Annotated in this window: 108 protein-coding genes, 2 tRNA genes and 1 riboswitch (2 of these 111 only partly in view); of the genes, 54 read left to right on the top strand and 56 right to left on the bottom strand. The window is 61.5% G+C overall.

What is annotated here, in order from left to right; genetic code table 11:
• Together metH and DUT91_RS05175 are read left to right on the top strand one after the other, a co-directional pair.
• Window positions 1-2625, top strand: the 3' portion of a protein-coding gene (gene metH, locus DUT91_RS05180) for a methionine synthase (protein ID WP_114439298.1). It extends 1158 nt beyond the left edge of the window; the window shows 2625 of its 3783 coding nt (coding positions 1159-3783); its start codon lies beyond the left edge, outside the window; the stop codon is at window positions 2623-2625.
• 117 nt (window positions 2626-2742) lie between these two features.
• Window positions 2743-3084, top strand: coding sequence for an RcnB family protein (locus DUT91_RS05175; RefSeq protein WP_114439297.1), 342 nt, complete (start codon window positions 2743-2745; stop codon window positions 3082-3084).
• Between the two features lie 138 nt (window positions 3085-3222).
• On the opposite strand, the gene DUT91_RS05170 is transcribed toward DUT91_RS05175, so the two are convergent.
• Both DUT91_RS05170 and DUT91_RS05165 read right to left on the bottom strand, forming a co-directional pair.
• Window positions 3223-3888, bottom strand: a complete 666-nt coding sequence (locus tag DUT91_RS05170; protein ID WP_114439296.1) for a GntR family transcriptional regulator — start codon at window positions 3886-3888, stop codon at window positions 3223-3225.
• 22 nt (window positions 3889-3910) lie between these two features.
• A complete protein-coding gene (locus DUT91_RS05165) occupies window positions 3911-4798 on the bottom strand; it encodes a dihydrodipicolinate synthase family protein (RefSeq protein WP_114439295.1) in 888 nt (295 codons plus the stop codon).
• A gap of 149 nt (window positions 4799-4947) precedes the next feature.
• On the opposite strand from DUT91_RS05165, the gene DUT91_RS05160 reads away from it, so the two are divergent.
• From DUT91_RS05160 to DUT91_RS05150, 3 genes are read left to right on the top strand one after another with little or no spacing between them, the layout of a single operon-like run.
• Window positions 4948-5943 carry a sialic acid TRAP transporter substrate-binding protein SiaP gene (locus tag DUT91_RS05160; RefSeq protein ID WP_114439294.1) on the top strand — a complete coding sequence of 332 codons (996 nt, stop codon included), beginning with the start codon at window positions 4948-4950 and terminating at the stop codon, window positions 5941-5943.
• A 9-nt stretch (window positions 5944-5952) separates the two neighbouring features.
• A complete protein-coding gene (locus DUT91_RS05155; protein ID WP_114439293.1) occupies window positions 5953-6444 on the top strand; it encodes a TRAP transporter small permease in 492 nt (163 codons plus the stop codon).
• The gene (locus DUT91_RS05150; protein WP_114439292.1) at window positions 6441-7733 is read left to right on the top strand and encodes a TRAP transporter large permease; all 1293 of its coding nucleotides are present in this window, start codon (window positions 6441-6443) and stop codon (window positions 7731-7733) included. Before DUT91_RS05155 ends, DUT91_RS05150 begins: the two co-directional genes overlap by 4 nt.
• Before the next feature lie 7 nt (window positions 7734-7740).
• On the opposite strand, the gene DUT91_RS05145 is transcribed toward DUT91_RS05150, so the two are convergent.
• Together DUT91_RS05145 and DUT91_RS05140 are read right to left on the bottom strand one after the other, a co-directional pair.
• Window positions 7741-8646: a DUF72 domain-containing protein gene (locus DUT91_RS05145; protein ID WP_114439291.1), complete on the bottom strand. Its 906-nt coding sequence runs from the start codon at window positions 8644-8646 to the stop codon at window positions 7741-7743.
• Window positions 8647-8709: 63 nt separating this feature from the next.
• Complete coding sequence (locus DUT91_RS05140; RefSeq protein ID WP_147272157.1) at window positions 8710-8940, bottom strand: DUF1127 domain-containing protein; 231 nt, start codon at window positions 8938-8940, stop codon at window positions 8710-8712.
• 99 nt (window positions 8941-9039) lie between these two features.
• Here DUT91_RS05140 and DUT91_RS05135 point away from each other — a divergent pair, with 99 nt between their 5' ends.
• Window positions 9040-9924 carry a LysR family transcriptional regulator gene (locus DUT91_RS05135; protein ID WP_114439289.1) on the top strand — a complete coding sequence of 295 codons (885 nt, stop codon included), beginning with the start codon at window positions 9040-9042 and terminating at the stop codon, window positions 9922-9924.
• 140 nt (window positions 9925-10064) lie between these two features.
• On the opposite strand, the gene DUT91_RS05130 is transcribed toward DUT91_RS05135, so the two are convergent.
• Window positions 10065-10565, bottom strand: a complete 501-nt coding sequence (locus DUT91_RS05130) for an Lrp/AsnC family transcriptional regulator (protein ID WP_114439288.1) — start codon at window positions 10563-10565, stop codon at window positions 10065-10067.
• A 146-nt stretch (window positions 10566-10711) separates the two neighbouring features.
• On the opposite strand from DUT91_RS05130, the gene ald reads away from it, so the two are divergent.
• Window positions 10712-11827 carry an alanine dehydrogenase gene (ald, locus tag DUT91_RS05125; RefSeq protein ID WP_114439287.1) on the top strand — a complete coding sequence of 372 codons (1116 nt, stop codon included), beginning with the start codon at window positions 10712-10714 and terminating at the stop codon, window positions 11825-11827.
• 123 nt (window positions 11828-11950) lie between these two features.
• Here the strand turns inward: ald and DUT91_RS05120 are convergent, their stop codons facing one another.
• The gene (locus tag DUT91_RS05120) at window positions 11951-22378 is read right to left on the bottom strand and encodes an autotransporter-associated beta strand repeat-containing protein (protein WP_114439286.1); all 10428 of its coding nucleotides are present in this window, start codon (window positions 22376-22378) and stop codon (window positions 11951-11953) included.
• Between the two features lie 653 nt (window positions 22379-23031).
• Complete coding sequence (locus DUT91_RS05115) at window positions 23032-23517, bottom strand: RidA family protein (protein WP_114439285.1); 486 nt, start codon at window positions 23515-23517, stop codon at window positions 23032-23034.
• A gap of 142 nt (window positions 23518-23659) precedes the next feature.
• On the opposite strand from DUT91_RS05115, the gene DUT91_RS05110 reads away from it, so the two are divergent.
• Window positions 23660-24628, top strand: a complete 969-nt coding sequence (locus DUT91_RS05110) for a helix-turn-helix transcriptional regulator (protein WP_114439284.1) — start codon at window positions 23660-23662, stop codon at window positions 24626-24628.
• Between the two features lie 187 nt (window positions 24629-24815).
• Here the strand turns inward: DUT91_RS05110 and DUT91_RS05105 are convergent, their stop codons facing one another.
• Window positions 24816-25280 carry a MarR family winged helix-turn-helix transcriptional regulator gene (locus DUT91_RS05105; RefSeq protein ID WP_114439647.1) on the bottom strand — a complete coding sequence of 155 codons (465 nt, stop codon included), beginning with the start codon at window positions 25278-25280 and terminating at the stop codon, window positions 24816-24818.
• Between the two features lie 83 nt (window positions 25281-25363).
• Here DUT91_RS05105 and DUT91_RS05100 point away from each other — a divergent pair, with 83 nt between their 5' ends.
• The 4 genes from DUT91_RS05100 (at window position 25364) to DUT91_RS25480 (ending at window position 27763) form a co-directional block, all read left to right on the top strand.
• The gene (locus DUT91_RS05100; RefSeq protein WP_114439646.1) at window positions 25364-25774 is read left to right on the top strand and encodes a DoxX family protein; all 411 of its coding nucleotides are present in this window, start codon (window positions 25364-25366) and stop codon (window positions 25772-25774) included.
• Between the two features lie 22 nt (window positions 25775-25796).
• Complete coding sequence (locus tag DUT91_RS05095) at window positions 25797-26480, top strand: glutathione S-transferase family protein (protein ID WP_114439283.1); 684 nt, start codon at window positions 25797-25799, stop codon at window positions 26478-26480.
• A gap of 235 nt (window positions 26481-26715) precedes the next feature.
• Entirely contained in the window at window positions 26716-27372 is a 657-nt protein-coding gene (locus DUT91_RS05090; protein ID WP_114439282.1) for a glutathione S-transferase family protein, read from the top strand.
• 10 nt (window positions 27373-27382) lie between these two features.
• Window positions 27383-27763 (top strand): hypothetical protein, encoded by a 381-nt coding sequence (locus DUT91_RS25480; RefSeq protein ID WP_147272156.1) that lies wholly within the window; start codon window positions 27383-27385, stop codon window positions 27761-27763.
• A 395-nt stretch (window positions 27764-28158) separates the two neighbouring features.
• Here DUT91_RS25480 and DUT91_RS05080 read toward each other — a convergent pair.
• Window positions 28159-28248 (bottom strand) — tRNA-Ser (locus DUT91_RS05080).
• Window positions 28249-28591: 343 nt separating this feature from the next.
• Between DUT91_RS05080 and DUT91_RS05075 the strand changes: the two genes are divergently transcribed.
• From DUT91_RS05075 to DUT91_RS05065, 3 genes are all read left to right on the top strand, one after another.
• A complete protein-coding gene (locus tag DUT91_RS05075) occupies window positions 28592-28915 on the top strand; it encodes a hypothetical protein (RefSeq protein ID WP_114439280.1) in 324 nt (107 codons plus the stop codon).
• A 31-nt stretch (window positions 28916-28946) separates the two neighbouring features.
• A complete protein-coding gene (gene msrA, locus DUT91_RS05070) occupies window positions 28947-29609 on the top strand; it encodes a peptide-methionine (S)-S-oxide reductase MsrA (protein ID WP_114439279.1) in 663 nt (220 codons plus the stop codon).
• Between the two features lie 216 nt (window positions 29610-29825).
• A complete protein-coding gene (locus DUT91_RS05065) occupies window positions 29826-30830 on the top strand; it encodes a BMP family lipoprotein (protein WP_114439278.1) in 1005 nt (334 codons plus the stop codon).
• A gap of 79 nt (window positions 30831-30909) precedes the next feature.
• On the opposite strand, the gene DUT91_RS05060 is transcribed toward DUT91_RS05065, so the two are convergent.
• Both DUT91_RS05060 and DUT91_RS05055 read right to left on the bottom strand, forming a co-directional pair.
• Complete coding sequence (locus DUT91_RS05060; protein WP_114439277.1) at window positions 30910-31365, bottom strand: GNAT family N-acetyltransferase; 456 nt, start codon at window positions 31363-31365, stop codon at window positions 30910-30912.
• Window positions 31366-31372: 7 nt separating this feature from the next.
• A complete protein-coding gene (locus DUT91_RS05055) occupies window positions 31373-31585 on the bottom strand; it encodes a SlyX family protein (RefSeq protein ID WP_114439276.1) in 213 nt (70 codons plus the stop codon).
• Between the two features lie 293 nt (window positions 31586-31878).
• Between DUT91_RS05055 and DUT91_RS05050 the strand changes: the two genes are divergently transcribed.
• From DUT91_RS05050 to deoA, 8 genes are all read left to right on the top strand, one after another.
• Complete coding sequence (locus tag DUT91_RS05050; RefSeq protein WP_114439275.1) at window positions 31879-33411, top strand: ABC transporter ATP-binding protein; 1533 nt, start codon at window positions 31879-31881, stop codon at window positions 33409-33411.
• A 67-nt stretch (window positions 33412-33478) separates the two neighbouring features.
• The gene (locus DUT91_RS05045; protein ID WP_114439274.1) at window positions 33479-34033 is read left to right on the top strand and encodes a cysteine hydrolase family protein; all 555 of its coding nucleotides are present in this window, start codon (window positions 33479-33481) and stop codon (window positions 34031-34033) included.
• Entirely contained in the window at window positions 34030-35172 is a 1143-nt protein-coding gene (locus DUT91_RS05040; protein WP_114439273.1) for an ABC transporter permease, read from the top strand. The genes DUT91_RS05045 and DUT91_RS05040 overlap by 4 nt, the downstream gene beginning before the upstream one ends.
• A complete protein-coding gene (locus DUT91_RS05035) occupies window positions 35172-36143 on the top strand; it encodes an ABC transporter permease (RefSeq protein ID WP_114439272.1) in 972 nt (323 codons plus the stop codon). The genes DUT91_RS05040 and DUT91_RS05035 overlap by 1 nt, the downstream gene beginning before the upstream one ends.
• A gap of 62 nt (window positions 36144-36205) precedes the next feature.
• Window positions 36206-36601: a cytidine deaminase gene (locus DUT91_RS05030; RefSeq protein ID WP_114439645.1), complete on the top strand. Its 396-nt coding sequence runs from the start codon at window positions 36206-36208 to the stop codon at window positions 36599-36601.
• 6 nt (window positions 36602-36607) lie between these two features.
• Window positions 36608-37411, top strand: a complete 804-nt coding sequence (locus DUT91_RS05025) for a purine-nucleoside phosphorylase (RefSeq protein ID WP_114439271.1) — start codon at window positions 36608-36610, stop codon at window positions 37409-37411.
• Entirely contained in the window at window positions 37408-38178 is a 771-nt protein-coding gene (deoC, locus tag DUT91_RS05020; RefSeq protein ID WP_114439270.1) for a deoxyribose-phosphate aldolase, read from the top strand. The genes DUT91_RS05025 and deoC overlap by 4 nt, the downstream gene beginning before the upstream one ends.
• 2 nt (window positions 38179-38180) lie before the next feature.
• Window positions 38181-39494 carry a thymidine phosphorylase gene (deoA, locus tag DUT91_RS05015; RefSeq protein WP_114439269.1) on the top strand — a complete coding sequence of 438 codons (1314 nt, stop codon included), beginning with the start codon at window positions 38181-38183 and terminating at the stop codon, window positions 39492-39494.
• A gap of 104 nt (window positions 39495-39598) precedes the next feature.
• Here the strand turns inward: deoA and DUT91_RS05010 are convergent, their stop codons facing one another.
• Together DUT91_RS05010 and upp are read right to left on the bottom strand one after the other, a co-directional pair.
• Window positions 39599-40132: a hypothetical protein gene (locus DUT91_RS05010; protein WP_114439268.1), complete on the bottom strand. Its 534-nt coding sequence runs from the start codon at window positions 40130-40132 to the stop codon at window positions 39599-39601.
• 10 nt (window positions 40133-40142) lie between these two features.
• Entirely contained in the window at window positions 40143-40769 is a 627-nt protein-coding gene (gene upp / locus DUT91_RS05005; RefSeq protein WP_114439267.1) for a uracil phosphoribosyltransferase, read from the bottom strand.
• Window positions 40770-41075: 306 nt separating this feature from the next.
• Between upp and ubiE the strand changes: the two genes are divergently transcribed.
• The 5 genes from ubiE (at window position 41076) to DUT91_RS04980 (ending at window position 46425) form a co-directional block, all read left to right on the top strand.
• The gene (gene ubiE, locus DUT91_RS05000) at window positions 41076-41879 is read left to right on the top strand and encodes a bifunctional demethylmenaquinone methyltransferase/2-methoxy-6-polyprenyl-1,4-benzoquinol methylase UbiE (RefSeq protein ID WP_114439644.1); all 804 of its coding nucleotides are present in this window, start codon (window positions 41076-41078) and stop codon (window positions 41877-41879) included.
• Between the two features lie 18 nt (window positions 41880-41897).
• Window positions 41898-43475: a 2-polyprenylphenol 6-hydroxylase gene (gene ubiB, locus DUT91_RS04995; protein WP_114439266.1), complete on the top strand. Its 1578-nt coding sequence runs from the start codon at window positions 41898-41900 to the stop codon at window positions 43473-43475.
• 68 nt (window positions 43476-43543) lie between these two features.
• Window positions 43544-44938 (top strand): bifunctional phosphopantothenoylcysteine decarboxylase/phosphopantothenate--cysteine ligase CoaBC, encoded by a 1395-nt coding sequence (gene coaBC, locus DUT91_RS04990; RefSeq protein ID WP_114439265.1) that lies wholly within the window; start codon window positions 43544-43546, stop codon window positions 44936-44938.
• A 130-nt stretch (window positions 44939-45068) separates the two neighbouring features.
• The gene (locus DUT91_RS04985) at window positions 45069-45530 is read left to right on the top strand and encodes a carboxymuconolactone decarboxylase family protein (protein ID WP_114439264.1); all 462 of its coding nucleotides are present in this window, start codon (window positions 45069-45071) and stop codon (window positions 45528-45530) included.
• Window positions 45517-46425 carry a sigma-70 family RNA polymerase sigma factor gene (locus DUT91_RS04980; protein WP_245419555.1) on the top strand — a complete coding sequence of 303 codons (909 nt, stop codon included), beginning with the start codon at window positions 45517-45519 and terminating at the stop codon, window positions 46423-46425. The genes DUT91_RS04985 and DUT91_RS04980 overlap by 14 nt, the downstream gene beginning before the upstream one ends.
• Here DUT91_RS04980 and DUT91_RS04975 read toward each other — a convergent pair.
• The 3 genes from DUT91_RS04975 to DUT91_RS04965 form a co-directional block, all read right to left on the bottom strand.
• The gene (locus DUT91_RS04975; protein ID WP_114439263.1) at window positions 46422-47222 is read right to left on the bottom strand and encodes an APH(3')-II family aminoglycoside O-phosphotransferase; all 801 of its coding nucleotides are present in this window, start codon (window positions 47220-47222) and stop codon (window positions 46422-46424) included. The two genes, DUT91_RS04980 and DUT91_RS04975, sit on opposite strands and share 4 nt — an antisense overlap.
• A gap of 21 nt (window positions 47223-47243) precedes the next feature.
• A complete protein-coding gene (locus tag DUT91_RS04970; RefSeq protein ID WP_114439262.1) occupies window positions 47244-48827 on the bottom strand; it encodes a peptide chain release factor 3 in 1584 nt (527 codons plus the stop codon).
• A gap of 101 nt (window positions 48828-48928) precedes the next feature.
• Window positions 48929-49543: an HdeD family acid-resistance protein gene (locus DUT91_RS04965; RefSeq protein ID WP_114439261.1), complete on the bottom strand. Its 615-nt coding sequence runs from the start codon at window positions 49541-49543 to the stop codon at window positions 48929-48931.
• A gap of 203 nt (window positions 49544-49746) precedes the next feature.
• On the opposite strand from DUT91_RS04965, the gene DUT91_RS04960 reads away from it, so the two are divergent.
• On the top strand, window positions 49747-51207 hold the full coding sequence (locus DUT91_RS04960) for a phospholipase D-like domain-containing protein (RefSeq protein WP_114439260.1): 1461 nt from the start codon (window positions 49747-49749) through the stop codon (window positions 51205-51207).
• Here DUT91_RS04960 and DUT91_RS04955 read toward each other — a convergent pair.
• From DUT91_RS04955 to DUT91_RS04900, 12 genes are all read right to left on the bottom strand, one after another.
• A complete protein-coding gene (locus tag DUT91_RS04955; protein WP_200834902.1) occupies window positions 51179-52030 on the bottom strand; it encodes an endonuclease/exonuclease/phosphatase family protein in 852 nt (283 codons plus the stop codon). The genes DUT91_RS04960 and DUT91_RS04955 overlap by 29 nt on opposite strands.
• Before the next feature lie 148 nt (window positions 52031-52178).
• Window positions 52179-52925, bottom strand: coding sequence for a sulfite exporter TauE/SafE family protein (locus DUT91_RS04950; RefSeq protein ID WP_114439258.1), 747 nt, complete (start codon window positions 52923-52925; stop codon window positions 52179-52181).
• 174 nt (window positions 52926-53099) lie between these two features.
• Window positions 53100-53186 (bottom strand) — tRNA-Leu (locus DUT91_RS04945).
• 159 nt (window positions 53187-53345) lie between these two features.
• On the bottom strand, window positions 53346-53966 hold the full coding sequence (locus DUT91_RS04940) for a 2,3-bisphosphoglycerate-dependent phosphoglycerate mutase (RefSeq protein WP_114439257.1): 621 nt from the start codon (window positions 53964-53966) through the stop codon (window positions 53346-53348).
• Between the two features lie 35 nt (window positions 53967-54001).
• Window positions 54002-54862: a 4-hydroxy-tetrahydrodipicolinate reductase gene (gene dapB, locus DUT91_RS04935; protein ID WP_114439256.1), complete on the bottom strand. Its 861-nt coding sequence runs from the start codon at window positions 54860-54862 to the stop codon at window positions 54002-54004.
• Entirely contained in the window at window positions 54859-56670 is a 1812-nt protein-coding gene (locus tag DUT91_RS04930; RefSeq protein WP_114439642.1) for an ABC transporter ATP-binding protein, read from the bottom strand. Before DUT91_RS04930 ends, dapB begins: the two co-directional genes overlap by 4 nt.
• A 182-nt stretch (window positions 56671-56852) precedes the next feature.
• Window positions 56853-57884: a glucokinase gene (locus tag DUT91_RS04925; RefSeq protein WP_114439255.1), complete on the bottom strand. Its 1032-nt coding sequence runs from the start codon at window positions 57882-57884 to the stop codon at window positions 56853-56855.
• A gap of 76 nt (window positions 57885-57960) precedes the next feature.
• Complete coding sequence (locus DUT91_RS04920; RefSeq protein ID WP_114439254.1) at window positions 57961-58347, bottom strand: methylglyoxal synthase; 387 nt, start codon at window positions 58345-58347, stop codon at window positions 57961-57963.
• A 122-nt stretch (window positions 58348-58469) separates the two neighbouring features.
• Window positions 58470-59486 (bottom strand): penicillin-insensitive murein endopeptidase, encoded by a 1017-nt coding sequence (gene mepA / locus DUT91_RS04915; protein WP_245419596.1) that lies wholly within the window; start codon window positions 59484-59486, stop codon window positions 58470-58472.
• 220 nt (window positions 59487-59706) lie between these two features.
• Window positions 59707-60579 (bottom strand): SDR family oxidoreductase, encoded by an 873-nt coding sequence (locus tag DUT91_RS04910; RefSeq protein ID WP_114439252.1) that lies wholly within the window; start codon window positions 60577-60579, stop codon window positions 59707-59709.
• 66 nt (window positions 60580-60645) lie between these two features.
• Window positions 60646-61800: a tRNA epoxyqueuosine(34) reductase QueG gene (gene queG, locus DUT91_RS04905; protein ID WP_114439251.1), complete on the bottom strand. Its 1155-nt coding sequence runs from the start codon at window positions 61798-61800 to the stop codon at window positions 60646-60648.
• Entirely contained in the window at window positions 61781-62473 is a 693-nt protein-coding gene (locus DUT91_RS04900) for a glutathione S-transferase family protein (protein WP_114439250.1), read from the bottom strand. Before DUT91_RS04900 ends, queG begins: the two co-directional genes overlap by 20 nt.
• A 296-nt stretch (window positions 62474-62769) precedes the next feature.
• On the opposite strand from DUT91_RS04900, the gene DUT91_RS04895 reads away from it, so the two are divergent.
• On the top strand, window positions 62770-63576 hold the full coding sequence (locus DUT91_RS04895; RefSeq protein WP_114439249.1) for an undecaprenyl-diphosphate phosphatase: 807 nt from the start codon (window positions 62770-62772) through the stop codon (window positions 63574-63576).
• Between the two features lie 55 nt (window positions 63577-63631).
• Here DUT91_RS04895 and DUT91_RS04890 read toward each other — a convergent pair whose 3' ends face one another.
• On the bottom strand, window positions 63632-64618 hold the full coding sequence (locus tag DUT91_RS04890; protein WP_114439641.1) for a complex I NDUFA9 subunit family protein: 987 nt from the start codon (window positions 64616-64618) through the stop codon (window positions 63632-63634).
• A 222-nt stretch (window positions 64619-64840) separates the two neighbouring features.
• On the opposite strand from DUT91_RS04890, the gene lepA reads away from it, so the two are divergent.
• Both lepA and DUT91_RS04880 read left to right on the top strand, forming a co-directional pair.
• On the top strand, window positions 64841-66649 hold the full coding sequence (gene lepA / locus DUT91_RS04885; RefSeq protein WP_114439248.1) for a translation elongation factor 4: 1809 nt from the start codon (window positions 64841-64843) through the stop codon (window positions 66647-66649).
• A gap of 301 nt (window positions 66650-66950) precedes the next feature.
• On the top strand, window positions 66951-67244 hold the full coding sequence (locus DUT91_RS04880) for an Rdx family protein (protein WP_114439247.1): 294 nt from the start codon (window positions 66951-66953) through the stop codon (window positions 67242-67244).
• 34 nt (window positions 67245-67278) lie between these two features.
• On the opposite strand, the gene DUT91_RS04875 is transcribed toward DUT91_RS04880, so the two are convergent.
• On the bottom strand, window positions 67279-68520 hold the full coding sequence (locus DUT91_RS04875; RefSeq protein ID WP_114439246.1) for a DNA recombination protein RmuC: 1242 nt from the start codon (window positions 68518-68520) through the stop codon (window positions 67279-67281).
• Between the two features lie 113 nt (window positions 68521-68633).
• On the opposite strand from DUT91_RS04875, the gene def reads away from it, so the two are divergent.
• Genes def through truA form a run of 3 tightly spaced genes read left to right on the top strand, consistent with a single transcriptional unit; the run spans window position 68634 to window position 70890 of the window.
• Entirely contained in the window at window positions 68634-69164 is a 531-nt protein-coding gene (gene def, locus DUT91_RS04870; RefSeq protein WP_114439245.1) for a peptide deformylase, read from the top strand.
• A gap of 10 nt (window positions 69165-69174) precedes the next feature.
• A complete protein-coding gene (fmt, locus tag DUT91_RS04865; RefSeq protein WP_114439640.1) occupies window positions 69175-70101 on the top strand; it encodes a methionyl-tRNA formyltransferase in 927 nt (308 codons plus the stop codon).
• Entirely contained in the window at window positions 70102-70890 is a 789-nt protein-coding gene (truA, locus tag DUT91_RS04860) for a tRNA pseudouridine(38-40) synthase TruA (RefSeq protein ID WP_114439244.1), read from the top strand. It begins immediately after the preceding gene.
• On the opposite strand, the gene DUT91_RS04855 is transcribed toward truA, so the two are convergent.
• Both DUT91_RS04855 and dapE read right to left on the bottom strand, forming a co-directional pair.
• The gene (locus DUT91_RS04855; RefSeq protein WP_114439243.1) at window positions 70876-71499 is read right to left on the bottom strand and encodes a hypothetical protein; all 624 of its coding nucleotides are present in this window, start codon (window positions 71497-71499) and stop codon (window positions 70876-70878) included. The two genes, truA and DUT91_RS04855, sit on opposite strands and share 15 nt — an antisense overlap.
• A gap of 8 nt (window positions 71500-71507) precedes the next feature.
• Window positions 71508-72695: a succinyl-diaminopimelate desuccinylase gene (dapE, locus tag DUT91_RS04850; RefSeq protein ID WP_114439242.1), complete on the bottom strand. Its 1188-nt coding sequence runs from the start codon at window positions 72693-72695 to the stop codon at window positions 71508-71510.
• A gap of 229 nt (window positions 72696-72924) precedes the next feature.
• Between dapE and DUT91_RS04845 the strand changes: the two genes are divergently transcribed.
• The 3 genes from DUT91_RS04845 (at window position 72925) to DUT91_RS04835 (ending at window position 74471) form a co-directional block, all read left to right on the top strand.
• On the top strand, window positions 72925-73509 hold the full coding sequence (locus tag DUT91_RS04845) for a transglutaminase-like cysteine peptidase (protein ID WP_114439241.1): 585 nt from the start codon (window positions 72925-72927) through the stop codon (window positions 73507-73509).
• Window positions 73510-73891: 382 nt separating this feature from the next.
• Complete coding sequence (locus DUT91_RS04840; RefSeq protein ID WP_114439240.1) at window positions 73892-74122, top strand: hypothetical protein; 231 nt, start codon at window positions 73892-73894, stop codon at window positions 74120-74122.
• A gap of 106 nt (window positions 74123-74228) precedes the next feature.
• Window positions 74229-74471 (top strand): hypothetical protein, encoded by a 243-nt coding sequence (locus DUT91_RS04835; RefSeq protein ID WP_114439239.1) that lies wholly within the window; start codon window positions 74229-74231, stop codon window positions 74469-74471.
• 118 nt (window positions 74472-74589) lie between these two features.
• Here DUT91_RS04835 and dapD read toward each other — a convergent pair whose 3' ends face one another.
• The gene (gene dapD, locus DUT91_RS04830) at window positions 74590-75459 is read right to left on the bottom strand and encodes a 2,3,4,5-tetrahydropyridine-2,6-dicarboxylate N-succinyltransferase (RefSeq protein ID WP_114439238.1); all 870 of its coding nucleotides are present in this window, start codon (window positions 75457-75459) and stop codon (window positions 74590-74592) included.
• Between the two features lie 206 nt (window positions 75460-75665).
• Between dapD and DUT91_RS04825 the strand changes: the two genes are divergently transcribed.
• Window positions 75666-76505 carry an LOG family protein gene (locus DUT91_RS04825; protein WP_200834901.1) on the top strand — a complete coding sequence of 280 codons (840 nt, stop codon included), beginning with the start codon at window positions 75666-75668 and terminating at the stop codon, window positions 76503-76505.
• Window positions 76506-76528: 23 nt separating this feature from the next.
• Here DUT91_RS04825 and DUT91_RS04820 read toward each other — a convergent pair whose 3' ends face one another.
• The gene (locus tag DUT91_RS04820; RefSeq protein ID WP_114439237.1) at window positions 76529-77239 is read right to left on the bottom strand and encodes a pyrimidine 5'-nucleotidase; all 711 of its coding nucleotides are present in this window, start codon (window positions 77237-77239) and stop codon (window positions 76529-76531) included.
• 123 nt (window positions 77240-77362) lie between these two features.
• Between DUT91_RS04820 and DUT91_RS04815 the strand changes: the two genes are divergently transcribed.
• Window positions 77363-78268, top strand: coding sequence for a DMT family transporter (locus tag DUT91_RS04815; RefSeq protein ID WP_114439236.1), 906 nt, complete (start codon window positions 77363-77365; stop codon window positions 78266-78268).
• A gap of 29 nt (window positions 78269-78297) precedes the next feature.
• Here the strand turns inward: DUT91_RS04815 and argB are convergent, their stop codons facing one another.
• A complete protein-coding gene (gene argB / locus DUT91_RS04810; RefSeq protein WP_114439235.1) occupies window positions 78298-79191 on the bottom strand; it encodes an acetylglutamate kinase in 894 nt (297 codons plus the stop codon).
• Window positions 79192-79455: 264 nt separating this feature from the next.
• Here argB and DUT91_RS04805 point away from each other — a divergent pair, with 264 nt between their 5' ends.
• Together DUT91_RS04805 and DUT91_RS04800 are read left to right on the top strand one after the other, a co-directional pair.
• Window positions 79456-79989, top strand: coding sequence for a sigma-70 family RNA polymerase sigma factor (locus DUT91_RS04805; RefSeq protein ID WP_114439234.1), 534 nt, complete (start codon window positions 79456-79458; stop codon window positions 79987-79989).
• Window positions 79986-80699 carry an anti-sigma factor gene (locus DUT91_RS04800; protein WP_160113623.1) on the top strand — a complete coding sequence of 238 codons (714 nt, stop codon included), beginning with the start codon at window positions 79986-79988 and terminating at the stop codon, window positions 80697-80699. Before DUT91_RS04805 ends, DUT91_RS04800 begins: the two co-directional genes overlap by 4 nt.
• Before the next feature lie 17 nt (window positions 80700-80716).
• Here DUT91_RS04800 and yihA read toward each other — a convergent pair whose 3' ends face one another.
• From yihA to rpmH, 5 genes are all read right to left on the bottom strand, one after another.
• On the bottom strand, window positions 80717-81340 hold the full coding sequence (yihA, locus tag DUT91_RS04795) for a ribosome biogenesis GTP-binding protein YihA/YsxC (RefSeq protein ID WP_245419594.1): 624 nt from the start codon (window positions 81338-81340) through the stop codon (window positions 80717-80719).
• A gap of 44 nt (window positions 81341-81384) precedes the next feature.
• Window positions 81385-82023 (bottom strand): CatB-related O-acetyltransferase, encoded by a 639-nt coding sequence (locus tag DUT91_RS04790; RefSeq protein WP_114439231.1) that lies wholly within the window; start codon window positions 82021-82023, stop codon window positions 81385-81387.
• 189 nt (window positions 82024-82212) lie between these two features.
• Complete coding sequence (gene yidC, locus DUT91_RS04785) at window positions 82213-84078, bottom strand: membrane protein insertase YidC (protein WP_114439230.1); 1866 nt, start codon at window positions 84076-84078, stop codon at window positions 82213-82215.
• 28 nt (window positions 84079-84106) lie between these two features.
• Complete coding sequence (gene rnpA, locus DUT91_RS04780; protein WP_114439229.1) at window positions 84107-84478, bottom strand: ribonuclease P protein component; 372 nt, start codon at window positions 84476-84478, stop codon at window positions 84107-84109.
• A 35-nt stretch (window positions 84479-84513) separates the two neighbouring features.
• The gene (gene rpmH / locus DUT91_RS04775) at window positions 84514-84648 is read right to left on the bottom strand and encodes a 50S ribosomal protein L34 (protein WP_068880068.1); all 135 of its coding nucleotides are present in this window, start codon (window positions 84646-84648) and stop codon (window positions 84514-84516) included.
• A 442-nt stretch (window positions 84649-85090) separates the two neighbouring features.
• On the opposite strand from rpmH, the gene DUT91_RS04770 reads away from it, so the two are divergent.
• On the top strand, window positions 85091-85438 hold the full coding sequence (locus DUT91_RS04770) for a RidA family protein (protein WP_114439228.1): 348 nt from the start codon (window positions 85091-85093) through the stop codon (window positions 85436-85438).
• 5 nt (window positions 85439-85443) lie between these two features.
• On the opposite strand, the gene DUT91_RS04765 is transcribed toward DUT91_RS04770, so the two are convergent.
• Window positions 85444-86436 (bottom strand): Lnb N-terminal periplasmic domain-containing protein, encoded by a 993-nt coding sequence (locus DUT91_RS04765; protein ID WP_114439227.1) that lies wholly within the window; start codon window positions 86434-86436, stop codon window positions 85444-85446.
• 215 nt (window positions 86437-86651) lie between these two features.
• On the opposite strand from DUT91_RS04765, the gene DUT91_RS04760 reads away from it, so the two are divergent.
• A complete protein-coding gene (locus tag DUT91_RS04760) occupies window positions 86652-86873 on the top strand; it encodes a hypothetical protein (protein ID WP_114439226.1) in 222 nt (73 codons plus the stop codon).
• Window positions 86874-86899: 26 nt separating this feature from the next.
• Here DUT91_RS04760 and msrQ read toward each other — a convergent pair whose 3' ends face one another.
• Entirely contained in the window at window positions 86900-87556 is a 657-nt protein-coding gene (msrQ, locus tag DUT91_RS04755) for a protein-methionine-sulfoxide reductase heme-binding subunit MsrQ (RefSeq protein ID WP_425373747.1), read from the bottom strand.
• A 1-nt stretch (window position 87557) separates the two neighbouring features.
• On the bottom strand, window positions 87558-88502 hold the full coding sequence (gene msrP, locus DUT91_RS04750) for a protein-methionine-sulfoxide reductase catalytic subunit MsrP (RefSeq protein WP_114439225.1): 945 nt from the start codon (window positions 88500-88502) through the stop codon (window positions 87558-87560).
• Between the two features lie 367 nt (window positions 88503-88869).
• Here msrP and DUT91_RS04745 point away from each other — a divergent pair, with 367 nt between their 5' ends.
• Together DUT91_RS04745 and DUT91_RS04740 are read left to right on the top strand one after the other, a co-directional pair.
• Window positions 88870-89787: an alpha/beta hydrolase gene (locus DUT91_RS04745; protein WP_245419553.1), complete on the top strand. Its 918-nt coding sequence runs from the start codon at window positions 88870-88872 to the stop codon at window positions 89785-89787.
• A 179-nt stretch (window positions 89788-89966) separates the two neighbouring features.
• Entirely contained in the window at window positions 89967-91400 is a 1434-nt protein-coding gene (locus DUT91_RS04740) for an aldehyde dehydrogenase family protein (RefSeq protein WP_114439224.1), read from the top strand.
• Between the two features lie 51 nt (window positions 91401-91451).
• Here DUT91_RS04740 and DUT91_RS04735 read toward each other — a convergent pair whose 3' ends face one another.
• From DUT91_RS04735 to thiD, 10 genes are read right to left on the bottom strand one after another with little or no spacing between them, the layout of a single operon-like run.
• Window positions 91452-92213: an ABC transporter permease gene (locus DUT91_RS04735; protein ID WP_114439223.1), complete on the bottom strand. Its 762-nt coding sequence runs from the start codon at window positions 92211-92213 to the stop codon at window positions 91452-91454.
• The gene (locus DUT91_RS04730) at window positions 92210-92941 is read right to left on the bottom strand and encodes an ABC transporter ATP-binding protein (protein ID WP_114439222.1); all 732 of its coding nucleotides are present in this window, start codon (window positions 92939-92941) and stop codon (window positions 92210-92212) included. The genes DUT91_RS04735 and DUT91_RS04730 overlap by 4 nt, the downstream gene beginning before the upstream one ends.
• Window positions 92934-93629: a thiaminase II gene (tenA, locus tag DUT91_RS04725; protein WP_425373755.1), complete on the bottom strand. Its 696-nt coding sequence runs from the start codon at window positions 93627-93629 to the stop codon at window positions 92934-92936. The genes DUT91_RS04730 and tenA overlap by 8 nt, the downstream gene beginning before the upstream one ends.
• Before the next feature lie 2 nt (window positions 93630-93631).
• The gene (locus tag DUT91_RS04720) at window positions 93632-94576 is read right to left on the bottom strand and encodes an ABC transporter substrate-binding protein (RefSeq protein ID WP_114439636.1); all 945 of its coding nucleotides are present in this window, start codon (window positions 94574-94576) and stop codon (window positions 93632-93634) included.
• Between the two features lie 47 nt (window positions 94577-94623).
• Complete coding sequence (locus DUT91_RS04715) at window positions 94624-95601, bottom strand: HesA/MoeB/ThiF family protein (RefSeq protein ID WP_114439220.1); 978 nt, start codon at window positions 95599-95601, stop codon at window positions 94624-94626.
• On the bottom strand, window positions 95598-96209 hold the full coding sequence (locus DUT91_RS04710; protein WP_200834913.1) for a thiamine phosphate synthase: 612 nt from the start codon (window positions 96207-96209) through the stop codon (window positions 95598-95600). The genes DUT91_RS04715 and DUT91_RS04710 overlap by 4 nt, the downstream gene beginning before the upstream one ends.
• Entirely contained in the window at window positions 96206-96976 is a 771-nt protein-coding gene (locus tag DUT91_RS04705) for a thiazole synthase (protein ID WP_114439218.1), read from the bottom strand. The genes DUT91_RS04710 and DUT91_RS04705 overlap by 4 nt, the downstream gene beginning before the upstream one ends.
• 1 nt (window position 96977) lies before the next feature.
• Window positions 96978-97175 carry a sulfur carrier protein ThiS gene (thiS, locus tag DUT91_RS04700; RefSeq protein ID WP_114439217.1) on the bottom strand — a complete coding sequence of 66 codons (198 nt, stop codon included), beginning with the start codon at window positions 97173-97175 and terminating at the stop codon, window positions 96978-96980.
• Window positions 97144-98154: a glycine oxidase ThiO gene (gene thiO, locus DUT91_RS04695; RefSeq protein WP_114439216.1), complete on the bottom strand. Its 1011-nt coding sequence runs from the start codon at window positions 98152-98154 to the stop codon at window positions 97144-97146. Before thiO ends, thiS begins: the two co-directional genes overlap by 32 nt.
• A gap of 4 nt (window positions 98155-98158) precedes the next feature.
• Entirely contained in the window at window positions 98159-98998 is an 840-nt protein-coding gene (thiD, locus tag DUT91_RS04690) for a bifunctional hydroxymethylpyrimidine kinase/phosphomethylpyrimidine kinase (RefSeq protein ID WP_245419552.1), read from the bottom strand.
• An 83-nt stretch (window positions 98999-99081) separates the two neighbouring features.
• Window positions 99082-99183: riboswitch (TPP riboswitch) on the bottom strand.
• A gap of 277 nt (window positions 99184-99460) precedes the next feature.
• Between thiD and DUT91_RS04685 the strand changes: the two genes are divergently transcribed.
• Together DUT91_RS04685 and DUT91_RS04680 are read left to right on the top strand one after the other, a co-directional pair.
• Window positions 99461-101593, top strand: coding sequence for a putative bifunctional diguanylate cyclase/phosphodiesterase (locus DUT91_RS04685; RefSeq protein ID WP_114439215.1), 2133 nt, complete (start codon window positions 99461-99463; stop codon window positions 101591-101593).
• 48 nt (window positions 101594-101641) lie between these two features.
• On the top strand, window positions 101642-102799 hold the full coding sequence (locus DUT91_RS04680; protein WP_114439214.1) for a fumarylacetoacetate hydrolase family protein: 1158 nt from the start codon (window positions 101642-101644) through the stop codon (window positions 102797-102799).
• 274 nt (window positions 102800-103073) lie between these two features.
• On the opposite strand, the gene DUT91_RS04675 is transcribed toward DUT91_RS04680, so the two are convergent.
• On the bottom strand, window positions 103074-105386 hold the full coding sequence (locus tag DUT91_RS04675; RefSeq protein ID WP_114439213.1) for a glucose/quinate/shikimate family membrane-bound PQQ-dependent dehydrogenase: 2313 nt from the start codon (window positions 105384-105386) through the stop codon (window positions 103074-103076).
• Between the two features lie 332 nt (window positions 105387-105718).
• On the bottom strand, window positions 105719-106465 hold the full coding sequence (gene hutC, locus DUT91_RS04670; RefSeq protein WP_114439212.1) for a histidine utilization transcriptional repressor HutC: 747 nt from the start codon (window positions 106463-106465) through the stop codon (window positions 105719-105721).
• 336 nt (window positions 106466-106801) lie between these two features.
• Between hutC and DUT91_RS04660 the strand changes: the two genes are divergently transcribed.
• The 6 genes from DUT91_RS04660 (at window position 106802) to solA (ending at window position 112727) form a co-directional block, all read left to right on the top strand.
• Entirely contained in the window at window positions 106802-107644 is an 843-nt protein-coding gene (locus DUT91_RS04660; RefSeq protein WP_114439210.1) for a transporter substrate-binding domain-containing protein, read from the top strand.
• Between the two features lie 136 nt (window positions 107645-107780).
• Window positions 107781-108503, top strand: a complete 723-nt coding sequence (locus tag DUT91_RS04655) for an ABC transporter permease (RefSeq protein WP_114439209.1) — start codon at window positions 107781-107783, stop codon at window positions 108501-108503.
• Window positions 108504-108515: 12 nt separating this feature from the next.
• Window positions 108516-109238 carry an ABC transporter permease gene (locus DUT91_RS04650; RefSeq protein WP_114439208.1) on the top strand — a complete coding sequence of 241 codons (723 nt, stop codon included), beginning with the start codon at window positions 108516-108518 and terminating at the stop codon, window positions 109236-109238.
• A gap of 29 nt (window positions 109239-109267) precedes the next feature.
• Window positions 109268-110038: an ABC transporter ATP-binding protein gene (locus DUT91_RS04645; RefSeq protein ID WP_114439207.1), complete on the top strand. Its 771-nt coding sequence runs from the start codon at window positions 109268-109270 to the stop codon at window positions 110036-110038.
• A 4-nt stretch (window positions 110039-110042) separates the two neighbouring features.
• Window positions 110043-111545, top strand: a complete 1503-nt coding sequence (locus DUT91_RS04640; protein WP_114439206.1) for an HAL/PAL/TAL family ammonia-lyase — start codon at window positions 110043-110045, stop codon at window positions 111543-111545.
• A 21-nt stretch (window positions 111546-111566) separates the two neighbouring features.
• Window positions 111567-112727, top strand: coding sequence for an N-methyl-L-tryptophan oxidase (solA, locus tag DUT91_RS04635; protein WP_114439205.1), 1161 nt, complete (start codon window positions 111567-111569; stop codon window positions 112725-112727).
• A 28-nt stretch (window positions 112728-112755) separates the two neighbouring features.
• Here solA and DUT91_RS04630 read toward each other — a convergent pair whose 3' ends face one another.
• Window positions 112756-112851, bottom strand: partial view of an AAA family ATPase gene (locus DUT91_RS04630; protein ID WP_114439204.1) — the 3' end only. The gene runs 3387 nt beyond the window's last position; the window shows 96 of its 3483 coding nt (coding positions 3388-3483); its start codon lies off the right edge, out of view; the stop codon is at window positions 112756-112758.

The following is a 112851-nucleotide window of genomic DNA, read 5'->3' as shown; positions in this document are numbered from 1 at the left end:
CGCAAGCTGATCACGGCGGGCGATTTCGCTGCTGCGCTCGATGTCGCCCGCGATCAGGTTGAAAACGGTGCGCAGATCATCGACATCAACATGGACGAAGGTCTGATCGATTCGCAAAAGGCGATGACCGAGTTCCTCAATCTCGTCGCCGCCGAGCCGGATATCGCCCGCGTACCCGTCATGATCGATTCCTCCAAATGGGAGATCATCGAAGCGGGCCTGAAATGCGTCCAGGGCAAGCCGCTGGTCAATTCCATCTCGATGAAGGAGGGCGAGGAAGCCTTCCTGCATCATGCGAGACTCTGCCGCGCCTATGGGGCGGCCGTCGTCGTCATGGCCTTCGACGAGCAGGGGCAGGCGGATACGAAGGAGCGCAAGGTCGAGATCTGCACCCGCGCCTACAAGCTTTTGACCGAGCAGGCGGGCTTCCCACCGGAAGACATCATCTTCGATCCCAACATCTTCGCGGTCGCCACCGGCATCGAGGAGCACAACAATTACGGCGTCGATTTCATCGAAGCCACGCGCGAGATCATTGCAACGCTCCCCTCTGTCCATATCTCGGGCGGCGTGTCTAATCTCTCCTTCTCGTTTCGCGGCAATGAGCCGGTGCGCGAGGCGATGCACGCCGTTTTCCTCTATCACGCCATCCAGGCGGGCATGGATATGGGCATCGTCAATGCCGGCCAGCTTGCCGTCTATGAATCGATCGAGCCGGAACTGCGCGAGGCCTGCGAGGACGTGGTGCTCAACCGCCGCGAGGATTCGACCGAACGCTTGCTGGACCTCGCCGAACGCTTCAAGGGCGCGGCTGGCAAGGAAGCCAGGGAACGCGATCTGAAGTGGCGCGAATGGCCGGTCGAAAAGCGGTTGGAACATGCGCTGGTCAACGGCATCACCGAATATATCGAGGCAGACACTGAAGCAGCGCGGCTTCAAGCCAAGCGCCCACTGCATGTCATTGAGGGACCGCTGATGGCCGGCATGAATGTCGTCGGCGATCTCTTCGGCTCCGGCAAGATGTTCCTGCCGCAGGTGGTCAAATCCGCCCGCGTCATGAAGCAGGCCGTCGCTGTTCTCCTGCCCTATATGGAGGAGGAAAAGCGTCTCAACGGTGGCGGCAGCGAGCGCCAGAGCGCCGGCAAGGTGCTGATGGCGACCGTCAAGGGCGATGTGCATGATATCGGCAAGAACATCGTCGGCGTCGTGCTCGCCTGCAACAATTACGAGATTATCGACCTCGGCGTCATGGTGCCTGCGACGAAGATTCTTGAGACGGCGCGTAGCGAGAAGGTAGACATCATCGGCCTTTCCGGCCTCATCACGCCGTCACTCGACGAGATGGCGCATGTCGCCTCGGAGATGGAGCGCGAGGGCTTCGATATTCCGCTCCTGATCGGCGGCGCTACGACGAGCCGCGTGCACACGGCGGTCAAGATCCATCCGCGCTACACCAAGGGCCAGACGGTCTATGTCGTCGATGCCAGCCGTGCTGTCGGCGTCGTCTCCAGCCTGCTGTCGCCGGAGGCAAAACAGAATTATGTCGAGACCGTGCGCGGCGAATACGCCAAGGTGGCTGCAGCCCATGCCCGCAACGAGGCCGACAAGCAGCGCCTGCCGCTCGCCCGCGCCAGAGCCAATGCGCAAGTCATCGACTGGGCTGCCTATACGCCGCCAAGGCCTGCTTTCCTTGGAACCCGCACTTTCGAAAGCTGGGATCTGGAAGAGCTCTCCCGCTATATCGACTGGACGCCGTTCTTCCAGACCTGGGAGATGAAGGGACGCTTTCCGGCGATCCTGGAAGACGAAAGGCAGGGCGAGGCCGCCCGCCAGCTCTATGCCGATGCGCAGGCGATGCTGAGGAAGATCATCGACGAAAAGTGGTTCCAGCCAAGGGCTGTTATCGGCTTCTGGCCTGCCAATGCCGTTGGCGACGATATCCGCCTTTTCACCGACGAGAGCCGCAAACAGGAACTGGCCACCTTCTTCACCCTGCGCCAGCAGCTTTCCAAGCGCGATGGCCGGCCCAATGTCGCGCTATCGGATTTCATCGCGCCGCTCGACAAGGACAAGCCGGACTATGTCGGCGGCTTCGTCGTCACAGCGGGCATCGAGGAGGTGGCGATCGCCGAACGCTTCGAGCGCGCCAATGACGATTATTCCTCGATCCTCGTGAAAGCGCTTGCCGACCGTTTCGCCGAAGCCTTTGCCGAACTGATGCATGAGCGCGTGCGCAAGGAATTCTGGGGCTATGCTGCCGACGAAAAATTCGCGCCGGACGAACTCATCGGCGAATCCTATCGCGGCATCCGCCCCGCGCCGGGCTATCCCGCGCAGCCGGATCACACCGAAAAGACCACGCTTTTCCGGCTGCTCGATGCGGAGAATGCAACGGGTGTGACGCTGACCGAAAGCTATGCGATGTGGCCGGGCTCCTCCGTCTCCGGCCTCTACCTCGCGCATCCCGAAAGCTATTATTTCGGCGTCGCCAAGGTCGAGCGTGATCAGGTCGAGGACTATGCCGCCCGCAAGAACATGGCGGTGGCCGAGGTCGAGCGCTGGCTTGGTCCCATCCTTAATTATGTCCCTGGGGATGGAAAGGTAGCCGTGGAGGCCGCCGAGTGAGGCTCACAAATTCGAACGGCCGCATTACCAATATTTAATCCTGCCATTCATGTACCATTCACTCAGTCAGGACCAAGTTGGGGGCGTTAAACTCGTCCCCCAATAAAAGGAATCAAGATGAAAAGTCTTGTTATCGCCGTCACCGCTCTGTCCTTCCTCGCTCCCACCGCAGCCCTTGCGCAATACCAGCCGAAACACGGCTATGAGCATCGGGTCGAAAAGTCCTATGGCAAGCGTCATGACGACCGCCGGGATATGCGTCGTCAGAATGACCGTCGCGAACGTTGGTCGCGGGGCAGGGCCCTGCCACGCAGTTATCGCGGCCATGTCGTGCGCGACTATAGCCGCTATCAGCTGCGCAGGCCGGCGCGCGGACAACAGTGGGTTCGGGTAGACAATGACTATCTCCTGATAAGCATTGCCAGCGGCGTGATTGCGTCGATCGTGGCTGGGCGGTAATCGCTCTCAAGCCTCCCAAGGCATTAGACGCAAGAGACGAAGGCGGTCCTGAGGGCTGCCTTCGTTCGTTTTATTTTCCTGGCTTCACCTTGAACCGGACACGGCCCCGAAACGCAGGGCATGAGGGCAGCCCCCGCGTCAGGGCATGCCGATGGCGCGCTGCCGCGCGCCGAGGATGTGGCGTTCGAGCGCCGCTGCCGCTGCCGCTGGGTCGCGTTTTTCGATTTCGGCGATAATTCCCAGATGCTCATGCATTACCGGGACGACATGGCCGTCGATCCGTATCAGTTCCTGGCGGATGAGGCGGATCTTCAACGAGTTCACCCGATAGGTGCTGGTGACGATCTCGTTGCCGAGCGACTCGACCAATATGTCGTGGAAGCCCCAGTCAACGGCCTGCGCGTCATTGACGATTTGCGCCGTGGAACCCTCCGTTTCCACCCGACGCAGGATCGTCTCGTGGCTGGCCCTGATCGCGGCTATGGCCTCGTCTTTTGCCGTCATGGTGAAGTGCCGGATGGCTTCCTTCTCCAGGATCAGCCGGAACTGATAGGCATCGCGGACGAGGCTGTAGTCGATCGGCGCGATCTGCATGCCGCGCTGCGGAATGGTGGTGATCAACCCTTCCGCCTCGAGCCGCGGCACCAGCTCGCGGATCGCGCCAAGCGGCATCTGCGTTAGCGCGACGAGCTCGCGCTGGGAAATGAACTGGCCGGGCCGGATATCGCTCGCCAGCAGATGGCGCGTGAACGAACGGTATGCCTGATCGCGCTGTTTGGTGGACTCGCCGTCATTGTTGCGCATGCCAGTTCCCTGTTGGTTTCGATCAGGCCGCGTTTTGCGCCATGATGGCCTGAAAGCTGCTGATCAGCGTGTCGGCAGCGTCATTGGCATCGACCAGCGGCGCGCGTACGCTCGTCCATCCGGCATGGCCCGACATATGTGCCATCAGCACCTTGATGGCGGGAACCACGGGATAGCGCAAGACCAGTTCGACGAGCGCCCGGATGCGCGCGTCGTCCTGGCCGTCTATGGCGAGCCCGCGCATTTCTGCCGGGAAGAGATTGGCGATGCCCGAGATCGCACCCTGTCCGCCGCGTTGGACTGCGGCCGCGAGGTGGCGCTCGTCACCGACCAAAATTGCAATGTCGCTATGGGCCTCGAGCAGCCCCTCGGTATATTTCCAGTTGCCGCCGGAATCCTTGATGCCGGTGATCACGCCGCCGAATGCCGCACGCAGCCGCGTCAGCACGTCCTGCGAAACCGTCACCGACGTGACGGAAGGAATGTTGTAGAGAATGGCGTCGCGGACATCCGGGCCGATTCTTTCCAGAAGGCCGGCATACCAGCCGAACACGCCGTCGTCGCTGACGCCCTTGAAATAGAAGGGTGGGGGCAGGAGCAGCGCCTTGCAGCCAAAGTCGAGCGCCTCACGGCATTGCCGCGCCGCATCCTCAATCGAAGTCGCGGCGATGCAGGTGACGATCTGGCCGGGCTTGATGGCGGTGCGGCTGATATGGTCGAGCATCTGGCCGCGTTCATCCGCGCCGATCGACGCGCCTTCGCCGGTCGTGCCAAACACGGTAATGCTGTCGCAGCCGCCTTCGAGGCAGACAGCCGCGTGATCGCCGAGCCTGACCAGATCGATGCTGCCATCGCGGTTGAAGGGGGTCGCCAGTGCGACGGATAGGCCGAATCTCTCAAGTGTGGTCACGGTGCATTTCCTGTTGAATTGGAACTAACATGTTAGTGTGTGTTTTTTATGTTGCAAGAGGGCGAATGCCGTGTAACATAAATTATCATGTGGCCGTCATGTCGGGTGGGAGAGACCCCTTGCCGGTGGGAAAGTCCAGGGAGGAAACGATGAAGATAACCAGACGCATTGCAATGATCGCGGCCGCAGGCGCATTGATTTCAGGCGCCATGCCTGCTCTTGCCGCCGATGCGATCAAGCTGCGCATCTCCACGCCGGCCATTGAGTCCGACTGGCATGCCAAGATGCTGCCCGTGTTCAAGGATGAGCTGGAAAAGCTGGCCCCTGGCCAGTTCAACGTCGAAATCCATCTCAATGCGACGCTGTTCAAGCAGGGCACGGAGCCGGCCGCCATGCAGCGCGGCAATCTCGACATGGCAATGATTTCCGCGCAGGACATTGCCAAGCAGATCCCCGAATGGTCCGTCTTCACGGCTGGCTATCTGATCCGCGATCCCGAGCACCAGAAGAAGGTGTTCCGCGGCGATATCGGCAAGCAGTTCTACGGCATGGTCGAGGAACAGATGGGCCTCAAGATCCTCGATGTCGGCTATCTCGGCACGCGCCAGCTCAATCTGCGCGGCGACAAGAAGATCGAAACACCTGATGATCTGAGCGGCGTCAAGCTGCGTATGCCTGGCTCCGATGCCTGGCAGTTCCTCGGCTCCGCTCTGGGCGCGAGCCCAGTGTCGATCGCCTTCGGTGAAATATATACCGCGCTGCAGACCGGCGTGGCTGACGGCCAGGACAATCCCCTGCCGACCGACAAGGCCGCCAAATTCTACGAAGTGACCAAGCAGATCGTGCTGACCAATCATCTGGTCGACGCCATTTTCCTGTCGATCTCGTCAAAGACTTGGGACAAGCTCTCCGACGATCAGAAGGCTAAGGTCATGGAAGCGGCGCAGAAGGCCATCGCCTATAATGACGAGAACCGTATCAGGGACGAGGCGGAACTGGTCGAGTTCTTCAAGAGGCAGGGGCTCTCCGTCTATGAGCCGAACCGGGATGCCTTCCGCGAGCGGGTGCAGAAGGCTTACCAGACCTCGGATTTCGCCAAGAGCTGGCCCGAGGGCATCGTCGACAAGATCAACGCCGTCAAGTAAAGCGGAATAATGCTGTCCAGAGCGCGCAAGCTTGCCGAAATCGTGGCCGTGGCATTGCTCACGGCCATGTTCGCGGCTTTCCTTCTCCAGATATTCATGCGTTATGTCCTCAACCATCCGCTGGGATGGACATCCGAGGCATGTGTCATCCTCTATATCTGGACGGTCTTCTGGACCTCCGCCTTCCTTCTTGACGAAAGCGATCACGTCAGCTTCTCCATGCTGAGCGATGCGGTCAGCGCGCGGTCGCGCCGCGTGCTCACCATTATCGGCCATGTCATACTGGGGCTCGCTTTCGCCAGCGCGTTTCCTGCCATCGTCGACTATGTCAGCTTCATGAAGATCGATTCGACGCCGGTGACGCGCATCCGTTTCGATGTCGTCTATTCCATATTCCCGGTTTTCGTAGTGGCGGTTGTCATCCGTTCGGTGCTGGCGCTTTACCGCGCCTTCCGGGGGCGGGATGATATCCACCCGGCGCATACCCCGGAGGCTCTATGAGCACTGCCTTTCTCGTTGCGCTCGCGGGCTTCTTCATCCTGGCCGGCGCCAATGTCCCGATCGCCTTTGCCATGTTCGCCGCGGCGATCGCCTATCTCTTCGCCACCGGCCAGGATGTGGCGCTGGTGGCCGAGCAGAGCCTCAATGGCCTGTTCGATTCCTTCGTGCTCCTGTCCGTGCCGCTGTTCATCCTTGCCGCGAATTTCATGAACGCCGGCAGCATCAGCGACCGCCTGCTTGCCTTTTGCGTGGCGCTGGTCGGCCGCTTTCGCGGCGGTCTCGGCCAGGTCAATGTCGTCGCCAGCCTCATTTTCTCCGGCATGTCCGGCTCGGCAATAGCGGACGCCGCCGGTATCGGGCGGGTCATCATCGACATGATGCGCAAGAACGACCGCTATCCCGCTGGCTATGCGGCCGCTCTCACGGCCGCGTCCGCCGTCATTGGCCCCATCGTTCCACCATCGATCCCGATGGTCCTCTATGCCCTGATTTCCGGCACGTCCGTGGGCTATCTTTTCCTCGGCGGCATCATTCCCGGTCTTATCATCGCCATCTGCCTGATGATGCTCAACTGGTACATGGCGGTCAAGCGCGGCTTTCCCGCCGATGAGGTTGTTCCGCTGAGCGCTATGCCGAAAACCACCGCCCGAGCCTTCCCGGCCCTGTTGATGCCGGTGATCCTGCTGGCCGGCATATACGGCGGCGCCACGACGCCGACGGAAGCCGCGGCGATCGCGGCCGCCTATGCGCTCATCCTCGCGGCGATTTTCTATCGCTCCCTGAGCCTCCGCGAATTCTATCGCATGGTTCTCGATTCAGCGAAGTCCACCTCCGTCGTCGGGATGATCATCGCCTCGGCGCTGGTGCTGAACTACGTCGTAGCCAGCGAAAACATCCCGAGCCTCGTCGCCGAAAAATTGAGCGGCCTGGAGATGTCGCCGGTCCTGTTCCTGATCGGCGTCAACATCATCTTCCTGCTGCTCGGCTGCTTGTTCGATGCCGCGACGCTGCTGCTCGTCGTCGTGCCGCTATTCCTGCCGGCGGCGCGTGAACTGGGCATCGATCCCATTCATCTTGGCGTGGTTCTCGTCGTCAATATCATGATAGGGCTGGTGACCCCGCCTTATGGTGTGCTGCTCTTCGTCATCAACGCGGTGACAGGCATACCGCTCGGCGAGATCATCCGGGAGATATGGGCATTCCTGGTCGTTCTCTTAGCGGCCCTCCTCATCATGATCCTCTTCCCGGAAACCGTGCTCTTCCTGCCGCGCCTGTTGGGTTATCAATAACCGCCCGTCAGGAGGCGATCTCCTGGTCCAGGTGTCGCTCGATGCCTAGACGCTTGGCCAGCGACAGGGCATCGGCGGGCGCCCGTACCTTCGCGTCATTGTCGAAATAGACATAGACGTCGCGCCCTGTCCGGCGCGGCTTGGTCGGCTCCAGAACCCGTTCGGCATCCGCCGGTTCCCGGCCATGCGACCAGGCGCGCACGCGCTCGGCCCAGCGATCCAGCGATTTGTCGTCATACCCGCTCGTATAGAGCTCCTCGGAGCCGTGCAGGCGGCAATAGACGAAGTCCGAGGTGAGATCCATCAGCAGCGGCCAATCGACCGTATCCGCGCAGACGAGCGCCACGCGGTAGTGGCGCAGCAATGCGATGAAATCCGGCGAGCGAAAGCTGTCGTGGCGGATCTCCACGGCGTGACGAACCGGCCTTTTCCCATCGCTTTCCATAAAGGCGCGTCCCTCGAGCCGCGCATCGTGGCGCTGCGCCAGCGCTGCGGCCTGTTCGGTATCGTGCGGCAGCATGGCAAGAAAGGTTTCGAACAGATCCGGGTCGAATTTCATGCTCGGCGGAAACTGCCAGAGGATCGGGCCGAGCTTGGGTCCCAGCCGCAGCACGCCTGAAGCCATGAAATTGGCGAGCGGCGTTTCCACTTCGCGCAGCCGCCTGAGATGGGTGATGTAGCGCGAGCCCTTGATGGCGAAGACGAAATCATCAGGTGTCATATCGCTCCAGCGGGCAAAGCTCTCCGGCCGCTGCAGCCCATAGAACGTGCCGTTGACTTCGATCGACGGGAACTGCTCCGCGGCATAGGTAAGCTCCAGCCTTTGGGGTAGGCCCTCTGGGTAGAACACCCCGCGCCATCGTGCATAGGTCCACCCCGATATGCCAATGCGAACTGTTCCTGTTGCTGCCATTTGAATTCACCTGCTGCCGAATGGGCGGGAACGTCGGCAGCGCCATATCGTTCCCCCCGAAGGTCACCGTTCATCCCTGCTCGTCCAATCCCGTATCCGACGAAGAAGCGGTTTCTTCAAAATGCGACGCGCCTCCTCGCGCGTGAGTCCCACATCGTCAAGCCAATGCTCGTCATGTCTGGCGAGAATGTCTGCCAGCGCCCGACGCCTTTCCGCTTCCGCGCGGAGAAATGCCAAAAGCGTCTTCAGTCGCCCCAGCAGCGGAGGCTTGCAATGTTTGTTTCGTGTGTCCATGTCGCTCATCCGGCTCTCATTCGGCCATGATCGAGAAAATTTGACATCACACAAACGAATAGTGACAATGGCAGTCATCGGAATAACGAATGGCTGCCCATGTATGCTCCACTTGAAAGCGATCTTCTAAGGACATTCCTGATCGTTGCCGAAACCGGCAATTTCACCAGGGCTGCCGATGGTGTCGGGCGTACGCAGTCGGCGGTCAGCATGCAGATCAAGCGGCTCGAAGACAGCCTTGGCGAGGTGCTGTTCGAGCGCGGGCCGCGGGGTGTTTTCCTGACAAAGCGGGGCGAGCAGCTCGTTCCTTACGCGCAGCGCATCGTTGGGCTTCTGGAAGAGGCGGCGGCGGCAATGCGCGTCCGGCCACTCGACGGGCCCGTGCGTATTGGCATTCCCGAGGAATATAGCCAGACGGTGCTGCCGCGGGCGCTGGCCGCTTTCACTGAGCGCCACCCCGCAGTGGAGGTAACGGTCAAATGTGATTATTCGGTCCACCAGGCATCGGCGCTGGAGAATGACGAGTTGGACCTGGCCGTGGTGTTCGACTGGCACGAACGGGCCGCGGGCGAAATCCTTCTCATTGACCCGACGGTCTGGGTGACCTCCCCGGCCTATGCGCTGCATGAGCGCACGCCTTTGCCGATTGCCGTCTACGGAAACTCTGATTGGTGCAACGAATTCGCCATCCGCTCGCTTGAGCAGCATGGGCTTGCGTACCGCATCGCCTTCATCTGCGATACCAGCAGCGGCCTGAAGATCGCCGTCTCATCGGGCCTTGCCATCGCGCCGTTGTCGCGCAGCAACATCCCCGCGGATTGTCGGGAACTGACCGCGGCGGACGGTTTCCCGCCAGTCGATTCCTCCCGCGTGGTCCTGCGCCGCAACCCCTATCATTCGAGCCCGGCGGCCGAGGGAATGGCCGAGATGATACGCGAAGCCTTCCGGCCAATGTCGCTGTTTTCCGCTAATAGCCAAGCATAGAGCGCAGGTAATTCCTACAAGTTCAAAGGGAAAATGGCGGAGGGAGCGGTGCATCTTGCGGGGCAGCCATTCGCCGCTCCTGCGCGGTACTGATCAGATCGACCAACGCGGATCGGCGTCGGCCCCTCATTGAACGATGCTCAATTCTTTGGCCCGTTCGTTGCAATCTCGATCAATCCCGGTTCTATGCCGAGACCGGTGCGGTCCGCCACTTCGCGCAAGGCGAAGGATGAATTGATCTTCGTTACGTGCGGCATGGCGGAGAGCCAGAATTTATGGATGCGCTCGTAGTCCTCAAGATCCTTGGCCGCAATGCGCAAAAGGTAATCATATTCGCCCGACATGAGATAACAGACCAGGACATTGGGGCAGCGCCGCACCGCTGTCTCAAATTCGCGCAGCTGCTTGTCCGCCTGGCCGGAGAGCGAGACATTGACGATGACCGTCACCGGATGGCCGAGCATCTTGTTTGACAATCGCGCATGATAGCCGCGAATGACGCCGGATTTCTCCAGCATGTCGAGCCGGCGCGAACAGGCGGATTGCGAGAGGCCGACCTTCTCCGCCAGGGTCGCGTTGGACATGCGACCGTCCTTCTGCAGATTGTCCAGAATGGCGAGATCAATCCTATCCAGCGACATTATTGAAAACTTTCGTCGAAATTTGGTTCCTTTGCGCAAGAATATTCGGAAACCCCTCCCTGGTCGAGGGGAATTGGCAAGGACATGCGAATTCATCTGTGGTGTTATATCGCCTCAACCGCTTAACCAGGTGAGGAGGAGGCATTATGCGCGTCGGCTGCCCCAAAGAAATCAAAAACCATGAATATCGCGTCGGTCTCACTCCGGGGGCCGTACGCGAATATGTCGCCCATGGCCACGAGGTCATTATCCAGTCAGGAGCTGGAACGGGAATTGGCGCCGACGATGGAGCCTATCAGGCCGCAGGCGCGCGGGTGGTCAAGACCGCCGAGGAAGTTTTTCAGCAGTCCGACATGATCGTGAAGGTCAAGGAGCCGCAGCCGTCGGAATGGGCGCAGCTGCGCGAGGGACAGCTTCTCTATACCTATCTGCATCTTGCCCCCGACCCTGAACAGACCAAGGGGCTGCTCGCATCGGGCGTCACGGCTATAGCCTACGAAACCGTGACCGACGATCGTGGCGGCCTGCCGCTGCTGGCGCCCATGTCCGAAGTTGCAGGACGCCTCGCAATCCAGGCTGGAGCAACCGCATTGCAGAAAGCCAATGGCGGTCGTGGCCTGCTGCTCGGCGGTGTGCCGGGTGTTCTCCCGGGCAAGGTTACCATTATCGGGGGCGGTGTTGTCGGCATCAATTCCGCCATGATGGCGGTCGGCCTCGGCGCGGACGTGGTCATTATCGACCGTTCGATACCGCGGCTGCGCCAACTCGACGAGCTTTTCCGTGGGCGCATCCATACCCGTTTTTCGACCATCGAAGCCTTGGAGGAAGAGGTCTTTTCGGCTGATGTCGTCGTCGGTGCGGTGCTGATCCCCGGTGCCGCGGCGCCGAAGCTTGTTACGCGCGAAATGCTTTCGGGCATGAAGAAGGGCGCCGTCGTCGTCGACGTGGCGATCGACCAGGGCGGGTGCTTCGAAACATCCCATCCCACGACCCATTCCGAGCCGACCTATGAGATCGATGGCATCATCCACTACTGCGTCGCGAATATGCCGGGGGCGGTGCCGGTAACCTCGGCCCATGCCCTCAACAACGCTACCCTGCATTATGGGCTGCAGCTTGCGGATCGCGGCGTCAAGGCGCTGATCGACAACCCGCATCTGCGCAACGGCCTCAACGTGCACAAGGGGCGCATCACCAATCGCCCGGTGGCGGAAGCACTGGGCCTCGACATGGTGGAAGCCAAGACAATACTCGCGGCCTGACCGGTTCCCCACTCCTTCCAGCCCTTCGGCGGTCAAATCGCTAAACCGCCGAAGGGCTGCGCAGAATTACGAGCTTCTGTTTTAAAGTTGCCGGCTGTTGCCTTGTTGTGGTTCAGATGATCCTCACCACTTGATTCTGAAGCCGACATTACCGGAGAGGGCATGGCTGTCTGCGAAATTGTTGAGGGATGTTTTTGCCAGGGTCTGTCCGTAGATGGAGAATTTGTCGTTGTTCCAGTTGTAGCTTCCACCGAAGCCGATGCCGCCCCACAGGGGTTCGTTTTTGGTGACGAAGGGGGTTGAGGCGACGTCGATGGTGGTTCCGTTGTCGAGGTCGTAATAGAGGTTGGCAAGACCGTATGCATGGAGGCGTCGGGTCTGGCCGGTGCTGTCCTGCCATTCGTTCTCGTAGTCGACGGCCAGGCCCATGCGGGCGAGGACGCTGTCGCCGTCCTTGAGGGTGACATCGGCGTCGAAGCCGTCGGAGAAGCCGTCGAACTCGACCCTCGACCAGGCGAGCTGGGCCTGCGGGGTGATAAACCAGTCCGGCTTGATGGGAATGCGCTTGCCGGCCTCGATGGAAAGGCCGTAGCCGAGGCCGTCATTGCCGGAGACGAGGCTCTGGTTGGCGGTGTCGGAATAAAGGTCGCTGTCATACCAGGTGAGTTTTGCCTGGCCGTCGATATAGAGCCCGTCATTGCCGTACCAGGTGAGGGTGCCGGCGATGCCATAGCCGGTACTGTCGATCTTGCCGTGGCCATGGGGCGAGGCGATGTCGGCGGCGATCGTGCCGTAATGGAGGCTGGCGCCGCCGATCAGCCTGCCGGTCTCGGTCTCGTAGAGCTGGCCGTCGACACCGGCCTCGATCTTCCAGACAGAGGCGTCGTAATCAGTGTCGCTTGTCGAGCGCTCAGGGCGGTAGCGGTGGTCGGAGGCTTCGATATTGCCCCAGACGCCGAGGCTCTGGCCGTTGGGGCTCTGCTCGGGAGCAACTTCTTCGGAGAGCCCGTCGGCGCCCTGCGCCTCGATCGTCCAGGCGCGGTTGCCGAGGCGGCTTTGCAGCGTGTCGAACTGGTTGAAGCTCTGCAGGATGCCGGCGTAGGCCTCGTAGACGGGGACACCGGCCTGGAACTGCGGATTATCTCCTTCGAGAAGGCTGGACCGCAGGTACCAGTCGCCGTCATCGGGACTGGCTATGCCGTTCTTGAAGAGCCGGTAGGCATAGGCACCGGCGACGAGCGCCTGGTCGCCCTGGAAGACATAGTCGCCGGAAAGGGTAAAGGTGCCGCTTGAGGCGCCGTCGACCTCGACGAGGCGGATGCCGTTGTTAGTCTGGGCGCCGCCGCCGCCGACATTCTCGACGGCGAGCGTGGTGGTGCCGGAGGTGGTGCCCTTGACATGCAGGCGGTCGGTTTTGGCGTCGTCGCCTTCGAGCACTGTGCCAAGCTCGATCGTACCGTTATCGCCGGCATAATTGCCATTGACGGTCAGCGTCGTGCCGGGGGTGCCGTCGCCAAGCTTCACCGTACCGGCATTGGCAAGCGCGCCGACGCTCTGGTCATGGCCGCGCAAGTCGAGCGCGGCGCCGGTATCGACGGTGAAGGCCGAGGCAGCGCTGAAGGCATTTGCAGCGCCCGCCGCAAGCGTGCCGGCCTTGACGAAGGTGGCGCCGCTATAGGTGGTGGCGGCGGAGAGGATCAGGCTGGCGGCGCCCGTCTTGGTGAGCGAGCCTGCGCCGGACACGCGGCCGGCGATCGTCAGATCGGCATCGGTGTCGAAGGTGCCGCCATTGGCGTGGAGCGCCACGTTGCGGGCAAGGCTCATCGCGGCAGTGTTCTCGAGCGTGCCGCCGTCGAGTTCCAGGAGGGTTCCTGCCGCGCCGAGGTTCTCGTCGTTTGCGACCTGCAGCGTGCCGGCATCGATCAGGGTGCCGCCGGTGTAGGTATTGGCGCCGGTGAGGATGAGCGTGCCGAGACCGGTCTTGGCCAGTTGCCCGGCGCCGGTGAGTTCGGAAGCGATGGTGGTGCTCATGCCGGCGCTGTCGGAGGTGTTGTCGCCGACATTGATGGGGGTGCGCCCGGTGGTGAGCGTGATGGCGTCGCCTTCGACATGATAGCCGGAGACGAAGAACTGCATGCCGGCGACGCTGATGGCGCCGAGGCTGTCGTCGACGGTGACGGTGCCGGGCGTTCCCATGAAGACGGGCACGCTGTCGTCGGTATAGCCGGAGTTGATCGTGCCGTGGATGGTCGTCCAGTTATTGCCGCCCGACGCCTGCCAGACCCCCGATCCGCCGGAGACGGTGCCGTCATCGGGCGTCCCGCCGCCGTCCCAGAAATTGAGGGTCTCGCCGGCGGTATAGGCGAGATTGACCTGGCCGTTGACCGAGGTCTGCACGAAGAAATCGCTGGAGGGCATCGTGCCGAGCGTCAGGCCGCTGCCGGTCAGCGCGCCCTTGTAGCGGATGAGGCCGTAGACGCCGGGGTCGAAGGCCTGGCCGGAGGTGTTGGCGACGTTGAGGGTGCCGTTGAGGTCGAGCGCGCCGTCGACCTTGATCGCCAGGGCGTCATGGTTGCCGGTGGCAGGGGAGAGGCCGTAATCGTAGTTGAGGCTGGCGCCGGGATCGAGGCCGAGATCGCCCTTGATGTGGAGCGTGTTGATGCCGTTCATATCGTCGAAGGCATAAAGCGTGCCGCCGCTTGCGACCATGACCTTGCCGCCGATGATGCCGCTGCCGCCGAGCGTGCCGCCGTTCGCTACCGTGGTCTGGCCTGTTGCCGCGCTCTGGTCGCCATCGATGAGCAGCATGCCGGCGGTGACCGTGGTCGCGCCTTTGTAGCTGTTGGCGGCGGACAGCGTAGTGGTACCCGGGCCCTTCTGCGTCACCGTGCCGGAGCCGGAGATCAGCCCTGCATAGGTGAAATCGTTGGAGCGGTCGAAGGTGAGCGCGGCATTGTTGACGATCGGGCCGGCGATCGAGCCGGCGGTGCCCGCCCCGCCGCTGCCGGCATTGCCGAAGGACAGTTCGCCCTGGGCGACTGTCATGGTGCCGGAGTAGTTGCCGTCGGCGGTGAGGATCAGCTTGCCCGCGCCTGTTTTGGTGAGGTCGCCTGTTGCCCCGGCGGGACCGGAAATCGCGCCGGCGAGCGTCAGGTTGGCATCGGTCTTGAAGGTGCCGCCGGAGGCATTGACGATGACCGGCCGGGCGCTCGTGGTGAAGGCCGCAGTGTTCTCGAGCGTGCCGCCATTGAAGGTGATGCCGCCGGCATCGGCACCGAGGTTCCCGTTGGAGGAGACCGAGAGCGTGCCGGCATTGATGAAGGTGCCGCCGGCATAGTGGTTGGCGCCGGTGAGCGTCAGCGTCGCCGCGCCCGTCTTGGTGAGCGCGCCGGGGCCGCCGACGATGCCGTTGAGTGTAAGGTTGGCGACCGTCTCGAAGGTGCCGCCGGTGCCATTGAGCGTCACCGGGCGGGAGGTGACGATGGCGGCGGTGTTGCGCAGTGTGGCGGGCACTACGGAGGTGCCGGCGAAGGTAAGGTCGGTGCCTGCGGCGCCGAGATTGCGGTCGTCGGAGATCTGCAGCGTGCCATCGTCGATGGTGGTGCCGCCGGAATAGGTGTTGATGCCGGAGAGCTTCAGCGTGCCGACATCTTCCTTGACGAGCCTGTCGGTGCCCTGCAGCACGGAAGCGATGGTGACGACATGCCCCTGCGAGGTGCCGGAGCGGTCGCCGACGATGATGGAGGTTTCGCCCGCCGTCGTGCCGTTGTAGCCTGTCGCATTGTCGAGCGTGATGGCCTGACCCTGGATGGTGTAGCCATCGACGGTGAACTGCATGCCGGCGACGGCGATCTGGCCGCTGCTGTTGTCGACCGTCACCGTGCCGGGATTGGCGGTGAAGATGGCGAAGGTGGGGTCGTAATGCCCCTTGAGCATGCCGTCGCTCGTGCTCCAGCTGGCCGCGCCAGGGCCGGTTTGGGCCCTTGTCCAGGTGCCGTTACCGCCCTTGATGGTGCCGTCGTTGTTCGCGCCGGTCGGGTCCCACCAGTTCCGCTCGCCGGTGCCGAGATTGATGAGATTGATGTGGTTTGCGACCACGCCCTGCTGCAGGGTGAGGTTGTAGGTGGCCAGGCTGCCGTCCGCCGTGAGCGTGCCCGTCCTGGTGCCGGTATAATGGACGATGCCGTAGACGCCGGGGCCGAAACCGGCGCCGGAGCTGTCGCTCACCTTGACTGTGCCGTTGAGATCGACGTCGCCGTTGACGTCGACCATCAGCACGTCTGGATCGAGGTCGGGGGCGTGGCCGTAATCATATTGCAGGAAGCTGCCGGCATCGACGGTGAGCTTGCCGTTGATGGTCAGCTTGTTCTGACCGTCGGCATCGTCGTCATAGGAGCGCAGCGTGCCGGCGCTCTGCACCGTCACGTTGCCGGTGATGGAGCCGCTGCCGGAAAGGATGCTGGTGGCGCCATCGACGGTTGTCTGCGAGGTGATGGAGCCGTTGACCTGCAGCGTGCCGGCATCGACACTGGTCGTGCCATAGGTGCTCGTCCCCGACAGCGTCAGCTTGCCGGTGCCCTGCTTGACGAGGCTGCCGGCGCCGGTGATGCTGCCGGCATAGATCGTGTCGGTGTTCTGGTCGAGGGTCAGCGTGGCGGCGCCGAGCGTGACCTGGCCGCCGGCGCCCTGGAGACCGGCGAGCGTCATGGAATTGCCGTCGAGATCGGCGACGCCGCCATTGACGGTGAGCATGTTCGTTGCCGCGCCGAAAGCGGTGGCGGAGCCGGCCTTGAGCGTGCCGTCCGTGACCGTCACCCCGCCCGTGAAATCGTTGTTGCCCGAAAGGGTCTGGGTGCCGGTACCGTCCATGACGAGGCCGCCCGAACCGGTGACCTGGCCGGCATAGCTGGAGGTGCCGTTTTGGGCGAGCGTCAGCGTGGCGGCATTGAGCATGACCGTGCCGCCGGTGCCGGAAAGCCCGGCGAGCGTGGTGTCGAACCCGTTGAGATCGGCGGTGCCGGCATTGACGGTGAGCACGCCCGATGCCGCGCCGAAGGCCGAGGCGGAGCCGGCCTTGACGGTGCCGGCGGCGACTGTCACCCCGCCGGAGAAGGTGTTGGCGCCGGCAAGCGTCAGCTCGCCGCTGCCGTTCATGACGATGCCGCCGGTGCCGGAGATGATCGAGTGCGAGGTGGTGGTGGTCGTCTGGTCGAGGGTAAGGATGGCCGAGCCGAGCGTGACATTGCCGCCATTACCGGTAAGGCCGGCGAGCGTCATGGAATTGTTGTTGAGATCGGCGGTGCCGGCGTTAACGGTCAGCACGCCCGAGCCGAAGGCTGTGGTGGAGCCGGCGATCACGTCGCCATTGTTGACCCGCAGGCCGCCGGAGAAGGTGTTGGCGCCGGCAAGCGTCAACGTGCCCGCACCTGACATGACCAGGCTGCCGGTGCCCGTGATCGTGCCCGAATAGCTGCTGGTGCCCGCCTGGTTGACCGTCAGCGTCGAGCCAGAGAGGGTGGTACCCAGCTTGACTTCGCCGCCGGTTCCGGCAAGGCCGGCGACCGTCATGCTGTAATTGTTGAGATCGGCGATGCCGCCATTGACGGTCAACACGCCCGATGCCGCGCCGAAGGCGCTGACGGAGCCGGCCTTCACCGTGCCGTCGTTCACCGTCAGACCGCCGGCAAAGGTGTTGGCGCCCGACAGCGTCAACTCCCCGGCGCTATTCTTCACCAGCGCGCCGGCGCCGGTCACATTGCCGGCATAGCTGCTGTTGGTCCCCTGGTTGAGCGTCAGCGTTGCCGAGCCAAGCGATACGGTGCCGCCGGTTCCGGCAAGTCCAGCCAGTGTCATTGAGTTGTTATTGAGATCGGCGGTGCCGCCATTGACGGTGAGCACGCCCGAGCCGAAGGCGGAGGTCGAGCCTGCTGTCAGCGCGCCGGCCGTCACCGTCGTCCCGCCGCTATAGCTATTGGCGCCCGACAGCGTCAGGTTGCCCGCGCCGCTCTTGGTCAGGCTGCCACCGGCGCCTGAGATGACGCCGGAATAGCTGCTGGTGCCCGCCTGGTTGAGCGTCAGCGCCGCCGAACCAAGCGCGACCGTGCCGCCGGTTCCGGCAAGGCCGGCCAGTGTCATGGAATGGCTGTTGAGATCGGCGGTGCCGCCATTGACGGTGAGCACGCCCGATGCCGCGCCGAAGGCTGTGGCGGAGCCGGCAGTCAGCGTGCCGGCATCGACCGTCGTCCCGCCGCCATAGGTGTTGGCGCCGTTCAGGGTCAGATTGCCGGCGCCTGTCTTCGTCAGCGCGCCTGCGCCGTCGACGATGCCCGACAGCGTCAGGTCGACATCGGTCTCAAACGTGCCGCCGCCCGCCTCGAGCGTCACCGGACGCGTCGTGGAAAACGCCGTTGTCGTGTTCTGCAGCGTGCCGCCGTCGAAGGTGATGCGCGTTCCCGCCTGGCCGAGATTGCCGTCGGCCGAGATCGAAAGCGTACCGTCCTCGATGCGTGTGCCGCCGGTGTAATTGTTGCCCGCATTGGTCAGCACCAGCGTGCCGGCATCCGTCTTCACAAGCTCGGCCGTGCCCGTGAGCCCGGCATTGATGGTTGTCGTATAGGGGACGCTGTTCTTGTCGCCGACCGCGATCTCGACCTGGCCGCCGGTCGCGGGGGTGAGCGTGATCATGTCGCCCGGCGTCAGACCGTCGAGAATGTAGCCGTCGGCCATGAACTGCATGCCGGAGACGACGATCGCACCCTGGCTGTTGTCCACCTGCACCGTGCCGGCTGTGCCCCCGAAGATGGCGGGGCCGCCCTTGAAGGGGCCGTTGGTCACGCCGGTGGCCTCCAGCCAGTTCTGGTTCGCGCCGAACGCATCGCCCTGCCACACGCCGTCGCCGCCGTCGATCAGGCCGTTACCGGCATTTCCGGCACCGTCCCAGAAGCTGAAGGCGCCAAGCCCGTTGGTGTTGACAAGGTTGACGCGGTTTGCCATCGCCGTCTGCACATAGAGGCCGGCGGGGATCGTGCCCGCAACCAGATTGCCGCTCTTCGTGCCGGTATATTCGATCAGGCCATAGACGCCGCCGGGATCGAAGCCGCTGCCCGAGACATTGAGCGTAGCGCCGCCGAGATCGACATTGCCGACGACATCGACCAGCAGGCCGTCGGGATCCGCATTGGGCGTGGTGCCGAAGGCGTAATCAAGGTTGGCTCCCGATGCCAGTGTCAGGTTGCCGTTGATGTTGAGCGCGATGCCCCCCGTGGCGTCGTTGCGCGACAAAAGCGTGCCGCCGGAGGCCACGGACACCGACCCGCCGAGCGTGCCCGCGCCCGAAAGCGTCGCGCCGCTCGCAACCGTCGCCGCCCCCGTCGCCGCCGACTGGTTGCCATTGACCACAAGCGTGCCGCCCGAAACCGTCGTCGTCCCCGTATAGCTGTTGTTGCCCGAAAGCGTCAGCGTGCCGGCATTCGCCTTGGTAAGGCCGCCGGTGCCCGAGATCACGCCGCCAAAGCTCGAGCTCGTCCCTGTCGCCTGGTCGACCGTCAGCCTCCCCGCGCCGAGCCTGATGCTGGCCGTGCCCGCCGTGCCCGGGCTGGCAAGCCCCGAAACCGTCTGGTCGAAACCGGCCAGATCCGCCGTCGCACCGTCGGCGACCGTCAAAAGCCCCGAGCTGAACGCACCGGCAGCCCCCGCCGCAGCCGTCCCGCCATTGACCGTCAGCCCGCCCGAAAACGTGTTCGCACCGGAAAGCGTCAGCGTCCCCGCGCCCACCTTCGTCAGCGTCCCCGCGCCGGAAACCACGTTCCCCGCCGCCGTCGCCACATCAAACCCGGCCGTGTCAACAACCATCCCACCAGACGCTATCTCAAATTGCGAACCAGTGAACCCGGAAATGAAATTGGTATTGCTGGCGAGTGCACGCAATACACCACCGTCGAACTTCACTTGCGCTGTCGTGCCTGCCCCGCGCAACAATACGGTTGTCTCGAGCACACCAGCGCCATTGGCGCCGCCGTTGACATTGAGCGTGCCGCTGGAACCAGCTTCGGTCGCAACACTCGTGCCACTGGTCGCCGTAACCGTACCGGCGTTCTCGATATTGAGCGTACCGGTGCCGAGACGGCCGACATAAAGCCGTTCATTGTTGGTGAGTTGCGAGCCGGTTCCCGTGACGGTCGCGGTGCCGACGGACCCCGTTACGTTGCCGATGATCGCGCCATACGCAGCGCTGTTAACGGTGAGCGTACCACCGCTTTCTATACGGAGAACGCCTTGCGTATTGGCCACCTCGCCGACGGTGAAATAATCGCCTGTTGTAACAGCGCCATTGTTGGAAATTGTCAACGTGCCATTGCCAGGATTGGTCGCGCTGCCCGAAGCGCCGACCCATAGAGTTCCGGCAACATTCCATTGCGAGCCGGGACCATCGATGGTTACGCTGCCCGTGCCCCCCTTTCCGGTGGATCCAGGGCCGCCGATCCTCCCAACGCCCGCCGTCAGGGTGCCACCACTCTGGACGGTTACAGAATTCGTCGAGGTGCCATTGGCGATGTTGCCCACCACGAGAGCGCCGCCTACCGTCACCTCGCCCTGGTTATCGATCGTTAGATCACCCTTGGCCGCGGCTCCATTGTAGCCGGCATAGAGCGCGCCCGTTATGCCCCACAGCGAGCCTGCCCCTGAGACGAGGACGGTTCCGGATCCCCCGCCGCCAAAAGCCGTATTCGCCTGATTGCCGCCGAGAAAGGCGTCTCCGGTCGATGTCACCATGCCGCCGCTCAATATATTCAGCGTCCCGGCCGCGCGATCGCCAACGGAGGTATAACCGCTGGTCACGACCATCTCGCCATTGTTCTGAACGGTCAGAGTGCCCTTGCCGGCGTTGCCGATGCCGACATTGGACGCGCTGGTCCATTTCGAGCCGGTGCCGTCGATCGTCACGGTTCCCTCGCCCGAGGGGAAGTTGCCGATCGTTGTGACGCCCGCCGTATTGAGCTTGCCAGCGGTTTTGATATCGACAGAGCCGATACCATAATTGCCGACGACGGCGCCTGAGGTCTTCGTCGTGACGGTGGCGTTATTGGAAATCGTCAGCGATCCGTTCGATTTCGGGGTCGTCGCCCCGGAACTGTTCACGCTGATGTTGAGGCCCGCCATTTCCCATGACGAGCCGTTGCCGTCAACCTTCACCGTTCCGGTAGAGCCTGCGCTCGCGGCGATCGTTGCATCTCCGGCCGTCGTCAGCTTGCCGCCACCGGTGATGTTGAGCGTGCCCTTGCCGGAGGCAGAAGAACCCACCATGGTGTATCCGCCGTTGGTGGTGGTGACGGAGGTGCCGGCGCCATCGATATTCAGCGTGCCGTCGCCGGAATTGCCGACGATGAGCGCGATGTTGTTGTTGATCGTCCAGGTCGAGCCGCCCCTTATCGTGGCGACGCCCGTCGACCCCGCAACTTCCGCGATGCGCACATAGCTGCTGTTGGTTATCGTGCTGCCGTTCTCGACCACCAGATTGCCCGAGGCACCGGCAGCGTTTCCGACGAAAACTTTGCCGGGCGTGATAGAGGCGGCATTGAGGGTGAGGGTGCCGCCATTGACGGTCGTGTCGCCTGTAAAGGTGCTGGCACCGGTCAGCGTCAGCGTGCCTGCGCCGGTCTTCGTCAGCCCGCCAGTACCGCTGAAAGGGGAGGCGGTAGAGACATTAAAGCCGTTGCTGTCGATGGTCAGCCCGCCTGACTGAAGATTGAGCTCACCGCTTCTGAAGCCGCTGATGAAGTTCGTGTTGTTGGCATGCGCCTTCAGAATGCCGCCATTGAAATTGGCCTGAACGCCGTTGGCAACCGTGGACCCACCGCGCTTGAGCGCTGTGGTTTCCAGCGTTCCACCACCCGATATATTCAGCGTACCTTTGCCGGCTGTCGCCCGGCCAAGCATCGTGTCCTGTATGACGACGACAGAACCGCCGCTGGTGATGTCCAGTGTGCCTGTTCCAACGGCGCCTATCACGAAAGACTCGTCCGAGCCTGTAAAATTGACGGTCCATGTGGAACCTGTCCCCGTCACCGTCGCAGCACCGGCGGAGCCGGCAAGATCGCCGATGCGGGCAATGCTGCTCGACGTCAACGTGCCGCCGCCCTCAATCCTCAGGCTGACGCCGGTACCGGTGCGCGGGACCATCGTAGCGCCCGCTAAGGCACCGGGGGTGGCAATAATGACCGGATTTCTGGTGCTGTTATCGATATAGGCTGCCATAGAGCTGTTTGGCGCGCCATTGCTCCAATTATTTGGGTTGAACCAGTTACTGTCCTGACTGCCATTCCAGTTCGTTGTCTGCGCTGCAGCCGGTTTCGACGCCACGAACATCAGCGCCTGGACAAGCGCGATCGCTGATGTCGTTGCCAGTGCCGCACGGAAAAAGCGCGAGAGCGTGTTCCGCCTCAGGCCATAAATCTGGTCTTGCTTATTCGGCTGCCGTGAGCCGGCCTTGAAAGAAAGCAAATCGACATCAGCCACATTGCTGATCGGAGCTCTAAGGATTTGCCGCATCATTCCCTCTTCAGTGCTTCTTCGCAACTCAACGACACTTTATTTGCTTCCACCAAATTATTGGTCGAATCATAAAGAGAACATTTATCTCGAAATGGCTATAATTTAATTCAATCTTATACAATATTATCTCTATAAAAATTTATTGTTAACTTGAATTTTTTTGGCAATATACTGAATATATGCGTAATTTCCGATTGCAGTGCTTACTTGAAAGAACGGAAAGTAGATGCAGTCTTCTGTCTGAAGACAATGATGTCGCTTGGCATATATGGTAGGAATGCGGTGGTTTCGGTTGCTTTAAGAGCTGGTTTGCCCCGATGTTCTTTGCCTCCAGAAAGTCGATAAGAATTAGTGACCTATCGAGACGACTAGGTGCTTCTGTGAGCTCTCCCGGAGCAAGTTGCGGTTCTCTGCCCGCCGCTCAGGGCGTTCTCCGGGATGACAATCGGCCGATCTTATCGTATCGGCCTCCCGAACCTGTGGAGGGACCGTTATAGGTGCAAGCGTCGGGCGGCTCTCGAGCAGTTCTGGGTGTGTCAGGTTCGCTACAGAGGCGTCTTGGTCGTGACTCGTGGTGCTGGCTCATCCGCACCACCAAAGGCGCGGATGATGTTACCTATAAGCGGGCATCTGCAGCCCGTCAGTTGATTCCGTCAGTCGAGAACGACTACGGCCTCGACCTCGAAGAGCATCGGGTCAATGGCAAGCTTGGGAACCGGAACCAGGGTTTGCGCTGGCAGGGTCTCGCCGAACACTTTGACCACGTTCCTGGTCAGGACTTCCAGCTTGGACATGTCGTGATCGACAACGAAGACCGTCAGCTTGGCCACCTGATCGGGTCTCGCGCCGATCCCCGTGAGCGCGGTGGTCAAGTTGGCGTAGGCTTGCTTGACCTGTGCCGCAAAATCTGGCGACAGGCTTCCCGTGGCGTCCTGGCCACCCTGTCCGGAGATGTAGGCTATCCGGGCATTGGGTGGCGTAATCACCGCCGTGCTGTAACCGTTCGGCGTCGGATCGTAGAGGTTCTGCGGATTGACGATGGTCAGCTTGCGATCGCTCTCGCTGGCCGTAGCCGGTGTAAGTCCCGTGGTCATGATGAATAGTACTCCAATAAGTAGATGTTTGATGGCGCGTGACATGGTTTCTCGAGCTCGCAGGTTATGTCTCGGTTCAAGTACCCGGCCTTGAAGTCAGGTCGGCGTGTTGCCTGTCCTGGCTAACGCCGGGACATTAGGCGACCATACCTGTCAATTCGTGTCAGGTTGGATTATATATCTTCAGATGCGTGCAAGCCGCCTGCTGTCCATTCTGACGACCCTGCAAGCGAAGGGACACGTCACCGCCCAGGCACTCGCCGACGAGTGCGAGGTTTCGCTGCGTACAATCTACCGAGATGTAGATGCGCTCAGCGCTGCCGGCATTCCGATCTACAGCGAGCGGGGCAGTAGCGGCGGCTACCGGCTGCTCGACGGCTACCGGGTCCGCCTGAATGGCTTGTCCTCGACGGAGGCCGAGGCGCTGTTCCTGGCTGGGCTCACACGCCAGGCGGCCGAGCTGGGACTGGGCCCTGTTGCGGCCAGCGCACGAAAGAAGCTCCTGGCTGCATTGCCGGAGAATATGCGGTCAGGCGCGATGAGGGCGCGCTTCCACCTTGATGCGCCGGCGTGGTTCGCCGAGGGAGAAACCCTGGCTCACCTGCCGCTTATTGCCGATGCGGTGTGGAACGAGCGCCCGATACGCATGCTCTATCAGAGCCGGGAAGCAGAGAAGCAACGCAGGGTCGAGCCGCTTGGAATCGTCCTGAAAGGGGGAGCCTGGTATCTGGTTGCTCAAGCCGATGGCAGCACGCGCACCTACCGTATTTCTCGGATTCGGGAGATCGATGTACTCGATGAACGCTTTGACTATCCAAAAGCATTCGACCTCGAAGCATACTGGACCGAGAGCACCCGACGCTATGAGGCGGGGCTTCATCCAAACCAGGCCGAAATTCGCCTCTCGCCTTGGGCTATCGAAGTGATGGACGAATTTCTGCCCCCTTACGTCCGCACGGGAGCTGTGATTTCCAAGGAGGCTGACGAGCAGGGCTGGCGGCGGGTCACCCTGTCGGTCGGTTCTGTCGCGCATGCAGCAATGGAGATCCTGCGCTTTGGTGGCCACGCCGAAGTCGTCGGACCGCCGGAGCTTCGCGCCAAAATGGCGGAAATCATTGGCTCTTTGGCAAAAGTCTACGCTGGTGATCGGGAGTAGGAGCAAACTAGGCGAAAGTCTGTTTACGGGACCGCGATCCAGAGATCGCTGACGGCCGAAACTGAGGTCGGTTGCCGTCGCCCGAGGATGTGCACACAATGTCCCGCGTGATAAATGCCGCAACGGGTGGACGGGCAACGGTTCGGGTTCGGATTGCTCGGGACTGGAACCTGTGACGTTTGAAGTCCTAGGATTTGAGCGATAGCAGGGCCAAAAGCTCGGTTAGTTGATCGGCCTTGGCATCGTCCAGCTTGTCGCCTAGATGACGTTGCAGCGCCGCCGCATAAATGTTCCACATGCGCGTCTGCATGGCCCGACCGGTGTGCGTGATGATGACCCAACGGCCCCGGCCATCCTCCGCGAACACCTCGCGTTTGACCAGGCCGGCCTTGTCCATCCGGTCGAGAAGACGAGACAAATTGTGCTGCGCCAGGAGTATGCGCTGCTCTATCTCGTAGGGCCGTAATCTGCTGTCTCCGGCACGCGACAACTCCAGCAGCACGTCATACCAGCCAAGTGGCGGAAGACCGGACGCCTTCAAATCCTGCTCGATCGCGCCAAGCAAAAGCCGCTGGGTTCGCATGAGGCGCACCCAGGCCCGCGTTATGGCGGGGGAGGGCTGCGACGTTCGGGTTTCTGAACAATCGGACATAGATGCAGTTACATCTAGATTGACCTGCAAGGCAAGTCTCCATATAGATGCAGGTGCATCTATATCAAACGGAGACCCTTTCCATGACCCAGGAGCGGCTAACAGACTACGGAGTGACGCTGCTGCGCGTCAGCCTCGGCGTGATGTATCTCGCCCATTCCATCGTCCTCAAACTGTTCACCTTCGGCCTTGCCGGCACGGCGGGCTATTTTGTGTCCATCGGCCTGCCCGGATGGTTGGCCTATATTACCTTTGCAGCCGAAGCCGTGGGCGGCGCGATGCTGGTTCTCGGCATCTATGCCCGTTGGGTGGCCGTGGCGCTGATCCCGGCGCTTCTCGGCGCGATCATCTGGGCGCATGGCGGCAATGGATGGGTGTTCAACGCAACGGGCGGCGGCTGGGAATATCCGCTCTACCTCATCGTCCTGTCGGTCGCGCAATTTCTGTTTGGCGACGGCCGCTATGCGCTCCGTCCTTCCCCCGCCCTGCACTGATTCGCCCCAAGGAGATTTCATCATGTCCGACGCAAAGCTGACCCTCATCAGCCACCATCTTTGCCCCTACGTCCAACGGGCTGCTATCGCCCTGGCCGAAAAGGGCGTCTCGTTCGAACGCCGTTATGTCGATCTGGCTGCAAAACCTGACTGGTTCCTCGCCATTTCCCCGCTCGGCAAGGTTCCGCTGCTGATCGTCAAACAGGACGACGGCACGGAAGCCGTGTTGTTCGAAAGCGCTGTTATCTGCGAATATATCGAAGAAACGCAACCCGGCACTCCCCTTCATCCCGCCGATCCGCTAACGCGGGCGCAGCATCGTGGCTGGATCGAGTTCGGTTCCTCCATCCTTTCGGACCTGTGGGGATTCGAGACAGCCAAAGACATCGATACCTATGAGGCCAAGCGCAAAGCCCTGATCGGCAAGTTCGGCCGCGTCGAGGCCCAGCTAGGTGACGGTCCATTCTTCGCCGGTGAAGCGTTCAGCTTGGTCGATGCGGTCTTCGCGCCAATTTTCCGCTATTTCGACGTCTTCGACGCCATCGCGCCGGCCCGCGTGTTCGACGGATTGCCCCGCGTGACCGCATGGCGAAACGCGCTGGCCGCGCGCCACAGCGTGCGCGAGGCCGTCACCGACGACTATGGCGACAGGCTCAAGGTATTTCTCAAGAACCATGACGCATGGCTGCTGAAAGCCGCCGCCTGACGGATTCGCGAAAAGTTCCGATTAAAACGACGGTTCTGCCCCCGGCTTTGCGACAGATATGACCGATGACGACGGTCACCTGCAAGGTCTGCGTCAGAGCCGTCACCTCCTGCCATGGAGGCCGAAATAAGTTCGTTCAACGGGCCGATGAAGTCGCCTAATTGAGTGCCATGGGGTGGTTTCCAGCCGGCCTGCTTCCAGCTACCATTCGTTAGAAGCGGAAGAGGACTGAGATATGCAGGCAGGATCGATACTCTATGGGGCAACATACAGCGTTTATGTCCGGATCGTTCGCCTGGCGCTTATGGAGAAAGGGGTTCAGTACAGCCTCGTTCCAGTAGATGTCTTCGCTCCAGGCGGACCGCCGAAAGACCATTTAGAACGCCACCCCTTCGGCCGTATCCCGGTCTTCGTACATGCGGGGCTGACGATCTATGAGACAAGCGCAATCACACGGTACATCGACGAGGCTTTCGACGGGCCTGCGCTTCAACCCGTTGATGCGGCACAGCGAGCGCGCTGCAACCAGCTTGTCAGTATCGCCGACAACTATGCCTACCCGAACCTCGTTTGGGGGATCTACGTCGAGTTGGTCTCGAAACTCAAACGAGGGGAGCTCTCCGATCCGATCCGGGTCGCATCTGCGCTCGCACGATCGCGAACCTGCCTTCAAGCGGTGGACAGCCTTATAGGCGACAACCGGTGGCTTGCCGGTCCATCCCTGACTCTGGCTGATCTCTATGTCGCACCGATGTTCGCCTATTTCCTTCAGGCCTCGGAAGGGCAGGCACTGCTTTCTGACTACCCCCGGCTTTCGGCTTGGTGGTCGTGCATGGCCCAGCGGACCTCGATGCTGAATAGTGAAATCGAGCCGACGTCGGCTTCTAGGTAGATCAGGCAGAGTGATCGGCGACAGTTTAGGGGCGCGGAAAGCCCTCGAAGCGCAGAAGATGGGTCGGATTGCCCGCATCGCAGTGACACGTGATCGGTCAACGGGCGAGAAGGCCGCGTATGTTTTTCTTGTTCTCGCTGGTGCCGACAAAATGGAACAGGGCGACTATCGCCGAGTTAGAGCAACTATGCTGCAGACATACTGCCTCGCTGCTTTGCACGACGACCGCGACCTGAAACTCTGCGTTGGCATCGCGATGATGACCATCTCCGATACGGGCGAATCGGAGGATCTCGTAGCCTATCCGCAGCAGGAGTGGACACCGGAGTTGATCGAAAAATTGCGCGTGGATCGCGAGAATTTCGAAGTCTTGCAAAAGCCCTTGAATTGAAGACGACGACAATCCGAGCTAGCAGTTTCCCTTCCGACCCCGCGTTTGAGGGTATGAGCCGGCAGCAGCGTTGCCGCTCTGGAACGTCAACGAGCGAAGCAGCAGCGATCGCGATGAGGTGAACGGCGAAAGCCAGCTGAACTTTGACCACGATGTTCCTAACGTCTCTGGGGTCTCAGCAATACGGGAGCTTTCCGGAACTGGTTGCGGAGACCTTGACGACAGAAATGGGGTCGTTTGCGAAGAGCCGCTTCCCGCTAAGGTCGCACCAGCAAATCGGCAAATCCGTACCCCCAAAATACCCGCAAAAAGCGTGGACGGGAAAGACAACGTAGATAGCTCTGAACTGAGAAGGCCAGGGAAAATCAAGGAATTTAAGTGTGGCGAAGGCTTAATGGCGGAGAGAGCGGGATTCGAACCCGCGATACGGTTTCCCGTATACACACTTTCCAGGCGTGCGCCTTCAACCACTCGGCCACCTCTCCGTTCATCTGTTTCCTCCGCCGTGAGGCAGGGGATACGGATAAATAAATGCACCGGAGAATCGAAAGCGCTGGTTAGTCGCCTACCATCCGGTGCGGCGCGCACTATAGTCAGAATAGCCGCCGGTTCAACCGCTATTTCGCATCGAACTGAAAACAATATAATCCCGGCATAATCCCATCGCGGGGCGATTGCTTCCCGCGCCGCTAATCCCATATTCTAGGGGAGGATCGTGCCGAAAAAATGGATCGTTTTTTGGGCAATTTCGGAATAAGGAAGGCGCTCGTAGACGCGCAATGTCCGGGGAATATATCCCGGGATATCTGAGAGTGTGGAGGCTACGCCATGTTCCGTTTCATGTTTCGCGCGCTCGCTGTCGCGGCCCTGGCTCTCGCGGTTATCCTGGCGGTGCTGGATGCAGCGCGCTCCATCGGCGCGTCGCAATTCATCACCACGCCGCTTCGAGACATCTGGGCTTCCACCTCGCCGCAGACGCTTGCGGATGCGAAAGCGCTGACGACGCACTATATCAGTGCCGTGGCATGGGATCCGGTGCTGGTATGGGTGCTCGATCGGCCTAGCTGGCTGATTTTGGGCGTCCTGGCGCTACTCCTCTATGCCGTTGGTCACCGCCGCGAACGCGGGTTTGGACGTTTCGCCGCAAATTGAAGGCCCGGAAGGCCTTCTCAGGAGAAGATTGATGTCCCTGATCGATAAGCTCAGCAAGAAATTGAAGATGCCTGCGCCGGAAGAGGCGCTGCCGGGTCGGCCCGAGCCGATCTCGACCGCAGCGACGAATTTCGTAACGGGCAAGCCGCTCAAGGGCCCATGGCCGGACAATATGAGAAAGATCATGTTCGGCATGGGCTGCTTCTGGGGCGTCGAGCGCCTGTTCTGGCAGATGCCTGGCGTCTATGCGACGGCGGCCGGCTATGCCGGAGGCATCACGCCCAACCCGACCTATGAGGAGACCTGCACCGGCCGGACCGGGCATAATGAGGTAGTGCTGGTCGTCTATGATCCCGATGTCGTCAGCCTCTCCGATCTCCTGAAGACGTTCTGGGAGGAGCACGATCCGACGCAGGGCATGCGCCAGGGCAATGATATCGGCACGACCTATCGTTCCGGCATCTATACTTTCTCGTCCGCGGATCGGCGGACGGCCGAGGAGAGCCGCGACGCTTATCAAGAAGCGCTCGATGCCAAGGGGCTTGGCCAGATCACCACCGAAATTCTGGACGCACCGGAGTTCTATTACGCCGAGGATTATCACCAGCAATATCTGGCCAAGAACCCCAACGGCTATTGCGGCCTGCGCGGCACCGGGGTCTCTTGCGTCATGCCCCGGTCGGCGACAGCCTGATCAAAAGGCGGCGACAGCCTGATCAAATCTGCGACGGCGCGATCCTGGGACCGTTAAGCCGCGGAACACGCTTGCGCCGGTCAGCCGCACCTGGTCAGATTTTTCCATCCAGTCAAGATTCCGCGTGAAATTTATTGCCCGGCGTGCCAGATTGAAGGGAAGTGTGCGGGCGGGTTCTGCGCGCTGTGTATTTGTAATCCAGAGGGTTTTCAAAAAATGAAGCAGATTGTCCTGGGCCTGATGGCCGCGACTGCGCTCTCCGTGGCCGGCCTGTCAGCCGCTTCCGCAGCCGATGAAAAGCCGGCCGTCATTTATGATCTTGGCGGCAAATTCGACAAATCGTTCAACGAAGCGGCCTATGACGGCGCCGAGAAATACAAGGCCGATACGGGCATCGCCTATCGCGAGTTTGAAATACAGAACGAGGCGCAACGCGAGCAGGCGTTGCGCAAATTCGCACAGGACGGCAATTCGCCTATCGTCATCGCGGGCTTTTCCGCGGCTGCGGCTATCGAGAAGGTCGCCGGTGAGTTCCCGGACGCCAAATTCGTCATCATCGACGCCGTGGTCGACAAGCCGAATGTCCGCTCCGTTGTCTTTAAGGACGAGGAAGGCTCCTATCTGGTCGGCCTTCTCGGCGCCATGGCTTCCAAATCAGGTACGGTCGGCTTTGTGGGCGGCATGGATGTGCCGCTGATCCGCAAATTCGCCTGCGGCTATGTCGGGGGCGTCAAGGCCACCAACAAGGATGCGAAAATCATACAGAACATGACCGGCGACACGCCTGCGGCATGGAACGATCCGGCCAAGGGCAGCGAAATCGCCAAATCGCAGATGGATCAGGGCGCTGATGTCATCTTCCACGCGGCCGGAGGCACCGGCATCGGGGTGCTCCAGGCCGTCGCCGACGCCGGCAAGCTCGGCATCGGCGTCGATTCCAACCAGAACGGCCTGCATCCGGGTCATGTGCTGACCTCGATGGTCAAGCGCGTCGACGTTGCCGTCTATAACGCCTTCAAGGACGTGGCCGATGGCAAGTTTACCGCCGGTACGCAGATTCTCGGTCTCAAGGAAGACGGTGTCGATTATGCCGTGGACGAGAACAATGAAAAGCTGATCAGCCCCGAAATGAAAAAGGCCGCGGAGGCTGCCAAGGCAGACATCATCGCCGGCAAGATCACCGTCCATGACTACATGACGGATAATAAGTGCCCTTATTGAGCAGATGATCCTTCTTGACTCTTGATGTGAAGCCGCCGGGCATTGTCCCGGCGGTTTTGTCTGGAGCAGGGAGCCTGCCTTAACCCAAAAATTTGCTCATGATGAAGAGCTCATCTTCCCCCTGCGTTAAACTTTCGCGGTCCAGCCATCCGGAGCGCCGGTAATAATCTGGCATGGCCGTATAGAGATGGGCTCCATCAAAGCCGAAGCCATGCGCCGAGCGTTCGATGGCGGCAAGCAGTTCGCGGCCAACGCCGCGTCCGCGGAATTCCCGATGAACCAGAACGCTTGCGACCCATGGCGTCAGATGGCTATGGCTTGCCAGGTCGCAATCGATCAGCAAGACCATTCCGCAGGGAACTGTGCCCCAAAGCGCCACCAGCGCTTCCTGCTTGGCCCCGGCAATGATTTGCTGGAGGCCGGCAATCGTCTCCTCCAGACTGCGTCCGTCGTGCTTCCCCCATTCTTCATAATTCCAGCGGGCGCACAGTGCGATCAGTTCCGGATGCAGGCCCAAGGCCTCGATGTTGATCATTGCCGTCCTACCAGTGCGGCGGCTTCGTTATCGGAATGTCGGGTGCTGCCTGCTCCTCCAGGATAAGGAAGCGGTCGGTCAAAGCATCGAGTTTTTTGCGCATGGCTTCGATGGTCTTCCATTGCTCGGCGATCTGGCCGGAAAGCTCCTCGATCGTCTTCTCCTGCTCCGCGATGCGGATTTCCAGTTCAACGATGTGTTCCGCATCGGTTCCGCTCATCGGGTTCTCCTGATCCTTGTCATGCGGCGGACCTTGCCAGAGACGTGATCGTGAATCCACCGCTGAATCAGGCCTTTTGCCCTGTTTGATGTTGACATGGGCGGCATCCTCGGATGATGCGTTTATAGGCTGGCAACCGCAGGAACCCGTGAGAGCGCCGCATGTCCGAGGGGACGCGCAAAGGACGCTCCAACATTCTTGAATGCTGCATAATTTCGTAAATCGATTCCGATTCAAGAAATTATGCAGTAGGTTTGACCATCCGGAAAAGAAAATCATCAACGGATGGGGATATGGCGGAAACTGCGATCGAACTGGTCGGCATCGACAAGCGTTTCGGATTGGTCCACGCCAACCGCGATATCCATCTGCGCATCGACCGGGGCACCATTCACGGCATCATCGGTGAAAACGGCGCCGGGAAATCGACGTTGATGTCGATCCTCTACGGCTTCTATCAGGCCGATCGCGGCGAGATCCTTGTCAATGGCAAAAAGGTTTCGATCGCTGATCCCAACGCGGCCATCGCCGCTGGCATCGGCATGGTGCATCAGCATTTCATGCTGGTGGAGAATTTCACCGTTCTCGAAAATATCATGCTTGGCGTTGAAGGCGCGCCGCTGCTCTCCCGGGGCATCGCCAAAGTCCGCGCCGAACTGAAGCGACTTGAGGAGGATTACGAGCTCGACGTCGATCCCGACGCGCTGATCGAGGATCTGCCCATCGGCTTGCAGCAGCGGGTGGAAATTCTCAAGGCGCTTTATCGCGGCGCCGATATCCTCATCCTCGACGAGCCGACCGGTGTGCTGACGCCACCCGAGGCCGATCATCTCTTCCGCATCCTGAAACAGTTGAAAGAGCAGGGAAAGACGATCGTTCTCATCACCCACAAGCTGCGCGAGATCAAGGCCGTGACGGACAATGTTTCCGTCATGCGCCAGGGCGAGATTGTCGCCACCCTCAAGACGGCGGATGCGAGCGTGGAGGAATTGGCCGAGTTGATGGTCGGCAGGCACGTACTCCTGCGGGTTAATAAAGGCGAGGCTAAGCCCGGTGACGTCGAGCTCGCCGTTGAACATTTGAGCGTTCGCGACAATCGGAATTGTCTCGCCGTCGACAACGTCTCCTTCAATGTCCGCGCTGGCGAAATCGTCGGCATCGCCGGTGTGGCGGGCAACGGCCAATCGGAACTGATCGAGGCGATCACTGGCATCCGCCGCGCCGTTTCCGGCAAGGTCACGCTCGATGGACAGCCGGTAGATGTCACCGGCAAGGCCAACCCGGCGGAGCTGAGACGGCGTGGCCTCGCCCATGTTCCGGAAGACAGGCATCACATGGGGCTGGTACTTGCCTTCGAGGAAAGCGAGAATTCCATTCTGGGTTATCAGGACGACAAGCACTATCTGAAAGGACCATTCCTCGATATTGAGGCGATCCGCACGGACGCGCAAAAGAAGATCGGCCAATATGATATCCGCCCGGCCGACACCCGCCTTAAAACCGCCAATTTCTCCGGCGGCAACCAGCAGAAAATTGTACTCGCGCGTGAAATTGAACGAGACCCCTCTGTTCTGATCGTTGCCCAGCCGACGCGCGGCGTCGATGTCGGCGCCATCGAATTCATCCACCGCCGCATTATCGAGATGCGCGATGCCGGCAAGGCCGTGCTTCTCGTTTCCGTCGAGCTGGACGAGATCCGTTCGCTCTCTGACCGCATCCTGGTGATGTTCGCCGGCCGCATCGTCGGCGAATGCGGGCCGGAGGCGGGCGAAGGTGAAATCGGCCTGCTGATGGCTGGCGTGGAAAAGAAAGCAGCTGCTGAATGATCGGAGGCCTGTCACATATGACCTTCGTCGTGCGCGATCCGCGCTACGCGGCGGGGCGCGCTGCACAATGACGGCGACCCAGGCACTCATTGTCATCGATGTGCAGAATGCGATCGATGATCCGAAATGGGGTCGTCGCGGGCAGCACGGAGCAGAGGCGGCCATCGCGCGGTTGCTCGCCGCCTGGCGCGAACGTCGCCTGCCGGTGATCCATATCCGCCACGATTCCATCGATCCGGCATCGCCATACCGGCCCGGCACAAGCGGCAATGATTTCAAGGCGGAAGCCGCGCCGCAGCCGGGCGAGCCTGTTGTCGACAAGCGCACCAACAATGCCTTCATCGGCACGGATCTGACCGATGTGCTCGATGAACTGCAGATAGGCAGCCTTGTCATAACAGGTGTTCTTCTTGAAAATTCCGTCGATGCGACCGTCCGGATGGCCGCCAATCTCGGTTTCGAGGTCACCATCGCCGGAGATGCGGTGGCCAGCATCGACCGCAAGGACCATAGCGGCAGGGTTTGGACCGCCGAGGAGGTCCATGCCCTCACCCTGTCCATTCTGGACGGCGAATATGCCCGCATTTCCAATTCGAAAGCCATTATCGAGGCCCTGCCATGAGCCAACCCTTCGCCAAACTTCCCGCCTGGGCGGATTACGGGCTGATACCGCTCGTCAATCTCGCCGTCGCCTTTCTGGTCGCGGGGCTGGTGGTGCTGCTCGTCGGCGAAAACCCGCTTCAGGCAGCGGCGCTGATGATCAAGGGCGCCTTCGGCTCCGGCGAGGGCATCGGCTACACGCTCTATTACGCGACGAACTTCATCTTCACCGGCCTGTGCGTGGCGGTGGCGTTTCATTGCGGCCTGTTCAATATCGGCGGCGAGGGGCAGGCCTATCTCGGCGGCCTGGGCGTGTCGCTGGTCTGCCTCTCCTTAGGCAATGTCCTGCCCTGGTGGTTGACCTTTCCGCTCGCCATTCTGGGCGCCGCACTTGCCGGCGCGCTCTGGGCGCTGATCCCGGCCTGGCTGCAGGCGCGGCGCGGCTCCCATATCGTCATCACCACCATCATGTTCAATTTCATCGCCGCCAGCCTGATGGTCTACTTGCTCGTCGGCGCCCTGAAGCCAGCCACATCACAAGCGCCGGAAACCGCTGGTTTCGGGTTGGGCGGGCAATTGCCGCAGCTCGGTTGGCTCCTGCAGCTCTTTGGCCTTCAAGTGCGTTCCGCGCCGCTCAACGTCTCATTCCTGCTGGCGCTCGCATCGGCCTTCCTCGTCTGGGTGCTGATCTGGCGCACGAAGCTGGGCTATGAGATCCGCACCATGGGTTTCAGCCCGCGCGCCGCCGATTATGCCGGCATCAGCCAGACGAAGATCATCGTCATCACCATGATGATCTCCGGCGCATTGGCCGGCATGATGGCGTTGAATCCGATCATGGGCGCACAGCATCGCATGCAGCTTGATTTCGTCTCCGGCGCCGGCTTCGTCGGTATCGCCGTGGCGCTGATGGGCCGCTCGCATCCGGTAGGCATCGTGCTGGCGGCGATCCTTTTTGGCATGCTCTATCAGGGTGGGGCTGAAATCGCCTTCGACATGCCCAACATCTCGCGCGACATGATCGTCATCATCCAGGGGCTGGTGATCCTGTTCGCCGGCGCACTTGAACACATGTTCCGTCCGGCCATCCAGAGATTGTTCGGGCGCATCGCCGGTTCCGATCTGCGCGCCGCGCCTATCGCCACGGGGGAGAGCCACTGATGGATAGTTACGTCACCGTTCTCCAGCTTCTGGATTCCACTATCCGCCTCTCCGTACCGCTTCTCTTCGCATGTCTCGCCGGGCTCTATTCCGAGCGCGCCGGCATTTTCGATATCGGTTTGGAGGGCAAGATGCTGGCCGGCGCCTTCGCAGCCGGCACCGCCGCTTACCTTACGGGTTCGGCCATGGTGGGGCTTCTCGCGGCCGTTCTGGTTTCGGTGCTGCTGGGACTGGTGCATGGCTTCGCCTCCATCACCCATCGCGGCAACCAGATCGTCTCCGGCGTCGCCATTAATTTCATCGCCGCCGGCACCACCGTCATTCTCGGTCAGGCCTGGTTCAGCCAGGGCGGCCGCACGCCGTCGCTTCCGTCCAGCGCGCGGTTCGGCACACTGCAATTGCCGGGGGCGGAAGCATTGAAGGATGTGCCTGTCATCGGGCATCTCTATTCCGAGCTGATCTCCGGCCATTCTGTGCTGGTCTATCTGGCTTTCCTCATGGTGCCTTTCACCTGGTGGGTGCTCCAGCGCACGCGCTTCGGACTGAGGCTCCGGGCCGTAGGCGAAAACCCGGCTGCCGTCGATACAGCCGGTATTTCCGTGACGTGGTTGCGCTATCGCGCGGTGATCTGCTGCGGCATCCTGTGCGGCCTGGCCGGCTCCTATCTCGCTCAGGCGCAAGGAGCGGGCTTCGTCAAGGATATGACCGCAGGCAAGGGCTACATCGCGCTTGCCGCCCTCATCTTCGCCAAATGGCGTCCGGTGAATGCCATGTTCGCCTGCCTGCTGTTCGGCTTCCTCGACGCATTGGCGATCCGCATGCAGGGCCATCCGCTGCCGCTGATTGGTGAGGTTCCCGTGCAGTTCATGCAGGCGCTGCCCTACATGCTGACCGTCATCCTGCTCGCAGGCTTCATCGGCAAGGCCATCCCGCCCAAGGCGGGCGGCGTGCCCTATGTCAAGGAACGCTGACGGCGTCGTTTTTCCCGGTCGCATCAAAGGTCCGTAAGGGCCGCAGTACAGGAATGATCGTCATGTCCAAGGATTTGTTTGACGCAGCCCATGCCGCAATGCAGAAATGCCATGCGCCCTATTCGAAATTTCCGGTGGGCGCGGCGTTGCGCACTCGGGACGGCCGCATTTATTCTGGCTGCAACATCGAGGTGATTTCTTTTCCTGAGGGCTGGTGTGCGGAAACGACCGCGCTCTCGCATTTCGTCATGGGCGGCGGCGGCGAGATATCCGAAATTCTCGTTGTGGCGGAGAAGCTCGAGAAATGTCCGCCTTGCGGCGGCTGCCGCCAACGTCTGGCCGAATTTGCCGGGCCGCAAACGCCGCTTCATCTGTGCGACAGCACCGGCGTGGTAGAAACGGTGCGGTTGGGAGACTTGCTTCCTCACGGTTTCAAGACCGACGTGATTGGAGGGTAGGAGCAGATGGAGAACACCGTCAGCCGCATAGGCGCCGCGCTTGAAGAGGCAAGGCTCGCCCCGAAACTCGCTGTGGTGCTCGGCTCAGGCTTGGGTCCCCTCGTTGACGTGGTGGAGGACGCGCTGCGCTTTTCCTATGCGGACTTGCCAGGTTTTCCGGTGAGCGGCGTATCCGGCCATGCAGGCGAACTGGTGGCAGGGCGGCTTTCGGGTAAACCCGTTCTCATCCTCTCGGGCAGGGCGCATTATTACGAGGAGGGCAACGCCGCCGCCATGCGCCCGGCGCTGGAGACGCTAAAGAGCCTGGGCATCGAGACATTGATCCTGACCAATGCCGCCGGCTCCGTGCGCGAAGACCTTGCCCCGGGCAGCGTCATGTTGATCGACGATCATATCAACTATTCCGGCCTCAACCCACTGATCGGAGAGCTTTCGGATGAGCGTTTCGTCGGCATGACAGCCGCCTATGATGCCGGTCTCAAGCAAGCTTTCGAAGATGCCGCGGCCAAGGCGGGGGAGACGTTGCCGCGTGGCGTCTATATGTGGTTCTCCGGCCCGTCCTTCGAAACACCGGCTGAAATCCGCATGGCGCGGGCGCTTGGGGCCGATGCGGTAGGCATGTCGACCGTGCCGGAAGTCATCCTCGCTCGATTTCTGGGGCTTCGCGTCGCCGCCTGCTCGGTCATCACCAATTTGGGCGCTGGCATGACCGGGGGCGAGCTGTCGCATCAGGAAACCAAGGATATGGCCCCCATCGGCGGCAGACGCCTGCAAGCCATATTGCACCATCTGATCGGAGAGATCGCATGACCCCAGCCGACCGCAAATCGCTAGCGCTCCGCGTATTGCCGCTGATCGACCTGACCGATCTTGCCGAGGATTCGACGCCACAGGCGGTCGCGGCGCTCAGTGCCAGGGCGATCACGCCCCATGGCCACACGGCTGCCATCTGCATCTGGCCTCGGTTCATCGAAACCGCCAAGGCGCTTTTGCACGGCACCGGCGTACGGATTGCGGCCGTCGTCAACTTTCCCCATGGCGGCACGGATATCGATGACGTGCTGGCCGAGACGGAGCAGGCGATTGCCGATGGGGCCGACGAGATCGACCTCGTGCTGCCTTACCGCGATTTTGCGGCGAACGGCGCAGTCCTTTCCAGGCAGATGATCAGCTCCGTGAAAAAACTGTGTGGCCGCAAGGTGAAGCTCAAGGTCATTCTCGAAACCGGCAGGCTGGCGGATGATGCCTTGATCGAGACGGCTTCGGAAGTCGCGTTGGAAGAGGGCGCAGATTTCATCAAATCCTCGACCGGCAAGGTGGAAATCAACGCCTCGCCGCATGCCCTGCGCATCATGCTGGAAGCGATCCGCGAATTCCGCCGCGATGCCGGCGTCAAGCCCGCCGGAGACATCCGAACGTTGGAGGAAGCGGCCGGGTATCTTGCTCTCACCGACGAGATCATGGGCGAGCGGTGGGCGACGCCGGAGACCTTCCGCTTCGGCGCTTCCGGTTTGCTCGATGATGTGCTCGCGGCACTAAACGGCAGCGGCAGCGCCGCAGCCTCGGCGGATTACTGACCATGTTGCCCCAGGAGATCATTCGCGCCAAGCGTGACGGCAGGGTGCTCGGCGCAGATGAAATCGCCTTTTTCGCCAGTGGCATCGCCTCGGGCACGGTCAGCGAAGGCCAGATAGCTGCGTTCGCCATGGCGGTCTTCTTCAACGGCATGAGTCGTGACGAGGCCGTGGGGCTGACACTCGCCATGCGCGATTCCGGCGACGTGCTCGACTGGTCCGCACTTGATGGCCCCGTCGTCGATAAGCATTCGACGGGCGGCGTCGGCGACAATGTCTCGCTGATGCTGGCGCCGATCGTCGCCGCCTGCTGCGCCTATGTGCCGATGATCTCCGGCCGCGGCCTTGGCCATACCGGTGGCACGCTCGACAAGATGGATTCGATTCCCGGCTATGTCAGTCAACCGGACAAAACGCGCTTCATCAGCACCGTACGCGCGGCCGGCTGCGCCATCATCGGCCAGACCGCCGATCTCGCGCCCGCCGACAAGCGTTTCTATGCAATCCGAGACGTGACGGCGACGGTGGAGTCCATCCCGCTGATCACCGCTTCCATCCTGTCGAAGAAACTCGCCGCCGGCTTGCAGGGGCTGGTGCTCGACGTCAAAACCGGTAACGGCGCGTTCATGACGAAGACGCGAGATGCGACGGCCCTTGCCGAAAGTCTCGTGGCAGTCGCCAATGGCGCCGGTCTCCCGACGACGGCGCTGCTCACCGATATGAGCCAGCCTCTGGCGCTCGCCGCCGGCAACGCCGTCGAGGTCAGGAACGCCGTCGATTTCCTGACCGGCGACCGGCGCGATGCACGGTTGCTGGAGGTGACGCTTGCGCTCGCTGCCGAAATGCTGGTCATCTCTGGGCTGGCGCAAACGCCGCGCGAGGCGATGGAAAAAGCGCAGATGGCACTGGAGAGCGGCCGGGCAGCGGAAACCTTCGGGCGCATGGTGGCGCTGCTGGGCGGTCCCGCCGATTTCGTGGAGCGCCCGGCGCACTACCTGCCCGCAGCGCCCGTCACGCGGGAAGTTCCGTCGCCCCAGAAGGGCTTTGTCGGCTCGATCGAGACGCGCGCCCTGGGCCTCGCCGTCGTCGCGCTCGGCGGCGGCCGCACGCGGCCGGAGGACACAATCGACCACGCGGTCGGTCTGACCGCCCTGCAGCCCATCGGCGCCGAGATCAATCCGGGCGAGCCGCTGGCGCTGGTCCACGCCCGCGACGAGGCCGCGGCTGAAGCGGCGGTCCGCTCGGTTCAGGCCGCCTACGGCTTCGTCCCCCTCCGTCCCCGCCCCATCCGCCCGGTCAAGCGCCGGATTGCGGAGTGATGGGCCTGAATTCCAGAGCAGCCATCTCCCTCACGCGGGGGAGATGGCCAGCAGGGCAGAGCGGGGCGCTGTCCCGCAGCGTTTCCACTTCGATCTGAAATGCGCTAAAGCGTCGTCAGCATCTCTTTCCAGATGCTCCGCCAGTGCTCGATCTGGGCTTCTGATGGCAGGTTTTCGTGGCCGATACCGAGCCCGGCCTTGTCGGGTGTCTTCTGGTAGATATGGACGTTGACATGCGTGCCGTCGCCAAGCCGGCATCGCCAGTAACGCCATTTCTCGGTCCGGCTTGTCTCCGGTCCATGCGAAACCGGGATGCCTCCGATCTCGCTACGGCCCTCCATCAGTCTTGACCACTGCTCAAGCACCTCATCCATCGTCCCACCAACGGTCTTCGTCAGGGAAAGCTGGAATGTGCCGTCGCTCTTCTGCCCGGGAATGCGCCGTCCGATATGCTGTTCATAGGCGACGGTCACCGCCTGCGCCCACCAGCCGGAGGCCAGTCCGGCCTGAACGATCCTTTCGGCGATCTCCTTGTGGGAGAGCGTCTCGGCGTCGATAGAGCGGAAATATGCCAGCCAATCCTCGAAAGACCGTCCGGTGGCCTTCTCGATAGCTGCAATATTGCTCCGCCGGGCCATGGCTGGCTCCCTATTTCGTCCCATACATGCGGTCGCCCGCATCGCCCAGGCCCGGCACGATATAGCCCTTCTCGTTCAAATGGCTGTCGATAGCGGCGGTGAAGACGGGAACATCAGGATGCGCCTTTGTAAAGCGCTCGATGCCTTCGGGTGCCGCGAGAAGGCAGAGGAAGCGGATATTGGTGGCGCCGCGCTCCTTCAGCTTGTCGATCGCTGCGATGGCTGAATTGGCGGTGGCGAGCATCGGGTCGACCACGATGATCAGCCGATTGACGATGTCCTCCGGCGCCTTGAAGTAATATTCGATGGGCTGCAGCGTCTCGTGGTCGCGGTAGAGCCCGATATGGGCGACGCGCGCCGCCGGCACCAGATCAAGCATCCCTTCGAGCAGGCCGTTTCCGGCGCGCAGGATGGAGGCGAAGACCAGCTTCTTACCTTCCAGCGTCGGCGCATCCATCGCCGTCATCGGCGTTTCGATCCGCATAGTCGTCAGTTCCAGGTCCCGCGTTACCTCGTAGCAGAGCAGCAACGAGATTTCCTTGAGCAGGCGCCGGAAACTCGCCGTCGAGGTCTCCTTCTTGCGCATGATGGTGAGCTTGTGCTGGACAAGCGGGTGACCGACGACTGTAACGCCCATGACTGCTACTCTCTCTACAAACAACTATTTTTCCGAGACCTTAGCGGCAGGCGGCAGGCGTGGAAACGGCTGCATTCGCCGCACGCACAGTTTTATGCCTGCTTTTGCCCGCGAGAAGCCTCGCTCGTCCCGCATCGAAACATGGCGGTGCCTGCTTGTATCGCCCGTTGCAAGCTTTATATCGGTGTCATCGCGCATGAATCCCGGAAGTTGACAGGCTTTCCGGAAAAGATCATGGGTTGAGACGAAGACTTGTGCATGATGGCTGCTCGAGCCGGATTCATCACGCAATGGACAGGTGACGGTATGAGCCCAGAACACGGCAATGAACAGGGCGCTTCGGACCGGGTCGGCGCCAGGGGCGGCATGGAAAAGTCCTTTGGCTTCCGCAGTGTCGGCGAAGACGAGAAGCAGGGACTGGTCAACGAGGTCTTCCATCGGGTGGCCTCCCGCTACGACGTCATGAACGATCTGATGTCGGCCGGGCTCCACCGCGTCTGGAAGGACGCCATGGTGAACTGGCTTGCGCCGCCCAAGCGCGAGGGCTGGCAGGTGCTCGATGTCGCAGGCGGCACCGGCGATATCGCCTTCCGCATTCTGGAGGCCTCCAACCGCAAGGCGCGCGCCACCGTCCTCGACATCAATGGCTCGATGCTCGCGGTCGGTCACGACCGGGCGGTCAAGAATGGGCTTGCCGATAACATCGAGTTCGTCGAGGCCAATGCCGAGGAATTGCCCTTCGCGTCCGACCGCTTCGACGCCTATACCATCGCCTTCGGCATCCGCAATGTGCCGCATATCGACCGGGCGCTTTCGGAAGCCTACCGCGTGCTGAAGCCGGGCGGCCGCCTGCTTTGCCTCGAATTTTCCGAAGTGGAGATGCCGCTGCTCGACCGCATCTATGATAGCTGGTCGTTCAATGCCATTCCTCGCATCGGCCAGATGGTCGCAGGCGACGGCGATTCCTACCGTTATCTCGTTGAATCCATCCGTAAATTCCCCCGCCAGGCTGATTTCGCCGCGATGATCCGTACCGCCGGCTTCGAGCGCGTCACATGGCGTAATTATTCCGGCGGCATCGCAGCACTCCATTCCGGCTGGAAACTCTGACCACATGAGTGTCGTTTCATGAGCAGTCTCGCCGCCGCCTTCCGGCTGATCCACGCTGGGTGGATCATGACACGTGAGGGCGTTATCACCGCGCTGCCAGCCGACGGGCTGACCGGTTTGCCGGCGTTCGGCCATCGCATCGCCGGACTTCTGGCGCGCCGTCGCATCCGCACGACCAAGCGTTCCGAGCGCATGTCGCGCGCGATGAACCGGCTCGGGCCCTCCTATGTCAAGCTCGGGCAGTTCTTGGCGACGCGTCCGGATATCGTCGGGCGCGACGTGGCGTTCGATTTGGCGCTGTTGCAGGACAAACTCGACTATTTTCCGCAAGAGGCGGCGATCAAGGCGGTGGAAGGCTCGCTCGGCCGCCCGATCGACGATCTTTATGTCAGCTTCGGTCTGCCGATTGCTGCTGCGTCTATCGCCCAGGTTCATCCGGCGGAAGTGGCGCGTGAAGGAGTACCCCATAAAGTCGCGGTCAAGGTGATCCGCCCCGGCGTTCGCCAGCGTTTCGCTCGCGATCTCGAAAGCTTCTTCATGGTGGCGCGGCTGCAGGAGCGGTACATGCCGGCGTCTCGGCGCTTGCGCCCTGTCGAAGTGGCGCAAACTCTCTCCCAGAGCACCCGCATCGAGATGGATCTGCGGCTCGAAGCCGCGGCTCTTTCGGAAATCGCCGAGAATGTGAAGGATGATCCCGGCTTCCGCGTGCCGACGGTGGATTGGGAGCGCACGGGTCGCGACGTGCTGACGCTCGAATGGATCGACGGCGTCAAGATGTCCGATGTCGAGGGTCTGCGTGCCGCCGGTTACGATCTGGTCCAACTCGCCGAGACGCTCATCCAGTCCTTCTTGCGCCACACCCTGCGCGACGGCTTTTTCCATGCCGATATGCATCCCGGAAATCTGTTCGTAGATCCGCAGGGCATCATTGTCGCCGTCGATTTCGGCATTACCGGCCGTCTCGGCAAGAAGGAGCGTCGTTTCCTCGCCGAAATTCTCTATGGCTTCATCAAGCGCGATTACCGGCGCGTCGCCGATGTGCACTTCGAAGCTGGCTATGTGCCGCATCATCACGATGCCGCAAGCTTCGCTCAGGCGATCCGCGCCATCGGCGAGCCCATCCATGGCCAGTCCGCCGAAACCATCTCCATGGCCAAGCTCCTGACCCTGCTTTTTGAGGTGACGGAACTCTTCGATATGCAGACGCGGCCGGAGCTGCTGCTGTTGCAGAAGACCATGGTGGTGGTCGAAGGTGTATCCCGTTCGCTCGATCCGCATTTCAATATGTGGAAGGCGGCCGAGCCTGTGGTGAGCGACTATATCAAAGAAAATCTCGGGCCGGTCGGCATCATCGCCGATGCGCGCGAAGGCGGCTTTGCGCTCCTGCACCTGTTGCGCCAGACACCCGACCTTGCAAGGCGCTTTGAGCGGATTTCCTATCAGCTCGACAGAATGGCTGAAAACGGCCTGCGCTTCGAGCGGGAAACAACTGATGCTGTCGGCCGGGCGGCAGCGCGCGGCTCGCGTTGGAGCCGAGTTGCGCTTGCTTTGATTGCACTTGCGGTCGTTGGCGTTGCATTCGGCTTCCATCTCTAGAAAAACTGGCTTAGATTGATGGCAATGATTGCGCTGTGGCGCATTCCCTTGAAAGGAATTGCAATCAAATGGCCAGCATCACCATTCGCAATCTCGATGGCGCGATAAAGGAACGGCTCCGCCTGCGCGCCGCCCGCAATGGCCGCTCGATGGAGGAGGAGGCGCGCGTGCTCCTGGGCCAAGCCGATACCCCCGACTTGCCTGTCCAGCCCGCATCCCTGAAAGCGCAAAGCCCCATTTCCAGCGGAACGTTGGCGGGAAAGCGACTGCTGCTCATCATAGGCGGCGGCATCGCAGCCTATAAATGCCTCGATTTAATCCGCCGCCTGCGCGAGCGCGGCGCTTCCGTGCGCCCCATCATGACCAAAGCCGCGCAGCAATTCGTCACGCCGCTTGCGGTCGGTGCGCTTGCCGCCGATCATGTCTTCACCGATCTCTTCTCCCGAGAGGATGAGCAGGACGTCGGCCATATCCGCCTGTCGCGCGAGGCGGATCTGATCGTGGTGGCGCCCGCCACCGCCGACCTGATGGCGAAGATGGCCAACGGCCTTGCCGACGATCTGGCCACCGCCGTGCTTCTTGCCACCACCGCACCGGTGCTTGTCGCTCCCGCCATGAACCCGCTGATGTGGGACCATCCGGCCACGCGGCGCAACTGCGCCACGCTGGCGCGCGACGGCATCCGCTTTATCGGCCCCAACCGCGGCGAAATGGCGGAAAGCGGCGAGGCGGGCGAGGGCCGTATGGCCGAGCCACTCGAAATCACCGCCGCGATCGAGGCGTTCTTCAAGCCGGCTCATATACCGTTAGCCGGCAAAACAATCGTCGTGACCTCCGGTCCGACGGTCGAGCCGATCGATCCTGTGCGCTACATCGCCAACCGCTCCTCGGGCAAGCAGGGCCATGCCATCGCGGCAGCCCTTGCGCGGCTGGGTGCCACCGTGCGCCTGGTCTCCGGTCCGGTATCCATGCCGGACCCTGAGGGCGTTTCGGTGATCCATGTCGAGACGGCGCGCGAGATGAAGGATGCGGTCGAGCAACTGCTTCCGGTCGACGCAGCCGTCATGGTCGCCGCCGTCGCCGATTGGCGGGCCGAAGCGCAAGCGGGCCAAAAGATCAAGAAGCAGCCGGGGGCCAAGCCTCCGGTGCTGCAGATGGTGGAGAACCCAGATATCCTCGCCGGGATAGGCCATCACGCCGAGCGCCCGCGCCTCGTCGTCGGCTTCGCCGCTGAAACGCAGGATCTTCTCGCCAATGCCCGAAAGAAGCTGGAGAAGAAGGGGGCCGACTGGATCGTTGCCAATGACGTATCCCAGGCAAGCGGGGTCATGGGCGGCGACCGCAACACCGTGCGCATCGTCTCAAAGCTGGGCATCGAGGAATGGCCAGACATGAGCAAGGACGAGGTGGCGGCCCGCCTCGCCGGGAAAATCGCAGAAGCGCTGGAAATCATCGAGACATGAACCGTGACTATCAGATGTAAGATCGCTGGGCTGCGATATCGAAAAAATGATCGGCTACACCAATCCCATGTCACATTCCGCCACGCTATCTCGTCTAGGCATCGCATAACCTCTGATTTGGAGACATGAGATGAAACCGAGAATGAATCCCTTCGCCGTTGCGCCGCAGATCATGCAGGCGATGCTCGACATGGAAAGCAAGACCGCGAACAGCGGTCTCGACGAGACGATCCGTCACCTTGTGAAGATTCGCGCCTCGCAGATCAATGGCTGCGCCTATTGCATCCATATGCATACGCGCGAAGCTCGTGCGCATGGCGAGACCGAGGAGCGCATTTATCTGCTCGATGGTTGGCGGGAATCGCCGCTTTATACCGATCGCGAGCGTGCCGCTCTCGGCTGGACGGAAGCGCTGACGCTGGTGGCCCAGACGCGGGCGCCGGATACGGATTACGAAGCGCTGAAAGCTCAATTCAGCGATGAGGAAATCGTCAAGTTGACGCTCGTGATTACCACCATCAACGCGTGGAACCGCATTTCGGTGGGCTTCCGCTCGATCCATCCGGTGGAAGCGGTTCATGCAGCCGCATGACGCTTCTTCGCCGATGGCCCCGGATGATGCCGGGGCCATCTTCGAGGCCCTGCGCCCGCGGCTGATCCGCATTGCCTACCGCATGCTCGGATCCGTCGCCGAAGCGGAGGATATCGTGCAGGATGCCTGGCTGCGCTGGATGGGCACGGACCAGGCCTCCGTGCGCGACCCACGCGCTTTTCTCGCCCGCATTGTCACGCGGCTGTGCCTCGATCATATCAAATCGGCGCGCGTGCGCCGGGAAACCTATCCCGGCACATGGTTGCCCGAACCCGCCATCGAGATGGCGCAGGACGAGGGCGACAATCTTACATTGACGCTGATGATGGCGCTGGAGCGTCTTTCACCGCTGGAGCGCGCGGCCTTCCTCTTGCATGATCTCTTCGATATCGGCTTCGACGAGGTGGCAAAGGCCATCGGCCGCGACCCCGTCACCTGCCGCAAGCTTGCAAGCCGCGCGCGGGAGCATGTGCGGGCGTCCGCGCCGCGCTTTCCCGTGGCCGAAGAGCATGGCCATGATATCGCGGAGGCGTTTTTCCACGCTTCGCGCAGCGGTGACGCGACAGCGCTACAAAGCCTGCTCGCGCAGGATGTCGTGATCTATTCCGATGGCGGCGGCACCAGGAAAACGGCGCTCAACCCGATTTTCGGACGCGACAAGACGATCCGCTTCTTCCTCGGTGTGGCTGGCAAAGTGGAAGGGCAGATGCCGTCCATCCACCGCATCGGGCGTATCGATGGACTGCCCGGCATCCTTACGCTTGAAGAGGACGGAATGCCGCAGACGATAGCGCTCGCAATAGAGAACGGGCAGATCACCGCCATCTATGTCATGCGCAATCCGGACAAGCTGCGCCATCTGCGGATTGTGCCGGACAATGATCACATGAATTAGAAAAACTCGTCCAGCAGCCGGTAATAGGCGGATTTAGCTTGGTCTATCTCCGGCCCGTCATAGGCTTCGAGGAAGGGCTGTACCCATTTCTCGCCTAGATTGTAGCGAATGCTCCAGCAAGCGAGCGCCAGATCCTGGTGCCGGTCGGCGAGGCCCAGCCGCCCGCAATCGATGAAGCCGGTGAGGCGGCCATCATCCGCCATGAAGTTCGGCAGACAGGCGTCGCCATGGGTGACGACGATATCCTCGTGCGTGGGCTTGAGACGGTAAAGCTCCTCGAGCAGGCTTTCCGCCGTGCGGCCCTCGCGCTCCTCGTCGAAATCCTCTTCATCGACTTCCCCGGCTGTCACGCGGAGACGAGCATCTTCAATGCGTATATCCAAGCGATGGTCGAAAGGGCAGGAGGCGGGATCGATCGCATGCAGGGTTTTCAGCGTGTCCGCGAGGATCCGCACGATGCGCTCCGGCGCAAGCTTTCCCACTGACGAGGCAAGGTCACTGCCGGGAAGCCGCGTCATCAGGAGCAGACTGCGTTCGGGCTGGATTTCGAAGGCCAGGACCTTCGGGCAGGCAAGCCCATGCTTCGCTAGCCATTCGAGCCGCGCGACTTCGCCGGCAAGCTCGCCTACCTGGCTCGCCGGTTCGATCTTCAGGACGAGTGCCGGCTGGGCCTCATGCTCCAGCAGCAGCACATGCGCCGAAGACTGGCCGAGCGCATCCCTCTGGCTGCGATAGCCCGTCAGGCGGCTTCGGAGTGGCTGCGGCAGGTCGAGCGCGGCCAATGCGGGATCGATCATGTTCCCCCTCATGAGGCAGTTTCAGGCTGCCTTGTCGCGCACCTGATAATCCTTGATGGTATCGAAGCGGATCGCCTTCCAGCGCTCGGCCTCGTAATTGAGCGAGAAGCCATTTTGCGCGAGAAACACGGGATCCCCGTCGAGATCGTGGGCGATATCGGCGCGGTGCGCGGCAACAAAGCGGGCGAGTTCCGCCGGGTCGTCGGCCGATATCCAGCGGCAGATCGAGAACCGCGACATCTCGAAGCCGACGGGTAGCGTATATTCAACCTTCAGCCGCTCGGTCAAAACGTCGATCTGCAGCGCGCCCACGACGCCGACGATAGCCGGCGAGCCGTCCTCGGGCAGGAACAGCTGCACCACGCCTTCTTCGGCCATCTGTTGCAGGGCTTCTTTCAGCTTCTTCGCCTTCATCGCATCGTCGAGCCGCACGCGACGCAGGATTTCAGGCGCAAAGTTGGGCACGCCACGGAACAATATATCCTCGCCCTCGGTCAGCGTGTCGCCGATCCGGAGCGTTCCATGGTTTGGTATGCCGACCACGTCGCCGGCGAAGGCCTCATCGGCGATCTGGCGGCTGCGGGCGAAGAAGAATTGCGGCGCCGAAAGGCTCATGGGCTTGCCGGTGCGCACCAGCTTCGCCTTCATGCCGCGCGAAAGCTTGCCCGAACAGACGCGCAGGAAGGCAATGCGATCGCGATGATTGGGGTCCATATTGGCCTGGATCTTGAAGACGAAGCCGGTCATCCGCTCTTCCGTGGCCTCCACTTTGCGCCTGTCTGCATCCTGCGCCCGCGGGCTCGGCCCAAAGTCGCAGAACGCTTCGATCAGGTCGCGCACGCCGTAATTCTTCAGCGCCGAGCCGAAATAGACCGGCGTCATATGACCCTCCCGGAAGGACGGGAGGTCGAAGGGACGGCAGACGCCCTGAGCCAGTTCCAGACTGTCGATCCATGCCTGGCGCTCGTTCTCAGGCAACAGCTTTGCCGCCTCTTCAGGCCCGCTGACCTTCGTCGGCTGCTCCTCGGCATCCTTCTGGCGCACGGTATTGTCGACGAGGTTGTAAGTCCCGGCGAAGCTCTTACCCGAACCGATCGGCCAAGTGATAGGCGCGGTATCGAGCGCCAGCTTCTCCTCGATCTCGTCGAGGATTTCGAGCGGGTCGCGGGCTTCCCGATCCATCTTGTTGATGAAGGTGACGATCGGAATGTCACGCATCCGGCAGACTTCGAAGAGCTTCAGCGTGCGCGGCTCGATGCCCTTGGCCGCGTCGATGACCATGACCGCGCTATCGACAGCCGTCAGCGTGCGATAGGTGTCGTCGGCGAAATCCTCGTGCCCCGGCGTGTCGAGCAGGTTGAAGACGCAGTCCTTGTATTCAAACGTCATCACCGAGGTGACGACCGAGATGCCGCGCTCGCGCTCGATCTTCATCCAGTCCGAACGCGTCTGGATGCGGTCCTTCTTGGCCTTCACCTCGCCGGCAAGCTGGATCGCGCCGCCGAACAGAAGCAGCTTCTCCGTCAGCGTCGTCTTGCCGGCGTCCGGATGGGCGATGATCGCGAAGGTGCGGCGTCTGGAAACGGGATGATCGGCTGCGGGCATGTGAAGGCTCGTTTCGGAATATGGAGTAAATACCGGGATTGCTGGCTTCTACCAGCCCGCAGCCCTTCCGTCGACCGTCAATTGCATCGCGGCGCGGCTCCTCAGCTTGCCTTTGCCGTCCCTGTCTTGGCAGGGGCGGGAGGAACTGTTCCGTTCCATTGCCTGATACCGAGGCCAAAGGCGATGAACGCCCAGCCTTGGAAGATCAGGTCGATCGCCAGGAATGCGCCGAGGATCCACAGGCTGTTGACCGGCCAGCCCAGCGCGATGACGATACCCGCCAGCGCCGTCAGCACGCCGGCTGCGACGAGCCAGCCCCATCCGGTCGCGGGCTTGCTCTGGACGCCGCTCCAGGCGCGCAGGAGCCCGGTGGCGATCAGGGCCGCGGCGAGCAGGAAGGTCAGCACCGCAGAGGCGAGGATGGGGTTGATGAAGGCGACGATGCCGGCGGCGGCATAGAGCAGCCCGCTCAGCGCCCAGAAAAGGAAGCTTTTCCAGTCCTTGACGCCGAAGGCATGGACGATCTCGATGATACCGCCAATCAGCATCAGCATCCCGATGAAATAAACCGAGGCGACAGTCGCGATGACGAGATTACCAAGCGCGATGCCGCCGAGGATCAGCAGCAGGATGCCTATTCCTGCGAACCAGCCCCATTTGCTTCTCAGTTCTGCCGGAATATTGATCTGCGAAGTCTGTATTGGTGCCGTCGCCATCCTGATTCTCCTGAAGAAGCGCAACAATACTTATAGTATACATGCGATTTCCCTGGATACTAGAGTGCCGTCTGTTGCGTAGACTGGCTTGCAGTGCTCTAAAGAAGCGAATTCCCAGATTGATATCCCGTTAGCCGAATACCGCTTCCGATTTTCCATCCCCTTTCCAAAGCCATTGATTTCGCGGATAAAGTCAGGCTGTCATGCTTGAAACAATTTCCACCCATTGGGCACAGATCCTCGCGGTCATCTCCGTCGTCATGGGCACGGCCGCCGCCATACATGCGACGATGACCAAGGAAGAGGTTCGCTCGGCCATCGGCTGGGTCGGCGTCATCGTGCTGTCGCCGCTCATCGGCACGCTGATCTATGCGGTCGCGGGCATCAACCTCATCCGCCGGTCGACGCTGAGCATGCAGCGCGCCGGAATGTCTGCTGTCGAGCGCCATCACCTGGCCGAATATGACGTGCCAGCCGATATCGTGGAGAATGATTTCGGCGGCGCCTTCGCTGCCATGAAGATATTGGGCGATCGCGTCAGCCGCTGCAAGCTTACCTCCGGCAACAGCATAGACATGCTGGAAACCGGCGATGCGGCCTATGCCGCCATGCTCGCCGCCATCAACGACGCCAAGCGCAGCATCCTTCTCGAAACCTACATCTTCGACAAGGATACCATCGGCATCCGCTTCGCCGATGCGCTGGTGGCGGCCGTTCGGCGCGGGATCGAGGTCCGCGTGCTGATCGATGCCGTCGGCGCGCGCTATTCGATCCCGAGCATCGTCGGCTATCTCCAGAAGGGCGGGGTCCCGGTCGATGTCTTCAACGGCAATATCATCATGGGCCTGCGGCTGCCCTATGCCAATTTGCGCACTCACCGCAAGATCCTCGTCATCGATGGCGGCGTGGCTTTTACCGGCGGCATGAACATCAGGGCCGGCTTCGATTCGAAGATTGTCGGCGCGAGCGCTGCCGGCGATACGCATTTCCGCGTCACCGGCCCGATCGTCGCCGATCTTTTCCACACCGCGCTCGAGGACTGGCGCTTCGCCACCGGCGAGTTGCTGGGCGGCGTGCCCTGGGCGGTCGTCTCGCCCGAAGCCGATCCCGGCACCGGTGTTTTCGCCCGGGTGGTGCCTTCCGGACCGGACAAGAGCCTTGAAAGCAATCACCGCATGATGATGGGCGCCTTCTCCGTCGCCAAGGATTACATCCGCATCATGTCGCCTTATTTCCTGCCCGATCGCGAACTGATCAGCGCCTTGGTCACCGCCGCGCGGCGTGGCGTGGCCGTCGACATCCTGGTGCCGGGCCTCAACAATCTGACGCTGGTCGACCATGCCATGACGGCGCAGTTCGACCAAATCCTGAAGGATGGCTGCCGCATCTGGCGGGCTGCCGGTCATTTCAATCATTCCAAGCTGATGGTGATCGACGGCGCCTGGGCCTATGTCGGCTCGTCGAACCTCGATCCGCGTTCCCTGCGGCTGAATTTCGAGGTGGATGTCGAGGTGTTCGACAGGGGTTTTGCCGCTGAGGTCGATGCGCGCATCCTTGCCGCGATGGAAGGCGCGAAGCCGGTCATCCTCAAGGAACTGCGCGCCCGCCCGTTCCCGAGGCGCCTGCTGGAGCGGGTTATATGGCTTGGGTCGCCCTATCTGTGAGCGGGCCGGTCCTGGACATAAACGACCCCAGATCGATATGCGCCTTGATCGGCAGATGATCGGAGGCGACGCGGGCAAGCGGCGTGTCATGTACCTCGACCGCCGTGACCAGATCATGCGGATGGCCGAGCACCCGGTCGAGCGCCAGCACCGGAAAGCGCGAGGGAAAGCTCGGTACCGCGCCGGAGGAGGGATCGAAGATCGGCAGCAGCGAGGCGAGCGACGAGCGCTTGCCGACGCGCCATTCGTTGAGATCGCCGATGAGCAGCGTCGGCAGCATTTCCTCCGCCTCGAAGGCGGCCATGATGGCCTCCGCCTGCTGCTCGCGCGAGCGCCTGAGAAGGCCGAAATGCGCCGCGATGATGCGCAATTGCCCGACGGCGAAATCGATATCGACCACCAGCGCGCCGCGCGGCTCGACGCCCGGCAGCTTGAGCTGGCTGACGTTGCGCACTGTCCCCTTGCGCGACAGGATGAGATTGCCGTGCCAGCCATGGCCGGTCGGCGACATGGCGTTGATCGGCACCGGCACGAGCCCGCTGGTCCGTTCAAGCCAGTCGAGGTCGAGCAGGCCCGAGCGGCGGCCGAAGCGCTTGTCCGCCTCCTGGATGGCGATCACATCCGCATCGATCTCGGTGATGACGCGCGCGGTGCGCTCTGGGTCGAACTGCTTGTCGACGCCGACGCATTTATGCACATTGTAGGAGGCGATGACGATGTCGCCGCTTCGCGTGTTGGCGGTAAGCGGCCTATGGCCGGGCCTGTTGCGAATGGCCGTCAGAATGCTTGCGGAGAGCTTTCCGTCCTTCAGCTTTCTTGGCACCAACGCTTCCCTTTTCGCCATCCGCGGATTTTACGATATGCCGCCAGAATAGTCGTTTCCGGCCGGTTGGTGCAAGCTTGACCGCGGAGCGCGCGGATTAATCCCAGCCCGACGGGTGAAGCGCCGTGCCTTCAATAGTGACCCCGCCCTAGAATATCCGGATGGCCGATGTCGCGATAATGACGATCGCCACTGCGATCATCAGCGGGCGAACCGGAACACGGCTGACCACATAGGCTCCGAAAGGTGCCGCGATAACGCCACCGACGATCAGCCCGATGGCGGCGTCCAACTGTGACCATCCGAGCATCGTGATAAAGGTGATGGAGATCGACAGCGTCACAAGGAATTCGGTCAAATTGGTGGAGCCGATCACCTTTTTCAGATCATGGCCGCGCCCGATCAGCGAGGTGGTCACGATCGGCCCCCACCCTCCGCCCCCCGCCGCATCGAGGATGCCACCGCCGAAGCCCACATAGGGAATGATCCAGTCGCGCACGTCGCGCGGCCAGAGCGGCCGGAAGGCCTTGAACAGGATATAGAGCCCGATGGCCATCAGATAGGCCGAAACCAGCGGTTCGATCGCCTTGCCGTCGATCTGCGTCAGGAGATAGGCCCCGATGATGCCGCCCGCGATCCCGGCTGGCGCCAGCCGCGCGACGAAATGCCAGTTTACATTGCGATGATAGGCGTGGGAGATGCCGGAGGCCGCAGTCGTGAACACCTCCGCCACATGCGTCATCGCACTCGCCGTCGCCGGCGGCACTCCGACGGCGAGAAGGCTTGTCGTCGACAACACCCCAAACGCCATGCCCAGCGCCCCGTCGATCATCTGCGCGCAAAATCCGATGAGAACGAAGGTGAAGAAATCGGCTGAGAAAAAATCGAATGACATGAAGCCCCTCGGTCGCTGAAATCAGCTCGGGAGAACTCTTTGTGCGGGGGAAGGTTCCGTCAAGGTTGTAGATGCGGAATCGATCAAGGATCGTGTAAGGGCTGAAAGAAAGTCCCACGAAAGCGGGATTTTTTATATTCTTCCGACCGGCTATTGACCAAGTCAAAAACCAAATGGTGCCCAGAAGAGGACTCGAACCTCCACACCCTTTCGAGTACCAGCACCTGAAGCTGGCGCGTCTACCAATTCCGCCATCTGGGCAACGGGGTCCCATGTAAGGGGCGGGCGGCGCTCTGTCAATCGGGTTCGGATAATATTATCCGGCTTTTATCCAAAGCATGATCCCGAAAAGTTGGCAGACTTTTCGGATTAAGATCATGCGGCTAAAAGAACCCGTTCGAGCGCCGCCCCCAACACTGCTTATCCCTGCAGCACCTCTTTCGAGGCGATGGTGGAATCGGCGTTGAGCTTATAGATGATCGGCACGCCGGTGCCCACTTCGCGCTCCAGGATTTCCTCGCCCGAAAGCCCTTCCAGCGCCATGATCAGCGCGCGCAGCGAATTGCCGTGGGCGGCGATTAGCACCGTCTCGCCGCGCAGCACATGCGGTTGCACGTCGTGCATGTAATAGGGCCAGACGCGGGCGCCGGTGTCGCGCAGGCTCTCGCCGCCGGGCGGCGGCACGTCATAGGAGCGGCGCCAGATATGCACCTGCTCCTTGCCCCATTTCGCCCGCGCATCGTCCTTGTTGAGGCCGGCGAGCTCGCCATAGTCGCGCTCGTTCAGCGCCTGGTCGCGGATGGTCTCGAGATCCGGCTGGCCCACCTCGTCGAGGATGTGCTGGCAGGTGACCTGTGCGCGCGACAGAAGCGAGGTGAACGCGATGTCGAATTTAAGCCCCGCCGCCTTCAGCCGCTGGCCTGCGTCCTTGGCTTCCGCGTGGCCGAGCTCGGTCAGGCCCGGATCACGCCATCCCGTGAAAAGGTTCTTCAGATTCCATTCGCTCTGGCCGTGGCGGACGAGGACGAGAGTGCGGGACATCGCATATGCTCCATGATTGAAGGGCAGGGGAGGGATTATTCGTTGAGGCCGAGAACGTCACGCATCGAGTAAAGGCCGGGCTTGCGCCCACGCGCCCAGAGCGCCGCCTTGACCGCGCCGCGCGCAAAGATCGTTCGGTCCTCGGCATGATGCGAAAGCGTGATGCGCTCGCCCGTGCCGGCCAGTATGACCGAGTGGTCGCCAATGACCGACCCGCCGCGCAGGGTGGCAAAGCCGATCGTGCCGTTTTCGCGCGCACCCGTATGACCGTCGCGGCCCCGCACGCTCTGCGAGGCCAGGTCGATGCCGCGCCCTTCAGCCGCCGCCTCGCCGAGGAGGAGCGCCGTTCCCGAAGGCGCGTCGACCTTGTGCTTGTGGTGCATTTCCAGGATCTCGATATCGAAATCGTCGGGGCCGAGCGCCTTCGCCGCCTTTTCCACCAGGACGGCGAGAAGATTGACGCCGAAGCTCATATTGCCCGACTTGACGATAACCGCATGGCGGGCCGCGGCGCGAATCTTTTCGTCGTCGGCCTCCGAGCAGCCGGTGGTGCCGATGACATGGACTATGCGCGCCTGCGCCGAAAGCATGGCGAATTCGACGGTCGCGGCCGGCGTGGTGAAATCGAGCACGCCTTCGGCGGCGGCGAAGACCGGCAACGGATCGTCGGTGATGCTGACACCGAGAAGGCCGACGCCGGCGACTTCGCCCGCGTCACGGCCGATATGCGGCGAACCGGGACGCCCGATCGCGCCGGCAAGCCGCACCCCGTCGATGTCGTGGATGGCGCGGATCAGCGTCTGGCCCATGCGCCCGCCTGCGCCGACAACCACCAGACCCATATCCCCGGATGAGGAAACGTCATCCCCGGGTGAAAAAACTTCCGCCTCGCTCATGCCTTGCTTCCCGCTTTTCCACGCACCCGTTTCGTCGCTGTCTTCCGGACTTCCGGAACCTTTTCGCCTGTTTCGCCCATATCGTCCAGCACCTGCCAGTCCGCGCCGCCCTGCAACTTGTGGAAGCGGGCATAAATGCTGTGGGGATCGGCCATCAGCGTTTCATGGCGGCCTTCCTCGACGACGCGCCCGGCCTCCATCACGACGATATGGTCGGCATTGACGATGGTCGACAGGCGATGGGCGATGACGATGGTGGTGCGGCCCTGCATGATGCCGTCGAGCGCCTGCTGCACGCGCTTTTCCGATTCATTGTCGAGCGCCGACGTCGCCTCGTCGAGCAGCAGGATCGGCGCGTTGCGCACGATGGCGCGGGCAATCGAGAGGCGCTGGCGCTGTCCGCCGGAAAGCGTCACGCCGTTCTCGCCGACCGGCGTATCGTATCCCTGCGGCTGCTGCAGGATGAAATCATGCGCATGGGCGAGCTTCGCCGCGGCGATGATCTCCTCCATCGTCGCGTCGGGCCGCCCATAGCGGATGTTGTCGGCGATACTCCCCTCGAAGAGATAGGGCTGCTGCGAGACATAGGCGATGGAATGGCGCAGCGACTGGTTGGTCACCCCGGCGATATCCTGCCCGTCGATGAGGATGCGCCCTTTCTCGATATCGTAGAAGCGCTGCACCAGCGCGATCAGCGTCGATTTGCCGGCGCCGGAAGCGCCGATGATCGCCGTCGTCTTGCCCGGTGCGGCGACGAAGCTGACACCATGCAGGACGGGCGCCACATCCGAATAGGAGAAATAGACGTCCTCGAAGCGGATCTCGCCCTTTTCGATATGGATTGGTACCGCGCCCGGCACATCGCTCTGCTTCGGCTCGGTATCGAGGATCTCATAGATCATGCGGGCGTTGACCAGCGCGCGCTCCAGCCCGACCTGCAGGCGCGCAAGGCGGCGGGCGGGATCGTAGGCGAGCAGCAGCGCGGTGATGAAGGCAAACATCGCGCCGGGCGGCTGCTGGTTCAAGATGGCGCGATAGCCGCCATAGGCGAGAACACCCGCAACAGCGAAGCCGGCGAGAATTTCGGAGAGGGGCGTTATGCGCTCGGAAACCTTGGCGATCTTGTTGCTGCGGCCTTCGGCCTGATCGATCAGCCTGCCAATCTTGGCGCGCAGCTGGTCCTCCATGGTGAAAGCCTTGACGATGGCGACGCCTTGCACGGATTCCTGCATTGCGCCCAGAAGATGGGAATTGAGATGCACGACTTCACGCGTCACCGTGCGGATGCGGCGCGAAATATAGGCAACCGCCAGAATGAGCGGCGGCCCGATTAGGAAGATCGCGGCTGATAGAATCGGGTCCATGTAGATCATCGTCGCGACAAGGGCGACCAGCGAGATCGCGTCGCGGGCTATCGAGGTGATCGTCATGTTGAGAAGGTCGCGAATGCCAAAAACATTCTGATTGATCTGGGCCGCGAGGTGGCCGGAGCGCATGTCGTTGTAGAAATCGAGCCCCAGCTTCATCAGATGGTCGAAGATGCGCTTTTGGTAGCGCGCCACCAGATTGTTGCCGATTTTAGCCAGTTCGACTGCTTGCACATAGCTGGAGAGCCCGCGCAAGATGAAAACGCCCATGATGGCGCCGCAGATGACCCATATCAGGCCGAGCTGTTGTTCGTAGAAGATCTTATCGATCATCGGCTTCATAAGATAGGCAAGCGCGGCATTCGACGCGCCGACAATCAGCAACGCCACGATCGCTACGATATAGCTCTTCTTATATTCCCGGGCATTCTCTAACATCATGCGCCGGATGACGCCTGTCGCCTCCGCGGGATCGATCTTCTTCTTGGCTCTGCTCACGGTCAGGATAGTCCCGAATATTGGCCGATATTGGCTTCGACGGTAAACGTCTCGCGTTCCCGACCGCCCCTATAGCCCCATTGCGCCGTTTTGCCTATGCCTGCCGGAAAATCCGGTCGCTTCGCTCACGCGCCCTTGCGCCAGCGCCGTCCCTCGGTCGGCACGCCGAAGCGCGATGGCGTGCGGGCATAGGCCGAAAGCCCGCTCAGCGCCGCCAACGGATGGGTGATGACATAGATCGGGATGGTCTTCATGATGTCCTCGTGCGGCGCCTTGTCCTCGAAGGCCGCGCGGAACGATGCGTCCTTCAGCGCCGGTATGATGCGCTGGACGATGCCGCCGGCCAGATAGATCCCTCCATGCGCGATGAAGGTAAGGGCGAAATCGCCCGCGAGCCGCCCGAGATAGACGACGAAGAGCTGCAGCGTCTCGCTGGCCTCCTTGGACGAGCCGTCGAGTGCCGCGCCGGTGATTTCGGCGGGCGATAGGAGATCAGGCGTAACGCCGTTTGCCGTGCACACGGCGCGGTAGATGTTCTGCAAGCCCCGTCCGCACAGAAGCTGTTCGGCGGAGATGCGCCCGTTGATGCGCTCGATATGCGGGAAGATCTCGAAATCGCGTGTCGTCCGCGGGCCGAAATCGACATGGCCGCCCTCGCCGGGAACCGGCACCCAGGTCTGGCGGGTACGAATCAGACCCGCCACGCCGAGGCCCGTGCCGGGGCCGAGCACGACGCGACTGCCGTTCGGCTCGCCCGTGCCGCCGCCGATCTTTTCCAGATATTCGCTCTCAAGCGAGGCGACGGCCAGCGCCTGCGCCTCGAAATCATTGAGGACGGTGATGTCTTCGAGACCCAGCGTCTGCATCATCTGCTTGGGCTTCACCACCCACGGGCAGTTGGTCAAGTCGATCTCGTCGCCGTCCACCGGCCCGGCAATGGCCAGCACCGCCGAGCGCGGCTGGATCGAGGTATGATCGAGCACGGCGCTCTGGATCGCTTCATCGATGGTGGCGAAATCCGCCGTCTGAAGGATCGGGAATTGTTTCGGCTCGGCATAGGAATCGACGAGGATGGCGAACCGCGCATTGGTGCCGCCAATGTCACCGACGAGGACCGGGAAACGCAGGATGCTGTCGGTATCGATGCTCGAGATCATTGTCATTTTTCCGTTTCGCTTCGGCCATTTTGCTTTTGCCGGATGTTGCCTCGCCCCGGGTCTTGTTGCGCTTGGTCTATTTCGTACCTGTCAGCTTCTCCACCAGCATTTCCGCCGTGGCGCGGTTCAGCGCCATCGGTATGTCGTAGACGCTGCCGAGCCGCGTCAGCGCCTTGACGTCTACATCGTGCGGCATGGGTGACAGCGGATCGATGAAGAAGATCATCGCCTGGACCTCGCCCTCGGCGATCATCGCGCCGATCTGCTGGTCGCCGCCGAGCGGTCCGCTTTTGACCCGCTTCACTATGAGAGACGGACAGGCATCCTGCACGAGCCCACCGGTCGTCCCGGTGGAAACGATCTCCCATCCCACGAGCCGGCTTTCATGGGCGCGGACGAAGGCGACCATGTCGTCCTTCTTCTGGTCATGCGCGATCAACGCTAGGCGTAATGGCTTCGACACGAGAAATCCATATCCGGAACAGGGCTAAATCGATTGAAGCCTATAGCGAAACCATCCCCTTTTGAAAAGGGCTGATCGCCCCTTTGCCCTTGAGCACGCTGCCTGTGCATCCAATTTTACAGTCAGTTCCGCGGCCGGGGAACCGGCAACGGAACGCTCGGGGCAGGCGCCGGTGGGGCAAAAGCCGCCGCCGGGACCGCCTGTGAAGCCGGAAGCGCCTCCGGAGCTGCATTCGGGGTCGTGGCTACCGCGTTGCCGACCGTGCCGAGACCAAACGTCACATCCGCGATGGAAGCGGGTCCCGGTTCGTCCAATATGCGCGCGCAGGTCGGGGGCAGATCCGACAGCATCATCGGCTTTCTTGGTTTCACGGGCTTTGGCGGGGTGGAGGGCTTGGCCGGCTTCCACGGCTCGTCGGTGAACCACCAGGCGAGAGGCTTGCCGCAGCCGTCATCATTCCTGTCGATAGGCTCCTGGGGCTTGCAGCCGGGCGAGCCGGGCTGACACGACATGCGGATGTGGAAATGATAGTGATGTCCCCAATAAGGACGAATTTTTGCCATCCAGCTGCGATCGCCGGTGACGGTATCGCAGAGTTTCTTCTTGATGCCGGGGTGGACGAAGATGCGCTCTACTTCCGGATAGCCCGCCGCCCGTTTCAGGAGCGCTGCGCGGGAAGGCGTCCAGATATTGGGATCGACATAGAGCGAATCACCTTTCAGCATCGAGACCGCGCTGACTTTCTCGCGTTCCTCGTCGGTGAACCGCCGCTTCGGCATGGGCGTCAGCCAGATATCGGCATCCAGGCCGACCTGGTGCGAAGCATGACCCGTCAGCATCGGCCCGCCGCGCGGCTGCGAGATGTCGCCGACGAGCAGGCCGGGCCAGCCGTCCTGCGCCGCTTCGCGAGACAGCTTTTCGAGGAGCGCGATCATGCGTGGATGGCCCCAGCGCCGGTTGCGCGACAGGCGCATTACCTGCCAGGTCGGCCCGTCCACGGGAATGGCCACGCCGCCGGCAAGGCAGCCCTTGGAATAGAACCCGACCGATTGCGGCGGGGCCACGGCCGGTAGCTTCTGGCTGCCGAATGCTTGCTTCGCCGGCTGGTCGGCGGCGAGAGCATCGCTTCCGTCGATCATCTCCAACGCCGTTCCCGCCGAGAGAAGGGCGGCAAACCCGATGCGGGTGAGGAGTTTTGCAGACATCGGCGATTTCCCCGTTTGGTCGCGAATATGACCCCGAAAATTGCTGGTATTGAAAAGAACGGCGCGAATCTGTCGCAATTTTGATGGCATTATGATGGCGCGGAGCTCTTGCGGCAATGCTTCGCACCGGTTGAACCGTGGCAAAGCTATGATATCAGCCTTTCCAGTTGCCCTCCCGCCACAGCGAGGTCAGGCCCTGCCGGTAGCCCGGATGGCGGAAGCGATAGCCGAGCTTCTTGATCGCGGCGTTCGAAACCCGCTTGTTCTCGCTGTAGAAGGAGCGAGCCATCGGCGAAAGCTCAGCCGTCTCGAACGTCACTTCCGGCGGCGGCTCGACGCCCATCATCTCCGCCGCGCAGGTCACCACATCCTGCGGTGGCGCGGGCTCGTCGTCGGTGATGTTGTAGATGCCTTCGGCGCTGCGCGAGGCGAGAAGCGCCAGGCTTCCCGCGATGTCGTCGACATGGATACGGTTGAACATCTGCCCCGGCTTGATGAGCCGCCGCGCCGTGCCGTTCTCAAGATTGATGAAAGCATTGCGTCCCGGCCCGTAAATGCCGGAAAGCCGCAGGATCGCCAGCGGCACGCTATGGGCGCTGGCGAGTTCCTGCCAGCTTCGTTCTGCCGCAAGGCGTTCGATGGAGCGCGCCGAAACCGGCCTGGGCGGCGTGTCCTCGCTCACCCATTCGCCGCCATGGTCGCCATAGACGCCGACGGTCGAGAGATAGCCGATCCATTCGAGCGCCGGGGCCGCGTCCCGCAGCAGGTTGCCGAAATGCAGCAGAACCGGATCGCCCGTCTTGGCGGGTGAGATGGAAACGACGAGATGCGTAGTGCGGCTCAGTTCTTCGACAATCTCGGCGGGAGCCGACGTGCCATCGAAGAGGAAGGGCGCGATACCCGCCCGCTGGAGAGCGGTGAAATTGTCCGCGGTCCGCGTCGTGCCGGCGATCCCCTCGGCTGTCTCGCCCATTTCGCGTGCGAAAGCTTGTCCGCTATAGCCCGCGCCGAAGATGAATATATGCATTCTACCCCTCTTCCCCCATTTTTTCTGTTAGAGCGCGCTGCGTCCCATTGGGCCCACGATCCCGGTTTAAGAAATTATGCAATCGGCCATCCGCCATTCGTCAATAACCGTAACATCCCTTTCTGAAGCCGTCAGTTTTTTGCGCCATTCTCCGAAAATTCGCGGCTCGGATAATTGGCTGAGCGCCCAGATGGCGGCGCCGCGCACCACCGGTGAGGGATCGCCCAGGAGCCGCTCTACATGTGGGAGCAAGCCGGCATCGCCGGAATTGCCGGCGGCGATCAACACATTGCGCAGGAACCGGTCGCGCCCGATCCTTTTCACCGGCGAGCCGGAAAAGAGCGCGCGGAAAGCCGTGTCGTCCAATGCAAGAAGCGTCTCTAGCCGAGGCGCCTTCAGGTCGTCGCGTGCCTTGAGCTTGGTTTCATGCGCTGCTTCGGCAAACTTGTTCCAAGGGCAGACTGCAAGGCAGTCGTCGCAGCCATAGATGCGATTGCCCATCGCCTTGCGGAATTCCGGCGCGATCGGCCCCTTGTGCTCGATGGTGAGATAGGAGATGCAGCGTCGCGCATCGAGCTGGTATGGCGCGGGAAAGGCGCTGGTCGGGCAGATGTCGAGACATGCCCGGCAGGAGCCGCAATGGTCCGTTTCCGGCCTGTCGGGCGCGATTTCAGCGGTGGTGAAGATCGAGCCGAGAAACAGCCACGAGCCATGGCTGCGGCTCACCAGATTGGTGTGCTTGCCCTGCCAGCCTATTCCCGCGGCTTCGGCCAGCGGCTTTTCCATGACGGGCGCGGTATCGACGAAGACCTTGACATCGCTCCCCGCCCGCGCGGCAAAGCGGCTGGCGATCTGCTTCAGCTTGCCCTTGATGATGTCGTGATAGTCGCGGTTCTGCGCATAGACGGAAATGGCGGCGCGATCCCTGCGTGCGAGCACCGGCAGCGGGTCGCTTTCCGGCCCGTAGTTCATTGCCAGCATGATGACGGAGCGCACCTCCGGCCACAGCACGCGCGGGTCGGCGCGCCGCTCCAGGGTTTCCTCCAGCCATTGCATGGTTCCGTGATGGCCGCTGGCCAGATATTGCCGAAGCCGCGCGCCGGCTTGCGGAATGGCATCCGGCGTGGTGACGGCCATGATGTCGAAGCCTTCGGCTTTCGCCTCCTCGGCGAGGAAGCGCTTCAGCCTTGCCGCCTGGGCTTCAGAAATCGAGGTCGCCATAATGTGCGACCGGGGAGAGCCCGCGTATGCGGTCCGTGAGGAGCGGGCGGAAGGACGGGCGCGATTTCATGCGCGTGTACCAGTCGCGCGCCGCCGGGTGATCTGGCCATTCGATCTCGCCGAGATAATCGAGAATGGATATGGCTGCCGCCGCCGCCATGTCGGCATAGCTGGGCTGTGTGCCCGCCAGCCAGTCGCGCGTCGCCGCGAGATAATCGAGATATTTCATATGCTGGCGGATATTGGCGCGCGCGGCGCGGATTGCCGTCGAATCCGGCGAACTGCCGCCCGATTCCGCCGCCATCTGCAGCTTGAAAACGCGTTCGCGCGCGATATGCCGCGTCACCTCATTGTCGAGTTTGCCAAGGAACCAGTCGACCAGGCGGCGCACTTCGGCGCGCTCGATCGGGCTTTCCGGCAGGAGCCGGCGGCTGCGCTTCAGCGCGCCGCGCGTCTCGTCGAGATATTCGGCGATCACCGTCGGCCCGACGACAGGCACGTCATTCTCCGCGAGCAGCACCGGCAGCGTGCCGGCCGGATTGAGCGCCAGGAATTCCTTGCGCCGTGCCCATGGTTTTTCATCGATCAGTTCGGCATCGACGCCGTATTCGTTGAGGATCAGCCGCGCATAGCGCGAGCCGCTGGACATGGGATGATGAAAAAGCGTCAGCATGGTCGAGCGCGATGGGTCTTTCGAGCTGGAGCGTTACACAAACCTGGAGCAGGATCGCGGTCTTTCCGCGGTTCTCATGCTCCGGTATTCAAGCCGGGCTGGCATTTCATCGGTCGGCGGCGTATTTCTTCCGCTGTCTGATTCCCGGCCAGTCCCTGTTGGCCAAACCTATAGGGGTAACGGGCGCGTGAAACAAGCGATCCCTGATGGTCCTGTTCTGCCACATTCCAATGGCAATCCCAAGCCACCCCATTGGCAACCCCATTAACAACCCTTGTCAGCGAAAGTTTCCCTGCATGGATATAAAGACCCTCTTCGATGCCCTGATCCTGGGCCTGCTCGAAGGCTTGACCGAATTCATCCCCGTTTCCTCGACGGGACATCTGCTGCTGGCGGGCCATTTCCTCGGGTTTCATTCGACGGGAAAGACCTTCGAGGTGTTGATCCAGCTCGGCGCTATTCTCGCCATCCTCAGCGTCTATTTCGGCCGCCTGTGGAAGATGCTGGTCAGCCTGCCGCACGATCCGCGCACCAGGCGCTTCGTCTTCGGCATCCTGCTCGCCTTCCTGCCCGCCGCCGTCATCGGCGCCTTCGCGCATAATTTCATCAAGACGGTGCTGTTCGAGACGCCGATGCTTGTCTGCATCATGCTGATCCTCGGCGGCTTCGTCCTTCTCTATGTCGACCGCCTCGATCTCAAGCCGCGCTATCACGACGTGATGGACTATCCGCTGTCGCTCTGCCTGAAGATCGGCTTCTTCCAGTGCCTTGCGATGATCCCCGGCACGTCGCGCTCGGGCGCAACCATCGTCGGCGCGCTTTTGATGGGCACCGACAAGCGCTCGGCGGCGGAATTTTCTTTCTTCCTCGCCATGCCCACCATGGCCGGCGCCTTCGCCTACGATCTCTACAAGAACCGCGACATATTGAGCTTCGATGACGCGACGATCATCTTCGTGGGCTTCATCATGGCCTTTCTCGCCGGCGTCTTTGTCGTGCGCTATCTCCTCGATTACGTCGCGCGCCACGGCTTCGCGCTTTTCGCCTGGTGGCGGCTGATCGTCGGCGCGGCCGGCATGGCGGCGCTCCTCATCTGGGGGTGAAACAATAAAAAGGGGCCGTGAGGCCCCTTTATTCGTTGATCTTCCGGACCTGCGTTCAGGCCATGCCCTTCTTCGTGAACTGCCCCTGTTCGCGGAAACGCCAGAGATAGGAAGGCAGTATGGCATCGGTCCCCGTTGGGCGGATGCCAATGCCTTCGAGCGTACGGCCTTCGCTCGCAGCCTTATCCGAAACCACGTTGTCGTGCTGCAATTGCGTCACCTGATCGCTGGTGATGACCGGCTTCGGCAGAAGCCCCGCGACCGAGCCGATAAGCCGCGCCACCGACCAGGGGATCGGGATAAACACGCGCTTGCGGTCGACCACCTCGAGCATCTCCTCCATGCAGCGGCGGAAGCTCATCACTTCTGGGCCGCCGATCTCATAGGTCTTGCCGCGTTCGAGCGTGCCGTCCACCGAGCGCGCGATGGTTTCCGCCACGTCGCCGACATAGACCGGCTGGAATTTGGTCTCGCCGCCGCCGATCAGCGGCAGGAATGGCGAGAAGCGCGCCATGTTGGCGAATTTGTTGAAAAAGCCGTCCTCGGGCCCGAAGATGATCGACGGGCGTATGATGACGGCTTCCGGCAGCGTCTCGTGCACGGCCTTTTCGCCCTCCGCCTTGGTGCGGGCATAGGCGGAAGCCGAATGCGGATCTGCGCCGATGGCCGACATGTGGGTGAGGGGAATGCCCGCCGCTCGTGCTGCTTCCGCGACTGCGCGCGCGCCGGCGGCCTGCACCGCGTCGAAACGCTGGCTTCCGCCTTGGGCGAGGATGCCGACCAGGTTGATCACGTGATCGGCGCCCGCGACTGCGCGGTCGATCGACCAGCGGTAGCGCAAATTTGCCTGTACGGCCTGGATCTGGCCCATATTGCCGAGCGGCTGGAGATAGGGGGCGAGCGTCGGCCGGCGCACGGCGACGCGTACCCGGTATCCGCGCTGCGCCAGCGCCGCCACCACATGGCGGCCGACGAAGCCCGAACCGCCGAAGACGGTGACCAGCTTCGGTTTGTTGAGAATACCCGTTTTCTCGACGGCCATGGCGATCTCCTGCAATTCCTGGGTAGCATGATCCAGAAGAGTTGCGGACTTCGGATAGATCATGCGGCAAACAAAGTCTGGCGCTGATGTAATGGGTTTTTGCGCGGGCGCAAAGGGGGCATGACGATGCAGGCGTGAAACGGGCGCTTTTGCCGCCCCGTTCCCCCATCTTCTGGCGCATTACCTCTTTGCCTTTTCGCCTCCGCCTGCTAAATCGCGCGCATGAGCACACCATTGGACCATATTCGCAATTTCTCCATCGTCGCCCATATCGACCACGGGAAATCCACGCTTGCCGACCGCCTGATCCAGTTGACCGGCGGGCTGGAGTTGCGCGACATGAAGGAGCAGGTGCTCGACTCGATGGATATCGAGCGCGAGCGCGGCATCACCATCAAGGCCCAGACCGTCCGCCTGCACTACAAGGCGAAGAACGGCGAGGACTATGTGCTGAACCTGATGGATACGCCCGGCCACGTCGATTTCGCCTATGAGGTGTCCCGCTCGCTAGCCGCCTGCGAAGGCTCGCTGCTGGTGGTCGATGCCAGCCAGGGCGTCGAGGCGCAGACGCTGGCCAATGTCTATCAGGCCATCGATAACAACCATGAGATCGTCGTGGTCCTCAACAAGGTCGATCTGCCCGCCGCCGAGCCGGAGCGCGTCCAGGAGCAGATCGAGGATGTCATCGGCATTGATGCCTCCGAGGCGGTGATGATTTCGGCCAAGACAGGCCTCGGCATCCCCGATGTGCTGGAAGCCATCGTCAACAAGCTGCCGCCGCCGCGCGAGGGCGACCGCAACGCGCCCTTGAAGGCCATGCTGGTCGATAGCTGGTATGACGCCTATCTCGGCGTCATCGTGCTGGTGCGCGTCATCGACGGCGTGCTCAAGAGGGGCCAGACCATTCGCATGATGGGCACCGAGGCCAAATATCCGGTCGAGCGCACCGGCGTCTTCACGCCGAAGATGCTGCAGGTCGATGAGCTCGGCCCCGGCGAGCTCGGCTTCATCACGGCCTCGATCAAGGAAGTGGCCGACACCCGCGTCGGCGACACCATCACCGAGGACCGCCGGCCGACAACATCCATGCTGCCGGGCTTCAAGCCGGCGCAGCCGGTGGTGTTCTGCGGCCTTTTCCCCGTCGATGCCGCCGATTTCGAGGATCTGCGCGCCGCCATGGGCCGGCTGCGCCTGAACGACGCCTCGTTCTCGTTTGAAATGGAAACCTCCGCCGCGCTGGGCTTCGGCTTCCGCTGCGGCTTCCTGGGCCTCTTGCATCTGGAAATCATCCAGGAGCGGCTGGAGCGCGAGTTCAACCTCGACCTCATCGCCACCGCGCCCTCCGTCGTCTACCGCATGAGGATGAACGACGGTTCGGTGAAGGAACTGCACAATCCGGCCGACATGCCCGACGTGGTCAAGATCGCCGCCATCGAGGAGCCGTGGATCCGCGCCACCATCATGACGCCGGATGACTACCTGGGCTCGATCCTCAAGCTCTGCCAGGAGCGTCGCGGCATCCAGGTCGATCTCTCCTATGTCGGCCCGCGCGCCATGGTCACCTATGAGCTGCCGCTCAACGAGGTGGTGTTCGATTTCTACGACAGGCTGAAATCGATCTCCAAGGGCTATGCCTCCTTCGACTACAATCTGTCGGATTATCGCGAAGGCGATCTGGTCAAACTGTCGATCCTCGTCAATGACGAGCCGGTCGACGCGCTCTCCATGCTGGTCCACCGCACGGCGGCGGAAAAGCGCGGCCGCGTGCTCTGCGAAAAGCTGAAGGAGCTGATCCCGCAGCACATGTTCAAGATCCCCATCCAGGCTGCCATCGGCGGCCGCATCGTCGCCCGAGAAACCATCTCGGCGCTGCGCAAGGACGTGACCGCCAAATGCTACGGCGGCGACGTCTCCCGCAAGCGCAAGCTTCTGGAAAAGCAGAAGGAAGGCAAGAAGAAGATGCGCCAGTTCGGCAAGGTGGAGATCCCGCAGGAGGCGTTTATCCAGGCGTTGAAGATGGGGGATAATTGAGGACAAACGCCGCCCCTCGTTGTGAGGTGGCGTTGTTCCGGCCTAGGAGTCCGATGCCCGCTCGCTTTTTCCTCTTGCTTCTGCCGGTTCTCCTCATGGCTTGTGCTTCGCCCGTGCCGCGTCCTGCTGCTCCGGTCGACCAAGACCTACCGTTGCGCTTGCCGGATAGCATCAAGCCCCTGACGCAGGAGCAGGAAGAGCAGATGGCGCAATAGTTGGGCGATAGCCCAATGACCAGACGCGGAAAGCCTGCGTGGTTGACTCTCTTCCATTGCGCGCGCGATATGATAACAGATGGCGCATGACCGAGAAACCACGCATCACCATCATTTATTGCACCCAGTGCAACTGGCTCCTGCGCGCCGCCTGGATGGCGCAGGAACTGCTTTCCACCTTTGGCCAGGATATCGGCGAAGTGGCGCTCATCCCCGGTACAGGCGGAATCTTCGAGATCCGCGTCGGCGACGAATTGATCTGGGAGCGCAAGCGCGACGGCGGCTTTCCCGAGGCGAAAATCCTGAAGCAGCTTGTGCGCAATATCGTCTGGCCGGAGCGCGATCTCGGCCATTCCGACGGTTACAAAGCGGAAAAATAAAGCCGCGCGAGGCCAGCCAGTTCCTGCTTGAGGTCTACTCGTCCTCGACGACGCGCAACCGCAATTGTCCGGTTGTCGCGCTGGCCGTGCTATCAGCGGTCTTGGCCGGTGGGCGCGGTGCATTCTCTTCCGGCTTCTCGCCGAATTCCAGCGCCTCGATCTTCTCGCCGCGCCTGGTCACCTTGTTCGACGAGACGAGAATGTCGTCGATATCCTTGTTGGCCTGCATGAAATGGCCCTGCAATTTGCGCACGCGCTCGTCTAGGCGGGAGACGTCCTCCATCAGCCGAATCACCTCGCCCTGAATCAGATGCGCCTGCTCGCGCATCCTCGCATCCTTCAGCACGGCCTGGATCACCTGGATCGACAGCATCAACAGTGAGGGCGAGACGATGACGATGCGGGAACGGTGCGCCTTCTGCACCAGCCCTTCGAAATTCTCGTGGATCTCGGCGAAGATCGATTCCGACGGCACGAACAGGAAGGCCGTCTCCTGCGTCTCGCCTTGGATCAGATATTTCACCGAGATGTCGCGGATATGCACCTCGATATCCCGGCGGAACTGGGCGATGGCGAGCTTCTTCTCCTCGGGCGCTTCCGCATCGCGGATAGCGCTCCAGGCTTCGAGCGGAAACTTGGCGTCGACCACGAGCGAGGGCATGCCGTTCGGCATGCGCACCACGCAGTCCGGCCGGTTTCCGTTGGAAAGCGTCGCTTGGAATTCATAGGCGCCCAGCGGCAGGCCGTCGGCGATGATCGCCTCCATGCGCGATTGACCGAAGGCGCCGCGCGTCTGCTTGTTGGCAAGGATCGCCTGCAACTGCACCACCTGGCCGGCCAGCGCCTGGATGTTGTTCTGCGCCGTGTCGATCACCGCCAGCCGCTCCTGCAGCTTGGCGAGGTTCTCGTGCGTCGATTTGCTCTGCTCGGTCATGGTCTGGCCAATGCGGCTGGTCATGCCGTCGAGGCGCTCGCGGATCGACTGGTTGAGCTCGGCCTGCCTGGAGCCGAAAACCTCGGCCATGGTCTGCATCCGGCCCTGCATTTCGGCCTGGCTCTTGAGGATTTCCGCCATCCGTATTTCCGCATCACGGGCGCGCTCCGCCGCCTGCACCTCGGCGACGGCGCGCGAGCGTGCCGAACGCCAAGCCGCCATGAGAAAGAACAGTGCGAAAAACACGACGACGCCGAGGCCGAGAAGCAGCACTCCGCCGACGGAAATCACATGTACGCCAAGCTGAAACAGTGGCGCGGCAAGGAGATTGGTCGTGTCCATGGCGCAAACCTATCCGATTCGCAGGCCCAATGTGAGATCGAAACAGGAACATTTTTGCCATTCCTGCCGCGAGGCTTATTGACGCCCGCCATCCGAGCGATTAGGTGAAAACCATGTCTATAAAGCCGCTTGTCATCCTTCCCGATCCCATCCTGCGCCAGGTGTCGAAGCCGGTGGAGCGCATCGACGACCAGTTGCGCGCTTTTGCCGACGACATGCTGGAGACGATGTATGACGCCCCGGGCATCGGCCTTGCCGCCATTCAGGTGGGCGAGCCCCTGCGCATGCTCGTCATCGACCTGTCGAAGGAGGATGAGGAAAAGGCGCCGCAGATATTCATCAATCCGCAGATACTCTCGTTCTCCGACGAGCGCAGCGTCTATGAGGAAGGCTGCCTGTCGATCCCCGATTATTACGCGGAAGTGGAACGTCCTGCGAGTGTCCGCGTGAGCTATCTCGACCGCGAAGGCAAGGCGCACGAAATCGCTGCCGAGGGGCTGATGGCCACCTGCCTGCAGCACGAGATCGACCATCTGAACGGCGTGCTCTTCATCGATTATATCTCCAAGCTCAAGCGCGACATGGTGGTGAAGAAGTTCAAGAAGCTGGCCAAGGACCGTCCGCCAAGCAAGCTCGCGGTCTAGCCCCATGTCGCTGCGCCTCATTTTCATGGGCACTCCGGAATTCTCCGTGCCGGTGCTGACAGCGCTGATCGGGCAGGGCCACGAGATCGCTGCGGTCTATTCGCAGCCACCCCGCCCTGCGGGCCGCCGCGGGCTGGAACTGACGAAATCCCCGGTGCATGAGCAGGCCGAGCAGTTCGGCTTCGAAGTGCGCACCCCGAAAAGCCTGAAGAGCGCCGAGGAGCAGGAGGCTTTTCGCGCATTGGACGCCGATGTGGCGGTCGTGGTCGCCTATGGGCTGCTGTTGCCGCCCCCGATCCTCGAAGGCACAAGGCTCGGTTGCTATAATGGCCACGCTTCTCTGCTTCCGCGCTGGCGCGGTGCCGCTCCTATCCAGCGCGCAGTCATGGCCGGCGACCGCGAAACCGGCATGATGATCATGAAGATGGACGAGGGGCTCGATACCGGGCCGGTCGCCATGGTCGAGAAAATGGCGATAACACCCGACATGACCTCGGGCGAGTTGCATGACCGCCTGAGCATGATCGGTGCCGACCTGATGGTCCGGGCGTTGGCCGCGCTCGAGCGCGATAGCCTCACGCTCAAGCCTCAGCCGGAAGAAGGCGTCACCTATGCCGCCAAGATCGATAAGGCGGAAACCCGCATCGAATGGGCGGGCCGTGCAGAGGACGTTCACAACCGCATTCGCGGCCTGTCGCCTTTCCCGGGTGCATGGTGTGAGATGGAGATTGGTGGCAAGACGGAGCGCGTCAAGCTGTTGAAGTCCACGCTGGCGACGGGTGGCGAGCCGGACCAGCCTGGAACGCTTGTCGGCGACGGGCTGACAATTGCCTGCGGCGAAGGCGCGGTGAAGCTCACGCTCCTGCAGAAGGCCGGGGGAAAGCCCCTTGGCTCTGCCGATTTCCTGCGCGGTGCGCCCGTGACGCGGGTTTTCTGAGTGCCGCGCTACAAGCTGACGATTGAATATGATGGCACACCCTACGCCGGCTGGCAGCGCCAGGAAAACGGCCATACGGTGCAGGCGGCAATCGAGCAGGCGATCGCCAGGTTCTGCGGCGAGAATATAGCGCTCGGCGCGGCCGGACGCACTGATGCCGGCGTACATGCGCTGGCGCAGGTGGCGCATGCGGATCTGACCAAGGATTGGGGCGCCGCCAAGGTGCGCGATGCGCTGAACGCCCATCTGGTGGCTGCCGACGAGCGCGTCGTCATCTTGAATGTCGAGCGTGTGCCCGACAGTTTCGACGCGCGGTTCTCGGCCACGGCGCGCCATTATCTCTACCGCATCGTCAATCGCCGCCCGCCCATCGCCGTCGAGATCAACCGCGCCTGGTGGGTTTCGAAGCCACTCGATGCCGGGGCGATGCATGAGGCTGCACAGCGGCTCCTCGGCAAGCATGATTTCACCACCTTCCGCGCCGCGCAGTGCCAGGCGAAGAGCCCGGTCAAGACGCTCGACCGGCTGGATGTCACCCGCAACGGTGAATATGTGGAGATCCGCGCCTCGGCGCGCTCGTTCCTGCACAATCAGGTACGCTCGCTCGCCGGCAGCCTGATGGAGGTTGGCGTCGGCCGCTGGACGGCGGACGATCTGGTTAGCGCACTCGAAGCCCGCGACCGCAGTGCCTGCGGACAGGTCGCGCCGCCTTACGGGCTTTACCTCATCGGCGTCGATTACTGCGCGCCGTTCGCCAGACCAGACCCGGACGGTTTAATGCCGCAATAAGGTGCTGTTCGTCGGGCCGGGATAGTCGACGCCGAGCAGATGCTGGAGCGTGATGGTGATGAAGATCGATCCGACAAAAAGTACGGCATAGAAGGGAAGGACGAACGTATGTGGCCTTTGCAGCGCCACCTGCGTCAGGCGGTAGGAAAAGACGATCGACAAGCCGAACAGCATGATCGAGACCAGCGCCATGATTTCGTCCGAGATCGGAAAGAACAGCCGAATGAGCGTCGCCGGGACGAACAGCCAGGCGATCAGCGCCGTCCCCCAGTTGGAGGCGATGACATAGGGAGCGAAGCGCCGGGAGATGCCGATGCGCCGGGCGAGCAAGCCGATCACGATGATCGGCAGCACCCATGAGGTCATGTCGACAATCGCGGTACGCAGCACGATGCTGAAGCGCAATCCGGCCTCGTCGTCACCCCGGGCAAGATCGGCCGCATAGACGACCCAACTGGCGAAGAGTGGCGGCACCGCGACCAGCATCGCATAGAAAGATTGCCAGAATCCCTCCGCCGATATGTCGAGATGCACGAGGCCGTCCGGCTTTCCGCGCATCATCCGCCAGCTTCCGTAGAGATAGCGATGGATATCGTCGAGCGTCGGCATGGAATGGCTCACGCAAAGAAGTCCGCTAGGAAGCGTTGGTAGATTCTGGTCAGCATTTCCAGATCGGACAATGAGGCACGCTCATCAACCATGTGCATGGTACGCCCCACCAGGCCGAACTCCACGACAGGACAATAATCCTTGATGAAGCGCGCGTCCGATGTGCCGCCGGAGGTGGAAAGATGCGGCTTCCTGCCCGTGACGGCCTCGATCGAGGTACTGAGTGTGCCGATCAGCTTGTCGTCGCGCGTCAGGAAGACGTGGCTCGGCCGCTCGCCCCAAAACAATTCATAGGCGATCGGCGTTTCGCGCCCGGGGCGCAGCTTATCGCGGGCCGCTGCGTGGTCGAGCCGGTTATGGATCTCGGCCATGATAGTCTCCCCGGTCCAACTGTCGTTGAAGCGGATGTTGAAGGCTGCTGTCGCCTTCGCCGGAATGACATTGGTCGCCGGATTGCCCACATCGATGGTGGTGACCTCAAGATTGCTGGGCTGGAAATCCTTGGTGCCTTCGTCCAGAACCGGATATAGCAGCGCGTCGATCAGTGTAACGAGACCGCGCACCGGATTTTCGGCAAGATGCGGGTAGGCGGCATGCCCCTGCACGCCGTGGACGATAAGGGTGCCGGATACCGAGCCGCGCCGTCCGATCTTGATCATGTCGCCAAGCCGGTCCGGATTGGTGGGTTCGCCGACGATGGCGGCATCCCAGCGCTCGCCTTTGGCCCCGGCCCATTCGAGCAGTTTCACCGTTCCGTTAATGGCCGGCCCTTCCTCGTCACCGGTGATAAGGAGGGAGATGTTGCCCTTCAGCGGGCCGTTTTCCCCCACATGCCGGGCGACGGCCGCGACAAAACAGGCAATGCCGCCTTTCATATCGACGGCGCCGCGCCCGTAGATTTCCCCGTTTTCGATAGCTGCCGAGAAAGGCGGATGCCGCCAGGCGCTGTCGTCGCCCGGAGGCACCACGTCGGTATGGCCGGCGAACATCAGATGTCGCCCGTCGCCCGGAAGCTTGGCATAGAGATTGTCGATGTCGGGCGTGCCATCCTCCGAGAAGATTGGCCGATCAATGGAAAAACCTAGAGGTTTCAACATATTGGCGAGCGCGGTCTGTGCCCCGCCTTCGGCTGGCGTTACCGAGGGACAGCGGATGAGAGCGGCGAGATTTTCGACGGGATCAACAGGCAATGTCATGGTGCAACTGTCATTACAGGAGTCGCGAGACGGCTGCATCAGCTATTTTTATCAGTTCCATCATTGCCGCTCCGGGGCCTCGCGGCCGGGTTGTAGAAAATAATGTCAATGAAACTGACATATAAATTTAACTTGACCACACTGTTACTGCCATCGTTAGTTAACAGCACATTGACGAAGAAGCCCGGCAAAACGTGGCCACGTTTAACAATGAAAGAGGGGATAAGCGATGCGCAAATATGCGGTCGTAGCGTGTATGGCGACAATGCTCGCCGCATCAATGGGCGTTGCCGAAGCGGCACAGCGACTTGCTGCCGGCGGTGCGACCAGTATTCCTTACGGACACATGGAGTTCTGCCAGCGCAGCCCGCGCCAGTGCACCGCACACCGTGTCCTGCCGCCGGTCACGCTAACTGACGCACGCTGGAAGAAGATCGAGCGGGTCAACCAGGCCGTCAACGCCGCAATCAAGCCGAAATCCGATGCGGACGTTTACGGCAAGCGGGATTATTGGACGATACCGACCAAAGGCGTCGGCGACTGCGAGGATTACGTGCTGCTGAAGCGGGCGAAGTTGCTGGCCTCCGGCTTCAGCGCATCGCAATTGCTGATCACCATGGTTCGTAACAGGGGCGAGGCGCATATCGTCCTCACCGTCAGGACCGATCGGGGCGATTTCATCCTCGACAATCTGCACAATGAGGTCCTGCCGGTGGAAAGCACAAGCTATCACTATGTGAAGATGCAGGCGCCGAACCATTCCGGCCGCTGGGTCGCGATATCAGGCCGCGCCACCGAGATTGCATCGAACTAGCGGATCGGGAAAAGAGGACAGCCTGTCATGGGGCTGTCATGGAAATGCGGCATGAAGCGCGGCACTGCCACCTAAAGCCCTGAGCGAGCCACTCTGTTCTCGATTATTGAACGCTCCATCAGAACACACTGTTCAGGCTATCGGAACAATGGCAGCTGAGTAACAAACCTGTGAGAGCGGAATTATTCGTTAACTTGTTGATATTAAAGGTATAATTTTTCCTTTAGTAAGCCGCCTTGAGGATTTCAAGCGCACAAACGCGTGAGCGTTTGAACAATTTCGTTACTGGCACTCCCAGCGATTGTCTCCCATCTGAGCTTCATCGGAACGGCGCTTCCTCCCAAACAACAGCCGCTCCGAGAAAGTTCAAGGAGATTAGAATATGAAGAAGATTGCTCTTGCCGCTGCTGCCCTCGCTCTGAGCGCCGGCGCTGCCTTTGCTGAAAACCCGACTGTCGGCACGCCCGCCGACCTCTATGCCAATGACAGCACGCCTGCCGCTGCACAGAAGGTCGATTATGCCGCTCCGGCTTCGATCAGCAAGTCCACCGTCGATCAGACGAACCCGGCCGCAAACCGCTTCGGCGATGCGTCCCCTGCCAACCAGCAGTAATCCACTCGATATAACACACTGATCTCCCCGGAGGATGGCGGGGCGACGTGCCCTTTCCAGGGCGCGCGACCCGCCATCCGATGGGGCGATGCGAAAGGAAAATAAAATGAAGAAGATCGTTCTTGCCGCTGCCGCCCTCGCTCTCAGCGCCGGTGCAGCTTTTGCAGAAAACCCCAATGTCGGCACGCCGGCCGACCTTTATGCCAACGACCATACGCCGACGGTAGATAGCCGCGTCGACTACACCCCGACCGCGAGCATCCACAAGCAGGCTCCGGAGACCACGGTCAATGCGACCAACCCCGCAGCCAATCGCTTCGGTGACGCATCTCCGGCCAACGGCCAATAAGGAACCGAGACGGTAGGCACGCCGTCCTCCAGTCCGGCTGCCTGATCACCGTCTTGGGACTGGGTACTGAAAAGCGGCGAAGCTCGGCTTCGCCGCTTTCTTTTTGGCGGGAGCTAAATCAATCCCGCAGCAATTCGTTGATCGATGTCTTGGAGCGCGTCTTTTCGTCGACGCGCTTGACGATCACCGCGCAGTAGAGGCTCGGGCCCCAGTTTCCGCCGGGAACGTTCTTGCCGGGCATGGTACCCGCGACGACGACGGAATAGGGGGGCACCTCGCCATAGAAAACTTCGCCCGTGGCGCGATCGACGATCTTGGTCGATTTGCCGATGAAAACGCCCATGCCGAGGACAGCGCCTTCGCGCACGATGCAGCCCTCGACCACTTCCGAGCGCGCGCCGATGAAGCAATTGTCCTCGATGATCGTTGGGCCGGCCTGCATCGGTTCCAAAACGCCGCCGATGCCGACGCCACCGGAGAGATGCACATGCTTGCCGATCTGCGCGCAGGAGCCGACCGTGGCCCAGGTATCGACCATCGTGCCTTCCCCGACATAGGCGCCGAGATTGACGAAGGATGGCATCAGGATGGCGCTGGGCGCGATATAGGCCGAGCGGCGCACGATGCAATTGGGCACGGCGCGAAAGCCCGCCTTCTCGAATTCAAGCGCGCTCCAGCCGTCGAATTTAGAGGGAACCTTGTCCCACCACACAGACTGGCCCGGGCCGCCTTTGATAATCTCCATCGGATTGAGACGGAAGGAGAGGAGCACGGCCTTCTTGAGCCACTGGTGGACATGCCAGTTGCCGTCCGCGCCTTTTTCTGCGACACGGGCCTCGCCGCGGTCGAGCGCCGTCAGCGCATGCTCGACGGCATCACGTATTTCGCCACGCGTATGTGTATTAATGCCATCGCGCTCCTCAAAGGCCTTGTCGATGATCGTTTCAAGGCTGGCGAGATCGGGTCTGGCAGGGACTGGATTGGACATCGGAACGTGGCTCCTAAACGGGCTGTTGACGATCCGCCGGCTATTCTTCCTATCTGAACCGGCGGCCGCGCTTCACGGAAATGATTTAAGGCTGATAAGCGAAGGCGGCATGGGGGTCAATCGCAGGAGCGATCCTATATGTCCTGGACGCGGCGCGCTCTGCAAATGAGCCGGTCGGGCTGAATGGCAATGGAGAAAGAAAAAGCATGAATCCGATGGAAAAGAACGGCTGGACGCCATTCACGCATTCGGGCGAAGACGCCAGGCATGCCGAGACGGTGCCGGATACGCCGCAGACGCGCGCGCCAGCCTACAAGCTTGCCTATGCGGACCAGGATTTTCTCACTCGCCGGGAGTTGCGCCCGGTGCGGCTCCAGCTCGAGCTCCTGAAGCCGGAAATGATTTTCGAGGATCGCGGCATCAAATCGACGGTTGTGCTCTTCGGCGGCGCCCGCATCCCGGAGCCGGGCGGCGAGGCGTGGGCCGCCAAGAACGAGACGCAGAGGAAGAACCTCGAAGCCAATTCGCGTTATTACGAAGAAGCGCGTGAATTTGCGCGGCTATGCTCGCAATATTCCGCCACTACCTATTACCGCGAATATGTCGTCGTCACCGGCGGCGGCCCCGGCGTCATGGAAGCGGGCAACCGCGGCGCGACCGATGTCGGCGCGCCTTCCATCGGCCTCAACATCGTCCTGCCGCACGAGCAGGCGCCGAACAAATATGTGACGCCCGATCTGTGCTTCAACTTTCACTATTTCGCCATCCGCAAGATGCATTTCCTGATGCGCGCCAAGGCTTTCGCCGTGTTCCCCGGTGGCTTTGGCACCATGGACGAGCTTTTCGAGACGATGACGCTGATCCAGACCGGCCGCATGGAGCGCGTGCCGCTCCTGATGTTCGGCAAGGAATTCTGGTCGAAAGCGATCAATATCGAATATCTGGCGGAGCAGGGTACCGTCTCGCCCGCCGATGTGGAACTGCTCACCTTCGTCGATACCGCCGAAGAGGCATGGGACAAGATCAAGGCATTTTACGCGCTTTGATCCAACCGATGTGAACTCTGCAGTTATGCGGCCTTTACGTGCAGGATGCTTTCCAGGAATTCTGCCAGGTTGTCGGTGACGTAGTCCACCTGGTCGGTATATTCCGGGTCGCTTTCCCAGATTTCCGAGAAGGTCGGCTCGAAATTCTTCGGCACGATCAGCACGGTTTTCATGCCGAGCGCCTTCGGTACGACGAGATTACGCGCAAGGTCTTCGAACATCACTGCATTGCGGCTATCGACACGATGCAGGCCGACGAATTTGTCATAGGTTTCGCGCGCCGGCTTGGGCGTCAGATCCGCCGCGACGATATCGAAAATGTCGTCGAAATGATCGAGGATGCCCAATTGCCGCGCCGAGCGTTCGGCGTGGCCGCGATTGCCGTTGGTGAAAATAAACTTGCGGCCAGGAAGCTGCTTGATCGCGGCGCCCAGCGCCGGGTCAGGCGCCAGCCAGGAATAATCGATGTCGTGCACCTTCTCCAGGAAATCGTCGGTGTCGATTTCATGACGCTGCATCAGCCCTTTCAGCGTCGTGCCATATTCCAGATAGAACTGCTTCTGCACCTTGCGCGCCTCCTCGCGCGGCAATTGCAGAAGCTGCGAGACATAGCTCGTCATCTTCACGTCGATCTGTGAGAACAGGTTCGAGGCGTGCGGATAGAGCGTATTGTCGAGATCGAAAACCCAGTCGGTGATATGGGCGAATGCTTGGGGTTGGGGCGTATTGGTCATGATATCCTTATGCCATGAATCGCGGGAAATGCCAGCCGTGACCGAGGGCTTGGACCGCTCTTGCCTTCGCTGGCGTTGGGGTGCAAAAGGTGGCGGCTTTCCCTCCAAATTCGACTGTAACCTATGGAACTCTGGATTCCCGTCACCATCGCGGCGGCTTTTCTGCAAAATCTGCGCTCCGCCCTGCAGAAGCACCTGCGCACCTCACTGAGCACGACCGGCGCGAGTTTCGTGCGCTTCGGTTACGGCTTTCCTGTGGCGCTCGTCTATGCCTTCGCGCTGCATCATTTCGCGGGCTACGCCTTCCCGTCCTTCAACCGGACTTTTCTGATCTGGTCGGTGATCGGCGGATTGGCGCAAATCTTCGCGACGATCCTGCTGGTTTATCTCTTCTCGCTGCGCAATTTCGCAGTCGGCACCGCCTATTCCAAGACCGAGCCGGTCCAGGCGGCCGTGTTCGGATTGATTATCCTCGGCGAGCGGATCACGGCGGGCGCCGTGGCTGCGATCATCGTCGGCATCGCGGGCGTGATGATGATTTCCGTGGCGCGGGTGCCGCTTTCCTGGCGCAATCTGGGCGCGGCGCTCGTCAGTCGGACGGCACTGATCGGTATCGCGTCGGGCGCGATCTTCGGCATTTCCGCCGTCGCCTACCGCACCGCTTCCCTTGCCCTGCAAAGTCCGCATCCGCTCATGCAGGCGGCGGTGACGCTTGCCTTCGTCACGGTTTTCCAGACGGGTTTTATGCTGGTCTGGATGGCGGCCAAGGACCCGGCGGAGATCGGCCGCGTCATCCGTTCATGGCGCTCGTCGTCGCTGGTCGGGCTCGCCGGCGTTCTCGGCTCCGCCTGCTGGTTCACGGCGATGACGCTGCAGCCGGTCGCCTATGTGCGAGGGCTTGGCCAGATCGAACTGGTCTTCACCTTCATCGCGTCAGTGTTCTTCTTCCGCGAGCGCATCAACCGCATGGAGGTCGCCGGCTGCCTGCTGATCGTGACAGGCATCCTGCTGCTCCTGATGTGGCGTTGAGCGCGGAGACTTTATTCCGTCGCGCAAACCTACGGAACGATCAGCGTGCCCGCGCCATGTTCGGTGAACAGTTCGAGGAGCACCGAATGAGGGGTCTTGCCATTGAGGATGACCACGCCTTCAACGCCCCGCTTGATGGCGTCGATGCAGGTTTCCACCTTGGGGATCATGCCGCCGGAAATCGTGCCATCGCGGATCAGCGCCTGCGCATCGGCGACGGAGAGTTCCTTGATCAATTCCTTGTTCTTGTCGAGCACACCGGGCACGTCGGTCAGGAACAGCAGGCGCGAGGCGGCAAGCGCCCCGGCAATCGCACCGGCGAAGGTGTCGGCGTTGATATTGTAGGTGTGGCCATCGCGTCCCGGTGCAACCGGCGCGATGACAGGGATCATCTCGGAGCGAGCCAGCAGGTCGAGCAGCGTGCGGTCGATTTCAACCGGTTCTCCGACGAAGCCGAGGTCAAGCACCTTCTCGATATTGGAATCCGGATCGACGACCGTTTTCTTGGCCTTTTCGGCAAACACCATGTTGCCGTCCTTGCCGCAGAGACCGATCGCCCATTCGCCCTCGGCATTGATGAGCGCGACGATCTCCTTGTTGATCGAGCCGGCGAGCACCATCTCAACCACTTCCACCGTCTTTTCGTCGGTGACGCGCAAGCCACCCTCGAAACGGGATTCGATACCGAGCTTGGCGAGCATCGCCGCGATCTGCGGTCCGCCGCCATGTACGACGATCGGATTGATGCCGGACTGCTTCAGGAGCGCGATATCCCGGGCAAAGGCTTTGCCCAGTTCCGGATTTCCCATGGCATGGCCGCCATATTTCACCACAACCGTCTTGTTCTCGTAGCGCTGCATGAAAGGCAGCGCGGCGGAAAGGAGCTGCGCCTGGATTTCCGCAGTTTCTGAAGCGTTGGTCATGGGTGTGCGGGCTCCGCGGACAAGAGGGCGGTATCAGAGCTTGATCCCGAAAAGTTGCAGACTTTTGGGATAAGATCATGCGGCTAAAGCTGGGCGGTCTCATAGCGCATGTTGCCGCCGGGGGAAACATCTGTTTGAAGGCAGGGCCGGGCATTTGCAATTATTTCAGAATCCGGCAGTCTCGCTACGCGATTGTGGTTGTACTCCGCTTGATGCACGCTATCGTTTCGCGAAGGTCCAGGAGGAGAAAAAATTCTGGAAAGGATGCCGGAAGACCTGTCCAAGCTGATTTCCCGCGTGGCCATGCGCGACCGGGCAGCTTTCGACGCGCTTTATCGCGCCACCAGCGCGAAACTTTTTGGCGTCTGCCTGCGTGTCTTGAAGAATCGCAGTGAGGCGGAGGATGCGCTTCAGAATGTCTATGTGAAGATATGGAACAGGGCCGACCGCTTCGCAGTCACGGATTCAAGCCCCATTTCATGGTTGGTGGCGATAGCCAGGAACCATGCGATCGACCTGCTGCGCGCCCGTAAGCCAACGGGTACGCTCGATGCTGCCGGCGAGATCGCCGAACCGTCGCCAGGGCCGGAGCGCAACGCGCTGGCAGCAAGCGAGGCCCGCCAGATCGAGCGCTGCCTTCAGGAGCTCGATCCGCCGCGGGCGGATGCGGTGCTCGGTGCCTATATGAATGGAGAAAGTTACGAGGAACTGGCGAAGCGGCATGGCGTGCCGCTCAACACCATGCGCACATGGCTGCGCCGCAGCCTCGTCAAGCTGAGAGAGTGCCTGCAGAGATGACCAGGGAAACGCAACAACAGCAGGATATGCCGGAAGGCGACGATCTCGTCGCAGCCGAGTATGTGCTCGGCGTCCTGGAGCATCGCGAACGCGTGGCTGCAGGCCGACGCATCGAGACCGAAAAGGCGTTTGCCGTGCATGTGGCGCGTTGGCAGGCGCATTTTGATCGCCTTTCCGACGATTATCAGCCTGTGGAGCCTCCGTCCGCCCTGAAATCGGGCATCGACCAGTGCTTGTTCGGCGAGGCGCAAGGGACCGCGATACCGTCGCTCTGGTCGAGCCTCGGCTTCTGGCGTGGACTGGCCGCCGCCTCGCTACTTCTTGCCGCGATCGCTATCGGGCGAGAATTCATCCCCCTCTCGCCGCAATCCTCCGGCCAAATGGTGGCGTCGTTGGAAAGCGCTGGCGCTCCGTTCAAGACGATGGTCGTCTTCGATCCCAGGACCGACATGCTGCGGCTGAAGATGATGGAAGGCGAAATGCCCACCGACCGTTCGATGGAGATCTGGCTGATCGCCGATAATGGCGCGCCGGTTTCGCTTGGGTTGATGAAGCGGAATGGTCCGACCGAAATGCCCGTAAAGCCCGCCATGGCCGCCAGGATGCGCGACGGCGTCCGCCTCGCTATCACCGCCGAGCCGATGGGTGGCTCGCCGACCGGCAAGGCGACCGGTCCGGTCATGGCCTCAGGCGTGGTGCGAACGATTTAGAGCGGCACTCGCCGTCCTCACTCCCGCGTCAGGAGTACGATCGCCGCGCGCAACTCATCGAGGCCTACGCCTTTTTCCGACGATGTCGCCAAAATCACGGGGAAGGCTGCCGCCCGCTTGGCGATTGCCTTCGCCGTTTCCTCCATCAGGCGTGGTACGCCGGCGGCCTTGATCTTGTCGATCTTGGTCAGCACGATCTGGTAGGAGACGGCGGCCTTGTCGAGAAGGTTCAGCACCTCCGCATCGTTCTTCTTGATGCCGTGGCGCGCGTCGATGAGCACATAGACGCGCTTCAAGGTGGTGCGCCCGCGCAAATAATCGAAGACGAGTCTCGTCCATGCATCGACCTGCGCCTTCGGCGCTTCGGCGAAGCCGTAGCCGGGCATATCGACCAGCGCCAGCGGCGGCAGATCGCGCCCCTCGCCGGAATAACCTTCCGGCACGAAATAGTTGAGCTCCTGCGTGCGGCCCGGCGTATTCGAGGTCCGCGCCAATGCCTTCTGCCCGACAAGCGCATTGATGAGCGACGACTTGCCGACATTCGAGCGGCCCGCGAATGCGATTTCGTGCGGCCCCTCGGGCGGCAGGAATTTCATCTCCGGCACGCCACGGATGAAAACCCAGCCTTTGGCGAAAAGCATCCGCCCCGCTTCGATCAGTTCGGCCTGTTTGTCGTCTGCTTCGCTCACGTCGCCTGTTCCAGTCCTGTTATGTCGGCTCCGCCGATGGCATCGATATTCCGGGTTATCTTGTCAACTGGCCAATTCCACCAGGCGATGTCGAGAAGACGCAAAATGGTCGCTTCGTCGAAGCGCATCTTCACCACACGGGCCGGATTTCCGGCGACGATGGCATAGGGCGGTACGTCGCGCGAGACCACCGAGCGGGTCGCAACAACCGCGCCGTCGCCGATCGTGACGCCGGGCATGATGGTGGCTTCCATCCCGATCCAGACATCGTGTCCGACGACTGTATCGCCACGGAAGGCCCTTCCGAATTTTTCCATATCGAACCGGTCCTGCCATTCGCCTCCGAAAATCCCGAACGGAAAGGTGGAGAATCCATCCATGGGATGATTGGCGCCGTTCATGATGAATTTGGCGTTGGCAGCGATCGCGCAAAACCGGCCGATGACGAGGCGGTCGCCGATGAAGTCATAGTGATAGAGGACGCAATGCTCCTCGAAACGCTCCGGTCCGTCAGGATCGTCGTAATAGCTGTAATCGCCTGCGACGATTGTTGGCCGCGTCACGATGTTCTTGATGAAGGCGCAGCGCGTATGGCCGGGCAGCGGGTGGATGGTATCGGGATCTGGGGCGGGCATGAAGGGGCTCCGGCAAGTTTTAAAGCGGCTTTCGAATGAGGAAAGCGGTCTGTCGTCATCGGATATGACGTTTCGGACCGGCTTACTTGCGCATTGGAGTTCTCCCGTTTCAAAGCGGTCTTTTAACCTGCTTGCGCGCATAAAAAAAGCCCCCGCCGTAGCGGGGGCTTTCAGATCGGATGAACTGGCCTATTCCGCCGGTTTGGTCTTCGACTTGAAGAGATCTCTCAGATTGTCCCAAAGCTCGACCTTGGCACCCTGCCGCTTCATGATGATCGCCTGCTGGGTGATCGACAGCGTGTTGTTCCAGGCCCAGTAGATGACGAGCCCGGCCGGGAATGTCGCCAGCATGAAGGTGAAGATGATCGGCATCCAGGTGAAGATCATTGCCTGGGTCGGGTCGGGCGGCGTCGGGTTCATGCGCATCTGCAGGAACATGGTGATGCCCATGATGATCGGCCATACGCCGATCATCAGGAACGGCGGCACCGCATATGGCAGCAGTCCGAAGAGGTTGAACAGCGACGTGGGGTCCGGCGCGGCCAGATCGTGGATCCAGCCGAAGAACGGCGCATGGCGCATCTCGATGGTGACATAGAGCACCTTGTAGAGCGCGAAGAACACCGGGATCTGCACGAGCACCGGCCAGCAGCCCGCGAGCGGGTTGATCTTCTCGGTCTTGTAGAGCTCCATCATCGCCTGCTGCTGCTTGACCTTGTCATCAGCATATTTCTCGCGGATTTCCAACATCTTCGGCTGCACCATCTTCATCCGCGCCATCGATGCGTAGGATTTGTTGGCGAGCGGGAAGAAAACCGCCTTCAGGATGACGGTGACGAGCAGGATCGCTACGCCGAAATTGCCGGAGAATTTATAGAGCCAGTCGATGAGGTAGAACATCGGCTTGGTGATGAAATAGAACCAGCCCCAGTCGATCAGAAGCTCGAACTGGCGGATGCCGAGATCCTTCTCATAGGTCTTGATCTTGGCCACTTCCTTGGCGCCGGCGAAGATATGGTTCTCGATCTTCGTCGATTGACCAGGCTGGATCGTCACGGGATCGGCGAGGAAATCGGTCTGGAAGCGGCTGCGATTGTCGGTGAAGTAGGAGAAGCGGGCCTGATAGGTCTCGTTCTGCGGGGGAATCAGCGCTGCCGCCCAATATTTGTCGGTGATGCCGAGCCAGCCACCCTTCGATTTAGGCGGCGAGACGTCCTTCTCTTCTTCGATCTTGGAATATTTGATCTCCTGCAGGCCATCATCGCCGACGACGCCGATCAGGCCTTCATGCAGGACATAGGTCGCGCTGGGATGTTCCGGCGGCGAAAAGCGCGTCACGCGCCCATAGGAGGCAAGCGAGATGGGCGTTCCCGTGGTGTTGGTCACCGTGTCATCGACCGTAAACATATAGTCGTTGTCGACTGAGATGACGCGCTTGAAGGTGAGGCCCTTTTCGTTGGTATAGGTGAGCGTCACCGGCGTGGAAGGCGTCAGCGTATCGTTGCCCTCTACCTTCCACACCGTGGTGGGGCCGGGCACCGTTCCGGTCTGGTCATTGCCGGTAAAGCCGAGTTCGACGAAATAGCCTTGCTTGAGCTGCGACGGCGCCAGCAATTCGATGCTGGGCGAGCTGTCGTCGACCGTCTCGTGATAATCCTTGAGGTAGAGATCGTCGAGACGGGCGCCCGTCAGATTGATCGAGCCCCGCAGGCTCGGCGTGTCGATCTTGACGCGGCCGGACTGCGCGACCGCCGCTTCGCGGGTCAACGTGCCGTTGGCTGCGCTGTCCGCCGTCTGGCCGGGGATGCCGGCTTGTCCCGGAGTGCCAGGAATGTTCTCGGCGTGACCCCCTGCCGCTGGCGCGGCTGGGGACTGGCCCGTGGCCTGCCCGGTTGGAGCTTGCGCCTGTTGCTGGCTTTTCTCCTGGCGGAGTGCCTCGATCCGAGCCTGTTCCTTTTGCGCCTCGACCTTGGGGTTCATATAGAACACCTGCCAGAGCGTCAGGATCAGAATGGACAGGGCAATGGTGATGAAGAAATTACGGTTGTTTTCCATTGACGGTCCCAGGTCCGGTCAGACCGGATCAACGTTTTTGTTCAGCTTTTTTGGAAACCCGCTTGGCGAGTTCCCTGACAAGTTCGGCAAACGGTGCGCTCAGCGCGTCACGGCGTGCAACGATCACATAGTCGGTCCCATCAGCCATGTCACCTGCGGCTTTGGTGCGCACCGCTTCCCGCAGGCGTCTGCGGATACGGTTGCGGATGACCGCGTTACCGTTCTTCTTGGTCACGGTGATGCCGACGCGCGGCTTGTTGCCGGCTTTGGCAGCAGCGGATTCCGCCGGTTCGCGCGTCTTCATTTCGAGCAGGAAGAACGGCCCGCGCCGTTTTTCTCCGCTCCTAACAGTCAAAAACTCCGCTCTCTTGCGAAGGCGGAGTGTTTTTTGATCGTTCATCGTGTTTGTCACCGCGCTGGTCGCGCGGAGCCAGCTTAAGCGGAAAGCCGCTTGCGACCGCGAGCGCGGCGTGCTGCGATGACTTTGCGTCCGCCTGGCGTCGCCATGCGGGAGCGGAAACCGTGACGACGCTTGCGAACAAGCTTGGACGGCTGATAGGTGCGCTTCATTTTTTTAATACCGCGGCGTGCGGCCCTTCTTGATTCTGCTTTTGAACAGGAGCTGGCTCGGCTGGCTTTCCGGCAACGTAAACTGCCGTCTGGCCGACAAGGTCCGAACGTGGGGCGGCTTATAGATGCAACCTCCCGATAAGTCAATTCCGATGCGTCGGAAACCGCGCTGAACGGCTATATAACGGCGATTTAATAGAGAGTCGGCGCAGTTCTGACGGGGCAATTTACCCCCGCTTCCGGTGGATACATCCGCCCAAATTTCGGCACGGCCATTGTCATCGCCCCGACTCTGGCTATGAATGCGTCGGGCTATCAAGAAGCCGCCGGTCGATCCGATCGGGCTGCTGCATAATCATGCAGCATTTTAAAGGGTTGGAGCGACCTTTGCGCGTCCAGGCGGACGCCCGGTGCTCCGAAATCACGGAAAGAGGAGTTAGTTATGACCATCCGCCGCATCGAACCGGGCCCGCGTATGAGCCAAGCCGTGATTCACGGCAACACCGTTTATCTCGCCGGACAGGTCGGCGCTCCGGGCGAAAGCGTTGCCGCCCAGACGAAGGCCATCCTGGCTTCGATCGACAAGCTTCTGCAGGATGTAGGCAGCAGCAAGTCGAAACTGCTCCAGGCAATCATCTGGCTCGACGACATGGCCAATTTTGCCGAGATGAATGCGGTCTGGGATGCATGGGTCGATCCGGCCAACACGCCCGCCCGCGCCACCGGCGAAGCGAAGCTGGCGACCCTGGCCTACAAGGTCGAGATCATCATCACCGCCGCGCTTGATTGATCGGTTCACTCGTCACGGATGCGGGCGGAATAACCGGCAGCGCCGCCGGCCGCCCGGCCGCCGATGGCCGCTTGCCGCTCCACGTCGGCAAGCGGCTCATCGTTTTCGATGAGCCCTTCGTGATAGAGATATCCCGGCAGATAGCCCGATAGGAGAACACGGTAATCCAGGGGAAATCCGGGGTTGATCGTGCGCGCCATGTCGAACACGACCGTCGTGCAATTGGTGGTGACGGTATTGTAGAACTCCGCCTTTTTCGCCAGCCTGTTGGCGGTGTCGAGATAGAGCATGAAAAGCTGCTTGCGTGGGGCAGCATCGATCCTGATCGGATAGCGGTAGACGTGCTCCCCGCGTATATTGGTGCGCAGGCGAATGATATCGCTTTCATCGGCGGCGATCATCGCCAGTTCGAATTCCTTGAAGAAGCCGCCGATCTCCGAAAACTCCTCGTTGATCGTTTTGCGGATTTCAGCCGAGAAGACAACATGCCGCCCATCTGCAAAGCCGAAACTGACAAGTGTGTGGGCAATCGCCGGGCTGCCCCAGTAGGACAGGAATAGATCGACTGTTTCGATCGTATCGAGATCGTAGGTGTCGGTCTCCCAACGCGGCGTGAAATCGGTGGTCGTGCGCCAGTCGAAATGCCGTACATTGTGAAGCGTTGCACGATTGCCGTCCATCGTCGCTGTCACGGTGTGTTCCACGTCCGGCGCCCAGGCACGCGTCAGCGATGGCTTGACCGTCGACCACCAGCCGAACAGTGCGATGATCGCCACGGCAGCCGCAAATCGCGACATCCGCCGTTTCGTCGTGAATTCCGCCACCAGCACGAACAGCGAAAATGCACCCCAGACGATGAGTGCGGCGATGCGCCCGTTCCCGCCGATCGGCAATTGATACCAAAGGGCGAAGCCGCCCCAGAGAAGGCAGCAGGCGAGCAGGATGAAGAAAAACAGGCGGGCGACAAATTTCAGCGCCGAAATGAATACGGTTGTCATGTTTCCCCGGTAGTATCCGTCTTGAAGAGCCGGCGGGCTCCTCCAGCGCATCGGTCGGAAACCGAACTGATTTTCGAAAAAACGGTGCGCGGATTCGATAATTTACAGCTTCATTTATGCGTCCAATGGGACGCACGGCGTTGTAGATTGCAATTACACTATTGGACTCTTAGCTCAAAAGATGCGAATATTTCGCTATCAGGAGGATGACGCCAATGACCGCTATGGTTCATACGCATGCCTCGAAAGCGATAGTCAATGAGGTCAAGGATTGCCTCAAGACGATAAGCCCCGGACAGAATGTCGTATCGACATCAGAGATACGAATGCGCTTGCGGAAGAAATTCCCGCACTGCGGCATGTCGGATTCGGGACTGGCTGAAGTGATCGGCCGCGAAGCGGTCGGACAGGGCTTCAGCATTCATTTCGAGAAATAAGACCGGTCGAGAACTAAGATTGGTTATCAAGCGCTGCGCGGTTGACGCGTAGCGCTGGTTCGTGTCGATCGACGCCGTTTGAGAAAGAACGGGCGCGCGATCCTCCATGCGAGCAGGATCGCTACGATCGCGGCATAGATAACAGGTTCCGCCGGCCAGCTTTTCACCGACAGGATGAAATGGATCGCGCCACCGGCCGCGGCCACATAGATCAGGCGGTGCAGCCTCACCCAGTTGCGTCCCAAGCGCCGGATGGACCAGGCATTGGACGTGACCGCAAGCGGGATCAAAATGACGAGACTCGCCATTCCGATGGTGATGAACGGCCGTTTGATGATGTCGGCGATGACGGCGTTGAGGTCGAGCGCCTGGTCGAGGATCATGTAGACGCTGAAATGCATGGCGACATAATAGAAGGCGAGCAGCCCGAGCGCCCTGCGGTAGCGGATGAGATTGATCGAGAAGATCTCGCGCAGCGGCGAAACCATCAGCGTCAGGATCAGGAAGCGTAGGGCCCAGAGCCCGAGGCGATGCTCGAATTCCTTGACCGGGTCCGCGCCAAGCTCGCCAATGCTGCCAAGATAGAAGCCCCATAGCGCTGGCAGCAGCCCCGCACCATAAAGCATCCATATCGGCGCATCGCTGCGCCGTTTGGTGCGCCGGGCCATCTCAGTCACGTTCATCTCAGTAGTTCGCCTTCAGATCCATGCCGGTATAGAGCGACGCGACCTCTTCTCCATAACCGTTGAAGGGCAGCGTCTTGCGCCGTCCGGAACCGAAAAATCCGTCCTCGCCGATCCGCCGTTCCGTCGCCTGGCTCCAGCGCGGATGATCAACCTCCGGATTGACATTGGCATAGAAGCCGTATTCCTGCGCGTTCTGCAGGTTCCACGAGGTCGGCGGCTGTTTGTCGACGAGGCTGATGCGCACGATCGACTTGATGCCTTTGAAACCGTATTTCCAGGGCACGACCAGCCGGATCGGCGCCCCGTTCTGGTTGGGCAGCGTTTCGCCATAAAGCCCGACGGCAAGGATGGTGAGCGGGTGCATCGCCTCATCGAGGCGCAAGCCTTCTACATAGGGCCAGTCCAGTGCCTGGAACACGCCCTGTTGTCCCGGCATCTCCTCCGGCCGCATCACGGTCTCAAAGGCCACATATTTTGCCGAGGAAAGCGGCTCGACCTTTTTCAGAAGTTCGGAAAGCTGGAAGCCGGTCCACGGGATGACCATCGACCACGCCTCGACGCAGCGCATCCGGTAGATACGCTCTTCGAGCGGCATGGTCGCGATGAGATCCTCGATGTCGAATTCAGCCGGCTTCGAGACAAGACCGTCCACTTTTACCCGCCAGGGTTTTGGCTTGAAATTACCAGAATTGGCGGCCGGATCGGCCTTGTCGGTACCAAATTCATAAAAATTATTGTAAGTGCTCACGTCTTTGAGCGGGGTCAGTTCCTCATCCGTGGCATAGGGACCTCGCTTCGCCTTCAGCACTTCCGCCTGCGCGGCGGTTTGCCAAGCACCGATCAATCCGGCCGCGACCGCACCGGCCATGAACTCGCGGCGACGCAGATATACGCTCCTCGACGTAATCTCGGAGGACTGAACAGGTGGGGTGCGGTAGGCCATGATTTTCTCCAATTCGCCCTATTATAACAGCGGTTCTGCGCAGGAACGGATTGGCTTAGTCAAAGAGTTTCACGTTCACGCAACTGTGAACCCGTGTCTGGACGTAAATCCGAGCATATCCCTCTTGTGGCAAACATGCATCAGCCGGTTTTGAAATGTACCCGGGAACGCATCAATGCTGGATGTGCACGATGTGTTACATTAAGTATTATTGTGTGATATGAGTGGCGCGTGCGGCGGAATGTTCCGAAGAAAATTCCCTTGGTAAAAGCTCGCAATAGCCGGGAAGGCCTGAGTTTGGCTCCTGAATGTGGCCGGACATGAAGACCTCAAAGCTTGATTAACCTCTGAATGTCAGGATATGCCCATGGTGAAGAATTATATTCCCGGCGTATTGTCTGCCACAGTATGGCTGTCTGTGATGTTTCTCGCCTTGCCTGCGGCCGCGTCCGATTCGTCGCTCCCCGCATCGGCTCATGCGGCCGTCAGCGAGGCTTCCGGCAATTCCGGCTTGAAGAAGGGGCCTGCCGGCGTCAGGCTCGGCGAGGGTGTGACGATGAGAAAGAAGAGCGAGCCGGATGAGCCGACGGCGGCCCAGAAGATCATTCGCAACCCTCAGTTCCTTTATCGCTTTTATCGCCCCGAGAATCCGACGGGCAAGACGGTGGTTCTCCTGCACGGTTCCGGCGGTGACGAGACGAGCCTCGTCCCGCTCGCTTCGAAAATATGGCCGAATGCCGTGCTGCTGGGCGTGCGGGGGCGTGTGCTGCAGGAAGGCCGTACCCGCTGGTACCGCAGCATCACACCCGTGAAATTCGACCAGAAGGATGTTCGCGCCGAAGCTGATGCCTTCGTCGTTTTCCTGACGAAGCTGGCCGATAGTCACGGTCTGGATCTGAGCCGCGCCACCTTTGTCGGCTATTCCAACGGCGCCAATCTTCTTGCTGCGACAATGCTGCTGCACCCCGACATGGTCAAGCGCGCGGTCCTGATGCGCCCGATGCCCGTGCTCGACGAAACGCCCGCCGCAAACCTGTCGAAGACCAATGTGCTGACGGTCGCCGGCGCTGAGGACGAAATCTATTCGCCCTATGCGCCTGCTTTGTCGGCTCTTCTGCGTTCAAGCGGTGCGCGGGTCGATTCCCGCACCGTCGCCACGGGCCATCTCCTCGGCGAGGAGGATGTGCGCATCGTCGGCGAATGGCTGGCGGCTCAAAGCCCGGATGGCGCGCCTGCCGTCTCGATGCAGACAGGCCCAGCCGGTTCCTCCTCCGCACCGGAGTAGCAGCGGCTGCCGCAGTTTCCTTCTCGGCCGGCACCAATTCAGTTCCCGTCCATTTTCTTCCTGCGCCCATAAGGCTGCAATGCGATGTGCAACCTTGAAAGCATGCCTGTCAGCGCGTAGAAAACAGCAGCAATTTGCGAGGGGCAAACGCAACCGGCCGTGAACGGAAGGACAGGGATATGACACTTCACAAGAACCTGATTGGCGGAGAATGGATCGGTGAGAGCGGTGTGCCCAACATCAGCCCGTCCGATACCAATGATGTCGTCGGCGAATATGCCCGGGCCGACCTGAGCGAAGCGAAGTCCGCTATCGCAGCCGCCAAGGCAGCTTTCCCCGGGTGGTCGCGTTCAGGCATCCTGGAGCGCCACGCCATCCTGCGCAAGACGGCCGATGAGATCATGGCGCGCAAGGAAGAGCTAGGCAGGCTTCTGTCGCGTGAGGAAGGCAAAACCCTTGCTGAAGGCATAGGCGAGACCATCCGCGCCGGCCAGATCTTCGATTTCTTCGCTGGCGAGGCGCTGCGCCTTGCAGGCGAAATCATCCCCTCCGTGCGCCCGGGCATTGGTGTCGAGATCACCCGCGAGCCGGTTGGCGTCGTCGGCATCATTACGCCGTGGAATTTCCCGATCGCCATCCCCGCCTGGAAGATCGCGCCGGCGCTCTGCTATGGCAACACAATCGTGTTCAAGCCGGCGGAACTGGTCCCCGGCTGCTCCTGGGCGATCGTCGATATCCTGCATCGCGCCGGCCTGCCCAAGGGCGTGTTGAACCTCGTCATGGGCAAGGGCTCGGTAGTCGGCCAGGCGATGCTCGACAGCCCCGATATCGATGCCATCACCTTCACCGGTTCGGTGGGGACCGGCAAGCGGGTGGCGACAGCCTCCGTCGAGCATGGCCGCAAATTCCAGCTCGAGATGGGCGGCAAGAACCCCTTCGTCGTACTGGACGACGCCGATCTTTCCGTCGCCGTCGAATCCGCGGTCAATTCGTCATTCTTCTCCACCGGTCAACGCTGCACTGCGTCCTCGCGCCTCATCGTCACTGAGGGCATCCACGACAAGTTCGTCGACGCCATGACAGAGCGGCTGAAAAGCCTCGTTGTCGACAATGCGCTCAAGCCAGGCACGCATATCGGCCCGGTGGTCGATGAGACGCAGCTCAAGCAGGACATGGACTATATCGAGATCGGAAGGAGCGAGGGCGCGAAGCTCGCCTTCGGCGGCGAACGGCTTAACCGCGAGACGCCCGGCTTCTACCTGCAGCCCGCGCTCTTTACCGAGGCGACCAACGCCATGCGCATCAGCCGCGAGGAGATCTTCGGCCCGGTGGCGTCCGTCATCCGCGTCAAGGATTACGAGGAAGCGCTCGCCGTGGCCAACGACACGCCGTTCGGCCTGTCCTCGGGCATCGCCACGACGAGCCTGAAGCATGCCACGCATTTCAAGCGCAATGCGGAAGCCGGCATGGTGATGGTCAATTTGCCGACCGCCGGCGTCGATTTCCACGTTCCGTTCGGCGGTCGCAAGGGTTCGTCCTACGGCCCGAAGGAACAGGGCAAATACGCCGCCGAGTTCTACACCGTCGTCAAGACGGCCTACACGCAGGCCTGAGCTTCACGATTGCGATGCGACAATTCGAGGGTCCGGTTTTCCGGGCCCTTTTCATATCCCGCTCCCATCCGTCTCCTTCGCCCAACTGGCCATCCGCCGCGCGGCCATTGAAGTGGACGCGTGCAGGAGGACGGTGAATGCGGCCAGCACGAAGAGGGCCGCGAACATCAGGTCCACCTTGCCCCGGCCATTGGCGAGAAGCATGAGATAGCCGAGCCCTTTCGACGCACCGACCCATTCGCCGATGACGGCGCCGATCGGCGCATAGACGGCGGCAAGCCTGAGCCCCGACCCGAAGGCGGGCAGGGCGGCCGGCAGGCGCAGCCGCAGAAGCGTGCTCATCGGCGTCGCCCCCATGGTTCGGGCGAGATCGAGCAGCCCGGGATCGGTGCGCCGCAAGCCGTCATAGAAGGTGGAGACCACGGGGAAGAAGATCATCAGCACCGTTACCGCGATCTTGGATATCATGCCGTAGCCGAGCCATAGCGTCAGGATCGGCGCCAGCGCGAAGATGGGGATCGCCTGGCTGAACACCATCAGCGGCAGGAGAAGCCGGCGCGCCATGGGCGAAATCATCAGGTGCAGCGCCGTCGCGCCGCCGATGGCCGCGCCGAGAACGAGGCCGAGCAGCACCTCGACAATAGTCGTGCCGGCATTTTCCGCGATGAGCGCGTGGTTGTCGATCAGCGAGCGCAAAACGCCAACCGGACCGGGCAGGATGAACGATGGAACGCCGGTCAGCCAGACGACGATCTGCCAGAGCGACAGCGCGGCGCATGCGGAAAGGAGCCCGTCGATGACGCGGCGCTTCATTGCGGCAACTCCCGGAGAATGCGCAGGAGGCCCGATTGCATGGCAAGCGTTTCCGTCGCCTCCGCTGCGCGGATCGCATCGCCCGCCAGCCCCTCATAGCGGCTGAGCCCGGCGGCGCTGACGATGATGATATGGTCGGCGAGCCGCACCGCTTCCGCCGGATCATGCGTCACCAGCACGACGGTGCGCCCCCGGAGCGTTTCATGGGCAAGCTCCTGCATTTCGCTGCGGGTGCGGGCGTCGAGCGCGGCGAATGGCTCGTCGAGCAGCGCGACCGGACGGTCCTCCATCAGCATGCGGGCGAGCGCCGCGCGCTGCCGCATGCCGCCGGAAAGGCTTGCCGGGCGCTTGTGCCGGTGCGGCTCAAGGCCGACGCGGGCGATAAGCCGCTCGGCCCGTGTCCGGTCAGGAGCCTCGCCGCGCAGCCGGACGCCGAGGACGACATTCTCGTAGACATCGAGCCAGGGCGCGAGCAGATCCGTCTGCGCCATATAGGCGACGCGCGGCACGACCGGCCTTTCGTCGCCCGCCGTAACCGTGCCTGAAAATTCCCCGCCGGTATCGAGATCGGCGATCAGCCGCAGGAGCGTCGATTTGCCGACGCCGGAGGGGCCAACAAGGCAGGTCCACTTGCCGGCCTCTATGCCGAGACTGATATCCCGGAAAAGCGGCTGCCCGGCATGGTGGAAGTCGCCGCGCAGCTGCAGTCCGGGCGGTGCTTCACGCATGTCCGCGCAGCCCCATCTGCCAGAAGGCGGCCTCGAGTTTCGTCGCGGTGCGGAACTGCTTGCAGAGATGCCGCCAGCGCTCGGTTTCCTGCGGCGAGGAGCCGAGCCGGTCCCGCGCCGCCTGCTCGATGAGCCTGCCCACTTTGTGGCAGACATCCTGATATTTCTGGCCGGCATAGGTATCGATCCACTGGCGATAGGGCGTATCGGCCGCCGTGGCGGCAAGCCGTGTGCCGATCTCGCCATAGCCCATCACGCAGGGAGCGAGCACCGCCATCAGGTCGAGGAAATCGCCGGAATGGCCGGCATCGAGCACGAAGCGCGTATAGGCCAGGTTCTCGGGCGCTTCTTCCGCCTCGAAAAGTTCGTCTTCCGATATGCCCGCCTCCGCACAGATGCCGACATGCAGCGGCAGTTCATGGTTGACCAGCGCATCGACGGTCGCGGCCGCGATACGCATTTCCTCGCGGCTGTTGGCCTTGACCACGGCAAGCGCCCAGGCGCGGGCGAAGTGGCGCAAATAGACATAATCCTGCACGAGATAATGGATGAAAGAGGCGCGTGGCAGGGAGCCGTCGCCGAGGCTTCTGACGAATTCATGATCGATATAGGCTGTCCAGTCGTCCCCTGCCGCATCGCGCCATGCGGCGAAAATGGGCGACGAGAAATCGGTTCTCACAGATATCATGTTCATTGGGCAGGCTCCTCCGCATTAACATCGATCGCGATCTTGTCGACGGGCAGGATGGACGGCACGAGACCATGCTCCTTCAGGAAAGCCTCGTAGCGCCGGTAGCGCCCGATATCGAGGGCCGCGGGCCTGAGCGCGAAGCGCGGCAGCGTGTCGAACCATGCGCGCCTGTTGAGTTCGTCCTGCAGCTCCTTGGCCGTCGAGGCATAAAGCTCGAAGCTCTCCTGCGGATGGTTCAGGATATATTGCGTCGCCTTTTCGGTGGCGGCGAGAAAGCGCGAGATCTTGGCCTTGTCCATGGTCTTCGAATTGGCGACATAGATCAGCTCGTCATAGGGCGGCACGCCTTCCTCCTCGACGAAGAAGCAGCGGCCCTTCACGCCCTCGACCGCCATCTGGTTCAATTCGACATTGCGATAGGCGCCGATGACGGCATCGACCTGCTTCGACATCAGCGACGGGGCCATCGACCAGTTGACGTTGATGAGCTCCACATCGCTCATTTTCAGGCCGTGCTTGGCGAGAATGGTCTGGAGAACCGATTCCTCGACGCCACTGACCGAAAAGCCGACTTTCTTGCCCTTGAGATCGGCGATCGATTTCACTGGGCCGTCGGCAAGGGTGAGCAGGCAGTTGAGCGGTGAGCCGACCAGCGTTCCGACCCGCAGCAGGGGCAGGCCCTCATGTGCCTGGAGATGGATCTGCTGCTGGTAGGAGACGGCGAGATCGGCCTGTCCCGCCGCGACGAGCTTGGGCGGGGCGGAAGGATCGGCGGGGGCGATGATGTCCACGTCGAGCCCCTCGTTGCGAAAGAAGCCCTTCTCTTTGGCGATGATGATAGGCCCGTGGTCCGGGTTCACATACCAGTCGAGAATGAGCGAAAGCTTGTCGGCGGCAAGCGCCGGTGTAGCCGCCAGCGGCAAGGCCGCCAGAAGCGCTAGCAGGAAATGTGGGAACTTCACGAGGTATCTCCTCCGGTTGGAAAAAGCAGTCAATTGGGATCGCCGGCCGCGATCAGGACGATTTCGCCCTTCCAGTAGCGTTGCAGGGCGGTTGCCGCGCGCCACGCGCGCAGCCCGCTGCGGCAGCACATCACCACCCGGCGACCTTCTGGTGGAACGATGCTGGCGGCCTGGAAATCATCGACCATGGCGCGCATAGCGCCCGTGCGCAGCGGTTGCGGCGCCTCGTCGATCCCGCGCAGCTCGACCAGCAGGTCGTCATCCCTGAGCCCGGCCGGCGCGATGAAAGGGAAGGGGATCCGCTCCGGCTCCGGCGCGTTGTCGAAGCGGAAGCCGCGGAATGAAAAGCGCTTGAGATCGACGGAGATCATGTTGCCGAGTGGCGAGGGCTCGAAGCCGAGCAGGACGCCAAGCGCCATCTGCGCCTGCAACGCGCCCAGCGTGCCGACCACGGGGCCGAGCACCCCGGCGGTCGCGCAGGTGGCGAGCGTCTTCGGCAGATCCGGGAAAACCGCCCGCAGCGACGGCGCACCGCCGCAAAAACCGCCGACATAACCCGCAAGGCCGAGCGCTGAAGCCGATATCAGGGGCTTGCCCAGCGCATGGCAGATATCCGACATGATATAGCTCGCGGCAAAGCTGTCGGCGCAGTCCATCGCGATATCGGCTTGCCCGACCAGCCTTTCCGCATTGGCCGGATCGAGCGCGGCGACGACGGGTGTGACCGCCGTTTCCGGATTGAGATCGCGCAAGGCGTCGCGAGCGGCCTCAGCCTTCGGCCGGCCTAGGCTCGTTTCCCCATAAAGCGGCTGGCGATGCAGATTGCTGCGGTCGACGCTGTCTGGATCGACCAGCGTGATCCGGCCAACGCCGGCGCCGGCCAGATATTGCAGCGCCGGGCAGCCGAGACCGCCCGCGCCGACGACGAGCACATGCGCCTGGCGCAGCTTTGCCTGACCTTGCTCGCCGAATTCGGGAAGGATTTCCTGACGCGCATATCGGTTCATCGCAGATATTCCCGTGTCGCGGCGATCCATTCCTTGACTCGCGCTTCCGGATCGGCGTTGAGCGTGATGTCGGTCACGACGGAAACGATGTCAGCGCCTGCGGCGAAGGCGCCGGGCGCGCGCTCCACATTCATCCCGCCGATCGCGACGAGCGGAATGTCACCGATCCGCGCCTTCCATGTCGTCAGTCGCTCCAGCCCTTGCTGTTCCCATTTCATCTTCTTGAGGATGGTCGGGTAGACAGGCCCGAGCGCGATATAATCCGGCCTGACTGCCAGCGCGCGGTCGAGTTCCGCCTCGTCGTGGCTCGAAACGCCGAGCTTCAAACCCGCTTGGCGGATGGCTGCAAGATCGGCCTCGTCCAGATCCTCCTGACCGAGATGGACGAAGTCGCAGCCTTCCTCGATGGCGAGCCGCCAGTGATCATTGACGATAAGCTGGCATTGATGGCGTGCGCAGAGTTCGCGGGCGCGGCGGATTTCAGCGCGCAACGGCTGCTCGTCACTGTCCTTGATGCGAAGCTGCACCAGCCTGATGCCGAGTGGCAGAAGCCTTTCCAGCCAGACGGAGGAGTCGAAGATCGGATAGAACGGATCGAGCGCCATCAGAGGAATGCCTTTCCCATGAGGGGTGTCGACGGGGCGGCCATGTCACGCGCCTCGATGGGATCGGCCTCATAGGCGAGCCGCCCGGCTTCCACCGCCTTGGCGAAGGCCTGCGCCATCATCACCGGATCGCCGGCCTTGGCTATTGCCGTATTGAGCAGCACCGCATCATAGCCGAGCTCCATCGCTTCCGCCGCATGCGAAGGCAGGCCGATACCCGCATCGATGACCAGTGGAATATCAGGAAAATGCGCGCGGAGCGTCCTCAGGCCATAGGCATTGTTGAGCCCGCGGCCCGAGCCGATGGGCGCCCCCCATGGCATCAGCACCTTGCAGCCGGCCTCGACCAGCCGTTCGGCAACCACCAGATCCTCCGTCATATAGGGGAAGACCTCGAAACCTTCGTCGCAGAGGATGCGGGCAGCTTCCACCAGCCCGAACGGGTCGGGCTGCAGCGTGTCCTGCTCGCCGATTACTTCCAGCTTGATCCACGGCGTGCCAAACACTTCGCGCGCCATATGGGCGGTTGTAACCGCCTCGCGCACCGAATGACAGCCGGCGGTATTGGGCAGGACACGAAGCCCAAGACCCTTGATCAGCGCCCAGAAATCCTGGCCCCCACGCTCGCGCCCGGATTCGCGCCGCAACGACACGGTGACGATCGCCGTGCCGGAGGCGCGCACTGCCTCCGATAGGGTGGCGGGGGAGGGATATTGCGCGGTGCCGAGCAGAAGCCTGCTTGAAACAGATGTGCCGTAAAACTCCAGCATGTCAGCCTCCCTGCATAGGTGCGAGGATTTCCACCTGATCGCCGTCGCGGAGCGCGGTTTCCCCACGTTCGGCGGCGCTCACGAAAGCACCGTTGACGGCGGTGGCGACCACGGCGTCGGCAAGGTCGAGTTCGCCGAGAACCGCGTCGAGCGTTGCCGCATCGGTTTCATGCGGATTGCCGTTCAGGATAATTTTCATCCATCATCTCCGGTGTGCTGGTGGGATCGGTCACGGCCTCGACGGCCATGCGGGCAATCGCTGGCGCAAGCAGGAAGCCGTGGCGGTAGAGCCCGTTGACATAGAGGGTTTGTCCGCGCCTGCGGATGCGCGGCAGATTGTCGGGAAATGCCGGGCGGGCATCGACGCCGGTTTCCAGGATTTCCGCTTCGGCGAAGGCCGGATCGAGCGCGAAGGCGCTGCCCAGCAGTTCCAGCGTTGAGCGCACGGAGATGCGGCGGCTGGCGTCGCTCTCTATCATCGTCGCGCCCACCATGTAGGCGCCGTTGCCGCGCGGCACGATATAGAGCGGGATGCGCGGATGCAGCAAGCGCACCGGGCGGTGGAGGTTCACTTCGCTCGAGCGGATGACAATCATCTCGCCCGTGACACCACGCAGATCGGGAAGCGCATCCTTTGCAGCAAGACCACGGCAATCGATGGTGAGGTCGCTCTGGATAGCTGCCTTGTCCATCTCCGTGCCGAGTTGCAGCCGCACGCCGCGGCGGCGAAGCGTTTCGGCCAATTGCTCGAGCGCCTTGCGCGGATCGAGATGGCCTTCCCCGGGGAAAAAGAGACCGTGCCGGAAACGGCCCGCCAGATCCGGTTCGAGCGCTGCGATCCGCTCCGCGTCGGCGGCTTCATGGGCACTGGTGCGGCGGGAAAAGCGCCTGAGCTCGGCCGCATCGCGCGTATGTGACAGGACGAGCGTACCCTGCCGCTCGACGCAATCGACATGGCGGTCCCACCAGCCGATGGCCTCCTGGCCGAGCCGCACCACTGGCTCCTCGGCGCTTTCGCCTTCGCACCAGGGCGCCAGCATGCCGCCCGCATACCAGGAACAGCTGTCGTCGCCGATGTGCTCGCTCCGCGCGACGATGGTGACGTCGAAGCCCTGCTCGGAAAATTCGGTGGCGCAGGTCAGCCCCGCGACACCAGCGCCGATGATGGTGATGCGCATGGCTCTAGCCCCACATCGCATGGAAATGATGAACGGGACCGTTGCCCGAGCCGACATTGAGGCGGTCGGCGGCAAGGATCGCGCCCTGCAGATAGGCATGGGCTGCGGCGAAGGCTTCCTCCAGCGACAGCCCCTTCGCCAACTCGGCGGCGATGGCCGATGAGAGCGTGCAGCCGGTGCCATGCGTATTGCGGGTGGCGATGCGCGACGCCGTCAACCTGAATGGCGGCATGCCATCGCGGATTAGGAGATCGACGCATTCCCCGCCTTCCGCGTGCCCGCCCTTCATCAACACTGCGCCAGCACCCATCGCCAGAAGCGCCTTGCCCTGTTCGACGGCATCGGTTTCGCTCCGCGCTATTTCTCCGTCGAGCAGACAGGCGGCTTCCGGCAGGTTCGGCGCCAGAAGCGTCACCCCGGGCAGAAGCTTTTTGCGCAAGGTAGCGACGGCTTCGAGGCTCAGCAGCCGGTCGCCGGATTTTGCCACCATGACGGGATCGAGCACGATATATTTGTTGAAGGGAATAATTCCAGCCGCCACGGCTTCGATCGTTTCCGGCACCGAGAGCATGCCGATCTTGACGGCATGGACGGCGAGATCGCTGAATACAGCATCCATCTGGGCCGCGACGATATCAGCCGGAATGTCATGGACTGCGGTGACCGCCTTGGTGTTCTGGGCGGTGATGGCGGTGACGATGCTCGCGCCATAGGTACCGAGCGCGGAGAAGGTCTTGAGGTCGGCCTGGATGCCGGCGCCGCCGCCGCTGTCCGATCCCGCAATGGTCACGCAGATCGGTATCACTGGGACAGAAAAGGAGCGTGCTGTCTGTGTTCTGGTCATGGCGTTTCTCATTCCGAACGGAAACTCGAAACGCCTCGACCGGGATGGAATATGCTTCCAAAGAGTGGGAATCATCCCGGTCCGCGACGCCAAACTCCGTTCCCTACGCAGGTATTATCCCGAATCAGGTTCAATGGGTTGGCGCGTTAGCACCTCTCAGCCTTTCGGCACCCCAACGAATTTTGCTGTTGACGGGATAGGCCCAAAATTGGCCAAGGTCAACCCGATGCTGGGAGGGGCTGATTCCCGGCATATTGTTGAAAGGTGTAAAACCGGCCTTTGAGCAATCCAGGAATGTGGTGGGTGGGGAAGAATAAGAAGCGTGACAAAGACGAGTAAAAATCAAGGTTTAGCTTGTTTATTTAGAATTTGATGTTTTGCTCCGCAGGGGCTTTACAGGCATATCAGGGGACGGTCGGATGTCGTTTTCAACGATGGGAATACATAAGAGGGCAGAATCATATGGCGGATTCTGAATCCTCGGGGAGCGGCGAGCCTGTGGATACAGCGGAAACTGACGAGGATTTCCGCGTTCTTTTCACCACCCACCCGACCCCCATGTGGGTCTATGATCCGCAAACCCTGAAATTCCTCATCATCAACCAGGCTGCCGTCCAGCTCTATGGCTATGACCGCGAGCAGTTCGGGCTACTCACTGTCCTCGATATCCGCCCCCCGGCCGAGCGCGAGCGCATGCTGGAGGCGATACGGGACAAATCCGACCTCGACCGGCCGCAACGCTGGCAGCATCTGAAGGCGGATGGCGAAATCATCGAGGTTTTGACCTACGGTCGGCAGGTGCGCTTCAGGGGCCTCGATGCCGTCCTCGCCATCGTGCAGGACCGCACCGAGGTCAACCAGGCCTACAGGCAGGTGCACCATACCCGTTCGCTCCTCGACAATCTGGTGAGCAATCTTCCCCTGGGCGTTTTCGTCAAGGATATGGAAAATGCCGGACGCTATGTGCTGTTCAACGAGGCAGCCGGAGCGATCAGCGGTCGCACGCCGAAGGAGGTCCTGGGCAAGACCGACAATACTTTGTATCCGCGCCGCGATGCCGTTCGCTTCAGCCGTCAGGATCAGGTGGCGATGCGCCGCAGCGAGGTCTTGTCCATGGAGCAGAACATGGTGCGCCCCGATGGTGAGATACGCGTTGTGCGCACCATAAAGCGCCGCATTCCCACCACTGACGGGTCGCGTCCCCGCTACCTCATAGGGCTTTCGGAGGATGTGACGGAAAGGCGGGAAATCCTGTCGCGGATTGAGCATGTCGCCATGCACGACGCGCTCACCGGTCTGCCCAATCGCGCCTTTTTCACCGACCACCTCCGGAAACTGTTGAAGAAGGAGCATGGGGCGGAGCCATTCGCGCTGCTCTATCTCGATGTCGACCAGTTCAAGCAGGTCAATGACAGCATGGGGCACCCGGCCGGCGATCTGCTGTTGAGCGAGGTCGCTTCACGGCTGCGCAAGCTGATCTCGCCGGATGATTTCATCGCGCGCATCAATGGCGATGAATTCGCCATCGCGTTCATGGGCGGCGATATCAGGGAGATCAGCCTGTTTGCCGAAAAGCTGATGGCCCTTTTCGCCGAGCCTTTCCGTCTCGAGGATAATGAGGAATATATCGGTTGCAGCATCGGTATCGCGCTGGCGCCGAAGCATGGTGACGAGGTGGATCTGCTTCTGCGAAACGCCGATCTGGCGCTCCACGCCGCCAAGGCCGACGGCCGCTCGACCTTCCGCTTCTACGAGCAGTCGATGCGGCTGGCGGCGGAAAGGCGCCATATCCTGACGCTCGAATTGCGCCAGGCGCTGAATGAGAACCAGTTCGAACTCTATTACCAACCGATCTTCACGCTGTCCGACGACAGCATTTCGGGCTTCGAGGCGCTCATACGCTGGCACCACCCGCAGCGCGGCATGGTTTCTCCCGCCGAATTCATCCCGGTGGCGGAGGAAACGGGATTGATCTCCGGGATCGGTCAATGGGTGCTCCGTGAGGCCTGTCTGACTGCGGCGCGCTGGCCGAAATCGGTCAAGATTTCGGTCAATCTTTCGGCGGCGCAGTTCGATCAGGCGGGCTTGCTCGACACCGTTGTCATGGCCCTTGAGGAGGCCGGTCTCGAACCGCATCGTCTGGAGCTGGAGATCACCGAATCGATCTTCCTGTCCAACAGCCGACAGAACATCCAGATGCTTTACGCGCTGCGTGAGCTCGGCGTCCGCATAGCGATGGACGATTTCGGCACCGGCTATTCCTCGCTCAGCTATCTCCGCTCCTTCCCCTTCGACAAGATCAAGATCGATCGCAGCTTCGTCTCCGGCATCGAGGTCGACACCAGGAACCTTGCCATCATCCAGGCTGTCGCTGTTCTTGGCGCGGGTTTCAACATCATTACGACGGCAGAGGGAGTGGAAACCGCGCAACAACTCAGCCGGTTGAGAAACGAGCATTTTGGTGAAGTGCAAGGTTTTTTCACCGGCAGACCCATGCCGGCTGGCGAAGCCGACATATTCATAGCAAGCAAAACTGCTTCTTCCGCCCGGCTATTGAATGAACTGGCATCCTCTGCGATGACAAGCCGAAAATGAACCCCGAGCGGGGATAATATCGACCATGGCATTCGAGGAGCACAGGCAATGACCCTATCGGCCGAAACATTTCGAAATGGAACCTTTGTGGGGCGCGTCTGGCGGCCGGAACACGAGGGGCCGGCCCTCGTCATGCTGCGCGACGGTATCCTCTACGACATCACCTCGAAAGAGGCGCCAACCATGCGCGATCTCCTCGAGCGCGACGATCCCGCGGCATTTGCCGCTGCGCAAAAAGGTGAGCGGCTTCTGTCTCTCGAACAAATGTCACAACAGTCTGTCGAGGCGGCAGGCGACCTGACGCAGGTGCATTTTCTGGCGCCCTGCGACCTTCAGGCGGTCAAGGCCTGCGGCGTTACCTTCGCCCGCTCGATGATCGAGCGCGTGATCGAGGAAAAGGCTGCCGGCAATCCGGCGCTGGCGCTGAAAATTCGCGAGCGGGTGACGGCGATCATCGGCAACAGCCTGCGCAATCTGAAGGCTGGTTCCGCGGAAGCGGCCAAGGTCAAGGCGGCATTGATCGAGGAAAACGTCTGGTCGCAATATCTGGAAGTCGGCATCGGACCGGACGCCGAAGTGTTTTCCAAGGCGCAGCCCCTTTCCTCGGTCGGCTGGGGCGCCTCTGTCGGGCTGCATCCGATTTCGAACTGGAACAACCCCGAACCGGAAATCGTGCTGGCGGTCGACAGCTCCGGCAAGGTCAAGGGCGCGACGCTCGGCAACGATGTCAATCTGCGCGATGTAGAAGGTCGCTCCGCCCTGCTGCTCGGCAAGGCGAAGGACAACAACGCCTCCGCCGCCATCGGTCCTTTCATCCGGCTGTTCGATGAGACCTATTCGATCGATGACGTCCGCAATGCCGATCTCGATCTCCTTATAGAGGGGGAGGATGGTTTTGTGCTCAAGGGGCACAGCACCATGAAGGAGATCAGCCGCGATCCGCTCGACCTCGTTTCGCAGACCATAGGCGCCCATCATCAGTATCCCGATGGGTTCATGCTTTTCATGGGAACGCTTTTTGCGCCGGTCGAGGACCGCGACACCCCTGGAGAAGGATTTACGCACAAGCTGGGCGATGTCGTCACCATCTCCAATCCGGAGCTCGGCAGCCTGACGAATACGGTCAGGCTTTCGACGCAGTGCCCGCCCTGGACATTCGGCGCGGCCGCCCTGATGCGCAATCTTGCGAAGCGTGGGCAAATTTAGAGCGGTTCATTTTGAGATGGAAACGTCGGGGCTTCAATTTTTATGAAAGTGTCCAACCGCTGGTGGGTGGCAATGTTCCGGAATGGGTCCTCGGGTCAAGCCCGAGAATGACCAACTGGAGAGGTTTTCGCCCGTTAACCTTGGAGCGTCTTTAACCTTGGAGAATGGCAGAAACATCCCGGCAATCGTCATCCTTGGGCTTCACCCAGGATCATTCCGCAACGTTTCCGCCGCCACCAGCGGTCAGACATGAAGGCCTCCAGGGCAAAACCTGTCAGCTATTCGGCAACGTATACGCGATGACATAGTCGCCCGGCTTGGTGCCGACCGAGTCATGGCCTCCCGCCACGATGATAACGAACTGGCGGTCGTCATCCGTGGTGTAGGTCATCGGCGTGGCCTGGCCACCTGCCGGCAGGCGCGCCTCCCATAGCTGCTTGCCGGTCGTCAGATCATAGGCGCGAAGATAATCGTCTACCGCGGCGCCGAGGAAGGCAACGCCGCCTGCGGTGATCATCGGACCGCCGATGCCGGGAACGCCGACCTTGAACGGCAGGGGTATCGGGGACATGTCACGGATGGTGCCGTTCTTGTGCTTATAGGCGGTCTTGCCGGTTCGCAGATCCACCCCGGCGACATAGCCCCACGGTGGCGCCTGGCAGGGAATGCCCAGCGGCGACAGGAAGGGATTGAGGAGCACGGCATAAGGCGCGCCTTCATTGCGGTTCAGCCCCTGTTCGCTTCCCTTGGTGACTTCGCCAGGCGGCGGCACATCCTCCCGCGGCACCAGCTTCGAGGTGAATGCGAGATAGGTCGGCATGGCGAACATTACCTGCCGCACGGGATCGACCGCGACGCTGCCCCAGTTGAAGGTGCCGAAATTGCCGGGATAGATGATGCTTCCCTGCAGCGAGGGCGGCGTATAGCGTCCTTCATATCTCAGCCTGTGGAATTGGATCCGGCACGCGAGCTGGTCGAACATGGTAATGCCCCACATGTCCTTTTCGGACAGCGGGGGCGGCGAGAAGCTCAGGCCGGAGACGGGTTGCGTTGGCGCAGTGAAATCTCCCGCCACCGCTCCGCCGGGAGCCGGCACCTCCTTGACCGGAATGATCGCTTCGCCGGTGCGCCGGTCGAGCACATAGATATCGCCTTGTTTTGTCGGGCCGACAAGCGCCGGAACGGCCGTTCCATCCTCCTTGGTGATGTCAAGAAGGACCGGCTGCGCAGGGACATCCATATCCCAGAGATCGTGGTGCACGGTCTGGCGGACCCAGCGTACCTGTCCCGTATTGAGGTCGAGCGCGGTGATGGAGGAGGAGTATTTCTCCACGCTCGGGCTGCGACCTGCGCCATACTGGTCGGGAACCTTGTTGCCAAGCGGCACATAGATCAGTCCGAGATTTTCATCGACACTCGAGACGGACCAGCTGTTGGGCGAATTGACCGTATATTTCTGGTCGGGGGGAAGTGGCGTCGTCACATCCGGATTGCCCGAATCCCAGTTCCAGATCAGCGCGCCTGTGTTGATGTCGAACGCGCGGATGACGCCCGATTGCTCGTGGATGGAGTAATTGTCGTTGACGGCGCCGCCGACGATGATCTTGCCTGCTGCGACAACCGGCGGCGAGGTGGAATAGTAATAGCCGGCAGGCGTATACTGCATGCCCTGTTCGAGGTGCAGCGTGCCATTGTCAGCGAAGAAGGTGCAGATCTGGCCGTTCGCCGCATCGAGCGCGATCAGCCGTGCATCGGAGGTCGGCAGGTAGACGCGTTCGGCGCAGGGCTGGCCTGGAGGTATTGCCGGATCGGCGTAATAGGAGACGCCGCGGCAGGTCTGGTGCTGGCGGTCCGTATTGAAGCCGACCTTCGGATCGAATTTCCATTTCTCCTTGCCGGTCGCTGCATCGAGGGCGATCGCCCAATTGTGCGGTGTGCACAAATAAAGCGTGTCACGCACTTTGAGAGGCGTGACCTGGTATGTTGTCTCGCCTACATCCTCCGGCTGCTTGATGTCGCCCGTCTGATAGGTCCATGCGACCTTCAGGCTGGCGACATTTTCTGGCGTGATCTGGGCAAGCGGCGAATAGCGCTGTCCATAGGGGGTGCGCCCATATTGCTGCCAATCGCCAGGCGGCATATTGCCTCCGAGATCAGCGTTCGCCGCCACCTGCTTGGTCGGCAGGGATCCCACGATATCGTGCGGGTCCTGGAACATGGAATATCCGGCCACGCCCAGTGCGACCAGCACGGCGAAGGCAAGCGGCAGGACGCCACCGGTCTTCCTCCATATCCATGGGGTGAGCAGCCAGAGGCCGAGAAGGACGATGACGCCGCCACGCGTGCCCAGCTGCCACCAATCGAAGCCGATTTCATGGATTGCCCAGCCAAGCGAACCGAGGATGACGAGGGCATATATCCCCAGGGCGGCCGGGTGCCGCTTGAAGAGAAAAATCGCGGTCAGAAGAAAGCCGATTGCCACGATGAGGTAATACCAGCTTCCGCCAAGTGCAGCGAGCCATGCACCGCCGATACCAAGGGCGATCGCAATGACTGCAAACAGAATGGCAGTAGTGGATATCAGCAAACCAGGTCTCCGGCGAAGTTGTGTGTCGTCATTTCTTAAGTTCATCGCTCGTATGCCGCATGTTTGTAGTGAAAATATACTTTTGACAACCAGGGTTTTTAATCTCTTCGTGAATTGGTGGAATTTCAGCCGGTTAGGAGGAGTTTCTGCAGTTGTTGCCCTGAGATTAACTTTGGCTTCTGGAGGTCACGGAAGCAAATAGAGCCGAATCACTTCAAGGAAAGGCCGCACGCGCCCTTTTTCCAGTTGTTAAAAATTGATTCCTAAAAAATAGGGGGAGCGGCGGCGCTTTTTCTAACAGCAGGTTGCATATACAACCTGCTGCGGCGTATTCACTCTTCGGTGGCTTTGCCACTGCGGGTTTCCAGCCGATAACGGTTGCCGGGATAGACGAGGCGCGCGAAAGAGACCACCTGTTTCGAAGACCATGTGCGGCGGTGGATAGTCAGGCATGGCTCGTTGCGCAGGATTACAAGGAGCTTGCATTGCCAGGGCTCCGGCATGACGGCTTCGACGATGTGCTCGGATCCGCTCAACGGCGCCTCGCGCGTCAGGTAGGCATTGGGTGTGATCGCGGTGAAATCCTGTTCGAGATAGGAGGGTGCTGCCGCCGGATTGACATGACGATCCTCAATCTGCACCGGAACATCGTTTTCGCTGTGGACGATCAGTGAATGGAAGACCTTCGATCCGATCGGCAGATCCAGCGCGTCGGCAACGGCCGGGGAGGCGGCCTCTTCACGAACAAAAACCACCGAAGCCAGGTGTATATGGCCTCTTTCTGCGATTTCATCGGCAATGTTGCGAACTTCGAAAAGCGCAGAAGTGCCCTTGCGCTCCGCGACGAAGGAGCCGACGCCCTGGATGCGGATGAGTTCGCCCTCGCTCGCCAATTCGCGCAACGCACGGTTTGCAGTCATTTTGCTGACGCCCAGTTCCGCGACGAGTTCGTTTTCGGAGGGTACTCGATGCTTTGGGGGCCACTCGCCGCTGTGGATGCGGTCGAGGATCATCTGCTTCACGCCGGCATAGAGCGGTGCGCTTTCGCTTGCCCTTTCATTGGATCTTCCACTGGACATTGAAGATGCCTCCCCTCTGATTGCATCGGATATCGCCAGCCGCCCGGCGGTTGCTATGCCGCCGAATGGTGCTTGATCTTCTTCATAGCTCGATTTTTGAGCAGGAGCAGAATCTGCACGTATTCGGTACTTTGCTCTTGCATACCATAATAATTGTCATATGGTCCCATATACAACATGAATAGAGGGCGGTGGTCCGGATTGCTTCTGGTCAAGCAAGCAGTCGACTGGCCGCGCTCGACCTCGATCAGCGGTTGACATGCCTCCCATGCTCTCGCCAAGCCGACGGCAGATCGGCGTATTAACGGTTTCCGACATTACCAGAGGAGAATATCGATGAAAGCTTACAAGGTTTTGCTGGCTGGCGCTCTCGCGCTTGCCGCGGGTGGATGGTCTCCGGCTCAGGCCAAGGAATGGAAGACCGTTACGATCACGCTCGAGGGCGCCTATGCCCCGTGGAATTTGACCAACCCCGACGGCACGCTTGGCGGTTTCGAGCCGGAACTGGCGAAATATCTCTGCGCTCACATGAAAGTGGAATGCAAGCTGGTCGCCTCCGACTGGGACGGCATGATCGCCAGCCTCAACGCCGGCAAGTTCGATGTCATCATGGATGCGCTGTCGATCACCGAGGAGCGCAAGAAGATCATCGATTTCTCCATCCCCTACGCCCATACCCATGCCGCCTTCGCCGCCCCGAAGGACAGTTCCTACGCCAATGCGCCGGGAACGGGCACGGTCGTCAAGATCGCGCCTGACATGAGCGGCGGCAAGGAAGCCGTCGAAGCCATGCGGACCGCCTTCAAGGGCGCCACCATCGGCATCCAGGCGGCGACCGTTTATGCCAAGTTCATCTATGATAATTTCGGCGATATCGCCACGGTGCGCGAATACAAGACCAGCGCCGAGCGCGACATCGATCTGGAGACGGGCCGCATCGATCTCGCCTTCGATGACGCTACCACCCTGTCCACGGCCTTCGAGAAGGCCAATGGTGCACTGGCCTTCAGCGGCCCAGAAATCGGCGGCACCATTTTCGGCACGGGCGAGGGGCTGGGCGTGCGCCAGTCCGATCCCGAGCTCAAGGCGATGCTGGACGACGCCATCAAGGCGGCGCTTGCCGACGGAACTGTCAAGGAACTGTCGATGAAGTGGTTCAAGACCGACGTTACGCCGTAAAGGCATGGTTGGTTGGCAGGCGCTTGCACTCCCCTCTGGCGCCCTTCGACAAGCTCAGGAGGGCGGGGGGCGTAAGCACCGCCTGCCCCAGACCATCTCGTAACATCAGCCGCTCCGGCAATATGGGAACTCTGACATGGGAATAGTGGAGACGCTCGGTTTCGGGCAGACCGGCTGGGGCGGGCTTCTCCTCATGGGGGCCCTGATGACGCTGTGCCTCACGCTCACCGCGCTTCTGTTGGGCGCCGTGCTGGGCGCCGTCGTGGCTGCGGCCAAGCTTTCGCAAAACCGGGCCGCCCGAACCGCCGGCGGCTTCTACACAACTGTCTTCCGCGGTGTGCCCGAGCTTCTCATCATCTACCTCGTCTATTTCGGCGGCTCCAGCGCCCTGACCGCCATCGGTGGTTATTTCGGCGTCGAGGGCTTTCTTGGGCTCCCCTCCTTCATCGCCGGTGCTCTTGCCGTGGGACTCATTTGCGGGGCCTATCAGGCGGAGGTCTATCGCGGCGCTTTCCTGGCCATCCCGAAGGGCGAGCTCGAAGCCGCCCAGGCCATTGGCATGCACCGTCTCCTGCGCTTCCGGCGCATCATCGCGCCGCAGGTCCTGCGTTTCGCCATCCCCGGCATCGGCAATGTCTGGCAGTTGAGCCTCAAGGATTCGGCGCTCGTCTCGGTCACCGGGCTCGCGGACCTTATGCGCACCAGCCAGGTCGCCGCCGGTTCCACGCGGCAATATTTTCTGTTCTTCATCGCCGGCGGCTGTCTCTATCTGATCCTGACCAGCATGTCAGACCGCCTCTTCGCGCTTGCCGAGCGGCGCGCGAGCCGCAGCATGCCTGCCGGCATCGGCCAGATCTAAGGAGGAATGGCGATGGATATCCCTTTCCTCTTTCAGACGATGAAGACCCTGCTTGCCGCCGTGCCGATGACGCTTGCCCTGTTTTCCCTGTCGGTGCTGTTCGGCGGGCTGCTTGCGCTCCTCGTCGTCTGGATGCGTGTAGGCGGCAATCCCGTCCTTAGCCGGTTCGCGCGGGGCTATATCTTCGTCTTCCGCGGCTCGCCGCTGCTCATCCAGATGTTTCTCGTCTTCTACGGCCTCGGTCAGTTCGGCTTCATCCGTCATAGTTTCGTCTGGCCGGCGCTGCGCGAGCCCTTCGTCTGCGCCGTCCTGTCGCTGGCCCTCTGCACAGCGGGATATACCGCCGAAATCTTCCGCTTTGGCCTGCGCGCCGTCCCCCCGCGCGAAATCGAGGCGGCACGCGCCATCGGCATGTCCGGCTTTCTCCTGGTACGCCGCATCATCGCCCCCATCGCCTTTCGCCATGCCCTGCCGGCCTATTCGACGGAGATTGTGATGATGGTCAAATCCACCGCGCTCGCGAGCCTCGTCACCGTCTGGGAAGTGACGGGCGTTGCCCAGCGGCTGATCTCCCAGACCTATCGCACGATGGAGGTGTTCCTCTGCGCGGCGATCATCTACCTCGTGCTCAATTTCTTGATCCTGCAGGCGATGGCGCTGCTAGAACACCGCCTTTCGCCCCACCGTCGCGCTGCGGCGCCGCTTGTCCCCGGCAGCCTTCCGGTATCACGATGACGAGGCCACACACCACCATGGAGGGGAACATGGCTTCGGCCACCCGGCTATCCGTCCGCAACATCCACAAGAGCTTCGGCACGCATGAAGTTCTGCGCGGCATTTCCCTCGATGCGCATGATGGCGACGTCATTTCGCTGCTCGGCGCCAGCGGCTCGGGCAAATCGACCTTCCTGCGCTGCATCAATCTTCTCGAAGTCGCCGACCGGGGCGAGATCGTCGTCGATGGCGAGCGCATCGAGATGGTGACGAAGAACGGCCGCAACGTGCCGGCCAGCCGAAAGCAGGTCGATCGTATCCGCGCTGAGCTCGGCATGGTCTTCCAGTCGTTCAATCTTTGGTCGCATATGACCATCCTCGACAATGTCATCGAGGGCCCGCTGCATGTGCTGAAGCGGCCGCGCGCCGAGTGTATCGCCGAGGCCGAGGCGCTTCTCGAAAAGGTCGGGATCGCCGAGAAGCGCCATGCCTATCCAGCGCATCTCTCGGGCGGCCAGCAGCAGCGCGCGGCCATCGCCCGCGCACTGGCTATGAAGCCGAAGGTGATGCTTTTCGACGAGCCGACCTCCGCGCTCGATCCCGAGCTCGTCGGCGAAGTCCTGCGCGTCATGCGCAGTCTGGCGGAGGAGGGCATGACCATGCTGGTCGTCACCCACGAGATGAGCTTCGCCCGCAATGTCTCCAATCGTGTCATCTTCATGCGCTCCGGCGAGATCGACAGCGACGGCACGCCGGAAGAGCTTTTCGGCAAGGGCGGTTCGCCTGCCTTCCGGCAATTCATCGGCACGTTCGGGAGCTAGAGCCTTGCGCACCATAACGCTTGAAACGACGCTGGACTGGCAGGCGATAGCCGGCATCGCCGAAGGCGCTCCACTAGTGCTGGGCGAGGGCGCATGGGACAGGATCGATCACGCGGCGCGCATCGTCGCCACACTGGTGAAAAGCGGTATCCGCGCCTATGGCGTCAATACGGGCGTCGGCGCACTTGCCGATACGGTGGTCGACCGCGCTTCGCAGCGCCGCCTGTCGCGCAATATCCTGATGAGCCACGCCTGCGGTGTAGGTCCGCTTCTGGCCCCGCGCGAGGTACGCGCCATCATCGCCGCCCAGATCAACAATTTCGCCCATGGCCATTCCGGCGTCAGGCCACAGATCGTCCGCGCGATGCTGGCGTTGCTCGACCACGATTGCGTTCCCGATGTTCCCGCCAAGGGTTCCGCCGGCTATCTCACCCACATGGCGCATATCGCGCTGGTGATAATAGGCGAGGGGACAGCGCATCTCGCGGGCAGGCGGATGAGCGGCGCAGAAGCGCTCGCGAAGATCGGCATCGAGCCTCTCGTGCTGGAGGCAAAGGAGGGGCTGAGCCTCGTCAACGGCACCTCCTGTTCCACTGGCCTTGGCTGTATCGCGCTCGCGCGCGCTGGACGCTTGCTTGAATGGGCAGACGCCATTGCCGCGATGACGCTTGAAGCACTTGGCGCGCAGATGCCGGCCTTCGAAGAAGGCGTGCTTGCGCTGCGGCGCTCGAAAGGCATCGAAACCACCGGCCGCGCCCTGCGGGCAAGGCTTGCGGGAAGCGGGCTCATCGCGGCCAATGCAGGCGCAAGGACGCAGGATGCCCTGAGCCTGCGCGCCATTCCACATGCCCATGGCGCGGCGCGCGACGGCTTCGATTTCACGGCTGATACTGTTGATCGCGAGCTTGCTTCCGTCACCGACAATCCCGCTGTTTCGGGCACGCCGGAGGCGCCGCAGGTGTGGTCGCAGGCGCATGCCGTTGCGCCCGCGCTTTCGCAGGCGCTCGACATGTTGGCGGTCGCCATCGCGCAGATTTCCGCCATGAGCGAGCGCCGCATCGACCGTCTGGTCAATCCGTTGGTGAGCGGCCTGCCGGCTTTCCTTGCTGATGATCCGGGCGCGGGCTCCGGTTTTATGATCGCGCAATATACGGCGGCGGCGCTCAGCAACGAAAACCGCCGTCTTGGGCTTCCCGCCAGTCTCGATGGCGGCATCACCTCCGCCCTGCAGGAGGATTTTCTGGCCCACCCGACGGCGGCGGCGGTGAAGCTTCTCGCCATGCTCGACAATGCCGAGCAGATATTCGCCATCGAGCTTCTGGCGGCCGCGCAGGCGCTGGATCTTCGATCAGGCCACGCACCTCGCGCCCGGGGCACGGATGTGGTCTATCGTGCGTTGCGCGCTATCTTGCCCCGCTATGTCGACGATCGGCCTTTGGCTCAAGATATGGCGGCGGCGCGCAATCTTCTGGCCGGTTCAACCGCGCCGGCGGTGACAGATATTTAGCCAACGAATCGGGGAGGTGAGATGTCCACGCAATATGAGGTCGCCGTCATCGGCCTGGGCGCGATGGGCAGCGCCGCGGTCGCGCATCTCGCCGCACGCGGCGTCAAAGTCATTGGCATCGAGGCTGCGTTTCCCGCCCATGCGCTGAGTTCCTCCCATGGCGACAGCCGGCTGATAAGGCTCGGCTATTTCGAGGATCCGTCCTATGTGCCGCTTCTGCAGCGCGCCTATGCCAACTGGCGTTCGATGGAGCACCGGCTGCGCGAGCAGATATTGACGATAACGGGCGTGCTGCAGATCGGCCGCCCCGACGACAAGATCGTTAAGGGAACGCTCGCCTCCGCTGAGTTGCACGGGCTCGCCTCGGAGGTGTTAGACCGGGGGATGATGCTGAGGCGCTTTCCAGCCTTCGGGCTCGATGTCGACGACATCGCCGTTCTTGATCCGGAAGGCGGGTTCCTCAGGCCGGAGGCGGCAATCTTTGGCTATCTCAAGCTCGCGGCGGCAGACGGCGCGGTCCTGCATTTCGGCGAGAAGGTGACTGCGATCGAGGCTGGCGACAGCAGCGTCGAGATCGTTACGGATACGGCGCGCTATCGCGTTGGCAAGGTGGTGGTGGCCACCGGCCCGTGGATCGCCGAACTGGTGCCGCAATTGCGGGGGCTCGCAGTACCCATCCGCCAGGTCGTGGCGTGGTATCAGCCACGCGACGGCTTTGTCACCGCACTTGGCCGCATGCCAGCCTTCATCCGTGATGAGGGGGATGCCGGTTCCTTCTTCGGTTTTCCTGTCATCGGACCCGATGGCGTCAAGATCGGAAAGCATGCCCATTTCCGCGAGGAGATCGACCCCGACCGTCCCAATCCGCCGGTGAACACCGCCGATCTCGCGCTACTCGACGATTTCATCGCCCGCCGCCTTCCGGCCGCGGCAGGCCTGCGCGTCAATGCCATCACCTGCCGCTACACCATGCTGCCGAGTGAGGATTTTCTCATTGATCTCCTGCCATCGGACCCGCGCATCGTCGTGGCGTCGCCCTGTTCGGGGCACGGCTTCAAATTCACCAGCGTTGTCGGCGAAATCCTTGCCGATCTGGCGCTGTATGGTGAAACGCCGCTGCCGATCAGCGCCTTCTCCTTCGCGGCCATGGAGAGCTTCGTGAAGGGTTCAGCGTCGGCCTGATCCGATGACGCCGCTTTCTTCCGGCGCTTTACCTGATTTCATGGATCGAGATCGACGGCACCACTTGCGCCGCGATTTCGCACAGATGCCGATGGTGGGTCAGGTAAATCACCTGGCCGGCCTG

It is taken from the genome of Paramesorhizobium salinisoli, assembly GCF_003335045.1.
Taxonomy (GTDB): domain Bacteria; phylum Pseudomonadota; class Alphaproteobacteria; order Rhizobiales; family Rhizobiaceae; genus Paramesorhizobium; species Paramesorhizobium salinisoli.
Note: the sequence above shows the minus strand (reverse complement) of the source record. Positions and strands in the feature narration are given on the sequence as shown.

Bases quoted from the DNA above. Each gene is read 5' to 3' on its own strand.
- DUT91_RS05175 (WP_114439297.1), top strand. From the start codon at position 2,743: ATGAAAAGTCTTGTTATCGCCGTCACCGCTCTGTCCTTCCTCGCTCCC.
- DUT91_RS05170 (WP_114439296.1), bottom strand. From the start codon at position 3,888: ATGCGCAACAATGACGGCGAGTCCACCAAACAGCGCGATCAGGCATAC.
- DUT91_RS05160 (WP_114439294.1), top strand. From the start codon at position 4,948: ATGAAGATAACCAGACGCATTGCAATGATCGCGGCCGCAGGCGCATTG.
- DUT91_RS05155 (WP_114439293.1), top strand. From the start codon at position 5,953: ATGCTGTCCAGAGCGCGCAAGCTTGCCGAAATCGTGGCCGTGGCATTG.
- DUT91_RS05150 (WP_114439292.1), top strand. From the start codon at position 6,441: ATGAGCACTGCCTTTCTCGTTGCGCTCGCGGGCTTCTTCATCCTGGCC.
- DUT91_RS05145 (WP_114439291.1), bottom strand. From the start codon at position 8,646: ATGGCAGCAACAGGAACAGTTCGCATTGGCATATCGGGGTGGACCTAT.
- DUT91_RS05140 (WP_147272157.1), bottom strand. From the start codon at position 8,940: ATGGACACACGAAACAAACATTGCAAGCCTCCGCTGCTGGGGCGACTG.
- DUT91_RS05135 (WP_114439289.1), top strand. From the start codon at position 9,040: ATGTATGCTCCACTTGAAAGCGATCTTCTAAGGACATTCCTGATCGTT.
- DUT91_RS05130 (WP_114439288.1), bottom strand. From the start codon at position 10,565: ATGTCGCTGGATAGGATTGATCTCGCCATTCTGGACAATCTGCAGAAG.
- ald (WP_114439287.1), top strand. From the start codon at position 10,712: ATGCGCGTCGGCTGCCCCAAAGAAATCAAAAACCATGAATATCGCGTC.
- DUT91_RS05120 (WP_114439286.1), bottom strand. From the start codon at position 22,378: ATGATGCGGCAAATCCTTAGAGCTCCGATCAGCAATGTGGCTGATGTC.
- DUT91_RS05115 (WP_114439285.1), bottom strand. From the start codon at position 23,517: ATGTCACGCGCCATCAAACATCTACTTATTGGAGTACTATTCATCATG.
- DUT91_RS05110 (WP_114439284.1), top strand. From the start codon at position 23,660: ATGCGTGCAAGCCGCCTGCTGTCCATTCTGACGACCCTGCAAGCGAAG.
- DUT91_RS05105 (WP_114439647.1), bottom strand. From the start codon at position 25,280: ATGTCCGATTGTTCAGAAACCCGAACGTCGCAGCCCTCCCCCGCCATA.
- DUT91_RS05100 (WP_114439646.1), top strand. From the start codon at position 25,364: ATGACCCAGGAGCGGCTAACAGACTACGGAGTGACGCTGCTGCGCGTC.
- DUT91_RS05095 (WP_114439283.1), top strand. From the start codon at position 25,797: ATGTCCGACGCAAAGCTGACCCTCATCAGCCACCATCTTTGCCCCTAC.
- DUT91_RS05090 (WP_114439282.1), top strand. From the start codon at position 26,716: ATGCAGGCAGGATCGATACTCTATGGGGCAACATACAGCGTTTATGTC.
- DUT91_RS05075 (WP_114439280.1), top strand. From the start codon at position 28,592: ATGTTCCGTTTCATGTTTCGCGCGCTCGCTGTCGCGGCCCTGGCTCTC.
- msrA (WP_114439279.1), top strand. From the start codon at position 28,947: ATGTCCCTGATCGATAAGCTCAGCAAGAAATTGAAGATGCCTGCGCCG.
- DUT91_RS05065 (WP_114439278.1), top strand. From the start codon at position 29,826: ATGAAGCAGATTGTCCTGGGCCTGATGGCCGCGACTGCGCTCTCCGTG.
- DUT91_RS05060 (WP_114439277.1), bottom strand. From the start codon at position 31,365: ATGATCAACATCGAGGCCTTGGGCCTGCATCCGGAACTGATCGCACTG.
- DUT91_RS05055 (WP_114439276.1), bottom strand. From the start codon at position 31,585: ATGAGCGGAACCGATGCGGAACACATCGTTGAACTGGAAATCCGCATC.
- DUT91_RS05050 (WP_114439275.1), top strand. From the start codon at position 31,879: ATGGCGGAAACTGCGATCGAACTGGTCGGCATCGACAAGCGTTTCGGA.
- DUT91_RS05045 (WP_114439274.1), top strand. From the start codon at position 33,479: ATGACGGCGACCCAGGCACTCATTGTCATCGATGTGCAGAATGCGATC.
- DUT91_RS05040 (WP_114439273.1), top strand. From the start codon at position 34,030: ATGAGCCAACCCTTCGCCAAACTTCCCGCCTGGGCGGATTACGGGCTG.
- DUT91_RS05035 (WP_114439272.1), top strand. From the start codon at position 35,172: ATGGATAGTTACGTCACCGTTCTCCAGCTTCTGGATTCCACTATCCGC.
- DUT91_RS05030 (WP_114439645.1), top strand. From the start codon at position 36,206: ATGTCCAAGGATTTGTTTGACGCAGCCCATGCCGCAATGCAGAAATGC.
- DUT91_RS05025 (WP_114439271.1), top strand. From the start codon at position 36,608: ATGGAGAACACCGTCAGCCGCATAGGCGCCGCGCTTGAAGAGGCAAGG.
- deoC (WP_114439270.1), top strand. From the start codon at position 37,408: ATGACCCCAGCCGACCGCAAATCGCTAGCGCTCCGCGTATTGCCGCTG.
- deoA (WP_114439269.1), top strand. From the start codon at position 38,181: ATGTTGCCCCAGGAGATCATTCGCGCCAAGCGTGACGGCAGGGTGCTC.
- DUT91_RS05010 (WP_114439268.1), bottom strand. From the start codon at position 40,132: ATGGCCCGGCGGAGCAATATTGCAGCTATCGAGAAGGCCACCGGACGG.
- upp (WP_114439267.1), bottom strand. From the start codon at position 40,769: ATGGGCGTTACAGTCGTCGGTCACCCGCTTGTCCAGCACAAGCTCACC.
- ubiE (WP_114439644.1), top strand. From the start codon at position 41,076: ATGAGCCCAGAACACGGCAATGAACAGGGCGCTTCGGACCGGGTCGGC.
- ubiB (WP_114439266.1), top strand. From the start codon at position 41,898: ATGAGCAGTCTCGCCGCCGCCTTCCGGCTGATCCACGCTGGGTGGATC.
- coaBC (WP_114439265.1), top strand. From the start codon at position 43,544: ATGGCCAGCATCACCATTCGCAATCTCGATGGCGCGATAAAGGAACGG.
- DUT91_RS04985 (WP_114439264.1), top strand. From the start codon at position 45,069: ATGAAACCGAGAATGAATCCCTTCGCCGTTGCGCCGCAGATCATGCAG.
- DUT91_RS04980 (WP_245419555.1), top strand. From the start codon at position 45,517: ATGCAGCCGCATGACGCTTCTTCGCCGATGGCCCCGGATGATGCCGGG.
- DUT91_RS04975 (WP_114439263.1), bottom strand. From the start codon at position 47,222: ATGATCGATCCCGCATTGGCCGCGCTCGACCTGCCGCAGCCACTCCGA.
- DUT91_RS04970 (WP_114439262.1), bottom strand. From the start codon at position 48,827: ATGCCCGCAGCCGATCATCCCGTTTCCAGACGCCGCACCTTCGCGATC.
- DUT91_RS04965 (WP_114439261.1), bottom strand. From the start codon at position 49,543: ATGGCGACGGCACCAATACAGACTTCGCAGATCAATATTCCGGCAGAA.
- DUT91_RS04960 (WP_114439260.1), top strand. From the start codon at position 49,747: ATGCTTGAAACAATTTCCACCCATTGGGCACAGATCCTCGCGGTCATC.
- DUT91_RS04950 (WP_114439258.1), bottom strand. From the start codon at position 52,925: ATGTCATTCGATTTTTTCTCAGCCGATTTCTTCACCTTCGTTCTCATC.
- DUT91_RS04940 (WP_114439257.1), bottom strand. From the start codon at position 53,966: ATGTCCCGCACTCTCGTCCTCGTCCGCCACGGCCAGAGCGAATGGAAT.
- dapB (WP_114439256.1), bottom strand. From the start codon at position 54,862: ATGAGCGAGGCGGAAGTTTTTTCACCCGGGGATGACGTTTCCTCATCC.
- DUT91_RS04930 (WP_114439642.1), bottom strand. From the start codon at position 56,670: ATGATGTTAGAGAATGCCCGGGAATATAAGAAGAGCTATATCGTAGCG.
- DUT91_RS04925 (WP_114439255.1), bottom strand. From the start codon at position 57,884: ATGATCTCGAGCATCGATACCGACAGCATCCTGCGTTTCCCGGTCCTC.
- mepA (WP_245419596.1), bottom strand. From the start codon at position 59,486: ATGATCGACGGAAGCGATGCTCTCGCCGCCGACCAGCCGGCGAAGCAA.
- DUT91_RS04910 (WP_114439252.1), bottom strand. From the start codon at position 60,579: ATGCATATATTCATCTTCGGCGCGGGCTATAGCGGACAAGCTTTCGCA.
- queG (WP_114439251.1), bottom strand. From the start codon at position 61,800: ATGGCGACCTCGATTTCTGAAGCCCAGGCGGCAAGGCTGAAGCGCTTC.
- DUT91_RS04900 (WP_114439250.1), bottom strand. From the start codon at position 62,473: ATGCTGACGCTTTTTCATCATCCCATGTCCAGCGGCTCGCGCTATGCG.
- DUT91_RS04895 (WP_114439249.1), top strand. From the start codon at position 62,770: ATGGATATAAAGACCCTCTTCGATGCCCTGATCCTGGGCCTGCTCGAA.
- DUT91_RS04890 (WP_114439641.1), bottom strand. From the start codon at position 64,618: ATGGCCGTCGAGAAAACGGGTATTCTCAACAAACCGAAGCTGGTCACC.
- lepA (WP_114439248.1), top strand. From the start codon at position 64,841: ATGAGCACACCATTGGACCATATTCGCAATTTCTCCATCGTCGCCCAT.
- DUT91_RS04880 (WP_114439247.1), top strand. From the start codon at position 66,951: ATGACCGAGAAACCACGCATCACCATCATTTATTGCACCCAGTGCAAC.
- DUT91_RS04875 (WP_114439246.1), bottom strand. From the start codon at position 68,520: ATGGACACGACCAATCTCCTTGCCGCGCCACTGTTTCAGCTTGGCGTA.
- def (WP_114439245.1), top strand. From the start codon at position 68,634: ATGTCTATAAAGCCGCTTGTCATCCTTCCCGATCCCATCCTGCGCCAG.
- DUT91_RS04855 (WP_114439243.1), bottom strand. From the start codon at position 71,499: ATGCCGACGCTCGACGATATCCATCGCTATCTCTACGGAAGCTGGCGG.
- dapE (WP_114439242.1), bottom strand. From the start codon at position 72,695: ATGACATTGCCTGTTGATCCCGTCGAAAATCTCGCCGCTCTCATCCGC.
- DUT91_RS04845 (WP_114439241.1), top strand. From the start codon at position 72,925: ATGCGCAAATATGCGGTCGTAGCGTGTATGGCGACAATGCTCGCCGCA.
- DUT91_RS04840 (WP_114439240.1), top strand. From the start codon at position 73,892: ATGAAGAAGATTGCTCTTGCCGCTGCTGCCCTCGCTCTGAGCGCCGGC.
- DUT91_RS04835 (WP_114439239.1), top strand. From the start codon at position 74,229: ATGAAGAAGATCGTTCTTGCCGCTGCCGCCCTCGCTCTCAGCGCCGGT.
- dapD (WP_114439238.1), bottom strand. From the start codon at position 75,459: ATGTCCAATCCAGTCCCTGCCAGACCCGATCTCGCCAGCCTTGAAACG.
- DUT91_RS04825 (WP_200834901.1), top strand. From the start codon at position 75,666: ATGAATCCGATGGAAAAGAACGGCTGGACGCCATTCACGCATTCGGGC.
- DUT91_RS04820 (WP_114439237.1), bottom strand. From the start codon at position 77,239: ATGACCAATACGCCCCAACCCCAAGCATTCGCCCATATCACCGACTGG.
- DUT91_RS04815 (WP_114439236.1), top strand. From the start codon at position 77,363: ATGGAACTCTGGATTCCCGTCACCATCGCGGCGGCTTTTCTGCAAAAT.
- argB (WP_114439235.1), bottom strand. From the start codon at position 79,191: ATGACCAACGCTTCAGAAACTGCGGAAATCCAGGCGCAGCTCCTTTCC.
- DUT91_RS04805 (WP_114439234.1), top strand. From the start codon at position 79,456: ATGCCGGAAGACCTGTCCAAGCTGATTTCCCGCGTGGCCATGCGCGAC.
- DUT91_RS04800 (WP_160113623.1), top strand. From the start codon at position 79,986: ATGACCAGGGAAACGCAACAACAGCAGGATATGCCGGAAGGCGACGAT.
- yihA (WP_245419594.1), bottom strand. From the start codon at position 81,340: ATGCTTTTCGCCAAAGGCTGGGTTTTCATCCGTGGCGTGCCGGAGATG.
- DUT91_RS04790 (WP_114439231.1), bottom strand. From the start codon at position 82,023: ATGCCCGCCCCAGATCCCGATACCATCCACCCGCTGCCCGGCCATACG.
- yidC (WP_114439230.1), bottom strand. From the start codon at position 84,078: ATGGAAAACAACCGTAATTTCTTCATCACCATTGCCCTGTCCATTCTG.
- rnpA (WP_114439229.1), bottom strand. From the start codon at position 84,478: ATGAACGATCAAAAAACACTCCGCCTTCGCAAGAGAGCGGAGTTTTTG.
- rpmH (WP_068880068.1), bottom strand. From the start codon at position 84,648: ATGAAGCGCACCTATCAGCCGTCCAAGCTTGTTCGCAAGCGTCGTCAC.
- DUT91_RS04770 (WP_114439228.1), top strand. From the start codon at position 85,091: ATGACCATCCGCCGCATCGAACCGGGCCCGCGTATGAGCCAAGCCGTG.
- DUT91_RS04765 (WP_114439227.1), bottom strand. From the start codon at position 86,436: ATGACAACCGTATTCATTTCGGCGCTGAAATTTGTCGCCCGCCTGTTT.
- DUT91_RS04760 (WP_114439226.1), top strand. From the start codon at position 86,652: ATGACCGCTATGGTTCATACGCATGCCTCGAAAGCGATAGTCAATGAG.
- msrQ (WP_425373747.1), bottom strand. From the start codon at position 87,556: ATGAACGTGACTGAGATGGCCCGGCGCACCAAACGGCGCAGCGATGCG.
- msrP (WP_114439225.1), bottom strand. From the start codon at position 88,502: ATGGCCTACCGCACCCCACCTGTTCAGTCCTCCGAGATTACGTCGAGG.
- DUT91_RS04745 (WP_245419553.1), top strand. From the start codon at position 88,870: ATGGTGAAGAATTATATTCCCGGCGTATTGTCTGCCACAGTATGGCTG.
- DUT91_RS04740 (WP_114439224.1), top strand. From the start codon at position 89,967: ATGACACTTCACAAGAACCTGATTGGCGGAGAATGGATCGGTGAGAGC.
- DUT91_RS04735 (WP_114439223.1), bottom strand. From the start codon at position 92,213: ATGAAGCGCCGCGTCATCGACGGGCTCCTTTCCGCATGCGCCGCGCTG.
- DUT91_RS04730 (WP_114439222.1), bottom strand. From the start codon at position 92,941: ATGCGTGAAGCACCGCCCGGACTGCAGCTGCGCGGCGACTTCCACCAT.
- tenA (WP_425373755.1), bottom strand. From the start codon at position 93,629: ATGATATCTGTGAGAACCGATTTCTCGTCGCCCATTTTCGCCGCATGG.
- DUT91_RS04715 (WP_114439220.1), bottom strand. From the start codon at position 95,601: ATGAACCGATATGCGCGTCAGGAAATCCTTCCCGAATTCGGCGAGCAA.
- DUT91_RS04705 (WP_114439218.1), bottom strand. From the start codon at position 96,976: ATGCTGGAGTTTTACGGCACATCTGTTTCAAGCAGGCTTCTGCTCGGC.
- thiS (WP_114439217.1), bottom strand. From the start codon at position 97,175: ATGAAAATTATCCTGAACGGCAATCCGCATGAAACCGATGCGGCAACG.
- thiO (WP_114439216.1), bottom strand. From the start codon at position 98,154: ATGCGCATCACCATCATCGGCGCTGGTGTCGCGGGGCTGACCTGCGCC.
- thiD (WP_245419552.1), bottom strand. From the start codon at position 98,998: ATGACCAGAACACAGACAGCACGCTCCTTTTCTGTCCCAGTGATACCG.
- DUT91_RS04685 (WP_114439215.1), top strand. From the start codon at position 99,461: ATGGCGGATTCTGAATCCTCGGGGAGCGGCGAGCCTGTGGATACAGCG.
- DUT91_RS04680 (WP_114439214.1), top strand. From the start codon at position 101,642: ATGACCCTATCGGCCGAAACATTTCGAAATGGAACCTTTGTGGGGCGC.
- hutC (WP_114439212.1), bottom strand. From the start codon at position 106,465: ATGTCCAGTGGAAGATCCAATGAAAGGGCAAGCGAAAGCGCACCGCTC.
- DUT91_RS04660 (WP_114439210.1), top strand. From the start codon at position 106,802: ATGAAAGCTTACAAGGTTTTGCTGGCTGGCGCTCTCGCGCTTGCCGCG.
- DUT91_RS04655 (WP_114439209.1), top strand. From the start codon at position 107,781: ATGGGAATAGTGGAGACGCTCGGTTTCGGGCAGACCGGCTGGGGCGGG.
- DUT91_RS04650 (WP_114439208.1), top strand. From the start codon at position 108,516: ATGGATATCCCTTTCCTCTTTCAGACGATGAAGACCCTGCTTGCCGCC.
- DUT91_RS04645 (WP_114439207.1), top strand. From the start codon at position 109,268: ATGGCTTCGGCCACCCGGCTATCCGTCCGCAACATCCACAAGAGCTTC.
- solA (WP_114439205.1), top strand. From the start codon at position 111,567: ATGTCCACGCAATATGAGGTCGCCGTCATCGGCCTGGGCGCGATGGGC.